99 protein-coding genes and 1 tRNA gene (1 of these 100 only partly in view) are annotated in these 115,343 nt (G+C 71.9%); 77 read left to right on the forward strand and 23 right to left on the reverse strand.

Annotated features, from left to right (window positions below):
- Positions 1–62: 62 nt before the first annotated feature.
- The 11 genes from AB0F61_RS01775 to AB0F61_RS01825 all read left to right on the forward strand — a co-directional run bounded on the left by AB0F61_RS01775 (position 63) and on the right by AB0F61_RS01825 (position 9,722).
- On the forward strand, positions 63–395 hold the full coding sequence (locus AB0F61_RS01775) for a PadR family transcriptional regulator (RefSeq protein ID WP_357802229.1): 333 nt from the start codon (positions 63–65) through the stop codon (positions 393–395).
- Positions 392–1,414, forward strand: a complete 1,023-nt coding sequence (locus tag AB0F61_RS01780) for a hypothetical protein (RefSeq protein ID WP_357802232.1) — start codon at positions 392–394, stop codon at positions 1,412–1,414. The genes AB0F61_RS01775 and AB0F61_RS01780 overlap by 4 nt, the downstream gene beginning before the upstream one ends.
- Positions 1,415–1,544: 130 nt before the next feature.
- Positions 1,545–2,261 carry a hypothetical protein gene (locus AB0F61_RS01785; protein ID WP_357802234.1) on the forward strand — a complete coding sequence of 239 codons (717 nt, stop codon included), beginning with the start codon at positions 1,545–1,547 and terminating at the stop codon, positions 2,259–2,261.
- 198 nt (positions 2,262–2,459) lie between these two features.
- Positions 2,460–3,146 (forward strand): dienelactone hydrolase family protein, encoded by a 687-nt coding sequence (locus AB0F61_RS01790; RefSeq protein ID WP_357802236.1) that lies wholly within the window; start codon positions 2,460–2,462, stop codon positions 3,144–3,146.
- Between the two features lie 19 nt (positions 3,147–3,165).
- Positions 3,166–3,879: a uracil-DNA glycosylase gene (locus AB0F61_RS01795; RefSeq protein ID WP_357802733.1), complete on the forward strand. Its 714-nt coding sequence runs from the start codon at positions 3,166–3,168 to the stop codon at positions 3,877–3,879.
- Between the two features lie 21 nt (positions 3,880–3,900).
- A complete protein-coding gene (locus AB0F61_RS01800; protein ID WP_357802239.1) occupies positions 3,901–4,683 on the forward strand; it encodes a DUF4129 domain-containing protein in 783 nt (260 codons plus the stop codon).
- Positions 4,680–5,264 carry a hypothetical protein gene (locus tag AB0F61_RS01805; protein ID WP_357802242.1) on the forward strand — a complete coding sequence of 195 codons (585 nt, stop codon included), beginning with the start codon at positions 4,680–4,682 and terminating at the stop codon, positions 5,262–5,264. Before AB0F61_RS01800 ends, AB0F61_RS01805 begins: the two co-directional genes overlap by 4 nt.
- Positions 5,264–6,271 (forward strand): MoxR family ATPase, encoded by a 1,008-nt coding sequence (locus tag AB0F61_RS01810; protein ID WP_357802244.1) that lies wholly within the window; start codon positions 5,264–5,266, stop codon positions 6,269–6,271. The genes AB0F61_RS01805 and AB0F61_RS01810 overlap by 1 nt, the downstream gene beginning before the upstream one ends.
- Positions 6,271–7,728 (forward strand): DUF58 domain-containing protein, encoded by a 1,458-nt coding sequence (locus tag AB0F61_RS01815; RefSeq protein WP_357802247.1) that lies wholly within the window; start codon positions 6,271–6,273, stop codon positions 7,726–7,728. Before AB0F61_RS01810 ends, AB0F61_RS01815 begins: the two co-directional genes overlap by 1 nt.
- Complete coding sequence (locus AB0F61_RS01820) at positions 7,725–8,288, forward strand: hypothetical protein (protein WP_357802250.1); 564 nt, start codon at positions 7,725–7,727, stop codon at positions 8,286–8,288. The genes AB0F61_RS01815 and AB0F61_RS01820 overlap by 4 nt, the downstream gene beginning before the upstream one ends.
- A 102-nt stretch (positions 8,289–8,390) precedes the next feature.
- Positions 8,391–9,722, forward strand: coding sequence for an NAD(P)/FAD-dependent oxidoreductase (locus AB0F61_RS01825; protein ID WP_357802253.1), 1,332 nt, complete (start codon positions 8,391–8,393; stop codon positions 9,720–9,722).
- Positions 9,723–9,807: 85 nt separating this feature from the next.
- Here the strand turns inward: AB0F61_RS01825 and AB0F61_RS01830 are convergent, their stop codons facing one another.
- On the reverse strand, positions 9,808–11,667 hold the full coding sequence (locus AB0F61_RS01830; RefSeq protein WP_357802256.1) for a hypothetical protein: 1,860 nt from the start codon (positions 11,665–11,667) through the stop codon (positions 9,808–9,810).
- 101 nt (positions 11,668–11,768) lie between these two features.
- Between AB0F61_RS01830 and AB0F61_RS01835 the strand changes: the two genes are divergently transcribed.
- From AB0F61_RS01835 to AB0F61_RS01850, 4 genes are all read left to right on the forward strand, one after another.
- Positions 11,769–11,849: transfer RNA gene (locus tag AB0F61_RS01835), tRNA-Leu, on the forward strand.
- Between the two features lie 106 nt (positions 11,850–11,955).
- Positions 11,956–12,771 carry a Bax inhibitor-1/YccA family protein gene (locus tag AB0F61_RS01840; RefSeq protein WP_357802258.1) on the forward strand — a complete coding sequence of 272 codons (816 nt, stop codon included), beginning with the start codon at positions 11,956–11,958 and terminating at the stop codon, positions 12,769–12,771.
- Positions 12,772–12,921: 150 nt separating this feature from the next.
- Positions 12,922–13,680, forward strand: a complete 759-nt coding sequence (locus AB0F61_RS01845; protein ID WP_357802261.1) for a Bax inhibitor-1/YccA family protein — start codon at positions 12,922–12,924, stop codon at positions 13,678–13,680.
- Between the two features lie 150 nt (positions 13,681–13,830).
- On the forward strand, positions 13,831–14,151 hold the full coding sequence (locus AB0F61_RS01850) for a hypothetical protein (protein WP_357802263.1): 321 nt from the start codon (positions 13,831–13,833) through the stop codon (positions 14,149–14,151).
- 11 nt (positions 14,152–14,162) lie between these two features.
- Here AB0F61_RS01850 and AB0F61_RS01855 read toward each other — a convergent pair whose 3' ends face one another.
- The 3 genes from AB0F61_RS01855 to AB0F61_RS01865 form a co-directional block, all read right to left on the reverse strand.
- Positions 14,163–15,425 carry an acetyl-CoA C-acetyltransferase gene (locus tag AB0F61_RS01855; protein ID WP_357802265.1) on the reverse strand — a complete coding sequence of 421 codons (1,263 nt, stop codon included), beginning with the start codon at positions 15,423–15,425 and terminating at the stop codon, positions 14,163–14,165.
- A 77-nt stretch (positions 15,426–15,502) separates the two neighbouring features.
- Entirely contained in the window at positions 15,503–16,315 is an 813-nt protein-coding gene (locus AB0F61_RS01860) for an SGNH/GDSL hydrolase family protein (RefSeq protein WP_357802267.1), read from the reverse strand.
- On the reverse strand, positions 16,312–17,361 hold the full coding sequence (locus AB0F61_RS01865) for an SGNH/GDSL hydrolase family protein (protein WP_357802270.1): 1,050 nt from the start codon (positions 17,359–17,361) through the stop codon (positions 16,312–16,314). Before AB0F61_RS01865 ends, AB0F61_RS01860 begins: the two co-directional genes overlap by 4 nt.
- Positions 17,362–17,511: 150 nt before the next feature.
- On the opposite strand from AB0F61_RS01865, the gene AB0F61_RS01870 reads away from it, so the two are divergent.
- Positions 17,512–17,868 carry a YkvA family protein gene (locus tag AB0F61_RS01870; RefSeq protein ID WP_357802273.1) on the forward strand — a complete coding sequence of 119 codons (357 nt, stop codon included), beginning with the start codon at positions 17,512–17,514 and terminating at the stop codon, positions 17,866–17,868.
- 72 nt (positions 17,869–17,940) lie between these two features.
- Positions 17,941–19,311, forward strand: a complete 1,371-nt coding sequence (locus AB0F61_RS01875) for a cystathionine beta-synthase (protein ID WP_357802275.1) — start codon at positions 17,941–17,943, stop codon at positions 19,309–19,311.
- A gap of 166 nt (positions 19,312–19,477) precedes the next feature.
- On the opposite strand, the gene AB0F61_RS01880 is transcribed toward AB0F61_RS01875, so the two are convergent.
- The 4 genes from AB0F61_RS01880 to AB0F61_RS01895 all read right to left on the reverse strand — a co-directional run bounded on the left by AB0F61_RS01880 (position 19,478) and on the right by AB0F61_RS01895 (position 22,440).
- Positions 19,478–19,987 (reverse strand): GNAT family N-acetyltransferase, encoded by a 510-nt coding sequence (locus AB0F61_RS01880; RefSeq protein WP_357802278.1) that lies wholly within the window; start codon positions 19,985–19,987, stop codon positions 19,478–19,480.
- Positions 19,984–20,913 (reverse strand): ribonuclease Z, encoded by a 930-nt coding sequence (locus tag AB0F61_RS01885; protein WP_357802281.1) that lies wholly within the window; start codon positions 20,911–20,913, stop codon positions 19,984–19,986. Before AB0F61_RS01885 ends, AB0F61_RS01880 begins: the two co-directional genes overlap by 4 nt.
- A gap of 366 nt (positions 20,914–21,279) precedes the next feature.
- Positions 21,280–21,942 carry a peptide-methionine (S)-S-oxide reductase MsrA gene (msrA, locus tag AB0F61_RS01890; protein WP_357802283.1) on the reverse strand — a complete coding sequence of 221 codons (663 nt, stop codon included), beginning with the start codon at positions 21,940–21,942 and terminating at the stop codon, positions 21,280–21,282.
- A 75-nt stretch (positions 21,943–22,017) separates the two neighbouring features.
- The gene (locus AB0F61_RS01895) at positions 22,018–22,440 is read right to left on the reverse strand and encodes an HIT family protein (RefSeq protein WP_357802286.1); all 423 of its coding nucleotides are present in this window, start codon (positions 22,438–22,440) and stop codon (positions 22,018–22,020) included.
- 158 nt (positions 22,441–22,598) lie between these two features.
- On the opposite strand from AB0F61_RS01895, the gene AB0F61_RS01900 reads away from it, so the two are divergent.
- From AB0F61_RS01900 to ilvA, 4 genes are all read left to right on the forward strand, one after another.
- Positions 22,599–23,648 carry a hypothetical protein gene (locus tag AB0F61_RS01900; RefSeq protein WP_357802289.1) on the forward strand — a complete coding sequence of 350 codons (1,050 nt, stop codon included), beginning with the start codon at positions 22,599–22,601 and terminating at the stop codon, positions 23,646–23,648.
- Between the two features lie 113 nt (positions 23,649–23,761).
- Positions 23,762–24,904: a cystathionine gamma-synthase gene (locus AB0F61_RS01905; RefSeq protein WP_357802292.1), complete on the forward strand. Its 1,143-nt coding sequence runs from the start codon at positions 23,762–23,764 to the stop codon at positions 24,902–24,904.
- A gap of 12 nt (positions 24,905–24,916) precedes the next feature.
- Positions 24,917–26,335: an amidase family protein gene (locus AB0F61_RS01910; RefSeq protein WP_357802294.1), complete on the forward strand. Its 1,419-nt coding sequence runs from the start codon at positions 24,917–24,919 to the stop codon at positions 26,333–26,335.
- A gap of 133 nt (positions 26,336–26,468) precedes the next feature.
- Entirely contained in the window at positions 26,469–27,689 is a 1,221-nt protein-coding gene (gene ilvA / locus AB0F61_RS01915) for a threonine ammonia-lyase (protein ID WP_357802296.1), read from the forward strand.
- A 59-nt stretch (positions 27,690–27,748) separates the two neighbouring features.
- On the opposite strand, the gene greA is transcribed toward ilvA, so the two are convergent.
- The gene (gene greA / locus AB0F61_RS01920; protein ID WP_110562546.1) at positions 27,749–28,246 is read right to left on the reverse strand and encodes a transcription elongation factor GreA; all 498 of its coding nucleotides are present in this window, start codon (positions 28,244–28,246) and stop codon (positions 27,749–27,751) included.
- A 156-nt stretch (positions 28,247–28,402) separates the two neighbouring features.
- Entirely contained in the window at positions 28,403–28,843 is a 441-nt protein-coding gene (locus tag AB0F61_RS01925; RefSeq protein WP_357802735.1) for a DUF4307 domain-containing protein, read from the reverse strand.
- A gap of 202 nt (positions 28,844–29,045) precedes the next feature.
- On the opposite strand from AB0F61_RS01925, the gene mca reads away from it, so the two are divergent.
- The 6 genes from mca (at position 29,046) to purE (ending at position 36,925) form a co-directional block, all read left to right on the forward strand.
- Positions 29,046–29,927, forward strand: coding sequence for a mycothiol conjugate amidase Mca (gene mca / locus AB0F61_RS01930; protein ID WP_357241816.1), 882 nt, complete (start codon positions 29,046–29,048; stop codon positions 29,925–29,927).
- A gap of 48 nt (positions 29,928–29,975) precedes the next feature.
- Positions 29,976–30,269, forward strand: a complete 294-nt coding sequence (locus tag AB0F61_RS01935) for a hypothetical protein (protein ID WP_357802301.1) — start codon at positions 29,976–29,978, stop codon at positions 30,267–30,269.
- 178 nt (positions 30,270–30,447) lie between these two features.
- Entirely contained in the window at positions 30,448–32,979 is a 2,532-nt protein-coding gene (locus AB0F61_RS01940) for a bifunctional diguanylate cyclase/phosphodiesterase (protein WP_357802303.1), read from the forward strand.
- A gap of 93 nt (positions 32,980–33,072) precedes the next feature.
- Entirely contained in the window at positions 33,073–35,109 is a 2,037-nt protein-coding gene (locus tag AB0F61_RS01945; protein ID WP_357802306.1) for a thioredoxin domain-containing protein, read from the forward strand.
- A gap of 122 nt (positions 35,110–35,231) precedes the next feature.
- On the forward strand, positions 35,232–36,407 hold the full coding sequence (locus AB0F61_RS01950) for a 5-(carboxyamino)imidazole ribonucleotide synthase (protein WP_357802309.1): 1,176 nt from the start codon (positions 35,232–35,234) through the stop codon (positions 36,405–36,407).
- 26 nt (positions 36,408–36,433) lie between these two features.
- Entirely contained in the window at positions 36,434–36,925 is a 492-nt protein-coding gene (gene purE, locus AB0F61_RS01955; protein ID WP_357802312.1) for a 5-(carboxyamino)imidazole ribonucleotide mutase, read from the forward strand.
- 123 nt (positions 36,926–37,048) lie between these two features.
- On the opposite strand, the gene AB0F61_RS01960 is transcribed toward purE, so the two are convergent.
- Complete coding sequence (locus tag AB0F61_RS01960; RefSeq protein ID WP_357802315.1) at positions 37,049–41,941, reverse strand: permease; 4,893 nt, start codon at positions 41,939–41,941, stop codon at positions 37,049–37,051.
- 149 nt (positions 41,942–42,090) lie between these two features.
- Positions 42,091–43,518 carry a UDP-glucose/GDP-mannose dehydrogenase family protein gene (locus AB0F61_RS01965; RefSeq protein WP_357802318.1) on the reverse strand — a complete coding sequence of 476 codons (1,428 nt, stop codon included), beginning with the start codon at positions 43,516–43,518 and terminating at the stop codon, positions 42,091–42,093.
- A gap of 250 nt (positions 43,519–43,768) precedes the next feature.
- Here AB0F61_RS01965 and AB0F61_RS01970 point away from each other — a divergent pair, with 250 nt between their 5' ends.
- Positions 43,769–44,932: an acyl-CoA dehydrogenase family protein gene (locus AB0F61_RS01970; protein WP_357802321.1), complete on the forward strand. Its 1,164-nt coding sequence runs from the start codon at positions 43,769–43,771 to the stop codon at positions 44,930–44,932.
- Between the two features lie 5 nt (positions 44,933–44,937).
- Positions 44,938–45,414, forward strand: coding sequence for an NUDIX domain-containing protein (locus tag AB0F61_RS01975; protein WP_357802324.1), 477 nt, complete (start codon positions 44,938–44,940; stop codon positions 45,412–45,414).
- A 38-nt stretch (positions 45,415–45,452) separates the two neighbouring features.
- Here AB0F61_RS01975 and AB0F61_RS01980 read toward each other — a convergent pair whose 3' ends face one another.
- Positions 45,453–46,424, reverse strand: coding sequence for a GNAT family N-acetyltransferase (locus AB0F61_RS01980; protein WP_357802326.1), 972 nt, complete (start codon positions 46,422–46,424; stop codon positions 45,453–45,455).
- 94 nt (positions 46,425–46,518) lie between these two features.
- Here AB0F61_RS01980 and AB0F61_RS01985 point away from each other — a divergent pair, with 94 nt between their 5' ends.
- Positions 46,519–48,327: a S9 family peptidase gene (locus tag AB0F61_RS01985; protein ID WP_357802328.1), complete on the forward strand. Its 1,809-nt coding sequence runs from the start codon at positions 46,519–46,521 to the stop codon at positions 48,325–48,327.
- 370 nt (positions 48,328–48,697) lie between these two features.
- On the opposite strand, the gene AB0F61_RS01990 is transcribed toward AB0F61_RS01985, so the two are convergent.
- Positions 48,698–51,580, reverse strand: a complete 2,883-nt coding sequence (locus AB0F61_RS01990; RefSeq protein WP_357802331.1) for a BTAD domain-containing putative transcriptional regulator — start codon at positions 51,578–51,580, stop codon at positions 48,698–48,700.
- A gap of 690 nt (positions 51,581–52,270) precedes the next feature.
- On the opposite strand from AB0F61_RS01990, the gene AB0F61_RS01995 reads away from it, so the two are divergent.
- Together AB0F61_RS01995 and AB0F61_RS02000 are read left to right on the forward strand one after the other, a co-directional pair.
- Positions 52,271–55,783: a S8 family serine peptidase gene (locus AB0F61_RS01995; RefSeq protein ID WP_357802333.1), complete on the forward strand. Its 3,513-nt coding sequence runs from the start codon at positions 52,271–52,273 to the stop codon at positions 55,781–55,783.
- A 355-nt stretch (positions 55,784–56,138) separates the two neighbouring features.
- On the forward strand, positions 56,139–57,359 hold the full coding sequence (locus AB0F61_RS02000; protein ID WP_357802737.1) for a multidrug effflux MFS transporter: 1,221 nt from the start codon (positions 56,139–56,141) through the stop codon (positions 57,357–57,359).
- A 41-nt stretch (positions 57,360–57,400) separates the two neighbouring features.
- Here the strand turns inward: AB0F61_RS02000 and AB0F61_RS02005 are convergent, their stop codons facing one another.
- Positions 57,401–58,075 carry a hypothetical protein gene (locus tag AB0F61_RS02005; RefSeq protein WP_357802336.1) on the reverse strand — a complete coding sequence of 225 codons (675 nt, stop codon included), beginning with the start codon at positions 58,073–58,075 and terminating at the stop codon, positions 57,401–57,403.
- Between the two features lie 23 nt (positions 58,076–58,098).
- Here AB0F61_RS02005 and AB0F61_RS02010 point away from each other — a divergent pair, with 23 nt between their 5' ends.
- Positions 58,099–58,617, forward strand: coding sequence for a hotdog domain-containing protein (locus AB0F61_RS02010; protein ID WP_238657289.1), 519 nt, complete (start codon positions 58,099–58,101; stop codon positions 58,615–58,617).
- A gap of 189 nt (positions 58,618–58,806) precedes the next feature.
- The gene (locus tag AB0F61_RS02015) at positions 58,807–60,789 is read left to right on the forward strand and encodes an acetoacetate--CoA ligase (protein ID WP_357802339.1); all 1,983 of its coding nucleotides are present in this window, start codon (positions 58,807–58,809) and stop codon (positions 60,787–60,789) included.
- Positions 60,790–60,849: 60 nt separating this feature from the next.
- Here AB0F61_RS02015 and AB0F61_RS02020 read toward each other — a convergent pair whose 3' ends face one another.
- A complete protein-coding gene (locus AB0F61_RS02020) occupies positions 60,850–61,539 on the reverse strand; it encodes a TIGR03089 family protein (protein ID WP_357802342.1) in 690 nt (229 codons plus the stop codon).
- 154 nt (positions 61,540–61,693) lie between these two features.
- Here AB0F61_RS02020 and AB0F61_RS02025 point away from each other — a divergent pair, with 154 nt between their 5' ends.
- The gene (locus AB0F61_RS02025; RefSeq protein WP_357802345.1) at positions 61,694–62,839 is read left to right on the forward strand and encodes a glycosyltransferase family 1 protein; all 1,146 of its coding nucleotides are present in this window, start codon (positions 61,694–61,696) and stop codon (positions 62,837–62,839) included.
- Between the two features lie 61 nt (positions 62,840–62,900).
- Positions 62,901–63,989, forward strand: a complete 1,089-nt coding sequence (locus AB0F61_RS02030) for a sugar phosphate nucleotidyltransferase (protein ID WP_357802348.1) — start codon at positions 62,901–62,903, stop codon at positions 63,987–63,989.
- Here the strand turns inward: AB0F61_RS02030 and AB0F61_RS02035 are convergent.
- Entirely contained in the window at positions 63,958–64,566 is a 609-nt protein-coding gene (locus AB0F61_RS02035) for an NUDIX hydrolase (protein ID WP_357802351.1), read from the reverse strand. The genes AB0F61_RS02030 and AB0F61_RS02035 overlap by 32 nt on opposite strands.
- A gap of 39 nt (positions 64,567–64,605) precedes the next feature.
- Between AB0F61_RS02035 and AB0F61_RS02040 the strand changes: the two genes are divergently transcribed.
- Positions 64,606–65,652 carry a hypothetical protein gene (locus tag AB0F61_RS02040; RefSeq protein WP_357802354.1) on the forward strand — a complete coding sequence of 349 codons (1,047 nt, stop codon included), beginning with the start codon at positions 64,606–64,608 and terminating at the stop codon, positions 65,650–65,652.
- Positions 65,653–65,937: 285 nt separating this feature from the next.
- Positions 65,938–66,936, forward strand: a complete 999-nt coding sequence (locus AB0F61_RS02045) for a winged helix-turn-helix domain-containing protein (RefSeq protein ID WP_357802356.1) — start codon at positions 65,938–65,940, stop codon at positions 66,934–66,936.
- A gap of 120 nt (positions 66,937–67,056) precedes the next feature.
- Here AB0F61_RS02045 and AB0F61_RS02050 read toward each other — a convergent pair whose 3' ends face one another.
- The gene (locus tag AB0F61_RS02050; RefSeq protein WP_357802359.1) at positions 67,057–68,142 is read right to left on the reverse strand and encodes a coenzyme F420-0:L-glutamate ligase; all 1,086 of its coding nucleotides are present in this window, start codon (positions 68,140–68,142) and stop codon (positions 67,057–67,059) included.
- A complete protein-coding gene (gene cofD / locus AB0F61_RS02055; RefSeq protein WP_357802362.1) occupies positions 68,139–69,086 on the reverse strand; it encodes a 2-phospho-L-lactate transferase in 948 nt (315 codons plus the stop codon). The genes AB0F61_RS02050 and cofD overlap by 4 nt, the downstream gene beginning before the upstream one ends.
- 98 nt (positions 69,087–69,184) lie before the next feature.
- Between cofD and AB0F61_RS02060 the strand changes: the two genes are divergently transcribed.
- The 6 genes from AB0F61_RS02060 to AB0F61_RS02085 all read left to right on the forward strand — a co-directional run bounded on the left by AB0F61_RS02060 (position 69,185) and on the right by AB0F61_RS02085 (position 75,991).
- Complete coding sequence (locus AB0F61_RS02060) at positions 69,185–70,177, forward strand: hypothetical protein (protein WP_357802365.1); 993 nt, start codon at positions 69,185–69,187, stop codon at positions 70,175–70,177.
- Between the two features lie 312 nt (positions 70,178–70,489).
- Positions 70,490–73,033, forward strand: coding sequence for a bifunctional FO biosynthesis protein CofGH (locus tag AB0F61_RS02065; RefSeq protein ID WP_357802368.1), 2,544 nt, complete (start codon positions 70,490–70,492; stop codon positions 73,031–73,033).
- A 163-nt stretch (positions 73,034–73,196) separates the two neighbouring features.
- Positions 73,197–73,475 carry a hypothetical protein gene (locus tag AB0F61_RS02070; protein WP_357802371.1) on the forward strand — a complete coding sequence of 93 codons (279 nt, stop codon included), beginning with the start codon at positions 73,197–73,199 and terminating at the stop codon, positions 73,473–73,475.
- A gap of 51 nt (positions 73,476–73,526) precedes the next feature.
- On the forward strand, positions 73,527–74,924 hold the full coding sequence (locus AB0F61_RS02075) for a DUF4331 domain-containing protein (RefSeq protein WP_357802373.1): 1,398 nt from the start codon (positions 73,527–73,529) through the stop codon (positions 74,922–74,924).
- A 21-nt stretch (positions 74,925–74,945) separates the two neighbouring features.
- Positions 74,946–75,275 carry a phospholipase gene (locus AB0F61_RS02080; RefSeq protein WP_357802375.1) on the forward strand — a complete coding sequence of 110 codons (330 nt, stop codon included), beginning with the start codon at positions 74,946–74,948 and terminating at the stop codon, positions 75,273–75,275.
- 458 nt (positions 75,276–75,733) lie between these two features.
- A complete protein-coding gene (locus AB0F61_RS02085; RefSeq protein WP_007455784.1) occupies positions 75,734–75,991 on the forward strand; it encodes a WhiB family transcriptional regulator in 258 nt (85 codons plus the stop codon).
- A 54-nt stretch (positions 75,992–76,045) separates the two neighbouring features.
- On the opposite strand, the gene AB0F61_RS02090 is transcribed toward AB0F61_RS02085, so the two are convergent.
- A complete protein-coding gene (locus AB0F61_RS02090; RefSeq protein ID WP_110562108.1) occupies positions 76,046–76,495 on the reverse strand; it encodes a metallopeptidase family protein in 450 nt (149 codons plus the stop codon).
- 153 nt (positions 76,496–76,648) lie between these two features.
- Between AB0F61_RS02090 and AB0F61_RS02095 the strand changes: the two genes are divergently transcribed.
- The 6 genes from AB0F61_RS02095 to AB0F61_RS02120 all read left to right on the forward strand — a co-directional run bounded on the left by AB0F61_RS02095 (position 76,649) and on the right by AB0F61_RS02120 (position 80,826).
- Entirely contained in the window at positions 76,649–77,020 is a 372-nt protein-coding gene (locus AB0F61_RS02095; protein ID WP_357802377.1) for a DUF3499 domain-containing protein, read from the forward strand.
- Positions 77,021–77,478: 458 nt separating this feature from the next.
- The gene (locus AB0F61_RS02100; RefSeq protein WP_357802739.1) at positions 77,479–78,222 is read left to right on the forward strand and encodes a DUF5753 domain-containing protein; all 744 of its coding nucleotides are present in this window, start codon (positions 77,479–77,481) and stop codon (positions 78,220–78,222) included.
- Positions 78,213–78,407, forward strand: coding sequence for a DUF397 domain-containing protein (locus AB0F61_RS02105; protein WP_357802380.1), 195 nt, complete (start codon positions 78,213–78,215; stop codon positions 78,405–78,407). Before AB0F61_RS02100 ends, AB0F61_RS02105 begins: the two co-directional genes overlap by 10 nt.
- A gap of 247 nt (positions 78,408–78,654) precedes the next feature.
- Complete coding sequence (locus AB0F61_RS02110; RefSeq protein ID WP_357802383.1) at positions 78,655–79,911, forward strand: GNAT family N-acetyltransferase; 1,257 nt, start codon at positions 78,655–78,657, stop codon at positions 79,909–79,911.
- On the forward strand, positions 79,889–80,158 hold the full coding sequence (locus tag AB0F61_RS02115) for a zf-HC2 domain-containing protein (protein ID WP_357802386.1): 270 nt from the start codon (positions 79,889–79,891) through the stop codon (positions 80,156–80,158). The genes AB0F61_RS02110 and AB0F61_RS02115 overlap by 23 nt, the downstream gene beginning before the upstream one ends.
- 2 nt (positions 80,159–80,160) lie before the next feature.
- Positions 80,161–80,826 (forward strand): hypothetical protein, encoded by a 666-nt coding sequence (locus AB0F61_RS02120; protein ID WP_357802389.1) that lies wholly within the window; start codon positions 80,161–80,163, stop codon positions 80,824–80,826.
- On the opposite strand, the gene AB0F61_RS02125 is transcribed toward AB0F61_RS02120, so the two are convergent.
- Positions 80,815–83,754 (reverse strand): hypothetical protein, encoded by a 2,940-nt coding sequence (locus AB0F61_RS02125; protein WP_357802391.1) that lies wholly within the window; start codon positions 83,752–83,754, stop codon positions 80,815–80,817. The two genes, AB0F61_RS02120 and AB0F61_RS02125, sit on opposite strands and share 12 nt — an antisense overlap.
- Positions 83,755–84,147: 393 nt before the next feature.
- On the opposite strand from AB0F61_RS02125, the gene AB0F61_RS02130 reads away from it, so the two are divergent.
- The 7 genes from AB0F61_RS02130 to AB0F61_RS02160 all read left to right on the forward strand — a co-directional run bounded on the left by AB0F61_RS02130 (position 84,148) and on the right by AB0F61_RS02160 (position 90,591).
- On the forward strand, positions 84,148–84,918 hold the full coding sequence (locus AB0F61_RS02130) for a G5 domain-containing protein (RefSeq protein ID WP_357802741.1): 771 nt from the start codon (positions 84,148–84,150) through the stop codon (positions 84,916–84,918).
- Positions 84,919–85,245: 327 nt separating this feature from the next.
- Positions 85,246–85,911 carry a response regulator transcription factor gene (locus AB0F61_RS02135; RefSeq protein ID WP_357802394.1) on the forward strand — a complete coding sequence of 222 codons (666 nt, stop codon included), beginning with the start codon at positions 85,246–85,248 and terminating at the stop codon, positions 85,909–85,911.
- On the forward strand, positions 85,908–86,972 hold the full coding sequence (locus AB0F61_RS02140; protein WP_357802396.1) for a HAMP domain-containing sensor histidine kinase: 1,065 nt from the start codon (positions 85,908–85,910) through the stop codon (positions 86,970–86,972). The genes AB0F61_RS02135 and AB0F61_RS02140 overlap by 4 nt, the downstream gene beginning before the upstream one ends.
- A gap of 71 nt (positions 86,973–87,043) precedes the next feature.
- Positions 87,044–88,057: a pyridoxal-phosphate dependent enzyme gene (locus AB0F61_RS02145; RefSeq protein WP_357802399.1), complete on the forward strand. Its 1,014-nt coding sequence runs from the start codon at positions 87,044–87,046 to the stop codon at positions 88,055–88,057.
- Positions 88,054–89,184 (forward strand): D-alanine--D-alanine ligase family protein, encoded by a 1,131-nt coding sequence (locus AB0F61_RS02150; protein ID WP_357802402.1) that lies wholly within the window; start codon positions 88,054–88,056, stop codon positions 89,182–89,184. Before AB0F61_RS02145 ends, AB0F61_RS02150 begins: the two co-directional genes overlap by 4 nt.
- Entirely contained in the window at positions 89,181–89,858 is a 678-nt protein-coding gene (locus tag AB0F61_RS02155) for a M15 family metallopeptidase (protein WP_357802405.1), read from the forward strand. Before AB0F61_RS02150 ends, AB0F61_RS02155 begins: the two co-directional genes overlap by 4 nt.
- Positions 89,859–89,916: 58 nt before the next feature.
- Positions 89,917–90,591: a hypothetical protein gene (locus AB0F61_RS02160; protein WP_357802407.1), complete on the forward strand. Its 675-nt coding sequence runs from the start codon at positions 89,917–89,919 to the stop codon at positions 90,589–90,591.
- 10 nt (positions 90,592–90,601) lie between these two features.
- On the opposite strand, the gene AB0F61_RS02165 is transcribed toward AB0F61_RS02160, so the two are convergent.
- Positions 90,602–91,843 carry an SUKH-3 domain-containing protein gene (locus AB0F61_RS02165; protein ID WP_357802410.1) on the reverse strand — a complete coding sequence of 414 codons (1,242 nt, stop codon included), beginning with the start codon at positions 91,841–91,843 and terminating at the stop codon, positions 90,602–90,604.
- Between the two features lie 79 nt (positions 91,844–91,922).
- Here AB0F61_RS02165 and AB0F61_RS02170 point away from each other — a divergent pair, with 79 nt between their 5' ends.
- The 13 genes from AB0F61_RS02170 to ahcY all read left to right on the forward strand — a co-directional run bounded on the left by AB0F61_RS02170 (position 91,923) and on the right by ahcY (position 106,905).
- Positions 91,923–92,345: a YbaB/EbfC family nucleoid-associated protein gene (locus tag AB0F61_RS02170; RefSeq protein WP_357802413.1), complete on the forward strand. Its 423-nt coding sequence runs from the start codon at positions 91,923–91,925 to the stop codon at positions 92,343–92,345.
- Positions 92,342–92,674 (forward strand): hypothetical protein, encoded by a 333-nt coding sequence (locus AB0F61_RS02175; RefSeq protein WP_357802414.1) that lies wholly within the window; start codon positions 92,342–92,344, stop codon positions 92,672–92,674. The genes AB0F61_RS02170 and AB0F61_RS02175 overlap by 4 nt, the downstream gene beginning before the upstream one ends.
- A 15-nt stretch (positions 92,675–92,689) precedes the next feature.
- Positions 92,690–97,087 carry a toxin glutamine deamidase domain-containing protein gene (locus AB0F61_RS02180; protein WP_357802417.1) on the forward strand — a complete coding sequence of 1,466 codons (4,398 nt, stop codon included), beginning with the start codon at positions 92,690–92,692 and terminating at the stop codon, positions 97,085–97,087.
- Positions 97,084–97,524, forward strand: a complete 441-nt coding sequence (locus AB0F61_RS02185; RefSeq protein ID WP_357802420.1) for a hypothetical protein — start codon at positions 97,084–97,086, stop codon at positions 97,522–97,524. Before AB0F61_RS02180 ends, AB0F61_RS02185 begins: the two co-directional genes overlap by 4 nt.
- A gap of 121 nt (positions 97,525–97,645) precedes the next feature.
- Complete coding sequence (locus tag AB0F61_RS02190; RefSeq protein WP_357802423.1) at positions 97,646–97,894, forward strand: hypothetical protein; 249 nt, start codon at positions 97,646–97,648, stop codon at positions 97,892–97,894.
- Positions 97,895–98,001: 107 nt separating this feature from the next.
- Complete coding sequence (locus tag AB0F61_RS02195) at positions 98,002–98,706, forward strand: endonuclease V (protein WP_357802425.1); 705 nt, start codon at positions 98,002–98,004, stop codon at positions 98,704–98,706.
- A 151-nt stretch (positions 98,707–98,857) separates the two neighbouring features.
- Positions 98,858–99,913 carry a hypothetical protein gene (locus tag AB0F61_RS02200; protein ID WP_357802428.1) on the forward strand — a complete coding sequence of 352 codons (1,056 nt, stop codon included), beginning with the start codon at positions 98,858–98,860 and terminating at the stop codon, positions 99,911–99,913.
- A gap of 70 nt (positions 99,914–99,983) precedes the next feature.
- Complete coding sequence (locus tag AB0F61_RS02205) at positions 99,984–101,369, forward strand: phosphomannomutase/phosphoglucomutase (RefSeq protein WP_357802431.1); 1,386 nt, start codon at positions 99,984–99,986, stop codon at positions 101,367–101,369.
- Between the two features lie 61 nt (positions 101,370–101,430).
- Positions 101,431–101,616 carry a Trm112 family protein gene (locus AB0F61_RS02210; protein ID WP_357802434.1) on the forward strand — a complete coding sequence of 62 codons (186 nt, stop codon included), beginning with the start codon at positions 101,431–101,433 and terminating at the stop codon, positions 101,614–101,616.
- A complete protein-coding gene (locus AB0F61_RS02215) occupies positions 101,613–102,809 on the forward strand; it encodes an SIS domain-containing protein (RefSeq protein ID WP_357802437.1) in 1,197 nt (398 codons plus the stop codon). Before AB0F61_RS02210 ends, AB0F61_RS02215 begins: the two co-directional genes overlap by 4 nt.
- 147 nt (positions 102,810–102,956) lie before the next feature.
- On the forward strand, positions 102,957–103,958 hold the full coding sequence (locus AB0F61_RS02220) for a cation diffusion facilitator family transporter (RefSeq protein ID WP_357802440.1): 1,002 nt from the start codon (positions 102,957–102,959) through the stop codon (positions 103,956–103,958).
- A 3-nt stretch (positions 103,959–103,961) separates the two neighbouring features.
- Complete coding sequence (gene manA / locus AB0F61_RS02225) at positions 103,962–105,125, forward strand: mannose-6-phosphate isomerase, class I (RefSeq protein ID WP_357802443.1); 1,164 nt, start codon at positions 103,962–103,964, stop codon at positions 105,123–105,125.
- 280 nt (positions 105,126–105,405) lie between these two features.
- Positions 105,406–106,905: an adenosylhomocysteinase gene (ahcY, locus tag AB0F61_RS02230; protein ID WP_357802446.1), complete on the forward strand. Its 1,500-nt coding sequence runs from the start codon at positions 105,406–105,408 to the stop codon at positions 106,903–106,905.
- Positions 106,906–106,977: 72 nt separating this feature from the next.
- On the opposite strand, the gene AB0F61_RS02235 is transcribed toward ahcY, so the two are convergent.
- Positions 106,978–107,136 carry a hypothetical protein gene (locus AB0F61_RS02235; protein ID WP_357802448.1) on the reverse strand — a complete coding sequence of 53 codons (159 nt, stop codon included), beginning with the start codon at positions 107,134–107,136 and terminating at the stop codon, positions 106,978–106,980.
- 170 nt (positions 107,137–107,306) lie between these two features.
- On the opposite strand from AB0F61_RS02235, the gene efeU reads away from it, so the two are divergent.
- The 7 genes from efeU to AB0F61_RS02270 form a co-directional block, all read left to right on the forward strand.
- Positions 107,307–108,215, forward strand: coding sequence for an iron uptake transporter permease EfeU (gene efeU / locus AB0F61_RS02240; RefSeq protein ID WP_357802451.1), 909 nt, complete (start codon positions 107,307–107,309; stop codon positions 108,213–108,215).
- 24 nt (positions 108,216–108,239) lie between these two features.
- A complete protein-coding gene (efeO, locus tag AB0F61_RS02245; protein WP_357802454.1) occupies positions 108,240–109,373 on the forward strand; it encodes an iron uptake system protein EfeO in 1,134 nt (377 codons plus the stop codon).
- Between the two features lie 19 nt (positions 109,374–109,392).
- Entirely contained in the window at positions 109,393–110,670 is a 1,278-nt protein-coding gene (gene efeB, locus AB0F61_RS02250) for an iron uptake transporter deferrochelatase/peroxidase subunit (protein ID WP_357802457.1), read from the forward strand.
- 226 nt (positions 110,671–110,896) lie between these two features.
- Positions 110,897–111,586: an MtrAB system response regulator MtrA gene (gene mtrA, locus AB0F61_RS02255; protein ID WP_110564421.1), complete on the forward strand. Its 690-nt coding sequence runs from the start codon at positions 110,897–110,899 to the stop codon at positions 111,584–111,586.
- A 12-nt stretch (positions 111,587–111,598) separates the two neighbouring features.
- Complete coding sequence (gene mtrB, locus AB0F61_RS02260) at positions 111,599–113,356, forward strand: MtrAB system histidine kinase MtrB (RefSeq protein ID WP_357802461.1); 1,758 nt, start codon at positions 111,599–111,601, stop codon at positions 113,354–113,356.
- Positions 113,353–115,167, forward strand: a complete 1,815-nt coding sequence (locus AB0F61_RS02265; RefSeq protein WP_357802463.1) for an LpqB family beta-propeller domain-containing protein — start codon at positions 113,353–113,355, stop codon at positions 115,165–115,167. Before mtrB ends, AB0F61_RS02265 begins: the two co-directional genes overlap by 4 nt.
- Before the next feature lie 12 nt (positions 115,168–115,179).
- A protein-coding gene (locus tag AB0F61_RS02270; RefSeq protein ID WP_357802466.1) for a ComF family protein crosses the window boundary here: on the forward strand, positions 115,180–115,343 show its start. The gene runs 541 nt beyond the window's last position; 164 of the gene's 705 nt are visible here — the first part of the coding sequence; the start codon lies at positions 115,180–115,182; its stop codon lies beyond the right edge, outside the window.

Below are 115,343 nucleotides of genomic sequence, written 5' to 3' on the forward strand. Positions count from 1 at the left end.
GCGTCGGCGTGTCGGGGCGAAAGCGTTGACGCTACTTCGCATTGCGCAGTAGTGTGCATTGCGTGGACACCACACAGTTGCTGAAGGGCGTGCTCGACATGGCCGTCCTGGCCGTCCTCCGGGAGGAGGACGGCTACGGTTACGACATCCTGCGCCGGTTACGCGAGGCCGGCCTGGAGGAGGTCGGCGACGCCTCGGTCTACGGGACGCTGCGCCGCCTCTTCGCCGCCGGTCTGCTCACCACGTACGTCGTGCCGAGCGAATCCGGGCCGCACCGCAAGTACTACTCACTCAACGCCGCGGGGCGTGATCAGTTGACCCGCTCCGGCAAGCTCTGGCGCTCGTTCGCCACCACCATGGACAGTCTGCTCGACGATCGGGGGGTGGCGGCATGACCGTCGCGGAGCAGGAGATCACCGACTATGTGGCGCGGGTCCGGGCCGCTCTGGCCGACCTGCCGTCCACGCAACGCGACGAGCTGATCGAGGATCTCGCCGACCACCTCACCGAGGTGGCCGCCGAGGCCGAGGGCACCCTCGTCGAGCGGCTGGGCGAGCCCGAGACGTACGCGGCCGAGCTGCGCGCCGCGGCCGGCGCCGCCCCGGGCAGCGGGCGCAACCTCGACCAGCGGGTCGCGACCGCGATGGTCCGGCTGCGCGGCCGGCTGAGCGCGGTCGACACCCGGCTCGGCCCACCCCTGGGGTACGCGAACGCCAGCGACTTCCTCCGCCTGCTGCGCCCGGCCTGGTGGGTGCTGCGCGGCTATCTGGCGGCGATGCTGCTCACCGCGATCAGCACCGGCGGTGACTCCTACGGCCTGTTGCCCCGATTTGGTGGCGAGATGCTCGCCGGCATGGTCATGCTTGTCGGTCTCGTGCTCGCCTCGATCTGGCTCGGTCGCCGTTCCGCCCAGCTGACCCGCTGGCCGCGTTCGGTGCTCCAGGTCGGCAGCGCGGTGCTTGTGGTCTTCGCGCTCTCCGCCCTGGTCAATCTCGAGGGCCGGCTCGACCGCGGCTACTACTACGACCAGACCGCTGTCGACAGCCAGTACAGCCAGGTCCGGGACGTCTTCGTCTACGACAGTGAGGGCCGGCTGGTGGAGAACGCCCGGCTCTTCGACCAGGACGGCAACCCGATCCGCCTGGGCTACCCGGACTGCGAAGGCCGAGTCGACGAGTACGGCAACCCACTGCTGCGGCCGTACCCGTACTGCGTGGGCCGGGCGCCCTTCGGCCCTCGAGGTCCGGCCGGGTACGACCCGACCGGTACGCCGGCCGCGCCGAGCACGCCGCCAGCGGAGCCGACCAGCACGGCGACGGCCGGGCCGACCAGCACGCCGACGTCGAGCGGAACGACGACCGGCGAGCCCTCGGCGAAGCCGACCGTGACACCGAACCCCACCCCGACGAGCTGAGGCACGCTGTGAATTGGATCATGTGGACGAGCCTGGGAAATAACTGAACGGACGAGGCGAGCGGGACGACACCGGAAATCAATGATCGTTACGGTGTCGTCTGCTCATCAACCCCTCGGAAGGAACCCCCGTGCCAGAGCAGGTCGCATCGCCCCCCGCGTCCGACGCCGCACCCGCTGAGCCGGCCGTCGAGACGCCGCAGCCGACCGAGCCGCAGGCGGCGGTGTCACGTCCGGCCGGGCCGGAGTCGACCGAGCCGCAGTCAGTCGAGTCGCGTCCGGCCGAGCCGCAGTCGGCGGGGTCGCAGTCGGCCGAGTCGCAGTCGGCCGCGCCGAAGTCGGAGTCGGGCGAGCCGGAGTCGGCCGCGCCGAAGTCGGAGTCGGAGTCGGGCGAGCCGGAGTCGGAGTCGGCCGAGTCGCGTCCGGCAGACCCGGAGTCGGCCGAGCCGGAGGTGAAGAAGTCCGGTGCGACGAAGGTCCTCGGCATCGTCGGCGCGATCCTCGCGGTCGTCGTCGTCGCTGGCCTGAAGTTCGGTGTCGTCTCGGCGATCGGCAACGTCGTCAACAAGGACGAGACGGCTGCCGCCAAGGCCGGCGACTGCATCGCCAAGCTGCCCGAGGTCAGCGGCACCAAGCAGGAGAAGGTCACGGACGCCAAGATCGTCGAGTGCACCTCGACCGAGGCGGCGTACAACGTGGTTGGTCGGGTCGACGGCCAGACCGAGGCCCAGGCCCAGGCCAGCACCGCCTGCGAGCAGTACTTCAAGCCGGACCAGGAGGGGTACATCTACTCAAGCATCATGCCCGGCAAGACGGGTTATGTGCTCTGCCTGACCAAGAAGGCCTGACCACAGCGGTAGACCAGCGTCGACGGCGGCGGGAGCTTACCCCGCCGCCGTCGGCGTACCCGACATCACCGTCGGGCGAACGGGAGGTGAATGCCACTGTTCCGGCGTCTTCCCGGCAGCGGCGCGGCATGGCAGGCTTTCCGCACTAGGACCACTGGGCGACCAGCCAACGATGACTGACCGCTAGGAGGACGGCCCATGGGCGAAATGGTGACCTACCGCAGCAACGGGGGTACGAGCGAGGGGTATCTCGCGATACCCGCCAGTGGCATGGCCAGCCCCGCCGTCATCGTCATCCAGGAGTGGTGGGGCCTGGTCCCGCACATCCGGTCGGTCACGGAACGGTTCGCCGAGGCCGGCTTCGTCGCTCTCGCCCCGGACTTCTACCACGGTGAGACGACAAGCGAGCCGGACGAGGCGCAGCGGCTGCTGATGGCGATGCGGATGGACGAGGCGGCGAAGGACATCGCCGGCGCTGCCGACTATCTCGCCGGGCGGCCTGAGGTCACCGGTAAGGTCGGTGCCGTGGGCTTCTGCGCCGGTGGCAGCCTCGCACTCTGGTCGGCCACCGTCTCCGAGCGGATCGTCGCGACCGCCGGTTTCTATCCGGTGCTGCCGTGGGAGTCGATGCGCCCCGACTGGGCCGACTACGCCGGCAAGGCCGCGGTCATCCACTGCTCCGAAGAGGTCGGCACCTCGGCCGCCGAGGGCGTACAGACCGCCCGCCGGGCCATCGAGGAGGCCGGCGGCGACTGCCACCTCTACGACTACCCGGGCACCTCGCACGCCTTCTTCAACGACGACCGGCCGGAGGCGTTCGACCAGCGCGCCGCCGCCAGCGCCTGGGCCCGCACCCTGGAACTCTTCCGGGCCAAGCTTGGCTGAGTCCCGTACCCCGGAGCAGGTGGTCGCCCGCGCGGCGCGGGCGACCGACCTGGCCGACCTGGACGCGGCGGTGAGCGACTGTTTCGCCTGCCCCCGGCTGGTCCGGTGGCGAGAAGAGGTCGCTCGCACCCGCCGGGCTGCCTTCCGGGACCAGGAGTACTGGGGCCGGCCGGTGCCGGGCTTCGGCACCGGCGACGCCCGGATCGCCATTCTCGGGCTGGCGCCCGCCGCGCACGGCGGCAACCGCACGGGCCGGATCTTCACCGGTGACCGGTCCGGTGACGTGTTGTTCGCCGCGCTGCACCGGGCCGGGCTTGCCAACCAGCCGACAAGCGTCGCCGCCGACGACGGGCTCGCCCTGCGGGATCTGCGGATCTTCTCGGCCGTCAGGTGTGCGCCTCCGGACAACAAGCCGACCCCGCAGGAACGGGACACCTGCGCGCCCTGGCTGCACCGCGAGGTCACGCTGATCCAGCCCACGCTGCGTGTCGTCGTCGCGCTCGGCGCTTTCGCCTGGGCCTCGTGGTGGCCGGTGCTGCGCCAGGTGTACGGGCAGCGCCCGCCCAGCCCGCGACCGGCGTTCGGTCATGGGGCACACTGGTCCGGCACAGGCGCTCCGGACGTGCTCGGCTGCTACCACGTCAGCCAGCAGAACACCTTCACCGGGCGGCTGACACCAGAGATGCTGGACGACGTCTTCGGCCAGGCCAAGCGGCTGGCCGGGGTGGACTGAGACACGCGTGGGGTGGTGGCGATGACAGACGGAACACGCCCACCCACTCCGTCGCAGGCCGCCGAGCCGGGGGTGTTGCGCCCGGCGCTCGGCCTGCTTCGCCGGTGGTGGCCGGTCGCCGCGGTCGCCGCACTGCTCGCCGGTGCCGCGCTGACGTCCGCGCACTCGTCGATCGGGGCCAGCCGGATCCCGCCGGCCGCGGAGAACGTCCCGTGGGTGCCCGAGTACCCGACCGCCGAGCCGTCGCCGTCCATTCCGGTCGAGCCGCGCACCGCCGGTGAGGCCACCCAGGCGCACATACCGCAGTGGATCGCCACCGTGGCAATGGTTCTACTCGGGTTGGCCATCCTCGCCGCCCTCGGTTACCTGTCCTGGATCCTGATCCGGGGCGCACTGCGCCGCACCTCCCGGGCACTGCCGGCGCAGCGGTCCCGGCGTACCGCCGAGGGCACCGCCCGGGACGTGGTCGCCGCCCTCGACGCCGGCCTGGTGGAGCTGGACGACCGGGACACCGACCCCCGGGTGGCGGTGATCGCCTGCTGGGTGCGCCTGGAGGAGGCCGCCGCCGCGGCCGGCGTGCCACGGCTCACCGGAGACACCCCCACCGACCTGGTCAGCCGGCTGCTCCAGGGTGACCCGGCGGCCGGCGTGCCGGCGATCGTCAGCACCGACGTGCTTGCCGAGTTCGCGCACGTCTACCGGGAGGCCCGCTACGCCACGCGCCCGGTCGACGAACGCACCCGCGACCAGGCCCGCGCCGCACTTCGTCGACTGCGTGGAGAACTCACGGCGGTGACCTCATGAGCAGCACCAGCATCGACGACCTGCTCGCGTTCGAGGAGGAGGCGGCGCCCAGAGGCCCAGAGGCGCCCCGCTCCCGCACCGGCCCGGTGGTGCGCGCCCTCGCCTGGGCCGCCGCGGTCGTCGCGGTGCTGCTCGTCGGCCTCCGCGCGGTTGGCCTCCAGGTCTCGCTGCCCGTACTCATCGCCGGGGTGCTCGCCGTGCTGGCGGTCCGCCGGGTCACCGCCCTGCTCGCGCCGCCACCCCCGCTGCCGGCGGGTGGCCGGGGCGGGACGGGCGAGGAGGACGGCAGCTACAACTGGGGTGCCCGGGACGCGTTGCGCACCGCGATCAATCGCTGGGAATGGCCGCTGGACTGGTCCACGACCCGACCCGAACGTTTCACCGGGGTCGTCCTGCCCCGGATCGGTGAACTGGCCGACGAGCGGATGCGCCTGAAGCACGGCGTCACCCGCGAGTCGGATCCGGCCCGCGCCCGTGTCCTGCTGGGTGACCGGCTGTGGACGTTCCTGGAGACCCCGCCTCGCCGCACCCCGTCGCCACGCGACCTCGCGGTGATCGTCGCCGAACTGGAGAAGATCTGATGAACGACGTGGACCGGAGCATTGCCCCCGCCGAGGTCGGCCACCTGGCTCGGGCGGTCCTGGACGCGGTCGGCACCGTCGTGGTCGGCAAGCGGGACGCGTTGGAGCTGGTCCTCGCCGGCATCCTGGCGGGCGGTCACGTGCTGCTCGAAGACCTGCCGGGGCTGGGCAAGACGCTCACCGCCCGCTCGTTCGCCCAGGCGCTGGGTCTGGACTTCCGCCGGTTGCAGTTCACCCCGGACCTGCTCCCCGCCGACGTCACCGGCTCGTTCCTCTACGACCAGCGCAACGGCGACTTCACCTTCCGCGCCGGGCCGGTCTTCACCAACCTGCTGCTCGCCGACGAGATCAACCGGACGCCGCCGAAGACGCAGTCGGCGCTGCTCGAGGCGATGCAGGAGAAGCAGGTTTCGGTGGAGGGGGTGACCTACAAGCTGGACGAGCCGTTCCACGTGCTGGCCACCGCCAACCCGATCGAGTACGAGGGCACGTACCCGCTGCCCGAGGCCCAGTTGGACCGGTTCCTGCTGCGGGTCTCCTTCGGTTACCCGCAGCACGAGGAGGAGTGGGAGGTGCTGCGCCGCCGGATGAGCCGCCGCCGCGAGGAGGCGGACATCAAGGCGGTCGTCGACGCGGCAACGCTGCGGGCCATGCAGGCCGCCCTGGAGGACGTGGTGGTGGAGGACTCCATCGGCCGCTACATCGTCTCGCTCACCGCTGCCACCCGGGAGCACCCGTCGGTGCTGGTCGGCGCCTCCCCTCGTGGTTCGTTGGCGCTGCTGCTGCTGGCCCGGGTCCGTGCGGTGTTCGGCGGACGGGACTACGTGGTGCCGGAGGACGTCAAGGACGTGGCCGCTCCCGCCCTGGCCCACCGGATCACCCTGCGCCCGGAGATGTGGTTGCGCCGGGTCGACCCGGCGTTCGTGGTCGGCGAGGTGCTGGAGGCCACCCCCGCCCCGGCGAGTGGCGCGCTGCCCAGCTACGCCGCGGGCGGGCCTCGGCGCTGATGACCGGACCGACAGTGCCGATGGCCACCGAGCCGGAACCGGCTGCCGGCTGGGCACCCACCCGGGCGCTCGGCCGGGCGGTGCTGCTCGCCGGCCTGCTGCTGGTGGCGGGGGTGCTGCTGGGGCGGGTCGACCTGATCGTGCTGGCCGCCCCGTTCGCGCTGGGCACCGCGTACGCGCTGCGCCGGCGGCCCACGGCGCTGCCGCAGGTGTGGATCAGCGAAGGTGAGGACGGGCCGCTTGTCGAGGGCGGCGACGTGACGGCGGCGGTGAGCGTCGGCAATCCGGACACAGTGGACTACGACCTGGTGGTGGTGCGTTCCCGCGTGTCGCCGTGGCTGCGCATCGACCGGGCCGGTTTCGCCCTGGACGGGGCCGTGACCGACATGCCGCCGGCCGGCACGACGCCGACCGGCACGACGCCGACCGGCGGTGCGGCTCCGGCCGGCGGCAGGGGCCGTTCCATCGCCGACCGGCCGTTCGTGACGGCGGTGCCCACCGGGACGGTGGCGGACCTGGAGCTGGCCGGCCACGCCATGCGCTGGGGCCGGCATCCGGTGGGACCGGCCGGGGCCCGGGTCGCCACGGCGGGCGGCCTGCTGGTCTCCCGGGCGGTGCTCACCGAGCCGGTCCGGGTGCGGGTGTACCCGCGTACCGAGCCGTTCGAGGCCGTCGAGGCCATGCCCCGCGCCGCCGGGCTGGTCGGGGCGCACCACTCCCGCCGGCCCGGTGAGGGCGGCGAGCTGGCCGGGGTACGGATCTTCGCCCCGGGGGACCGGCTGCGCCGCATCGACTGGCGGGTGTCGTTGCGCGCCCGGCAGTTGCACGTGGCAGCCACGCTCTCCGACCGTGACGCGGAGGTGGTGGTGCTCCTCGACGTGCTCGCCGAGGCTGGCCGCTCCGGCGGGGTGGGCGGCGCCGCCTCGGTGCTGGACACCACCGTCCGGGCCACGGCCGCGATCGCCGAGCACTACCTGCACCGCGGCGACCGGGTCTCCCTGCTGGAGTACGGGCCGGCAGCTCGCCGGCTGCGTCCGGCCGCCGGGCGTCGGCAGTACCTGACCGTTCTGGAGTGGCTGCTCGACGTGCACGTGCACCCGTCCTCGCACGAGCCGTACGACCAGGTCTTCGGCCCGCAACTGCTCTCCTCGGACGCGCTTGTGGTGGTGTTGACTCCGCTGCTTGACGAACGGTCGGCGCAGATGCTCGCCCGGTTGGCCCGCGCCGGCCGGTTCGTGGTGGCCGTGGACACACTGCCGACCAACCTGACGGCCCCGAAGAACCAGGGCTGGGCCGAGGTGGCGTACCGGCTGTGGCGCCTGGATCGGGACGTCATGATCGGGCAGCTCCGGGAGCACGGCGTACCGGTGGTGCGCTGGGCCGGTGCCGGCAGTCTGGACCAGGTGTTGCGGGACGTGGCCCGGTTGGCGACGGCTCCGAGGGTTGGTGGCAGATGATCGACGCGGTGACCGGGCGGGTTCGGGCCGCCCAGCACGCGGTGGCCCGCATCAGCCTCGCCCCGCTGCTGGTTCGGGCGGGAATCTTCGTCGTCGTGTTCGCCGGGTTCGCCCTGGCCTTTCCCGCCGAGGTGCTTTCCGGTCGGCCGCTCCTCTTCCTGGGGGTCGCCGCGCTGTTTCCCGCGTTCGGTCCGCGCCGGGTCTGGGCGGTCTTCACGGCGTTGGTCACGGTCGGCGGTTGGCTGCTCGCCACCGACGGGTACGGCCGCCCGGTGGCCCTGTGGCGGCTGCTCGCCGTCGCCGCCCTGCTCTATCTGGCGCACACCCTCTGCGCGCTTGCCGCGCTGCTGCCCTACGACGCGGTGGTGGACCCCGCGCTGATCAGCCGGTGGTTGCTGCGGGCGGGCGGGGTCCTGCTGGGCACCGCGGTGCTGGGGGTGCTGTTGTTGCAGGCCGCGGGCCTGGGTGGCGACGCCGGATACCAGTGGGTGACGCTGCTGGGGCTCCTGTTGGCGGTGGGGACGGCGGCGTTGCTGGGCTGGCTGCTGCGACGGCGGTGACCGGTGCGACCGGAGGGTTACGCAGGTCACATGGGTTGTGCTCCGTCACAGATGGGGGCCGCGAGCGGCATTACCTGAGCAGGCCGGGGAAAGATAGACAACGTGAATCCGAAGCGGATCCTTGTGGTGGGTGCCGGGCACGTCGGTCTGTACGCGGCGCTGCGCCTGTCGAAGAAGCTCAGCCCCCGTGAGGCTGAGGTCATGGTGGTGGACCCCCAACCGCACATGACCTATCAGCCGTTCCTGCCCGAGGCCGCGGCGGGCAACATCTCCCCGCGGCACTCCGTGGTGCCGCTGCGTCGGGAGTTGCGGCGGTGCAAGATGGTGGCTGGCACGGTCACGCGCATCGAGCACGACCGCAAGGTCGCCACCGTTCAGCCGATCAGCGGCCCGGCCCGGGAGATCACGTACGACCACGTGGTCGTGGCCCCGGGGTCGGTTTCCCGCACCCTGCCGATCCCCGGCCTGCACGAGCAGGGCATCGGTTTCAAGACCATCGGCGAGGCGATCTACCTGCGCAACCACGTGCTGGACCGGCTCGACGTGGCGGCCGCCACGGCCGACGCGGACGTCCGCCGTTCGGCGCTGACCTTCACCTTCGTCGGCGGTGGGTACGCCGGCATTGAGGCGCTCGCCGAGATGGAGGACATGGCTCGCGACGCCCTGCGCTACTACCCGGAACTGAACCAGGACGAGGTTCGCTGGGTGCTCGTCGAGGCGACCCAGCGGGTGCTGCCCGAGGTCGACCGGGACATGGGCGCCTACACCGTCCAGCAGTTGATGAAGCGCAACATGGACATCCGGCTGGACACCCGGCTCGAGTCCTGCGTCGACGGGGTGGTCAAGCTCTCCGACGGTGACAGCTTCCGCTCCGACACGATCGTGTGGACGGCCGGCGTCAAGCCGTCTCCGATGCTCGACGCGACCGACTTCCCGCGGGACGACCGTCGGCGGATCACCTGCCTGCCGACGCTCCAGGTGGTCGACGGCGACCAGGTGGTCGAGGGTGCGTGGAGCGCCGGCGACTGCGCCGCCGTGCCGGACCTCACCAAGGAGCCGGGCAACTTCTGCTCGCCGAGCGCGCAGCACGCGGTGCGCCAGGCCGCCCGGATGGCCGACAACATCGTGGCCGTGATCCGGGGCCGCGAGCCGGTCAACTACAAGCACAAGCACGTCGGTAGCGTCGCGAGCCTCGGTCTGCACAAGGGCGTCGCCCAGGTGTACGGGATCAAGATGACCGGCTGGCCGGCGTGGGTCATGCACCGGACGTACCACATGAGCCGGATCCCGTCGTTCAACCGGAAGGTCCGGGTCGTGGTGGACTGGTCGTTGGCGTTCTTCCTCAAGCGTGAGGTGGTCGCCCTGGGGCAGTTGCACGACCCGCGCGAGGAGTTCGTCGAGGCGTCCCAGCCGGTGGGCGCGCCCCGCGTCTGACCCAGAGTCGCCGGAAAGGGCCCCTGCTTACCGTTTCGGTAGGGAGGGGCCTTTTCGGAGCTCGGCTCGGGTGCGGCGGTGGGGGTCAGACGCGCCAGATCCAGGCGTCGGCCACCCGGGTTGCCGGCCCGTAGAGCTGTTCCAGGGCGTTGCGCAGGCTTTCCGCGTGCGGCGCGTCGTCGGCCAGCGCCACGCACGAGGCGCCCCAGAAGTCCGCGTCCCGGGCGGCCTGCCGGCGCTGCTCGTCGCCGATGGCCGGTTGGTCACCGCGCCGGGCGACGTCCGCCAGCAGAGCGGAGGTGGGCTGCTTGAAGGTGCCCATCGCCGCGGTGCCGCCCCGCCCGTACGGGCCGATGAAGAATCCTTCGGGCAGGCTGAAGGCGGCGTTGGCGGCGGTGGCCCAGCGCATCGGCCCGGGTTCCTTGGGCGTGGGCAGCGGCACCGGAACCAACACCCCACCGGGTTGTACGCACTGCCGCCAGTGGCCGCCGGTGACGAACTCCGGCACGGCGGGCCGCCCGGTGGTCGGCAGGGGGGTCGGGAAGATCGGCAGCAGCGCCGCGCCGACGGCCAGTGGCACCAGCCGCCGGGCCCGACCGGTGTCGCGCAGAGCCCTGTCGACCGCCAGCACGAGCAGTGTCGCGACGATCGGCAGCAACGCCAGCGCGAACCGCATCGGCAACGCGCCGTCCACCACCGGTAGGCCGCCGATCAGCGCGTACGGGCCGGGAAGCGCGGTCCTGGTGCCACCGAGCACCACCTCGGGGCCGAGCGAGAGCGCACCCATCACGAGGCCCGCCACGACGCAGGCGAAGACCAGTCGACGTCGCCCGACCCAGATCGCGCAGGCCACTGTGACAAGCAGGAGGGGCCAGCCGAGGAAGGTGTTGTACTCGGCCGGACCGGTGGTCAGCCGGGCCGCCTGGTCGCTGCCGGCCACCGACAGCGGGGACACCGCCCACCAACTGCTCAGGTCGGCGGAGAAGTAGGCAGGGGTGAACATGCCGTCGGCCACCCCCTGCGGGCCGGCGAACTGGAACCACAGCGGGTAGCCGAGCACCAGCAGGGAGAGCCCGGCGGCGATCGCCAGCCCACCGGCGAAGCCGGGCAGCGCCCGCCGCGCCAGGTCCCGGTCCGCCACGGCGTAGCTGATCGCCATCACCAGCAGCGTGACGGCGGCGAGGAAGAGCACCTCCTCGCCGATGAAGACCTGCGCGCTCACCGCGCCGGCCAGCCCGGCCGCCGAGGTGGTCATCCGCCGGCGGTCCGGCCCGCCGGGTCGGGCCCGTCCGGTCTCGTCGGGCGTTGCCGGCCCGGGATCGGCCGCCCGCAGCAGCCGGACCACCAGCCAGACGATCACCGGCACCAGCCACTGGGCGGTCATGTGCAGGTGGCTGTTGGTCTGGGAGACCATGCCGGGGCCGAAGCCGCACAGCCCGGCGCCGAGCGCGGCAGCGAGCCGGCGGGCGCGCAGCGTCCGGTGCAACAGCAGGTACCAGGCCGCGGCGGTGCCGGCGAGGTTGGCGGCGGCGAGCAGCGCGAAGCTGACCGGTGCGCCCAGCAGCAGGGTGACCGGCGCGAAGACGATGCCGAGCGCGATGACCGTGGTGTTGGCCATCAGGTTGACGCCGTCGGGGGCGTTGAGCCGGTCGGTGAGCAGGTCGAAATCCCCGAGCAGCGCGCGGGCGTCGACCGCCAGGAACCATTCGTAGAGGGTCTGGTCCTCCGGGTTGAGCGCCAGGGTGCGGCCGGCCGGATCGGGCCACAGCCCGTGGGTGAGCCAGCCGGCGAGCACCACGAAGACCAGAGTGACGAGCAGATCCGCCCGGTGTCGGCGCACGGCGGCCAGCAGGCGGGCGACCCGAGGCCGGCGGTCGACCCGACCGGCGAGGCGGAAGGCCTGCTCAGGGGCGGCGTCGGGGGCCGTGGGGGCTGCGCTGCTCACGGGACCGACCCTAATGTGGCGGGCCCTGCTGGGTACGTCGGGTCGCCGCTAACCGGTTACGGTGACACTGCACCGCGCGTGTCGACGCGCCGGTGCCACCCGCCCGGGTGGTGGAACGGCAGACACGGCCGCCTTAAAAGCGGCTGCCGCAAGGCGTGCGGGTTCGACCCCCGCCCCGGGCACCCACCAGCTCGACACATTCTCATTCGTGATCACCAGGACTTGGCTGCGCCGTTTACTCTTGAAGGGCACGTTCACGTGCAACGACCCCCTGAGGGAGGCCAGACAGTGAAGACCTCGAACCCGGTGCTCGCCCGGCTCGGCCAGGCGGCCGAGCGGGAGCGTTCCGCCGGGTACGCCCCGGCCGGGCCGTACGGACAGCCCGGCATTCCCCAGCAGTACCCGTCCCAGGCCGGTTACCCCGCCGCGCCGCCGACCGTGGCGCCGATGACGGTCGACGACGTCGTCGTCAAGACCGTCGCTCTGCTCGGCATCCTCGGCATCACCGCCGCGGCAGCCTGGGTGCTCGTGCCGGACGCGCTCGTCGGTACGGCCTGGATCGGCGCGGCGGTGGTCGGCCTGGTCCTCGGCATGATCATCTCGTTCTCCCGGATGGCGAACCCGGCGCTCGTCATCGCGTACGCGGTCGTCGAGGGTGTCTTCGTCGGCATGGTCAGCAAGGCGTTCGAGACGGCGTACGACGGCATCGTGCTCCAGGCCGCAGCGGCCAGTTTCGGCATCTTCTTCCTGATGGCGATGCTCTACCGGGCCAAGGTCATCCGGGCCACCCCAGCGTTCGTCAAGGGCATGATCGCGGTGATGGCCGGCCTCTTCGCGGTCATGCTGATCAACCTGGTGCTGGCGCTGTTCGGCGTCAACACCGGCCTGCGCGACGGCAGCCCGCTGGCCATCGGCTTCAGCCTGGTCTGCATCGTGGTCGCCTCGCTGAGCTTCGTGCTCAGCTTCAAGGAGATCGAGGACGGCGTCCGGATGGGTCTGCCCCAGCGCTACTCCTGGGTGGCCGCGTTCGGCATCCTGGTCAGCCTGGTCTGGCTCTACATCGAGATCCTGCGCCTGCTGAGCTACTTCCAGGGCGACGACTGACCTCGTCCGCACTGCCGACCGGCGCCCGCTCCCGCTTCGGCGGGGGCGGGCGCCGTCGTCAGCGCCGTTTCCCCGCCGCCGCCGGTCCGTCCGGGGCAGAGTGACTGCGAGGGCACACGCTCTGGGGGTACGCGGGCGAAGGAGGCGGCGGTGCGCAGCAACAACCCGGTGCTCAACCGGCTGGACGAGACCGGCCGGGTGGAGGCCCGGGTGCTCGGCGCCCGCGACGTCGAGCCGATGACCGTCGACGACGTGGTGATCCGTACCGTCGGATTGTTGCTGGTCACCGGTGTGGCGGCGGCGGTGTCGTGGGCGGTGGTCCCGGACGCGGCCTGGCTCGGCGCCGCGTTGGCCGGCAGCGCGCTCGCCTCGATCGCGCTGGTCCTGGTCATCTCGTTGCGGGGCATCACCAATCCGGTGCCGATCGTCGGCTACGCCCTGCTCCAGGGCCTGCTGCTCGGGGTGGCGAGCCGCACCTTCGAACAGGTCTACCCGGGCATCGTGGTGCAGGCGGTGGCGGGCACCTTCGGCGTCTTCCTCGGCATGGCGGCGCTGTACCGGGCCCGGGTGATCCGGGCGACGCCCCGGCTGGCCCGTCTGGTGATCGGGACGTTGCTCGGGATCGCCGTGCTCAGCGTGGTCAACCTGGTGTCGTACCTGATCTCCGGCCGGCCGGGTCTGGCGGTCTACAGCGTCAGCGGGCAGGTCGGCTGGCTGCCGTACGCCTTCTCGGTGGTGGCGATCATCGCCGGGGCGTTCAGTTTCATCCTGGACTTCGACCTCGTCGAGCGTTCGGTGCGCGACGGTCGACCCCGCCGGTACGCGTGGCTGAGCGCGTTCGGCCTGCTCACCGGTCTGGTCTTCCTCTACTGGCAGTTGCTGCGGCTGCTCAGCTACCTGCGTCGGTGACCGGCGCGCCGGCCGGTCGTCCCCCGGCCCACCAGCATGATCGACTCAGGTTTCTTGACGTCGGGGTGTCCGGGTCGCGGTGATGCCCCGGTTTCCGGGAAATCGAGTCGATCTCGGGCGCCGCGCCGGCCGGCCGTAGACTCGGCGGCGATGAACGCAGCGGAGTTGGATCAGGCCGTGCAGTTGCTGGTCCGTCAGGTCGGGCACTGGCAGCAGCCGCGCTGGGCGGCGGTCGCGACCACCGGCAACGTGCCCCGCGCCGACCTGGTGCACCGGTTGGTGCAGGAGATCGCCAACCTGGCCGCCGACGCCGAGGGGGAGCCGCGTCGGGTCGTGCCCCGGCTCGACAACGACCTGGCCCTGCCCGACCAGTTACGGGTGGTGGCGGCCGACCTGCGGGCCGCCGGAGCCGGCGACGAGGTGCTGGCGCGGGCCGCCGCCGAGGTGACGGCGACCCGCAGCGCGCTCTGAGCGCGACCCGCTCAGCTCAGCCGTTCGAGCACCATGGCCATGCCCTGGCCGCCGCCCACGCACATGGTCTCCAGACCGATGGTCTTGTCGTGCCACTCCAGCGCGTTGAGCAGGGTGCCGGTGATCCGGGCACCGGTCATACCGAACGGGTGACCGACCGCGATCGCGCCGCCCATCACGTTCAGCTTCTCCTCCGGGATGCCCAGCTCCCGGTAGGAGGGAATGACCTGCGCCGCGAACGCCTCGTTGATCTCGACGAGGTCGACGTCGTCGATGGTCATGCCGGCCCGCCGCAGCGCCTGCCGGGACGCCTCGACCGGCCCGAGGCCCATGATCTCCGGTGACAGGGCTGTCACACCTGTGGAGACGATCCGGGCCAACGGGGTCAGCCCCAGCTCCTCGGCCCGCTGGGCGCTCATCACCACCACGGCGGCCGCGCCGTCGTTGAGCGGGCAGCAGTTGCCCGCGGTGATCCGACCATCCGGACGGAACACCGGCTTCAGGCCGGCGACCGCGTCCAGGGTGACGCCGGCCCGGGGACCGTCGTCGGTGCTCACCACTGTGCCGTTCGGCGTGGTGACCGGGGTGATCTCCCGGGCCCAGAAGCCGTCGGCGATGGCCTTCTCGGCGAGGTTCTGGCTGCGTACGCCGAACTCGTCCATGTCGGCGCGGGTCACGTCGTACACCTGGGCCAGGTTTTCCGCGGTCTGCCCCATGGTCAGGTAGATGTCGGGCAGCTCACCTGCCTCACGTGGGTCGGTCCACACCTCGGCGCCGCCCTGCGCGCGGCGCTTCGAGCGCTCGCCGGCCGCCCCGAAGCGGGGGTTCTCCCAACCGCCGCCGACAAGCGCCTGCGCCTCCGGAGGCAGCCCGTCGGAGCTGCCCCGGGCGTAGCGGGAAACCATCTCCACGCCGGCGGAGACGAACACGTCACCCTCGCCGGCCCGGATCGCGTGCATCGCCATCCGGGTGGTCTGCAACGACGAGGCGCAGTAGCGGGTCAGCGTGGCACCGGGCACGGTGTCCAGACCGAGCAGGGTGGACACCACCCGGGCCATGTTGAAGCCCTGCTCGCCCCCGGGCAGGCCGCACCCGAGGTAGATGTCGTCGATGGTGGTCGGGTCGAGTTGGGGGATCTTGTCCAGGGCCGCCTGGACGATTGTCGCGGCGAGGTCGTCGGAGCGGACGTCGCGCAGGGACCCCTTGTGCGCCCGGCCGATGGGGGAGCGGGCGGTGGCGACGATGACGGCGTCGCGGGACGACTCAATCGGCATGAGCCAACGTTAACCCGCCGGTAACATGGCGCGGAAGGAGCCGGCCCGGCGGGAAATGTCACCCTGGCCGGGACGATCTAGCGCCGGGTCGCGACCGTCGCCGCGGCGACGATGGCGGGCAGCAGCGCGTGCGCCCACACCCGGTAGCCGTCCGCGGAGGGGTGGAAGCCGTCGTGGCAGAGCGTCCCCGCGTCAGCCCGGAACACCGGCCCGGTCTCGGTGGCGAGGTCGACCACCGAGCCGCCCGCGTCCAGCACGGCGGCGGTCTGCGCGCGGGCCATCCGACGCCCCGACCAGCCGACCACCTGGCGCAGCGGCGGCGCGATGGCACGCACCGCGCCGAGATCGGGGCAGGTGCCCACCACCACCTCGACCCGCGCCTCCCGCAACCGGTGCACCGCGGCGGCGAGATAGGCCGCCGCGTCGGAGGGGCGGCGCAGCCCGGTGGCGTCGTTCGCGCCGATCAGGATTAGCGCCACGTCGGGCCGTTCACCGAGCAGGGCCCGAGCCACCTGGGTGGACAGGTCCGTCGAGCGGGAACCCGAGACGCCGACGCTGGACAGGTGCACGCGGCGGCCGGTCGGGCCCTCGGCGAGCAGGTTGGCCAACTGCCCGCCGATGGTGTCGTCGAGACGGTCGACCCCCACGCCCAGTGCCGACGAGTCGCCGAGCAGCACCAGCCGCAGCGGCGGAGCGCCCGCCCGACCGATCGTGGCCCGAAGGGCCAGCCCCAGCTCCGGTTGGGCGTAGCGCCGGTGCCGGGCGACGAACGCCTCACCGGCCAGGACGGCAGCGCCGCCCACGGTGCCGGCGAACAGCGAGAACGCCGCCGCCCGACCCAGTCGGCCGGCGAGGCCGGCGGTCACGCCCCGCTCGCTGCGTTCGTTCATGCCAGTCCCTCCACTGTCGAGGCGTCCGGGGCGGATCCGTGCTGCGGCACCGCGCCGACACCGAAGAACGCCCGGCGACGCAACTGCGCCCACCTGCCGGCCGGCCCCCGGTCGCGGCCCCGGACCTGGGTGCCGCTGACCTCGGTGCCGGCGTGCCGGGCCGCCTCCTGCGCGGCCTCCGGCAGCGACCGTACGCCCTCTCCCCACGTCGGTGTGGCCCGTCGTTCCTGCCCCGCGCCGAGCGCGGACAGCATCGTCGGCAGGAGCGCGGCGGCGGCCATCGCGTACCCCTCGGCGGAGGGGTGGAACCGGTCCCACGCGAACATCCGGGTCGGCTCCGCCGCGAAGCGGGGGCCGAGGAGATCACCGAGGGAGACCGTCCAGCCGCCCGCCTCCACCACCGCGACCGTCTGGGCTGCGGCGAGTTGGCGGCTCCACCGGTGCGCCAGCCATCGCAGCGGGGGCTGGATCGGGCGGATCGCACCCAGGTCGGGGCAGGTGCCGACAACCACCTCGCAGCCGGCGTCACGCAGTGTGTGCACCGCCTCGACGAGGTAGCGCACCGCCAGCCCACGCGGGGTGCGGTTGGTGATGTCATTGCCGCCGATGAGGATCACCGCGATGTCGGGGCGGCAGTCAAGTGCCGCCTCCACCTGGTGGCGCAGCGCCGCGGAGATGGCGCCCACCACCGCGAAGCGGTGCAGTCGCACCGGCCGGTGCAGGCGACGGGACAGGCCGGTGGCGAGCAGCGCGCCGGGTGTCTCCCGACGGCGGTGCACCCCGTAGCCGGCAGCCGACGAGTCACCGAGCACGACCATGGTGAGTGCCGGGCCGGGGAACTTCGCGCCGTAGATCCCGTCGCAGCGTGGTGGTGGTGCCTCGGCCATCGGGATGGTGCGTCGCGCCTGCCGGGCCTGGCCGAGCAGCACCCCGCCGGTCGCCACCGCGGCTGCCGCGGTGGCGCCCGTCCCGATCGCCGCCAGGCGGGCGAACCGCCGGGTCTGCCGCCAGCGCTCACCGGGTACGACGGAATCAGCCACCCCCATACCACGACATTATCGCGCTGCCCCGACATGCCGCTGTCGTCGTGCCGGCACCCGAGTGCCTGGAAACCGACCCGACGGGGTATCGGTACGGCAGAGGCCGGTCGACTTGCGCCGACCCGCCACGCTGATCCGGCGGAGAGGAGCGCGACGATGGGGAAGACACTGAAGCGCAGCGCGGCGTTCGCGGCCCTGGCGCGGGCACTGACGTCCGGGGCACGCGGGGGGCCGTCGCTGGGCACCCGGCTGGCCGCCCTGCCCCGGATGATCCGGGCCACCACCAGGGGGGAGTACGACGGCGGCCTTCGGCTGGCCCTGATGACGGCGGCGACGGCGTACATCGTCTCGCCTATCGACCTGCTCCCGGAGATCCCGCTGGCGATCTTCGGGCTGGCCGACGACGCGGTCATGGTCACGTGGTTGGCCGGCAGCGTGCTCGCCGAAACGGAGCGCTTCCTCACGTGGGAGGCCGCACGCAGCTCCGTCATCCCCGGGGGGCTGGTGCCCTGACGACACGTACGCTGGGCGGCGAGGAAACGTCTGCCCGGCCGCCGTCGCCGGCGCCGCAACGAAGGGCACACCGTGCAGTTCTACGACAACGTCGTCGACATGATCGGCAACACCCCGCTGGTGCGTCTGCGTAACGTCACCGCGGGCATCCAGGCCACCGTGCTGGCCAAGGTGGAGTACGTCAACCCGGGTGGCTCGGTCAAGGACCGGATCGCGCTGCGGATGGTGGAGGACGCGGAGGCCGCCGGCCTGCTCCGGCCCGGCGGCACCATCGTCGAGCCGACAAGCGGCAACACCGGTGTCGGGCTGGCCCTTGTGGCGCAGCTCAAGGGCTACAAGTGCGTGTTCGTCTGCCCGGACAAGGTCAGCCAGGACAAGCAGGACGTGCTCCGGGCGTACGGCGCCGAGGTGGTGGTCTGCCCGACGGCGGTCGCCCCGGAGGACCCGCGCTCGTACTACAACGTCTCCGACCGGCTGACCCGGGAGATTCCCGGCGCCTGGAAGCCCAACCAGTACAGCAACCCGGCCAACCCGCGCTCGCACTACGAGACCACCGGCCCGGAGCTGTGGAAGCAGACCGAGGGCGGGCTCACCCACTTCGTGGCCGGCGTCGGCACCGGCGGCACCATCTCCGGCATCGGCCGGTACCTCAAGGAGGCCTCCGAGGGTCGGGTGCGCATCATCGGAGCCGACCCGGAGGGCTCGGTCTACTCCGGTGGCACCGGCCGCCCCTACCTGGTGGAGGGCGTCGGCGAGGACTTCTGGCCGGAGACGTACGACCAGGGTGTCGCCGACGAGATCGTCGAGGTCTCCGACAAGGCGTCCTTCGAGATGACCCGGCGGTTGGCCCGCGAGGAGGGGCTGCTGGTCGGCGGCTCCTGCGGGATGGCGGTGGTCGCCGCGCTGGAGGTCGCCCGCCGGGCCGGCCCGGACGACGTGGTGGTGGTGCTGCTGCCGGACGGCGGCCGCGGCTACCTCTCCAAGATCTTCAACGACTCGTGGATGGCCCGGTACGGCTTCCTCGACAACTCCGGCGCCGAGCCGACGGTGGCCGACGCGCTGGCCAGCAAGCCGGGCGGGCTGCCCGAGCTGGTGCACGTGCACCCGACCGAGACGGTTCGCGACGCCATCGACTACATGCGCGAGTACGGCGTCTCGCAGTTGCCGGTGCTCAAGGCCGAGCCGCCGGTGGTGACAGGTGAGGTGGCCGGCTCGATCGCCGAGCGGGATCTGCTCGACGCGCTCTTCACCGGTCAGGCGCACCTGCACGACACCATCGAGCGGCACATGGGCGACCCGCTGCCGATGATCGGTGGCGGTCAGCCGGTGAGCGAGGCGGTCGGCCTGCTGGAGAAGTCCGACGCCGCCCTGGTCCTGGTCGACGGAAAGCCCAAGGGCGTCCTCACCCGGCAGGACCTCCTGGCCCACCTCGGCGCCCACTGAGTCCCCGTCCCGGTGCCCCGCCTGCGGGCGGGGTACCGGGTGACCCTGCCGCCCCCTTTGCTCTGCATACGCATACGCACCACCCACGGCCACGGCCACCGTCACGGCCACCGCCACCGCTGGTGCTTATTGGTAAGCAGAGCAAAGGCGCGCGGGAGAGAACTGCTCAGAGAGGGCGGGCGTACCGCAGTTGGAGTGTGAGGGCCGTGCCGATGTGCTCCTCGCGCTCCACGCCCGTCGATGTCCAGCCGCCGCGCTCGTAGAAGGCGCGGGCGTGTGCGTTGTCCCGCAGCACCCAGAGCACGGCGCGCCGCCAGCCACGGGCCCGCATGGCCTCCAACGTGTCCACCATGAGCGTGCGGCCGGTGCCCCGGCCCTGCTCGGCCGGGTCGAGATGGATCGCGTTGAGCAGCCCGGTCCCCGGGTCGTCCTCGTCGTCCGGACCCAGGTAGCTGAACCCGACAAGCGTCCCGGCCCGCTCGGCCACGGTCATCCGGTGGTTGTCCCGCTCCCAGTGCCACCGTTCCGCCCAGTACCGCCCCATCGCCTCCGGCGTCGGGTCGGCCAACGCCTCGGCCGGCAGGAAGGCGGAGTACGCGGCGACCCGGGAGCGCTGGTGCAGGGCCCCCACCGCCATCATGTCGCGAGCGGTCGCGGGGCGGAGCGTGACGGTCATCCGGCCGAGGCTACCCGGCGGGGTGGGAGCTGCACCGTGGTCAGGTCCTCGGCGATGATCAGGTCGCCGTCGAAGTGCGCGCGGGCCTCGTCGTGGAACCGGCGCGGGTCGGAGTAGCGCTGGGAGAAGTGGGTGAGCACGAGCCGGCGTACCCCGGACTCGGTCGCCACCCGGGCGGCCTGCGCCGCGGTCAGGTGGCCGACCTCGGCGGCGAGCGCGGCCTCCGACTCCAGGAACGTCGACTCGATGACCAGCAGGTCGGCGTGCTCGGCGAGGGCGTACACCCCGTCGCAGAGGCCGGTGTCCATCACGAAGGCGAACCGCTGCCCCGGCCGGGGCACGCTCACCTCGTCACGGGTGACGCGACGCCCGTCGAGGTCCAGGTGCCCGACGCGGATCAGCTCGCCGACGGCCGGCCCACTGATGCCGTACGCGGCCAGGCGCTCCGGCAGCATTCGGTGACCGTCCGGCTCGACCAGGCGATAGCCGTACGTCTCGATGGGATGCCGCAGCCGGCGTGCCTCCAGGGTGCCGCAGGCCAGGGTGATCCGCTGCCCGTCCTCCTCGATCGGGGTGACCTGCAACTCGGCGGTCTCGTGGAAGGAGGTGGCGTGCCGTAGCCGGGCGAAATACTCGGCACCGCCGGCCGGGAAGTGCACGGCGACCGGGTGCGGCACCCGGTCCAGGGAGAGCCGCTGGATGGTGCCGGGCAGGCCGAGGCAGTGGTCACCGTGGAAGTGGGTGATGCAGATGCGCGTCAGGTCGGTGGCCGTGACAGTGGTGTAGAGGAACTGGCGCTGGCTGCCCTCGCCCGGGTCGAAGAGGATCACCTCGTCGTCCCAGCGCAGCACGTACCCGTTGTGGTTGCGCTGACGGGTCGGCGCCTGGCTGGCCGTTCCGAGGATCACCAGCTCGCGCATGGACATCGCCGCTCCCCCGGATATGGAGCGACCCCCGGGGCGCTCCGCGCTGGTGCGCGGGCCGGCTGGACTTGGCCGGCACCCCGGGGGTCGGGTGGCTGTCGTGGATTCGCCGCACCGCTGCCACACGGTCTCGACGATGGTACTGGTGCCCGCCTCGCGGCGGACCGATCACTGTCGAGGACAGCGGCTAGCTGACAGCCACCTCACGAGTCCGATTGCTATACAAGTCTGGACCACCTCCTTTCACGTGTACGGCCACGTTATCGAGTTCCCGGCGGGGTCGGCAACGGATTTCGATCACACGGTCAGATGGGAATGCCCGGCCACCTCAGAGGTGGCCGGGCATCACGCGGGTGCGGGTGGCGGTGGTCAGCCGCCGACCCGGGCCACGCCGACCGGGCAGCTCAGCCCGTTCGGGCCGTGGTTGCAATAACCGTTCGGGTTCTTGGTCGGAGCGAGGTACTGCTGGTGATAGTCCTCGGCGAAGTAGTAGCTGCCGAGCGGAGCGATCTCGGTCGTGATCTCACCCTTGCCGGCCCGCTTCACGATCGGCTGGAACGCGTCCCGGGACGACTCCGCGATGGTCCGCTGCTCGTCGGTGGTCGTGTAGATCGCCGACCGGTACTGGGTGCCCACGTCGTTGCCCTGGCGCATGCCCTGGGTCGGGTCGTGGTTCTCCCAGAAGACCTTCAGCAGGTCCTCATAGTTGATCTTGCTGGGGTCGTACACCACCTGGACGACCTCGGCGTGCCCGGTCCGGCCGGAACACGTCTCCTCGTACGTCGGATTCCTGGTGATGCCACCCGCGTAACCGGCGGAGGTGGTGTAGACCCCCGGCAGCGTCCAGAACAGTCGCTCGGCTCCCCAGAAACAGCCCATGCCGAAGACCGCGACCTGCAGGCCCTCCGGGAACGGGCCCTTCAACGGGGTGCCCAGCACCTCGTGGCGGTCGGCGACCGGCATGGCGATCTGACGGCCCGGCAGGGCCTGATCGGGCGAAACCATCTCAGCGTTCATACGGCGCAAAAACACGTGGGGATCTCCTCTCGTACCTCTCCCAGCGTGTAACACCGGTAGGTACACCTTTCTTACCCGCGCCGCTGTGAGTCAGGCCCCGCCCGGGAGCGCGGCGGCGACCCGGTCCGCGTAGGCCCGGGCGTCGGCGTCGTCCTCGTAGCGGGTGCGGGGCCAGAAGAAGCCGCGCAGCCCATCGCCCCTGGTCCGCGGAACCACGTGGGTGTGCAGGTGCGGGACGGACTGGGACACCTTGTTGTTCATCGCCACGAACGTCCCACCGGAGCCCAGACCGGTCTCCACGGCCACCGCCAGGCGCTGGACCAGCGCGAAGTAGCCGGGCAGCAGGTCCGCCGGCAACTCGGCAAGGGTCACCAGGTGGACCCGCGGCACCACCAGCACGTGCCCCTTGAACACCGGCCGGGTGTCCAGGAACGCCACCCCGTCCGGGGTGTCGGCGACCCGGAACGCCGGCACGTCACCCGCCACGATCCCGCAGAACACGCACCCACTCATCGGCTCAGGCTATGCCGAGGGACCGACGGATCGCGGTGCCCCCCACGTGCACATCGACTGTGATACTCATAGACAGGTCTGGATAATTACACGGGGGGCAACGTGTTGTCGCGCCAGCGACGCCCGGCCGGTCCGTCGACACTCCGAAAGGACGCACCTTGCTCATCAGAAGAGGCCCGACCCTGGCGCTGGCCGCCCTGACCGTCGGGCTGCTCACCGCCGCGATCTCCAGCCCCGCCCAGGCGGCCCCCGCGCAGACGGCCACCCCGCTGTCGCTACCGGGAGCCGCCGACGTGGTGTCGGCAGGTGACCGGGTCTTCGTCAGCGGTGGCCGCTCCTCGACAGACGTCGCGGTGACGAGCGCCACGGGCACGCTTGTCGGCACCCTGTCGGGGCTGCCCGGCCCCACCGACCTGCTGCTCAGCGCCGACCGGCAGACGCTCTACGTGGCGCTGCCCAGCGCCAACGCCATCGCCGCCTTCAACACCGGATCTCTGGTCGAATCGGCCCGCTACGACACCGGCGCGGGGGAGTGCCCGTCGTCGCTCGCGCTGACCGGGCGGTACCTGTGGTTCGGCTACGGCTGTGACCAGTGGGGCGGCAACATCGGCCGGATCGACCTGGGCCGGCAACCGGCCGTGGTGACCACCGGGGTGGCCACCGGTCAGGACTTCTACGACGCCCCGCTGCTGACCGCCGCCAGCCAGAACCGTTCGGTGCTGCTGGCCGGGCAGCCCGGGTTGAGCCCGGCGTCGGTGTACGCGTACACGATCGGCAGCGGGGGCGTACTGAGCGCGCCCAGGGAGAACGAGTTCATGGCGGTCGGCAGCAACCTGCAGGACGTCGCGCTCGACCCCACCGGCACCACCGTCTTCACCGCTTCCGGCGCACCGTACGTGGTGCAGGCGTTCCCGTTCGCCGACATCAGCACCCCATCCGTGACCTATCCCACCGGTGCGTACCCGAATGCGGTCGAGGTGTCCCGCGACGGCACCAGGATCGCCGGCGGGGCAGACGCCTCCTATGACCCGGACGTGTTCGTCTTCCGGGCCGACGGCACCGAGCTGGCCCACTTCGAGCTGGGCGACGACCTCAGCCCGGGTGCGCTGGCCTGGGCGCCGAACGGAGCCCGGGTCTACGCGGTCTCGTACGACTGGACGGGGGCCCACCCGGTCACCCTGCACGTCCTGCCCGTTCCGGCCGGCTGACCGGCCCGCCGACGCACGGTCGGCGCGCGCGGGGCCGGGCCGGCCAGCCCGGCCCCGCGCGGGAGCCCGGGTTCGGTCCCAGCCATCCGCGACGGGGCACTAGCCTCACCAGAATGAACCACGGCTTCGAGACGCTCGCCATCCACGCCGGTCAGGACCCCGAGGCGCGGACCGGCGCGGTGATTCCACCGATCTACCAGACCAGCACGTACGCCCAGGACGCCGTCGGCGCGCCCCGGCTCGGCTACGAGTACAGCCGCTCCGGCAACCCGACCCGTGACGCGCTCCAGGAGTGCCTGGCGGCGCTGGAGGGCGGGCCGGTGGGGCTCGCCTTCGCCAGTGGTCTGGCGGCGGAGGACGCCCTGCTGCGGGCCGTGTGCCAGCCGGGCGACCACGTGGTGATCCCGGACGACGCGTACGGCGGCACGTACCGGCTGTTCGCCCGGGTCGCCCAGCGCTGGGGTCTGGAGTTCACCCCGGCCAAGGTCTCCGACCCGGCGGCGATCCGGGCGGCCGTGCAGCCCGGCCGCACGAAGATCGTCTGGCTGGAGACGCCGACCAACCCGCTGCTGGGCATCGCCGACATCGCCGCCCTGGCCGCCGTGGCACACGACGCGGGCGCGCTGCTGGTGGTGGACAACACCTTCGCCTCGCCGTACCTGCAACAGCCGATCGCGTTCGGCGCGGACGTGGTGGTGCACTCGACCACCAAGTACATCGGCGGGCACTCCGACGTGGTCGGTGGCGCGCTTGTCGTCGCCGATGCCGGGCTCGGCGAGGAGTTGCGCTACCACCAGAACGCGATGGGCGCGATCAACGGCCCCTTCGACGCCTGGCTCACCCTGCGTGGCATCAAGACCCTCGGGGTACGGATGGACCGGCACTGCGACAACGCCGAGCGGCTCGCCGCGTACCTCGACGGGCACGCCAAGGTGGCGCAGGTGCTCTACCCCGGGCTGCCGTCGCACCCCGGTCACGAGGTCGCCGCCAAGCAGATGCGCCGCTTCGGAGGCATGATCTCGTTCCGTGCCGCCGGTGGTGAGGAGCACGCGGTGGACATCTGCAACCGGGCCAAGCTCTTCGTGCTCGCCGAGTCGCTGGGCGGCGTGGAATCCCTGATCGAGCACCCGGGTCGGATGACACACGCAAGTGCTGCCGGCTCGCCGCTTGAAGTTCCCGGCGATCTCGTGCGACTGTCTGTCGGCATCGAGACGGTCGACGACCTACTCGCCGATCTGGAGCAGGCGCTGGGCTGACCGCTGGGGAGGATGGCCGTGCAGGACATCATGGCGACCTGGGTCGGGGCGACCGCCAAGCAGATCGCCCGGGGCGTACGCCGAGGTGACGTGTCGGCCACCCAGGTCGTCGCCGACCACCTTGAGTACATCTCCCGTGCCGACCGTGAGCTGGCCGCGTTCCGCGCCGTTCGCGGCGGCGAGGCGATCACCGAGGCGGAGAAGGTCGACGAGCAGGAGGACCTGGCCAACCTGCCACTGGCCGGGGTGCCGGTGGCGGTCAAGGAGAACACCCCGGTCGCCGGTCTGCCCACCTGGAACGGGTCGGCGGCGGCACGCAGCGACGTGGCGGAGGCCGACCACGAGGTGGTGCGCCGGTTACGCGGCGCGGGCGCGGTGATCCTCGGTGTGACCCGGATGCCGGAGCTGGGGCTGTGGGCGGTCACCGACGACGACAACGCGGTGACCCGCAATCCGTGGGACAGCACGCGTACCCCCGGCGGGTCCTCCGGTGGCGCGGCCGCCGCCGTGGCGGCCGGGCTGGTGCCGATCGCGCACGCCAACGACGGTCTCGGCTCGATCCGGATCCCGGCGGCCTGTTGCGGGCTGGTCGGGCTCAAGCCGGGTCGGGGCGTGGTCCCCTGCCAGCTCGGCGCGGACGACTGGTTCGGCCTCACCGAGCACGGCATGCTGACCAGCACGGTCGCCGACGCGGCGGTGGGCTTCTCGGTGCTCGCCGGCCGGCGTCCCGAGAAGCTGGTTCCGCCGCAACGGCTGCGGGTGGGGGTCTCGCTGCGCTCCCCGGTGCGGGGTGTCGCACCGGACGCGCCCAACCGGGACGCGGTCGCCGCCGCCGGTCGGCTCCTCGCCGCCGCCGGCCACGACACGGTGCCGGCCGATCCGGTCTACCCCACCGCGCTGGGCCTGCAGGGCATCGCCACCTGGCTGGCCGCCGCCGCCGCCGACGTGCGGGCCGCCGGGTTGGACCGCCGTGGTCTGCAACGGCGTACCCGGCGGCACGTCGCGCTGGGCGAGTGGGCGCAACGTCGCGGCTACGTGCGGGAGGCGGACCGGGCCGCGTGGCGGCAACGGTCTGTCGACTTCTTCACCGACCACTCGGTCGACCTGCTGCTCACGCCGGCGCTGGCCAGTGCGCCACCGGAGGCGGCCCGCTGGTCGGAGCGGTCGTGGCGGTCGAACATGACAGCCAACATCCGGTACGCCCCGTACGCCGCGCCGTGGAACATCGCCGGTCTGCCGGCGATCGTGGTGCCGGTCGGCCGTCGCCCGGACGGTCTGCCGGTCGCCGTGCAGATCGTCGGGCCGCCGGGCTCGGAGCTGCTGCTGCTCGGTGTGGCCGGCCAGTTCGAGATGGCCGCGCCGTGGACGCGGCACGCCCCCGGTTACCCCCGGGTCGGCCTCGGGGCCCCGGAGGTCCAGTCCCGGGGCTGATCCACTCCGGTTCCATGGAAACGCGCTGTCGAGGCACGGTTGATACCCCGGTGGCAGAGATGTCGAGTGGATCAAGGTCGTCCACGCCGGTGTCGCCGCAGAGGGCTCCGAAGGCGGGTGGCACGATCGGGGCATGACGGAACTGGTCGGTCTCGACGACGTGCGGGCCGCACGGGAACTGCTCGCCGGTGTCATCCGGACCACCCCGCTGGAGCCCTCCCGTCCGCTCAGCGCGGCACTGGGCGGGCCGACCTGGCTCAAGTGCGAGAACGTGCAGCGCGCCGGCTCGTACAAGGTGCGCGGCGCGTACGTGCGGATCTCCCGGCTGTCGGCGGCGGAGCGGGAGCGCGGCGTGGTCGCGGCGAGCGCGGGCAACCACGCGCAGGGCGTGGCCCTCGCCGCGGGCCTGGTCGGCACGCACGCCACCGTCTTCATGCCGGTCAACGCGCCGCTGCCGAAGGTGGCCGCCACCAAGGGGTACGGCGCGCAGGTCGAGTTCGCCGGCAACACCGTCGACGAGTCACTTGTCGCCGCGCAGACCTACGCCGAGCGCACCGGAGCGGTGCTGATCCACCCGTTCGACCACCCGGACGTGATCGCCGGCCAGGGCACTGTGGCGCTGGAGATCCTCGAACAGTGCCCGGACGTGAAGACGATCATCACGGGGGTCGGTGGCGGCGGCCTCATCTCGGGCATGGCCGTCGCCGCGAAGGCGTTGCGGCCGGACGTCCGGATCATCGGCGTCCAGGCGGCCGGGGCGGCGGCGTTTCCTCCCTCGCTGGTGGCCGGGGAGCCGGTCCGGCTGCCGGCGTTCTTCACCATCGCCGACGGCATCGCTGTCGGTCGGCCCGGGGAGATCACCTTCAACCACGTGCGCAAGCTCGTGGACGAGATCGTCACGGTCTCCGAGGAGGACATCTCCCGAGCCCTGTTGATGCTGCTGGAGCGGGGGAAGCAGGTGGTCGAGCCGGCCGGGGCGGTCGGTGTCGCCGCGTTGCTGGCCGGCGTGGTCGAGGTGGAGACGCCTGTGGTCGCGGTGCTCTCCGGCGGCAACATCGACCCGCTGCTGATGCTCCGGGTGATCGAGCACGGTCTGGCCGCCGCGGGCCGCTACCTGCGGGTGACGGTGCGCTGCTCGGACCGGCCGGGACAACTCGCGTCGCTGCTCAGTCAGATCGCCGAGCACCGGGCCAACGTGGTGGACGTGGAACACCAGCGCGCCAACCCGCACCTCAGTCTCGGCGAGGTGGAGGTGGCGCTGTCGGTGGAGACCCGCGGCGTGGAGCACTCGGACACGCTGATCAGCGCCCTGCGGGCCAGCGGCTACCAGGTGGTCTTCGCCGCCGAGGCGTGACACCGGTGGGTGCCACGCCTCGGGGCGGTGCGTCTGGGCCTGCGGTGGCGCCGGCGGCGTCAGCCGGAGAAGGGCTCGAAGCTGACCACTGTCACCTTGATGTCGGCGCCGCTGGGTGCCGTGTAGGTGCAGGTCTGCCCGGGCCGACCGCCCAGGATCGCCTTGCCGAGCGCGGACTCGGGGCTGTAGACGGTGAGGTCGGTGGTGGCGGCGATCTCCCGCGAGCCGAGCAGGAAGGTCTCGGTGTCGTTGGCGTCGTCGTCGAAGTAGATCGTCACGACCATGCCGGGCGACACCGCGTCCGCCGTTGGCGCCTCGCCGACCTTCGCGGTGCGCAGCAGCTCCTGCAGGTAGCGGATGCGTCCCTCGGCCTTGCCCTGCTCCTCGCGGGCGGCGTGGTAACCGCCGTTCTCCCGCAGGTCGCCCTCCTCGCGCCGAGCGTTGATCTCGGCGGCGATCGCCGGACGGTTGGCGATGTGCTCGTCGAGCTCGGCCTGGAGGCGGTCGTGCGCGTCCTGGGACAGCCAGGTGGCGGGCGCCTCGTTGCCAGTGGACACAGGCGTTCTCCTCAGTTGTGCGTGGCTGGCTGACAGGTGAACTACCAAGTTACCAGTGCGGTACGACACAGCGTGTCGGCCATTACCGCCGGTGTCCGGATCCGACACCCCGCGTAGGCGCCCTCAGAAGCCGGTTGGTGAGGCTGTCTTCGCAGCTCAGGCCGGGGGTCGGCAGCGCAGGACCTCGCCGATGAACGGTCGCGCGGTGGTGGTCAGGCGGTGCCGGGTCGTGACGTGCCGGTCGCCCGGCCGGGCGGTGACGGTGATCTGGTCCCGGGCCACCTCGGTGCCCGCACGGTCCCGGGCGCGCAGCACGCAGACCGCCGAGCCGCCCGCCGGCACCGTCACCCGAAAGTCGACAAGCACCTGGGTGTCCGTGATGTCGGTGTAGGTGATCACCTGGGCGTCGTAGACCGGGTCGCCGTACTGGCGGTAGAGCCGCACCGAGATCACGGTGAGCGTCGCCACGAGCGCCAGCAGCACAAGCGCGGCGACCACGTTGCGACGGCGTTCGCCGCCAGGTGCCCGGCGACGGCCGTAGCGTCCGGCGGGAAAAACCGGAGCGCCGGGTGAAATTGTGGCGTGCGTCTCGGTCACCGGCGGGTATCTCCTGGCGTTGTTGTCGGCGGCATCGGCAAGAATGGCAGAGTCCATCCTCCCACCCGGTCCAGCGGCAGGAATGGCAGGTCATGGCCTGCGGTGCTGGCCGGCGACAGGGTGCGGTGAGCAATGATCCCGGCAGGTCAGCCGGTCGAGCCCGGTCGGGTCCACCGGCCGGCACAGACGAGGAGTGCCGAAGTTGGCAGAGCAGCTGCGACTCATGGCCGTGCACGCGCACCCGGACGACGAGTCGAGCAAGGGTGCGGCGACCATGGCGAAATACGTCGCCGAGGGCGTGGACGTCCTGGTCGTGACGTGCACCGGCGGGGAGCGCGGCAGCGTGCTCAACCCCAAGCTCGACCGTCCCGACGTCTGGGCCAACATCGGCGAGATCCGCCGCGCGGAGATGGACGCCGCCCGCGCGATCCTCGGCGTCGAGCAGGCCTGGCTCGGCTTCGTCGACTCCGGGCTGCCCGAGGGCGACCCGCTGCCGCCGCTGCCCGAGGGCTGTTTCGCCCTGCAGGACGTCGAGGTGGCCGCCGGCCCGCTGGTGCGGCTGATGCGCGAGTTCCGTCCGCACGTGGTGACCACGTACGACGAGGAGGGCGGCTACCCGCACCCGGACCACATCATGTGCCACAAGGTGAGCGTGGCCGCGTTCGAGGCCGCCGGTGACCCGGAGCGCTACCCGGAGCTGGGCGCGCCCTGGCAGCCGCTGAAGCTGTACTACGACATCGGCTTCTCCAAGGCCAAGATCATGGCGCTGCACGAGGGCATGCTGGCCGCGGGCAAGGAGTCGCCCTACGAGGAGTGGATCAAGCGCTGGGAGGACCGGCCGGACAAGGGTCCCCGGATCACCACGCGGGTGGAGTGCTCCGAGTTCTTCCCCGTCCGCGACGACGCGCTGCGCGCCCACGCCACCCAGGTCGACCCGGACGGCTTCTGGTTCCACGTGCCGATGGAGTTGCAGCGCCGCGCCTGGCCGACCGAGGACTTCGAGTTGGCCCGATCGATGGTCGACAGCCCGCTGCCCGAGTCCGATCTCTTCGCGGGGGTGCGGGAGACGGCGCACGCACGCTGATTCCGGGCAGAGCTACCCTGGTTACCAACCGCACATCGGAGGAACGCCATGCTGACCGCTGCCCAGGTGCTCGCGGAGAACAACTTCGGAGACACCCGCACGGGTGGTCTGGCCGGGCCGATGGGCCTCTTCCTCATCCTGCTGCTGGCCGCCGCGACCATCCTGCTGATCCGCAACATGAACGCTCGGCTGCGCCGCCTGCCGGACCGGTTCCCGCAGCAGGCAAGCCCGGCCGACCCGACCAGGGCCGACGCTTCAGTCGTCGATCCGACAGACGGGACCGGGGGGCGTGATTCATCCACCGCCAGTCCCAATGGGCACCAGCAGCACCGGAACGGGTAGCCAGCACGTGAATCACGCTGAACCGGGTGGTCGCCCCCTGTTGCGACCACCCGGTTTGGCTTAGCCTTCCGCCGGGGGACCAAAAGTCTCCGAGCCGTGTGCGGGAGGGGGCGCCGATGACCAGCACAGCACCGGCCGCCCGCCGTATCGTCGGTCGGTCGGCTGACGGGGGAGGTCGATGACCTCCGGTCCGGCCGGCGACTCGTTCGACCGGCTCGGGGTGCGGGGCACACCGGGCCGCCTGCTCGTGCTCACCGCAGCCGTCACCCTGACCGCCCTGGTCGCCTCCGCGGTCGGGTTGACCCTTCCCGCCCGGCTGCCGGCCGACGATCCGTTCGGCGGCCCGGCCCGATTCGGCATCGCGGTCGCCGTCCTCGCTCTCGCCCAGCTCGCCCGGCTGCGGTTCCGGTCGGCCGCGGGCATGGTCAGCATCACCTGGGGCGAGGCGGCGTTGATCGTCTGCCTCCACCTGACGCCGGCCGGCTGGCTGCCGTCCGCCACGCTGCTCGGCACCGGCCTGGCCTGGACGATGCTCTCCCTGCACACCGACCGCCGTCCGGCGCTGGAGATCGTCCGGATCGCCGCGTCGCTGTCCGCCGCGACGGCACTTGCCGTCTCCGTGTCCACCGCGCTCGGACGGCCGTTGCTCGCCCCGCTCACCCCGATGCTGGCGTTGGCCGTGATCGCCGGGTCGGTGACCTACCTCCTGGTGACCGCCTGGCTGGGTGGGGTGACGCTGGGCCTGCGGCACGGGCTGCCGATCGGGCCACCGCTGCTCGCCGCGCTGCGCGGCAAGCTGCTGATGTTCGTCGGCAACGTCGCGGTCGGCCTCGTGGTCGTCGCCCTGCTGGAACTCGACCCACGGTGGTTGCTGTTGCTCCCGCCGCTGCTGTGGCTGCTGCAACAGACCTACCGCTACCGGCTGCGCTCCGATCAGGAGCACCGCACCTGGCGAGCGTTCGCCGAAGCTACCGCGGCCCTCAACCAGCTCGACGAACGAGGTGTCGCCAGTGCCGCTGTCACCGGGGCGCTGACACTGTTCAACGCCGAGCTGGTGGACGTCGACGTGGCTCGGACCGACGGCCGGTGGCACCGCTACCGGGGAGACGCCACCGGCCAGTTCGTCGACCGGGAGACGGAGCCACCGGACCGGTCCGAGCCGGACGAGCACGAGCTGAGCCGGGCACTGTCGGTCGGTGCCGCCCCGGTCGGCCGGCTGCGGGTCCGGTTCCCCCGCTCCGCCCCACCCAACGCCCGGGAACGCGACGCGGTGGCCGCGTTCGGCGACGCGCTCGCCGCCGCGCTGCACGACGCCGCGACCCACCGGGAGCTGCGGCTGGTCACCGCCCGTTCGTCGTACGAGGCGGTGCACGACCCGCTCACCGGGCTGGCGAACCGGGCGGCGATGCTCGGCAAGGGCGATCAGTCGCTGCGACAACTCGCGCACGATCACCCGGTGGCGCTGCTGCTGCTTGACATCAACCAGTTCAAGGAGGTCAACGACACCCTCGGGCACGCCGCCGGCGACCAGTTGCTGCGACTGACCGCGAACCGGCTCAGCGCGTTGGCCCGCCCGGGCGACCTGCTCGGCCGCCTCGGCGGCGACGAGTTCGCTCTGCTGCTCACCGCGGTGCCGGTGCTCGGTGACCGGGCCGCCCCGATGGCCCACGCACTGCGTCAGGCCCGCGAGATCGCCGAACGACTGGCCGCGCCGACCGAGGTGGCCGGCGTCCGGATGTCGATTGAGGTTTCCGTCGGGGTGGTGGTGGCCGACGCCGGCACCGCCGACCTGACCGAGCTGCTGCGCCGGGCCGACATCGCCATGTACCAGGCCAAGGAGGGCGGCGGCAACGTCGCCGCGTACGACGGCACCCGCGACGCGGCCAGCACCGATCAGCTTGCCCTGCTGGCCGAGCTCCGCGAGGCGCTGAAGGTCGACGACCAGCTCGTGCTGGCGTTGCAACCGGCTGTCGACCTGGCCACGGGTGCGCCCACCGGGGTGGAGGCGCTGATCCGCTGGCAGCATCCCCGGCGCGGGTGGCTGAGCCCGGCCGACTTCATCCGGCCTGTGGAAAACAGCGAGCAGCTCGGCACCTTCACCCGCTACGTGCTGGACAAGGCCCTCGGCGTGGCCGCCGGTTGGGCCCGGGAAGGACTCGACGTCCCGATCTCGGTCAACCTGTCGGCGCGCAGCCTGCTCGACCCCCGGTTGCCGGCGGAGATCGCCGAGGCGCTGCGCCGCCATCAGGTGCCACCGCGCCGGCTGGTCCTGGAGATCACCGAGACGGTGGTGATGAGCGAGCTGGAAATCATCGACGAGGTGCTGGCCACGCTCCGGTCGATGGGCGTGCAGCTCGCCGTCGACGATTTCGGCACCGGCTTCTCGTCACTGACCTTCCTCACCCGGATCGCGGTGGACGAGTTGAAGGTGGACCGCTCGTTCGTGATCCGGATGACGGACTCGCCGGAGGCCGCCGCGATCGTGCGGACGACAGTGGGGCTCGCCCACGAGCTGGGGTTGCGCGTGGTCGCCGAAGGGGTGGAGACCGCCGAGCAGCGGCTGGCCCTGGCCGAGCTGGGCTGCACCTCGGCGCAGGGCTACCACTTCTTCAAGCCGATGCCGGCCGACAAGATCGGTGCGGTGCTCGGGTCGCTTCGCGACTCCGCCGAGTCGAACGTGTTCCGGCTGCGCGCCGACGGCGCCTCCTGACGGTAGGGCCGAAGAGGGTTGACCGCCCCTGTCGCGGGCCACCGTCCGGTGGAGCCCGCGCGGTCCGCGCCGGGGCTGGTTATGGTCGTGTGCGTGAACCGACTCGTCGACGCCACCAGCCCGTACCTGCTCCAGCACGCCGACAACCCGGTCGACTGGTGGCCCTGGTCGGACGAGGCGTTCGCCGAGGCGAAACGGCGGGACGTTCCGGTGCTCATCTCGGTGGGCTACGCGGCCTGCCACTGGTGTCACGTGATGGCCCACGAGTCGTTCGAGAACGAGCAGGTCGCGGCCCTGCTGAACGACAACTTCGTGTCGATCAAGGTGGATCGTGAGGAGCGCCCGGACGTGGACGCGGTCTACATGACAGCGACCCAGGCGATGACCGGCCAGGGCGGCTGGCCGATGACCGTCTTCGCCACCCCGGACGGCACCCCGTTCTTCTGCGGCACCTACTTCCCGCGGCCGAACTTCGTCCAGTTGCTCCAGTCGGTCACCACCGCGTGGCGGGAGCAGCGCGAGGCGGTGGTGCGCCAGGGCGCCGCGGTGGTCGAGGCGATCGGCGGCGCGCAGGCCGTGGGCGGCGCCACCGCGCCGCTTGACGCGCCGCTGCTCGACGCCGCGGCCGGCAGGCTGGCCAGCGAGTACGACGCCACGAACGGCGGCTTCGGTGGCGCCCCGAAGTTCCCACCGCACATGAACCTGCTCTTCCTGCTGCGTCACCACCAGCGCACCGGCGACCCGCGCAGCCTGGAGATCACCCGGCACACCGCCGAGGCGATGGCCCGTGGTGGCATCTACGACCAGCTCGCCGGCGGCTTCGCCCGTTACTCGGTGGACGCGCACTGGACGGTGCCGCACTTCGAGAAGATGCTCTACGACAACGCGTTGCTGCTGCGGCTCTACACGCAGCTCTGGCGGCTCACCGGTGACCCGCTGGCCCGGCGGGTGGCGCGGGACACTGCCCGCTTCCTCGCCGACGAGCTGCACCGGCCGGGGGAGGGCTTCGCGTCCGCGCTGGACGCCGACACCGAGGGCGTCGAGGGGCTCACCTACGCCTGGACACCCGCGCAGCTCGTCGAGGCGCTGGGCGAGGAGGACGGCCGGTTCGCCGCCGACCTGTTCACGGTGACCGACGAGGGCACCTTTGAACACGGCATGAGCGTGCTCAAGCTCGCCCGGGACGTCGACGACGCCGCACCCGAGGTGCGGGCCCGCTGGCAGCAGGTGGTCGGGCGGCTGCTCACGGCCCGCGACACCCGCCCGCAGCCGGCCCGCGACGACAAGGTGGTGGCCGCCTGGAACGGCCTGGCGATCACCGCCATCGTCGAGTTCCTCCAGGTGGCCGCGCTGTACGCGTCCCCGCAGGACGAGGACGCCAACCTGATGGACGGCGTGACGATCGTCGCCGACGGTGCGATGCGCGACGCCGCCGAGCACCTGGCCACCGTGCACCTGGTCGACGGCCGGCTGCGCCGGGTCTCCCGCGACGGCAAGGTCGGCGAGCCGGCCGGCGTCCTGGAGGACTACGGCGCTGTGGCCGAGGCATTCTGCGCGCTGCACCAGCTCACCGGCGAGGGTCGCTGGCTCACGCTTGCCGGCGAGCTGCTGGACACCGCGCTGGCACGCTTCGCCGCGCCCGGTGGCGCCTTCTACGACACCGCCGACGATGCCGAACGGCTGGTCGCCCGTCCCGCTGACCCGACCGACAACGCGACCCCGTCCGGCCGGTCGGCGTTGATCGCCGGGCTGGTGACGTACTCGGCGCTCACCGGGGAGACGCGCTACCGCAAGGCCGCCGAGGCGGCGCTCGCCACTGTCGCGCCGATCGTCGGGCAGCACCCCCGGTTCACCGGATACGCGGCCATGGTCGGTGAGGCGTTGCTCTCCGGGCCGTACGAGATCGCCGTGGTGACCGACGACCCGGCGGGCGATCCCCTGGTGGCCGCGGCCCGACGGCACGCCCCGCCCGGGGCGGTGGTCGTCGCCGGGCAACCGGACCAGCCCGGTGTGCCGCTGCTCGCCGACCGTCCGCTTGTCGACGGGCGGGCCGCCGCGTACGTCTGCCGGGGCTTCGTCTGCCAGCGACCGGTGACCTCCGTTGACGAGTTGGTCGCCGAGCTGGGCTGAGCGCACGGCCACGCCCGGTAGCTGCCCGTAGAGCGGGCACCGGGCGTGGCCCGGCCCGTCGGGGGCGTGCTCGCCGGCCCTCCGGGCGGGCCTGTCGGCGGCCCGGATAGGCTGGCCGCGCTATGGATTCCCGTACCGGTCTGCCTGTTGTCGGCATGGTGGGTGGCGGCCAGTTGGCCCGGATGACCCACCAGGCCGCTATCGCCCTCGGCCAGTCACTGCGTGTGCTCGCGACCGCCCCCGACGACGGCGCGGCGCTTGTCGCCGCCGACGTCCAGTACGGCGATCACACCGACCTGGCCGCCCTGCGCACCTTCGCCAAGGCCTGCGACGTGGTCACCTTCGACCACGAGCACGTGCCCTCGGAGCACATCCGCACGCTGGCGGCGGAAGGGGTGACCCTCTACCCGCCGGCGGACGCGCTGCTGCACGCCCAGGACAAGCAGGTCATGCGGGAACGCCTGACCGAGCTGGGCGCGCCCAACCCGGTGTGGCGACCGGTCGGCGAACCCGCCGACCTGGTCGGCTTCGGCGAGCAGGTCGGCTGGCCGGTGGTGCTCAAGGCGGCGCGTGGTGGCTACGACGGCCGGGGCGTCTGGATGGTCGACGACGCCGCCCAGGCCACCGAGCTGGCAGCCACGCTGCTCGCCGGCGGTACCCGGCTGATCGTCGAGGAACGGGTGCCGTTGCGCCGGGAGCTGGCCGTGCAGGTCGCCCGGTCGCCGTTCGGTCAGGTGGCCGCCTACCCGGTGGTGGAGACGGTGCAGCGGGACGGCATCAACGTGGAGGTGCTGGCCCCGGCGCCGGGCCTGGACGAGGAACTGGCGGTCTCGGCCCAGCAGCTCGCCATCGACCTGGCCACAGCGCTCGGGGTGATCGGTCTGCTGGCCGTGGAGCTGTTCGAGGTGCGCGACGAGGCCGGCCGGCCCGCGATCGTGGTCAACGAGCTGGCGATGCGCCCGCACAACTCCGGGCACTGGACCATCGAGGGTGCCCGGACGTCGCAGTTCGAGCAGCACCTGCGGGCGGTGCTTGACTACCCGATGGGCGACACCTCGCTCACCGCGCCGGTGGTGGTGATGGCGAACGTGCTCGGTGGCGAGCCGGGGGGCATGTCGATCGACGAGCGGCTGCACCACCTCTTCGCCGCCGAGCCGGGCGCCAAGGTGCACCTCTACGGCAAGCAGGTGCGGCCCGGCCGGAAGGTCGGGCACGTCACGGTGCTCGGCGACGACCTGGACGACGTACGGGCGCGTGCCGCGCGGGCCGCCCGCTGGCTGCGCGAGGGGCACGAGTGACGTCCGCGGTGGAGAGGGAGACCCCGGTGAGCACTGTCGGGTTGATCATGGGTAGCGACTCGGACTGGCCGACCATGCGGGCCGCCGCCGAGGTGCTTGACGACTTCGGCGTGACGTACGAGGTGCGGGTCATCTCGGCGCACCGCACTCCGGTCGCGATGATCGAGTACGGCCGCGACGCCGCCGACCGGGGCCTGCGGGTGATCATCGCCGGGGCTGGTGGCGCTGCCGCGCTGCCGGGCATGGTCGCCTCGGTGACGCCGCTGCCGGTGATCGGTGTGCCGGTGCCGTTGAAACACCTCGACGGCATGGACTCGTTGCTGTCAATCGTGCAGATGCCGGCCGGGATCCCGGTCGCCACCGTGTCGATCGGCAACGCCCGCAACGCCGGCCTGCTCGCCGTCCGGATCCTCGGCGCCCACGACGAGGGCCTACGCGCCAGGATGGCGACCTACCAGCAGGACCTGGAGAAGCTGGTGGCGAGCAAGGAAGCCGCCCTCCAGGCAACCCTCCGGTAGTCCACGCGAGCCGGCTCACCGGCCGTAGCCGCCCCGCAGCCAGGCTCACCGGCCGCAGCCGGCCCACGAGCCGCCCCCACTCACCCTGCCCACTCACTCACGCCGCAGGGCCCCTCCGGTTAGTCACCTCATGCCGCGTAGGGCGGTCTGAAGGCGTTCCTGGGCCCGGCGTCGGCGCTCGTTGCTCGCGCCGAGCACGAGTAGCAGGATGCCCACCGGGATGAGCGCCAGCCAGGGGCCGAGGCTGACCAACGCGTGGATCGCGGCGATCGCGGTGACCGACGCGCCGACGATCACGGGTGCCTGCTGCCGGCTGGACGAGCCGAAGATCAACACCGCCACCGCGCCGAGGAGCAGCAGCATCTGCCGTACCGTGCTCGACTCGGTGGCCAGCACGATGGCCAGCGTCGGCACGAACGCGGCGACAAGCGCCGGCCCGTACGCCACCCAACTGCTCAGGTCCGGTCGGTGGCGCAGCTCCAGGACGCCGACGAGCAGGGCCAGCGCGGCGAACGGCAGCGTGTACGCCTCGGGCAGCGCCACGTCGGCGACCCGCATCAGGATCCACCAGGCGGTGATCTCACAGACCACCACGGCCCAGAACAGGATCCGGCGTTCCACCGGCCGGCGGCCGGGTCGGGTCGCCGCCACGCCGAGGACCGCACCCCAGGCGGCCAGCAGAGCGGCAATGTGTCGCGGCGAGTCGAAGGCGAGGGCCAAAGCGATGAGCGCGGCGGCATAGCCGCTCCACTCCACGGTGGACGCCTCCCGTTGCGCCTCGGGGCGGCGCAGCCGGGGGAGGGTCGCGGCGAGCACCTGGAGGACCGCCCCGACCGCTAGCACCCCGAACGCGGACCAGACCGCGGCCAGTCCGGCGACCAGGCCGGCGGTGAGAACGAAGAGCTGGGCCATCAGTGAGGCGAAGAGCCAACCGAGGATGCGCGCCCGCTGGGTGGTGCCGAACAGCGCCCCCACCGCGCCCACCCCGACACCGCTGCCGAGGGTGAACAGGGTCAACTGCCGGTCGGCCAGGCTGCCGGCGAGCCCGGCGCTGCCACCGGCCAGACCGATGGCGAACACCAGCACCCGGGCCAGCCGCAGCGAGCGGGCCCGCTCGGCGAGCGGCGGCGGTGGGGTCAGCGCGAGCCCGAGCATCGCGATGGTGAAGACGGAGAGCGCGGCGACGGTGCTGGCGGGCCAGCCCCGGCCCAACGCGATGGGTGCGATCAGCAGGGTGACGGCTGCCCCGGGCAGCACCACCGGCACGGCCCGGGACCGCCGCCCGCCGCTGAACCCGGTGGCGGCCAGCGCGGCTGTCGCGGTGAGCAGCAGCGCCGTCAGCACGTGCGTCGGATTGACCACGTCCGGCGGCGGGGTGAGCAGCTCCGGCGGCGGACCCTGCCAGATCCGGGTCAGGGTGCGGTGTGGCTCGACCAGTGCCGTGACCAGCGCCGGTGCGATCGAGGCGAGGGCCAGGGCGGTCGGCAGGGCCGCCGCGGCCAGTGCGCCCGCAGCCGGGTTGACCCGCCACCGGCGTCGTTCCGGGTCGTCCGGCAGTCGCCGGAGCGCGCCGTCGAGTCGTACCGCCCAGCGCCGGACCGGCTGGGCCGAGCCGGCGGGCGGCACGGTGGCCGCTCGGATCAGCTCGGCCAGCACGCCGAGCAGGGCGGCGGCGGCCGCGTAGACGCCCGCGGGAAGGCCGGTGGGGATGGCGGCGAGGGCGCTGATGCTGGCCCCACCGACCACCGCGACGCTTACCCAGGGCAGGTATTGCGGCACCTGCCGACGGACCGCGGCCACGGCCGCCAGGCCGAGGCTGGACGCGGCCAGCGCGGCGGTCAGCACCACCTGTGCGGAGTTCTCGAATTCGGCGGCCAGTGCCGCCACGGCACCGGGGAGGGCCAGCAGCGCCGCACCGATCGCCGCACCACCGATCTGCACCAGGTGCGGTGGCATCCCCTCGGTGTCGATGTCGGCCACCTGTGGGCCGGCCAGGACGCGTGCCAGCGCCGCCACCACCACGCCGATCAGCGCGATGCTGCCCAGGGCCAGCGCCGTCGTCCAGGGCCGGACCAGGCCGGCTCCGGCGGCGTGCAGCGCGACCACCCCGGCCACGGTCGCCCGGGACAGCCCGGCGCGCGCCTCCTCGGTGGCCACCGCGGCCATCCCGTACATGGTGGCGACCATTCCGCCGACCAGGACCGGCGACCACCAGGCCAGGTCGAACGCGGCTGGCGCACCGATCGTGGCGAGCACCACGGCCACGCCGGACACGTCCCACCGCCAGGGCGGTGGGAGCAGGATGCCGGCGGCGAGAGCCAACAGCACCAGCGCGACAGGGGCCTGCCAGGTGGCCCCGCCGACGGGCGAGGCCGGCCAGCCGCTCAGGTCGCCCTGCCAGATCGGGCCGGGGGTGGCCAGCACGCCCACCCCGCCGCGCACCGCCGACCAGCCAGCGAGTACGCCGATGAGGAGACCGCCGGCGGCGAGGCCGAGGATCGGTCCGCGTCGCCACTCCTCCGGCATGGTGCGTGCTCCCACGGCGACCACCAGGACCAGGGCGGCGGCCATCGCCAACTGCCCGCCCGGGGCGAGCACCGCCCCGATCCGTACCAGCGTGGCGATCAGGGCGGTGGTGACCGCCGCGGCGGCCAGGTCGGAGCCGTCGAGGGTGAGGTCGGCGCGACGGCCGGCGTCGATCGATGGGGCCAGGAACAGCAGCACCGCGGCGACCAGCAGTAACGCGCCCACCCAGGCGTCGGCGACGGTCGCGCCGGGCGCCCCGAACGCGGCGGCTGTGACAAGCAGCGCGCCCAGCCCGGTGCCGACCGACAGTGGCGCGGGGATGCGCCGCTGGGAGACCTGCACGACGGCGGCGTAGCCGAGGGTCAGGCAGACCGCCAGGAAGCTGGCCGCCAGGACCGGGACGGTCACCTCCCGGAGGCTGGCCGGGGTGGGGGTCGGGTCGGTGGGCACGGTGGCGGCCACGAACGCGGCCACCGCCCCGGGCAGCGCGAACGCCGCGCCTCCGGCGGCCCAGGCGGTGACCGTGTCGGAGGCGGCCGAGGCGATCCGGATCCGGGGTGCCAGCGCGACAAGCGTGCCGGCCGTGAACAGGGTGAGCAGGACCGCTGCGGTGAGTGTGGGGCGCGACAGGCTGGCACCGGCGCCGAGCAGGCCCACCACGGCCGCCCCGATGGCGTGCGCCGCCGCCGCCCGGTCGGTGCGGGCGGAGAGCCCGATGACCCCGATGCCGATCGCGGTGACCACCATCGGCCAGGGTGCCGCAGCCCAACCGAGACCGAGCGAGGCCGGTACGGCGAGCGCGGTCAGGGCCGCGCCGGCGACCGCGAACTCCCGGCGGATCTCCGTGGGCAGGGCCAGCACCGCCGCGATGGTGAGCAGGAAGGCCGCTGCCGCGAGCTGCCAGGTGGTCGGCCCGACCGCGGCGGCCAGTTCGGCCGGATACCTGTCGAGGTCGGCGCCCCAGGCGGGCAGTGCCGCCCGGACCGGCGCCAAACCGGCGCGCAGCGCGCCTCCGGCGACCACCAGCCCGCTGACGGTGAGCGCCACCGCCGAGGCGAGCTGCGGGCCACGTCGGGCCGCCTCGGGCACCGCGCGCACGGCCAGCCCGGTCACCGTGATGACCGCCGCGATCAGCAGCAGTGCCCGGCCCGGGAAGGCCACCGAGGCGATCCGACTCAGCGCGCCGATCACGGCCAGCGTGACGATGCCGGCCGCGACGTCGGGCAGCGGCGGGCGACGCAGCACCAGCGCGCCGGCCAGCCCGATCGCGGCGGCCAGCAGCAGCACCACCCCGGCGCCGGTCGCGGTCGGCACGGTCTGCGCCCGGAGCAGCGCGGTGACCGCGTACGCCAGGGCGAGCGCGACCGCCACCGCGTGCAGCAGCCAGGTCAGCTCGCCCAGCCCGGGAACCGGGCGGGCCGGCCGGGTGTCGGCGGAATCCGCGCCGGCGTCGACCAGCTCGGCGGCCTCCTCCGGGTCGCCCTCCGGCCGGGTCTCGGCGCTGCGTTGGTGGGGCGCCGCCGTGGTGCCCGACGGTGGCAGGTCCTGCCGGACGGGGCGTTCCACGGCGACGCCGGAGCGGGCCAGCCAGAGGTCGACGAGGGCTACCAGAGCCAGCACCAGCGCCCAGCCGCCCGGTCCGGTGATCTGGTCGTAGGCCAACAGCGGCAGCACCGGCTGCGCGGCGAGCACTGTGGCGAAGCGGGGTGCGCGCAGACCTGTCCAGCCCGCGTACCCGAATGCGACGGCGGCGGTGACCGCGAAGAGCACCCCGGCGAAGACCGTGCCGGAGGTGCCGCCGCCGCCGATCCGGTCCACGGCCCAGAGGGCGTTGCCGGCGAGCGGCACCAGCAGCAGGCCGACCGCGGCGATGGTCTCGGCGGTGGAGGTGAGCCCGCGCCGGGCCAGCGCCGGTGGGGCGAGCAGCATCAGCGCCGTGGCCAGGAGCAGGATGCCGAGCCGGGCGAGCGCGTCCATCGAGCTGGTGGCTACCGCGGCGAAGACCACCGCGGCCACCGCGAGCAGCAACGCGCCCAGCCCGAGCGGGATGTTCTGCACCTCCCGCGAGGAGGCCTCCGGGGGGTGCGCCGGGTCGTCCGCGTCCAGCCAGCTTGGCTGCGGCGGGGGCGGCGGCTCCTCCGGGGCGGACGGGGTGCCCTGGCGGGGCACCCGGGGCGGCGCGGAGGCGGTGGCGGCCGACGGCCGCCGGCCGGGGCGGCGGCGGAGCACCCGGCGGGGCCGGGTGGCCTGCTTGATCCGCTCCTCACCGGCGTGGGCGAGGATGTCCCGCTGGAAGAGCGCGGCCTGCATCTTCGCGGCGATCTGCCGCTGCTCGCGGGCGATGGCGGCGTCGCGCGCCTTCATCTCCGCTATCGAACGCTCGATGTCCGCGAGGTGCTCGACCCACTGCGGTTGGTCAGCCCCGCAGTGTGGGCAGTGGACGGCCGGCTTGATCTCCCGGCCGCACGAGGAGCATTGAAAGTTCGCCACGACACCCCTCCACCCGCACTGTGGACTCCCACTGTCGCAGCATGCCCAAAGCTGGCCCGGATTTCGACTCTTGTCGGCGGGTCCGGGGCAAACAACGACACCGGCCGGCCATCGAGAAGCTCGATGACCGGCCGGCGGGCGTGCTCCGATCAGGGGCGGCCCATGCCCCGGTACTCCCAGCCGGCCTGGGTCCAGAGGGCCGAGTCGAGGCAGTTCCGGCCGTCGACGACCTTGCGACCGCTCACCAACTCGCCGAGCGCGACCGGGTCGGCGTTGCGGAAGTCGGCCCACTCGGTGAGGACGCAGACCAGGTCGGCGCCGGTGACCGCCTCGTTGATGCCGGTCTCGTAGGTCAGCTCGGGCACGGCGCGGCGGGCGTTCTCGGTGCCCTGCGGGTCGTACACGTGCACCTCGGCGCCGGCCTTGTGCAGCAGCGCGGCGACGGCGAGCGCCGGAGCGTCGCGGACGTCGTCGGTGTTGGGTTTGAAGGTCGCACCGAGCACGGCGATCCGGGTGCCGGAGAAGTCCGGGCCGGCCGGACCGGAGCGCCGGCCGAGCAGGTCCGAGGCGAGTTGCAGCACCCGGGTACGACGGCGCAGGTTGATCAGGTCGACCTCGTGCAGGAAGCGCAGGGCCTCGCCGGCGCCCAACTCCTGGGCGCGGGCCTGGAAGGCCCGGATGTCCTTGGGCAGGCAGGCGCCGCCGAAGCCGAGGCCGGCCTGGAGGAACCGGTTGCCGATCCGGGGGTCGTAGCCGATCGCGCGGGCGAGTTGGGTGACGTCGCCACCGGACGCCTCGCAGACCTCGGCCATCGCGTTGATGAAGGAGATCTTGGTAGCCAGGAAGGCGTTCGCGGCGACCTTGACCAGTTCGGCGGTGGCGAAGTCGGTGACCACCAGGGGCACCTCGCGGTCCTCGGTGGCGGCCAGGTCGAACACGCCCTTGTGCGCGGCGTAGAGCATGCCGTTGGCCCACTCGCTCTTGACGCCGACCACGATCCGGTTGGGGCGCAGGACGTCGTCGACGGCGAAGCCCTCCTGGAGGAACTCGGGGCTCCACGCCACCTCGACGCCCAGGTCGTGGGGGGTGTGCTTGCCGACGAGCTGCTCCACCCAGTCGGCGGTGCCGACCGGCACCGTGGACTTGCCGACGATGAGCGCCTTGCGGCTGAGGTGCTGCGCGAGGCTGGTGACCGACGCCTCGACGTACGACAGGTCGGCGCCCATCCCGTCGGCCCGCTGGGGGGTGCCGACGCAGATGAAGTGCACGTCACCGAAGTCGGCGGTCTCGGCGATGTCGGTGCTGAACCGGAGACGGCCGGCGGCCAGGTTGCGCCGCAGCAGCTCATCCAGGCCGGGCTCGTGGATCGGCACCTGACCGGCGTTCAGCATCGCGATCTTGTCGGCGTCGACGTCGAATCCGAGCACGTCGTAGCCCAGTTCGGCGTAGCAGATGGCGTACGTCGCACCGAGGTAACCAGTCCCCAGGAACGTCACCCGCGGCCGAGGCGCGCCCGAGGGCGGTGTCACCGCGGCGATGGCGGGGGTCGGCTGGATGGTGGGGTAGGGGATCGTCACGCCTGTCTTCTCCGCTCGCACTGGCGGCGCGTCGTCGCGTCGCATTCTGCTGCGGCGCCTGGCGGGGCACCGGAGGGGTGGCTCACTGTTGTCCTCCATCATTGCCCAGCGGCGTGGGTGCACCCTCATGCCCATACCTACGCGCCGGTAACATCACCCGAACTGCAGTCGCTAGTCTTCAGTCTGCGCGGTCGGCGGTCAGGAGTCGTCACAGACTGCGCATGATAGCGGTGAAGGGGAGGGGCCCAACATGGCCGCAGGCGAGTTGTTCGACGTCTACCGGTTGCCCGAGGAGCACCAGGCGATCCGGGACGCGGTGCGGGAGGTCTGCGCGGCGAAGGTCGCGCCGCACGCCGCCGAGGCCGACGAGACCGGGGAGTTTCCCAAGGCGTCCTACGACGCGCTGCGGGCCGCCGACTTCCACGCCCCGCACATCCCCGAGGAGTACGGCGGGGCGGGCGCGGACGCGCTGGCCACGGCCATCGTGATCGAGGAGGTGGCCCGCGCCTGCGCGTCCTCCTCGCTGATCCCGGCGGTGAACAAACTCGGCACGATGCCGCTGTTGTTGTCCGGTTCCGAGGAGCTCAAGCGCCGTTACCTGACGCCTGTCGCGGCCGGTGAAGCGATGTTCTCGTACTGCCTCTCCGAGCCGGAGGCGGGCAGCGACGCCGCGTCGATGACTACCCGGGCCGTGCGTGACGGGGATCACTGGGTGCTCAACGGCGTGAAGCGGTGGATCACCAACGCGGGCGTCTCCGAGTTCTACACGGTCTTCGCCGTCACCGACCCGGCTGCCCGTTCCCGGGGCATCTCGGCCTTCGTGGTCGAGAAGTCCGACGCCGGGGTGAGCTTCGGCGCACCGGAGAAGAAGCTCGGCATCAAGGGTTCGCCCACCCGCGAGGTCTACCTCGACAACGTGCGGATCCCCGCCGACCGGATGATCGGCGCGGAGGGCACCGGCTTCGCCACCGCGATGAAGACCCTGGACCACACCCGGGTCACCATCGCCGCGCAGGCCGTCGGGATCGCGCAGGGCGCGCTCGACTACGCCTTGGGGTACGTGGCCGAGCGCCGCCAGTTCGGCAAGGCGGTCGCCGAGTTCCAGGGCATCCAGTTCATGCTCGCCGACATGGGCATGAAGCTGGAGGCGGCCCGGCAGCTCACGTACGCGGCTGCCGGAAAGTCGGAGCGCGGCGACGCCGATCTGACCTACTTCGGCGCGGCGGCCAAGTGCTTCGCCTCGGACGCCGCCATGGAGATCACCACGGACGCGGTGCAGTTGCTCGGGGGTTACGGCTACACGCGGGACTACCCGGTCGAGCGGATGATGCGCGACGCCAAGATCACCCAGATCTACGAGGGTACGAACCAGGTGCAGCGGATCGTCATGGCGAGGCAGCTCCTGAAGGGCTGATCCCCATGAGGATTCCACCGCTCGGGTTCAGGCTGCTCTATCGCCTCCGCAAGGCGTACTGGCGGATCGTCAAGCCGACCACCCACGGCGTGCAGGCGCTGATCATTCACCCGGTCGACTCCGACCGGGTGCTTCTGGTCCGGCACAGCTACGGCGACAAGTTCCGGTGGCGTCTGCCGGGCGGCGGATACAAACCGGCCCGGGAGACCCCGGAGCAGGCGGCCAGGCGGGAGTGCGTCGAGGAACTGGGCGTCGAGTTGGCGCCGCTCGCCCTCGTGCTGGAGGAACACCGGACCACCAGCGGCGGCAGATCGGGCTACCTGACGATTGTCCGCCTGCACGCGCTCTCGGACGAGGTGTCGCCGAACGGTGAGATCGCCGAAGCCCGGTGGACAGCCGTCGACCTCACGGACCTACCCGGTGACCCGGTGGTCTCCACGTGGGTGCACTCGGCCCTGACGGCGCACGCGCTGGCCCGGTAGCGGGACGTTGGAGCCCCGACGCGTGCACGCCCTCGTCGTCACTCGGCGGCGAGCTGTCGCATCAGCACCGCGTAGCCGCGTCCCGATTCGGCGAAGCCGAGCCCCCGGTACAGCGCCAGAGCCGGGTGGTTGGTGTCGCTCACCTGGAGTCGCACCCGGCGGAAGCCCGATGATCGGGCCTGGTGCAGGGCCCGCACGATCATCGCGGTGGCCAGGCCACGGCGGCGCCAGGGCGCCCGGGTGCCGAGGCAGTGCAACACCGCGGTCGGCTCGTCCGCGCTCTCGTCGGCAAGCGCGAAGAGGAAGGCCGCGACCGGGTTGTCGGCTCGGTCCACCTCGGCGAGCAGCAGGCAGGAGAGGTCGGGCAGGAATCGCGGGTGTGCGATGGCGTGTTGCGGCCACGTGCGCTGGTCCGGCCGGACCGCCGCCTGGCTTTCCGCGTAGGCCTCGTTGTGGGCCAGCCGGGCGAGTTCCTCGTAACGCTCGTCGACGGGCTCCAGCACCAGACCGGGCGGCAACCCCACGGCGGGCGGCAGCTCCGGCACCGCCAGGACGAGGTCGCGTTCGTGCCGGACCAGCGAGAAGCCGTCCTCGATCAGCAGCCGGCGCCAGGCCCCGTCGTTCTCGGCGCACCGGGTGCCGAGGACTGCCGCCGGTGCCGTTCCGCCGGCCCGCCGCAACTGCTCCGCCCGTTCGATGAGCCACCGGTGCAGCTCCGCGCGGACGTCGCCCGACAGTTCGGGGTGGGCCACGGCGGTCAGCCGGAGCCGGCGTACGCCATCGGCCTCCCCCATGTCAGCGACCTCCGCATACGCGGCGACGGCTCCGTCGTCAGCTACGCCGACAAGGGTGTGCCGAGCAAGGTCGGGCCCGAGAGTCGCCAGCCGCAGGTGGACGCTCTCGGGGCGTTGATCAAGGCCGACGGGCGTGCTCGACTCGGCCTCTCGAAAGAGGTCCGCCAGCGGCACCGCATCGTCCAGGGTGGCCGAAATCCAATTGAGGATCTTCATCGAAGGCATCCTATCCAGGCAGTGCTCTCCGATGGGGTCGACAGCAGGCCATCGATTGAACGCCCGAGGACATCGAGTGTCTAGAATTTCCTTCATGCCCGGATACCGCGACTTTCAGTCAGGCCTGAGATTCCTGCCGACGCTGGTCATCGCCCCCGACGGCAGCCAGATCGCGTACGTCGACGACCGGAATGGTCAGTTCAACCTGGTCACGCAGTCGTTGTCGGATGGCGGCACGCGTCGGCTGACCGCCAACACCGACTCGACAGTCCGCCGGGTTGCCTGGCACCCCGGCGGCGAGTGGCTGTTGTACCTGGCCGACGACCACGGGAACGAGAACACGCAACTGCACCGGATCGCCGCCGACGGCGGGGACCCGGTGCGGCTGACCGACACACCGGACGTGCAGTTTTCCGCGGCCGAAGGCGATCCGTTCTCCCGAGACGGCAGGTTCGTCGCGTACTGCGGCAACGATCGCACCCCGGCCGACCAGGATGTGCTGGTCCTCGACCTGTCGTCCGGCGAGGTATGCCGGGTCTACGACGGTGGTGGGAGGACGTACCCCGGCTACTGGTCTCCGGACGGGACCAGGCTCACCGTCGCCGAGTGGCGGACCACCAACAGCGACCACCTGGTGTACGTCGCGTCCCTGGACGGCGCCGAGCCCCGTTCGCTGACGTCGCGCGATGGTGTGGCGACGTACTGGTTGGGCCCGTGGCTGCCGGACGGCAGCGGCTTCCTGGTCATGTCGAACTTCGAACGGGAGTTCACCGGTCTAGCGGTGATGGACGCGGACACCGGCGCTCTCACCTGGCTGGACACCCCGGACTGGGAGGTGCAGGAGGTCGCCCTCTCCGCTGATGGGCGGGTGCTGGTCTGGAACGTCAATGTCGACGGCTTCTGCCAGCTTCGCGGTCGTGACCTCGGCACCGGCGTCGACATCCGGATGCCGGAACTGCCCGCCGGTGCGGCGACCGGCCTCACCGTCTCCGCCGACGGGCGCTTCGTCGTGCTGCGATTCTCGACGGCGACGCAGCCGTGGAACATTCTCCTGATCGAACTCGACACCGGCAAACTCAGGTGGCTCAGCGACGCCCGGCCGGTCGCGGCCGACCCTGCCACCTTCGTCGAGCCGACGCTGGTCCGCTATCCGGCCGGCGACGGCCGCCAGATTCCCGGCTACCTCTACCGTCCCGAGCATCGGGCGTCCGCCGGCGTCCTGATCTCGGTGCACGGTGGTCCGGCCTGGCAGGAACTGCCGGTCTACATGTACGACGGCTTCTACCAGTACCTGCTCGCGCACGGGGTCGGCGTCTTCGCCCCGAACATCCGCGGCTCTCTGGGATATGGCCGTGCCTACTCGGACCTGGTGAACCGTGACTGGGGCGGCGGAGATCTGACGGACCTCGCCGACGCGGTGGCCTTCCTGCGAAGCCAGGAGTGGGTCGATGCGGCCCGGATCGGGATCATGGGCGCGTCGTACGGTGGCTTCGCGGTCCTGTCCTGCCTCAGTCGGCTGCCGGAATTGGACTGGGCCGCCGGCGTCGACCTGTACGGGCCGAGCAACCTCGTCACCCTGGCGAAGGCCTCGCCTCCGACGTGGCGTTCACTGGTGGCCGCGGTGATCGGTGATCCGGAAGCGGACGCGGACCGGCTGATGGCCCGCTCACCGGTGACCCACGCGGACCAGATCCGCGCCCCGTTGCTTGTCATCCAGGGGGCCAACGATCCCCGGGTGCCCCAGCGCGAGAGCGATCAGATCGTGCAGCGGCTGCGGTCGCGTGGGGTGGAGGTGCGGTACGAGATCTTCGAGGATGAGGGGCACGGCCTGCTCCGCCGGGACAACCAGGCCAAGGCGTTCGCCGACGCGGGCGAGTTTCTGGTCAAGCATCTCGGTGACTGACGCCGGCCTGCTCGGCCGACGGTCGCGCTCGCGGGTGCGGCGCGACCGTCGGCCGACCAGGTCATCCGACATGGCCCTCGACCACGTGCTCAGACTGGCCGACGTGCGGAGGCTCACTCGGCCTGGGTGAAGCTGCTCAGCGCTCTGGCGCGCACCAGTCGCAGGCGCCCGAGCCGACCATGGTGGACTTCGTTCCCGACGACGACGGCGAGGCCAACTGCGGAGCGGAGACGGACAGAGCCACGGCGAGAACAGCTGCCACGGCGGCGATGTGCTTCCTCAAGACTTGTCTCCCATGTCGATGCTTCGATGGATGGCTGGATCCTAGCGTCTCTGTCATCGACCGTGGGGTTCGTCGATGCCGGCCAGGTCAACCACCGTCGCCGAAGAGATCGTGAATGGTCCGCTGCACAAACGATTCCACGATCGAGGGCGTCGGCTGCTGGACCAGCCGCAGCGCCTCGTCGAGCGCCGCCCGCGCCTGCGGGATCCGGCCCGCCCGGTGGTGGCAGATGCCCAGTCCGCGCAGCGCCTGCGCCTGCCCGTGCCGGTCTCCGAGGACTGCCGTGATCCGCAGGACGTGGTCGAACAGGGGGGCCGCCTGATCGTGGCCGCCCACCGCCAGTAGGCGCATGCCCTGCCAGAACAGCGCTTGCCCGCGTCCCATCGGCGCGGAGCCGATCGTGTCGTACAGCGCGAGGGATTCGTCGAGGTGCGCCTTCGCGCCGTCCTGGTCGCCGAGACCCAGGTGGGCCTGCCCCATGCCCCGCAGGACGAAGGCGGCTCCGCCCACGTCGGTGTCCCGCAGACCCGCCAGCGCCGACGAGTACCGCTCCAGCGCCGCGGCCGGCTGGCCCCGGAAACGCAACACCATGGCGAGGTACGCGTCCACCACCGCCACGCCGTGGAGGTCGCCGATGTCGTCGAACAGTCGGCTGGCTCGCTTGAGGTGTTCGTCGGCCTGGTCGAGTTCCTGGCGGTCGAGGCTCAACATCCCCAGCCGGTAGGAGATCGCCGCCTGCCCCCGGATGTCGTTGCCCGCCAGCGCACTCTCCCAGGCGACGTCGAGGACGTGCTGCCAGTCGTCGTACTGCCGGCGCAACGGGAACAGCGGGGACGCCGTGCAGGCGAGATCCCAGGCTGTTTCGCCGAGCCCGTCCCGGGCCGCTCGTTTGATGATCGACACAATGGTGGGACGCTCCACGTCGAACCATCCGAGCAGGTCGGTCGCCGACGACCCGACGAGCAGCTCGTCGACCTCCCAGCGTGGAGTGCCGCCCCGCATGGTGAGGCTGAGCCCACCCCACAGCGCGTGGACGAGGTGCTCGATGATGCTCAGGGCGGCACCGAAGGCCCGGCCACGTGCCGCGCTCAGCTCCCCGGGGACGGCTTCCGGTAGCGCCCGCTCCCGGCCGAAGAGGCGTACGAGGTCGTGCAGGCGGTAGCGCGGCTGACCGGACGGATAGTGGCCGGAGAAGTCGAGCAGTTGGGCATCGATGAGCTGCTCCAGCAGCTCCTGTGCCCGATCGGCGGTGGTGTCGAGCAGCGCGGCGGCGAGCCAGTCGCTGACCTCGGCGATCTCGATGTCACCAAGTCGGCGCAGCAGCGTCCGCGCCGCCGGGCTCAGCACCTGGTAGCTGAGTGCGAGGCTGGCGCGGACGTCGAGGTGACCGTGCGAGAGCCGGTCCAACCGGCTGCGTTCGTCGTCGAGCATCTGGACGAGCCTGTCGACCGTCCAGTGTGGTTTCGCGGCCAGTTTCGCGCCGACGATCCGGATCGCCAGCGGCAGGTAGGCGCAGCGGCTCAGCAGGGCGGTGGCGGACGCCTCGTCGAGCATCCTGCCCGGGCCGGCGATCCGGGTCAGCAGGAGCGCGGAGTCCGCCGCATCCATCACCGTGAGCGCAACGGTCTGGGCGCCGAGGATGGCACCGAGCCGGGCGCGGCTTGTGACAAGGACTCCGCACGACGTGCCGCCGGGGATGAGGGCCGACAACTGGTCGTCGGCGGCGGCATTGTCCAACAGGAGCAGCAGCCTCCGGTCCGCGAGCAGGTCCCGATAGAGGTCCATCCGCTCGTCCAGGGTCGTGGGCAGGTGGAGCCCGTCGACGCCGAGCGCGCGGAGGAACCGACCCAGCACCTCGAACGGAGCCAGGCCCCGGTCGCTGTCCACGCCGCGCAGGTTGACGTAGAGCTGCCCGTCCGGAAAGGAGCCGGCCAGGCGGTGCGCGACGTGGATGGAGAACGCGGTCTTGCCGACGCCAGCGGGACCGGAGACCACCGCGATCCGGGCGCCGGCACCCGGACGGAGCAGGATCTTCTCGATCCTGGTCAGCTCGGCCTGCCGCCCGGAGAAGTCGGCGATGTCGGCGGGAAGGTTACGCGGCGTGCTGAGTTGGAACCGGGCTGGGGAGCTTCGTCGCTGCCCGTCCTGGGGACGCGGCGGCTGGGTGGAGGCGACCGCCGTCCGGCTGCCGTCGGTGTCCGCCTGGTCGTCGGCGCCTCGCAGCACGGCGAGGTGGATCGCCTGTATCTCGGCCGACGGGTCGGTGCCCAGTTCGTCTCGCAACCACCGCCGCCAGCGGTCGAACGACGTCAGCGCCTCCGGGCCTCGTCCGGACCGGGCGAGGGCCCGCATCATCTGACCGGCCAGCCGCTCCCGGGTCGGATGCTTGCCGGCCAGCTCGACGACGTCGTCAACGATGTCCCGGTGGTTGCCGAGCCGGAGCTCGACGTCGAAAAGGTCCTCGTTGGCGGTCAGACGCAACGCTTCCAGGCCCTGGGTCAGGTCCGCCTGCCCCTCGGCGGGCAGCCATCCGCCGAGGACCGGTCCGCGCCAGAGGGCCAACGCGGCCCGGAGGATCGACCGTGCTTCGTCGTCGGAGCCCCGCGTGCGCTGGTCGCTCACCAGGTTGCGGAAGAGTTGGGCATCGACCTGCTCGGGCGACACCCGCAGCCGGTAACCACCACCGGTGGTGTCCAGCAGGACCGCTGGGTCGGGATCCTCGGCCAGGTCGAGGATCGCGCGGATCTCGGACAACCGGGTCTGCAGCACCGCCCGTGCCCGCTGGGGTGGCCGCTCACCCCACAGCAGATCGACAAGTCGGTCGCCGGTGACCAGTTGGTTCGCCTCCAGCGCGAGGATCCCCAGGAGTACCCGCTGCTGACGGCGAGCGAACTGGAGCGGAACGCCACGGTTCCACACCTCGACCGGGCCCAGGACCCGAAGCTCCACCACGACCTTCCCGATGCCCATGGCTGTCGATCTCACGCGTTCCGGCGTTGGGAAGAATACGGGAAGGATTCGGCATGGGCAGTCGGTGATTCTTCTTCCGACCGGTACGGGGAGTGGTTGGTCGGCGAGCGGAGACCCGAACGACGGCGTCGACCAGCGGACTGGTTGAGGGACGAGGGGGCGTGCGATGCGTGGGACGACCTTTACTGGTTGTTGAGATACGCCAGGACGGCGAGGACACGCCGGTGAATTGTCATCGGACGGGGGCAGCCGAGCCTGGGTGCAGTTGCTGTTGACGTCCTCGTCGATGGTTCTCTCGGCGAGGGGAAGCGCGGCAGCGACCACGGAACTCGTACGCCCCTCGCCGGGCGGGGGAGAGGGCGACCACCCACCGGTCGCGAAACATTCAAGATCCACCGCCGAAACAAACGGCCGGGAGATTAGCATCTGCCTTTCTCGTGTTGATCAACTTGAGGAATCGTGTTGCTACCTCCACGTCTGCGTGGACGAGGGTCGATAGCGCTGTGCACAGCGCTCGCGGTGCTCGCCCCGTCACCCGCCCTGGCCGCACCCCGCTCCGCTGCCCCCGCGGCCTCATCCGCCCTCGCGCCCGCCTCACCCCCGGCACCCGCGACCACCCCCACCGTCACCCTGATCACCGGGGAGAAGGTCACCGCCACCAGATCGGCTGACGGAAGCCTCAGCCCCCAGGTGCGAGACACCACGGGCAGGCTGACCGGGTTCACCTCGTCCCGGCAGGGAGGCGACACCTACGTCTATCCGCACGGCGTGCTGCCGTACGTGAGCGCCGGACTGCTCGACAAGCAGTTGTTCAACCTCTCCGAGCTGCTTGCGGACGGATACGACGACGCGCGGCGCGACAAGCTGCCGCTGATCGTCACCTACACCGCTGCCGCCGCCCGTGCCCGTGGCGCCTCGGCGCCTGCGGGTGCCCGTGACGTCCGCAGGCTGGACAGCATCCAGGGCGACGCGGTGACCGTCGACCGCTCGGACGCCTTCTGGTCCTCGATCACCGGCGGCGGGGAGAGGGCCGCCCGTTCCACCGGCGGCCGGCTCGCGCTCGGCGGTGGCATCGCGAAGATCTGGCTGGACGGCAAGGTCGAGGCCGACCTCGCCGACAGCACCGCGCAGGTCGGCGCCCCCCAGGTCTGGGCGTCCGGGAACACCGGCAAGGGTGTCGACGTCGCCGTCCTGGACAGCGGTATCGACATCAACCACCCCGACTTCGCCGGCCAGATCGCCGCCACCGAGTCCTTCGTTCCCGGGCAGACGGTGAAGGACGTCTACGGCCATGGCACGCACGTCGCCTCCACCCTCGCCGGCACCGGCGCGGCCTCGGACGGCAAGGAGAAGGGCGTCGCCCCGGGCGTGCGGCTGCACGTCGGCAAGGTCATCGGCGACGACAACGCCGGCCAGGAGTCGTGGATCATCAGCGGCATGGAGTGGGCCGTCCGCGACCAGCACGCCAAGATCGTCAACATGAGCCTCGGCGCCGACCCCACCGACGGCACCGACCCGATGAGTGTGGCGCTCAACGAGCTCAGCGACGAGACCGGGGCGCTGTTCGTCGTCTCCGCCGGTAACGCCGGTCCCGGCGAATACACGGTCGGCACCCCCGGCACCGCTGACGCCGCGCTGACCGTCGGCGCCGTCGACGGCAACGACACCCTCGCCATGTTTTCCAGCCAGGGCCCGCGGATCGGCGACCGGGCCATCAAGCCCGACCTCACCGCCCCCGGTGTCGGCATCCTGGCCGCCCGCTCCCAGGACTCGGCAGGCGAAGGCTGGTACCGCCTCGGCGACGGCACCTCGATGGCATCCCCGCATGTCTCGGGCGCTGCCGCGCTGCTGGCCGCCCAACATCCCGACCTCACCGGAAAGCAGCTCAAGGAAGCCCTGGTCAGCACCGCGAAGGCGGTCGGTGGGCTCAACCCGTACCAGGGCGGCAACGGCCGCCTGGACATCGCCGCGACCACCACCGCGTCCGTCGTCGCCACCACCAGCGCGGACTTCGGGTACCCCGAGTGGCCGACCGCCCCCGAGGGCACCGTCGAACGGGAGGTCCGTTACACGAACCTCAGTGACAACGCTGTCACCCTCGATCTCGCGGCGACCGTCGGCGGTGCCCCGGAGGGCCTCTTCACCCTGTCGTCCCGGCAGATCACCGTTCCGGCGCGCGGCGTCACCTCGGTGACCGTGGCCACGGACTTCGACCGCGTACCGGCCGACAACCCCTTCTCGGGCTTCCTCACGGCCACCGATGCCTCCGGCGCGGTCCGCACCCGTACCGCGCTCGCCATCGGTCGGGAGGGCGTGCGCCACCGCCTCACCTTCCAGGCCAAGGACCGCAGTGGCAGACCGACAGGTGGGGATCTCGTCCTGCTCGGGCAGGACAACAGCGTCCTGCAGCAGCAGATCGACGCCACCGGCACCCTGGAGCTGCGGCTACCCGAGGGCACGTACGCGGCGTGGCTCAAGACCGAGGTCGAGGGCGCGAACGGGCCGAACTCGCGAGGGCTCGGCGTGCTGCCGGTACCGGAGATCACCCTCGACCAGGACCGCACAGTCACCTTCGACGCGACCAAGGCCCGCCGGGTCTCGGTGACCACGCCGCAGGAGTCGACAGTGGACGGCGCCCGCGTCGAGGTGTCCCGCGACTTCGGCGGCAACGTCTGGACCGACGGCTGGTTCCCGGATCCCGCGCACGACAGCGTCTGGGTGCTGCCCACCGACCGCAAGGTCACGACGGGCACGTTCAGCTTCAGCACACAGTGGCGCACCGTGCAGCCCGCCCTGACGGTGACGGCCGACGGCCGTGACTACGACGACCTTCGGGTGCAGCGGGCCGCGACGCCGCTGCCCCGGGGCGATCAACACCTCGACGCGGTGTTCGCCGGCGACGGCGACAGCAGCCGGTACGCCACGCTGAACGCCCGCGGCAAGACCGCAGTGGTGCGCCGCAACGACGCCGTACCCGTGGAGAAGCAGGCCGCGGCGGCGGCGTCCGCCGGTGCCCGTCTCCTGCTCGTGGTGAACGACGGCACCGGGCGCCTCACGGCGTGGCCGGGTTCGGTATGGGTGCCACAGGACCCGCCGCCGGTCACCGTGGCCACCCTCACCCGGGACGAGGGCGAGCAGTTGATCGCCCGGATCAGCCGCGAGAAGCGGGTCCGGCTCGACGTCACCTCCCACCCGACCACCGAGTACGTCTACGACCTGATCCGCGACTACACGGGTGCCATTCCTGGGGACCTCGCCCAGCGGGTCACCCCGCGCGACCTGGCCCGGGTCGACATGTCCCTGCGCAACTGGCGTCCCGGCCGGGCGGTGGAGACCCGCAGCGGTTACACCGCGTCGGGGTCGATAAGCGGCCTCGACTACCACGAGGTCCCGGCGCGCGGCGAACGCACCGACTGGGTCAGCGCCGGGACGCGATGGGCCACGAACGTCGCGGTGCCGGACGAGCAGTCCCAGCAGACGGCACCCACCACCTACCGGGCCGGCTCGGTCCAGCAGGAGCGGTGGTTCGGCCCGGTGCAACGGCCTCGGCTGCTGACGACAAGCACCGTCTTCCGGGGCGACGGTGACGCGATCTCCGCAATGATTCCCGGCTGGGGCGACTCGGGCACCGCGCACGAGGGCAGCACCTCCGGCAACCTGGCCGTCGACAACAGCCTGCGGCTCTACCAGGGCAACACGCTCGTCGGCGAGGCCGACCGTTCCCAGCCCATGATGAGCAGCAGCGTCCTCAGCCCGGAACCACTGCCGTACCGACTCGTGTCGGACAACAAGCGTGACGGCTGGGCCGGGCCGTACTCCACAGCCACCAGGACGGAATGGGGCTTCACCTCCGCCCGGATCAAACCTGGCGTCCTGTGGTGGGAACCGTCCCTGATCCAGCTCGACTACGCCGTCGACACCGATGTCGACGGCAAGGCGAAGCGCAACGCCGAACTCACCGTCACCGCACTGCACCTGCCGACGGCGACCGAGGCGTCCGCCATCGGCACGGTGACCGTGGAGGTGTCCTACGACGACGGGGTGACCTGGCACCACACCACGATCAAACGCAAGGGCGACGGCTGGCGTACGCGGATCGACGCCCCGCGTACGGCAGATTTCGTCACCCTGCGCACCACGGCCCGGGACGCCCGGGGGAACAGCGTCGAGCAGAGCATCACCCGGGCCTTCGGCCTGCGGTGAGCTGGGCGGCGGGGCGGGGACCGGCATCGGTCCCCGCCCCGCCGCTCGTCGTGGGCGACGTCGCGGCGGCGTGACTCTGCCCACAGCGGGAACGTCGTACGGCTCTGGGACGTTGGCGAGCGACAGGATCACCACCGGATGATCGCCTCGTCCGGCCACCCCACCATGACCCCCCGCCTCGTCACTCTCTCGTCGTCCAACGTCGGGCACGGGACACCACGCCCCGCTGACGCCGTGACGACGCACAAGCTTCCGCAGAGAGATCGAGATGATGAAGCAGTTGGTGGACAAGACCGGACCGGCCACCCGCACGGAACACCCGGACACGACCGCTGAGGTGCTGCCCGGTGACCTGATGACCAACCGGCAGCGGGCGCAACTCGTCCTCGTGCTCGGTGCGCTTATCGCCATCGGGCCGTTGACCATCGACATGTACCTGCCCGCGCTGCCCGCCATCACGGCCGGGTTGCAGACCACCGAGACCGCCGTGCAGTTGACGCTCACCGGCACGCTCGTCGGCCTGGCACTGGGCCAGTTGCTGATCGGGCCGCTCTCCGATGTGGTCGGGCGGCGGGTGCCGCTGCTGGCCGGGCTGGCCGCCCACATCGTGGCATCCGTCCTGTGCGTCTTCGCGCCGAACATCGCAGTGCTCGGCGCGCTGCGTGTCCTGCAGGGGCTGGGCGTCGCGGCCGCCACCGTGGTCGCGACCGCCGTCGTCCGGGACCTGTTCAGTGGCGCCTCGTTCGCCCGGATCTTCTCCCGGCTGATGCTCGTCATGGGCCTGGCGCCCATTCTCGCGCCGACCCTGGGCAGCGGCCTGCTGAGCTGGACCGACTGGCGGGGAGTCTTCGCGGCGCTCGCGGTGCTGGGTGCGCTGCTGATCGTCGTGGCGGCGCTCCGGCTCCCGGAGACCCTTCCGGTGGCGCGTCGGCGGCACGGAGGGATCGGTGCCACCCTGCGCGACTACCGGGGGCTGCTCAACGACCGGGCGTTCGTCGGGTTGGTGCTGGTTGCCGGGCTGGCGATGGCGGCCCTGTTCGCGTACGTCGCGGGATCGTCGTTCGTGCTCCAGCGGGAGTACGGCCTCGACGAGCAGCAGTTCGGCCTGGCCTTCGGGGCCGGCGCGGTCGGCCTGATCGGGGCCACCCAGTTCAACGTCCGGCTGCTGCGCCGCTACACCCCGCAGCAGATCCTGGTCAGCGCGCTCGTCGCGGGAACGGCGGCCGGCCTCCTGCTCGTCGTGTTCGCGGCGACCGGCTTCGGTGGCCTGGGCACCCTGCTCGCGTCACTGTGGCTGGTCCTGGCCGCGGCGGGCCTGGCCCTGCCGAACGCTCCGGCGCTGGCCATGAGCCGGCACAGTGAGGCCGCTGGCACCGCCGCGGCGCTGCTCGGCGCCGTGCAGTTCGGTGTCGGCGCGCTCTCGGCGCCACTGGCGGGCCTGTTCGGCACCGGGAGCGTGTCGATGGCGATCGTCATCGCGGGCGGCATGGCCGCCGCGCTGATCGTCATGCTCCTCGTCGTGCCCCGCGCCGGCCTCGGCACTGTCGACCCGGACCTGGCGGTCGCCCCCCACTAGGAAGAGGGCGGGCGGGCCGGTTGCCCCGGCCCGCCCGACGATCAGCGAATCTCCGTGGTGTTGTCCTCCGGGCGCGGCTGGCCGCGCGGTGGGGCGGACCAGGGCGACTCGCCACCCACCCGGCGCGGCAACGGCTCGGTCGATGTCGGCTCGGCCGGGTAACCCAGAGTGAGCGGCGCGGTGTCGCGCTCCGCGGGCGTGGGGGACGGCCAGTCGGTGAGCGTGAAGTCGTCGTCGCGGGGGCCGGTGCCCGGCGCGGACACCGGCGCCGTGGCCGACTCGGTGGCCGGACGCGGCCACTGCCGCCAACGTTGCAGGCTGAACGTCGCCATCAGCAGCAGCAGGCCGATCAGGAAGAGTGTGCCGTCCTCCACGGGCAGCCGCAGCGGCAACGGATCGCCGGCCACCTTCCACCCGTGCGGGATCGCATCCCGTACCGCGAAGGGCGCCACGAACATCCCGATGTACGGGGTGACCAGCAGCAACCCGGCCACCAGCGGACCGAGCGGCGAGAAGCGCAGCGTGCCGAGCAGGCCCAGCAGGACGCCGCCGACACCGAGGTAAACGGCTGGCTCGATCAGGTTGGCGGTGTTGAACGTGCCGGTCTCCACCCAGCGGTCGACCGTCCGGCTCGACCCGTCCTGCCCCAGTGTGACGAGCACCCAGGTGATGGGCGCCACCACCAGCCCGGCGAGGAAGCTCCAGAGATGTCGCATCCGCGCACCGTACCGTTTTCGACATGACTGAGCACCTCTCCGCCGCACCGATCGGCAAGCCGACGTCGTACTCGCGCGTCACGCTGAGCAAGATCATGACTGCCGTGGACGTGAACCTCTACGGCACCGTGCACGGCGGGGTTCTGATGAAGTTCGTCGACGACGTGGCGGGCGCCGCCGCTGCCCGGCACAGCGGCGGAACGGCAGTGACCGCGGCGATCGACGAGATCGTCTTCTCCGAGGCGGTCCGGGTCGGCGACCTCGTGCACGCGCACGCGCAGGTGAACTGGACCGGGCAGACCTCGATGGAGGTGGGCGTGCGGGTGGTCGCCGAGCGGTGGGACTCGGCGGAGGACGCGCCGGTCCGGGTGGCGACCGCGTACCTGGTCTTCGTCGGCGTGGACGTCGGCGGCGCCCCACGGGCGGTCCGCCCGGTGCTGCCGGAGACGGCGGAGGACGAGCGCCGGTACAAGGAGGCCGAGATCCGTCGCGCGCACCGCCTCGCCCGCCGCCGCGCCATCCAGGCCCACCGCGCCGGCTGACAGGAGCGGCGGGGCTCCCGGTCACCGCCGGTGACCCCGCCACGTTTTCCACATGGGGTGACCGGCTGGAGTGTGGGGTGGGCACGCATCGGTTGGCGTACCCGGTGCGCAGAATGGCGCTTCGAGGTAGGGCAAGATGGCGCCACGGCCCATGCACAGTGTCGTGCCGGGCCAGGGGAGGGTGGAGCAGTGGCTGACATGCTGTGGACGCCGCCGGTGGACGTACGGGAGCGGTCCCGGATCGGCGGCTACCTGCGCTGGCTGCGGGAGCACCGCGGGTTGGACTTCGCCGACTACGACGCGCTGTGGCACTGGTCGACCACCGACCTGGACGGGTTCTGGCGCTCGATCTGGGACCACTTCGAGGTCGTCGCGCACACCCAGCCGACCGCCACCCTGGCCGAGCGGGGCATGCCCGGCGCCCGCTGGTTCCCCGGTGCCACGCTCAACTACGCGGAGAACGTGCTGCGGATGCCGGGGCGCGCCGACGACGACCCGGTGGTGATCGCGCACGGGCAGACCCGCGCGCCGGTCACCCTTACCGCCGGGGAGCTGCGCGAGCAGGTCCGCCGGGTGTCGGCCGGGCTGCGTCGGCTCGGCGTCACCGCCGGTGACCGGGTGGCGGCGTACGCCCCGAACATCCCCGAGACGTACGTCCTCCTGCTGGCCGCCGCCAGTCTGGGCGCGATCTTCTCGTCCTGCGCGCCGGAGTTCGGCACCCGCAGCGTCACCGACCGCTGGCAGCAGATCGAACCGACAGTGCTGGTCGCCGTGGACGGCTACCGGTACGGCGACAAGGCGGTGGACCGGCGCGCGGAGGTCGACGCGATCCGGGCCGCCCTGCCGTCGCTGCGGCACACCGTCGGCATCCGCTACCTGGACCCGGCGGGCCCCGCGCCGCGCGACGCGCTGGGCTGGGACGAGTTGGCCGCGCCCACCGACGAGCCGTTGACGTTCACGCCGGTGCCGTTCGACCACCCGCTGTACGTCCTGTACTCCTCGGGCACCACCGGGCTGCCCAAGCCGATCGTGCACGGTCACGGCGGCATCCTGCTGGAGCACCTGAAGATGCTCGCCCTGCACCACGACCTGGGCCCGGCCGACCGGTTCTTCTGGTTCACCACCACCGGCTGGATGATGTGGAACTTCCTGATCTCCGGCCCGGCGGTGGGCGCGAGCATCGTGCTCTTCGACGGCAATCCGGCCCACCCCGACCTCGGTGGGCTGTGGCGGCTGGCGGCGGAGACCGGCACCACGTACTTCGGCACCTCGGCGCCCTTCCTGCTGGCCTGCCGCAAGGCTCAGCTCGTACCCCGCGAGGTCGCCGACCTGTCCGCGCTGCGCGGCGTCGGCTCGACAGGCGCGCCGCTGCCCGCCGAGGGCTTCCACTGGGTGTACGAGACGGTGAGCGACCGGGTGCAGCTCCAGTCGCTGTCCGGCGGCACCGACGTGTGCACCGGCTTCGTGGGCGGGGTGCCGCTCCTGCCCGTGTACGCCGGCGAGATCGCCTGCCGGGCGTTGGGCGCGAAGGTGGAGGCACGGTCGGCCGACGGCGCCCCGGTGATCGGCGAGCTGGGCGAGTTGGTCATCACCGAGCCGATGCCGAGCATGCCTGTGGGTTTCTGGAACGACCCGGACGGCGTCCGTTACGCCGAGGCGTACTTCGACGTCTACCCGGGCGTCTGGCGGCACGGGGACTGGATCACCATCAACGAGCGGGGCGGTTGCGTGATCACCGGCCGCTCCGACGCCACCCTCAACCGGGGCGGGGTGCGGTTGGGCACCGCCGAGTTCTACTCGGTCGTCGAGGGGTTGGACGAGGTGGTCGACTCGGTCGTCGTGCACCTGGAGGACGACGAGGGCGGCGCCGGTGAGCTGCTGCTCTTCGTGGTGCTGGCCGATGGCCTGGAGCTGGGCGACGACCTGCGGAAGAAGATCTGCCGCGAGCTGCGCACCGCCCTGTCGCCCCGGCACGTGCCCGACGAGATCCATCAGGTACGCGCGGTGCCCCGCACCCTGTCGGCGAAGAAGCTCGAGGTCCCGGTCAAGAAGATCCTCACCGGCACACCGGTCGACCGGGCTGCCGCCAAGGGCGCCCTGGTCAACCCCGAGTCCCTGGCGTCCTTCGCCACCTTCGCCGAACGCCGGGCGACGGGCCACCGGCCTGCCTGAAGGGTCCTGCCCGGCGGCGCTGCACTGGTGTCGGGGTGCCGACCGGGCCCGGCGGGCGGGTCACGGGAGGGTGTGGGTGGCCTTCTCCGTGGCCTGGCGACCGGCCAGGCGGGCCGGGTCGAGGTTGGCGCAGAGGACGACGGTGGCGGCCCGGGTGAGCGGGGCCAGCAGCCAGTCGACCGGGTCCGGGTACCGGGCGGCGTCGACGAGGACGCGAGCGCCGGCCTCGATGCCCAACTCCGCGGCGCGGGCCTCGGCACGGGCCAGCAGGTGCTCGTCGGTGGGGCCCGGCCCCGGCTGCGGGTTGAAGTGGTCGCCGTGCCGGCGGACCTCGACCACGTAGTCGGCGAACCCGGGCGGCACCTGCCGCAGCGGGGCGGCGAGCGGAGCCAACCCGAGGGCGTACCGCTCGTCGGCCGGCCAGGACTGCGCCTCGTCGAGCCGGTCGGCGGCGGCGAAGAGCACGTCGACGTCGCCAGGCGTGTCGATGACGCTCAACTTGGTCGACCAGCAGCCCAGCAGGACCGCCGCGGTCTGCCAGTGCGGCGGCAGCAGCACCCCGGCCGGGGTGCCCGGGGCGAGGCCCACCTCGTCGACGAGCAGGTTGGCGGTCTTCGCCACCCAGTTCGCCACTGTGGCGCCGGAGAGCTCGGTGCGGTCACCGCTGGCATCGTCGTACCAGGTGAGGAGCGGTCGGGTCGGGTCGGTCGCGATCGCGTCGGCGAACACCCGGGCAATGTTGTCGGCCATCGGCGCGAACGATACGCCAGTGCGGGCCGTACTCGATGACGATGACAACTCGGCGTACCGTCGGGTCGCAGTCAGCGTCGGCCCCGCGCCCCGGCGTAGGCTTGACCCCCGGAGTGTTGTTCCCCACAGACCCGCCAGTGCAAGGAGTCGCCCCGTGACCGCCGGTCGCCCGCCCCGCGTGCTCATCGACGCCACGAGTGTCCCCGCCGACCGTGGTGGCGTCGGTCGATACGTCGATGGTCTGCTCGGTGCCCTCGGCAAGGTGTGCGGGTCGGGGGTGGAGCTGGCGGTGGTCAGCCTCCGCACCGACCTGGAGCGTTACACCCGGATGCTGCCCGGCGCGGAGATCATTCCAGCTCCGGCCGCCGTGGCGCACCGCCCGGCCCGGCTCGCCTGGGAGCAGACCGGCCTGCCGCTGCTCGCCCAGCAGGTGAGCGCCGACGTGCTGCACTCGCCCTTCTACACCTGCCCGCTGCGGGCCGGGTGCCCGGTCACGGTCACCGTGCACGACGCGACGTTCTTCACCGAGCCGGAGCACTACGACAAGTCCCGCCGCACGTTCTTCCGCAGCGCCATCAAGACCTCGATGCGCCGCGCCAACCGGGTGATCGTGCCCAGCAAGGCCACCCGCGACGAGCTGATCCGGCTGCTCGACGCCGACCCGACGCGGATCGACGTGGCCTACCACGGCGTCGACCAGGCCGCCTTCCACGCCCCCACGGAGGAGGAGAAGGCCCGCGTCCGCGCCCGGCTGGGGCTGGGCAACAGCAGCTACGTCGCCTTCCTCGGCGCCAAGGAGCCGCGGAAGAACGTGCCCAACCTGATTCGGGGTTGGGCGCGCGCGGTGGCCGACCGGGCCGAGCCGCCGGCGCTGGTGATCGCCGGTGGGCAGGGGCACGACGACGACATCGACCGGGCGGTCGCCGAGGTTCCGTCGCACCTGCGCCTGCTGCGCCCCGGCTACCTGCGCTACGCCGACCTGCCCGGTTTCCTCGGTGGCGCGCTGGTCGCCGCCTACCCGTCCTACGGCGAGGGGTTCGGGCTGCCGATCCTGGAGGCCATGGCGTGCGCCGCCCCGGTGCTGACCACGCCCCGGCTCTCGCTGCCCGAGGTGGGCGGCGACGCGGTCGCGTACACCTCGGAGGACGCGGAGCAGATCGGCACCGACCTGGCCGCGCTGCTCGACGACGAGCAGCGGCGGTTGTCGCTGGCGAAGGCGGGGTTCGACCGGGCCAAGGAGTTCACCTGGGAGTCGAGCGCCGAGGTGCACATCGCCGCCTGGAGTCGCGCCCGTTCGTGACCCGGGGCCCCTGGTGGTGACCCGTGCCACTGCCAGCAGGTGCGTCGGGCATGATGTGCGGATGCTTTATGCGGTCATTCCGGCAGGTGGCAGCGGCACGAGGTTGTGGCCGTTGTCCCGCGCCGGCCACCCCAAGTTCCTCCACCCGCTGACCGGCACCAGCTCCTCGCTGCTCCAGGCGACCGTGGAGCGGCTCGCGCCGCTGACCACACCGGATCGGACCCTGGTGGTCACCGGTGCCGCGCACGTCGCGGCGGTGGCTCGGCAGCTGACCGGTCTGCCGGAGGAGAACATCCTGGTCGAGCCGTCCCCTCGGGATTCCTGCGCGGCGATCGCCCTGGCCGCCGCGGTGATCGCGGTGCGCGACCCGGACGCGGTGATGGGCAGCTTCGCGGCCGACCACCTGATCGGCGACCCAGGGAGCTGGGTCCACACCGTCCAGGAGGCGGTCCGGGGGGCCGAGCAGGGAATGCTGATGACCGTCGGGATCACCCCGACCCGCGCGGAGACCGGCTACGGCTACCTGGAGACCGGCGAGGAGACCGACGCTCCGTGGCGGCCGGTTACCGAGTTCAAGGAGAAGCCGGACGCCGAGGTCGCCGAGGCGTACGTCCGTTCCGGCCGGCACCTGTGGAACGCGAGCATGTTCGTGTGGCGGGTGGATGTCTTCCTCGCCGAGCTGGCCCGCCAGCAGCCGGCGTTGCACGCCGGCGTCGCCGCCATCGCCGCCGCCTGGGGCACCCCCGAGCAGGACGAGGTGCTCGGCGCGATCTGGCCGACCCTGCCGAAGATCTCCGTCGACTACGCGGTGATGGAGGGCGCGGCCACCGCGGGTCGGGTCGCGACCGTGCCGGGCGACTTCGGTTGGAACGACGTCGGCGACTTCCACACCCTGGGTGAGGTGCTGCCGGCCGACGAGGCGGGCAACGTGGTGCTCGGCACCGACGCCAAGCCCGGGGTGCTCCTGCGGGACAGCGCCAACCTGGTGGTGGTGCCGCAGTCCGGTCGGTTGGTGGCTGTCCTCGGGCTGCGCGACCTGATCGTGGTGGACACCCCGGACGCGGTGCTGGTCTGCCCGCGCGACCGAGCCCAGGGCGTCAAGGCCCTGGTCGACGAGCTCAAGGCTCGCGGCGAAGAGGGCTACGTCTGAGGGCAGCCAGAGCCGGCGCGACCAGTTGCACGGTCCCGCCGGCCAGCGGCTCGGGCAGTTGGTCCGCCGGAAACCAGCCCAGCTCCTCGGCCTCGTCGCTCACCTGCTCCACCGCGCCGGGCGGCGCGACCACGGCGAACCGGACGTCGTAGTGGCGTGAGCCGCCCTGGCAGAGCACCTCGTGCACGTCGACGTCGATCGGCACCGGGTCGATGCGCAGCCCGGCGATCCCGGACTCCTCGGTGGCCTCGCGGAGCGCGGCGGCCACCAGGGTCTCGTCGACCGGCTCGCAGTGCCCGCCGAGCTGCACCCAACGACCGAACTTGGCGTGCAGACAGAGCAGCACCCGCGTGCCGGTGGCGTCCAGCACCAGCGTGCTCGCGGTGACGTGCCCGGGGCGGTGTTGTCGGCTCATCGCGACCGGCCCGGCCGCGAGCAGGGCGAGGGTCCGGTCCCGCGCGGTCGAGGCAGCCGGGCTGGTCGGCTGCCAACCGTCGAGCAGCGCGGTGGCGTCGGCGTGCAGCGACGCGTACGCCGCGGGGTCGGTCGGCTGGGCGGTGATCGAGGTGTCGGACACCCCGCCACTGTACGAGCGTGTGCTCCGTACCCTGGCTCGGTGACCCTCCGACTCGTCGAATTCGTGGTGGCCGGCAACGAGGCAAGCGATCTGCTGCCGGTGCGGTCGACGGCGCTGCTGCGCGCGTACGGTGCCCGGCGGGGCTTCTGGACGGTGCTGGACGAGGGGCCGGTGGAGCGCTGCCTTGCGTTGCTGCTGGAGCAGGATGACGGCGAGTGGACGGCCCGGCACGTGCTGGCGGACGCCGGTGTGGAGAACGGGCGGACCGAGGATGGTGAGGCGCTCGCCCACCACGACGGCTGGGTGTACGTCTTCGGCTCCCACTTCGGCTCGAAGGCTGGCCCGCTGCGGCCCCGGCGCGCCTTCGTGGCCCGTTTCCGGGAGGACGACGCGGCGGCCGGGGCGGTGCCGGTGCACGTGGTGCGCAATTCGTTCCGCCTGCACCGGGCGGTCAACGACGCCCTCGCCGGGTCGCCGTTGACCCTGTTGCCTCCTGGGGAACGGGTGCGGGCGCGGTTCATCGTGGAGACGCTGGCGCGGGGGACCGCCCGGGAGAAGCGCTGGGTGAGCCGGCTGGCCCCGGACGACCTGCCGTTGAACGTGGAGGCGGCGGCCTTCACCCCGGGCGGGACGGTGCTGCTCGGGCTGCGGTTCCCGGTCACGGACGCCGGTGAGCCGATCCTGGTGGAGGTCGCCGGTGTGCCGGGCATGTTCGCGGCGGAGCCGGAGTGGCCGGGGGCGTTGCGCGTGTACGCGTTGACCGGGGTCACCCCGCCGGGGCAGCTGACCGGGTTCCGCGCGATCACCCCGACGGCGGACGGCGGGTACGCGGCCGTGATCGGCTCGATCGACGCGCTGGGCAAGGGCTCGGTGCTGCTCGACGATCATCCGGGCGGCGGTGACGTGACGTCTCGGCACGTCCGCTTCCGACTTCCGGCCGGTGCGTCGGACGACGTGTGTCGGCTGGTCGGGGAGCCGGTGCTGGACCTGGCGCCGTTCCACCACGTGGAGGGGCTGGCCGAGCTGGACGGGCGACCGTTCTACGTCACGGACGAGGATCACCGGGTCGCGCTCTGGGTTGGTTGAGCCGACCGGGTGGTGTGGGGGGCTGGATGACCGGACGGCACCTCTGCGGAGCAAGGGCCGCAGACCCTCGTGGTGCCGCCCGATCACCGGGGCCTCCCCAGACCCGGTGCCCTGGGCCGGGGCATCGAGGACGCACCGGCACGGTGTTCGGGCACTGGAAGCATGTCGAACCGCTTCGGCGACGTCGAGGTTTTTCAGTCCAGGCTTAAAGATGGAGATTAGTGCCGGCCGGGTAGAGTCGAACGGTCACCCGGCATCCCCCTGCTGGCGACACTGGAGCGCTCCATGCTGAAGATCCACTTTTCCGGGGAGGACATCCTCCGGACTCGGGTGGCGCCGGCGGCGGACCCGGTCTGGGAGCTGGTCCTCAGCCTGCACGCGTTGCAGGCCCGCAACCGCGACCCGTTGACGGCGAACTGGCGGCGCAGCGTGTCCCGAGGGCTGCGTCAGGACGTCGCCTCCGAGCAGCTCCGGTTGCTCTTCGCGTTGAGCCCGCCGCGCGGCTACTTCCCGGACTTTCTCACCCCGTACGCGAGTGTGGACGGCTTCGAGGCCGGGCTGGAGGCGCTGCGCAGCACCCCGACCGGGATGCTGCAACGAGATCTGAGCGTGCTCGCCGCCGAGAACCAGTTGCCGCCGTCGGCGGCCGCGCTGGCCCGAGGTGAGGTGGAGGTGCTGCACCACCTCGCCGACTCGATGGTCCAGTACCGGTCGTTGGCGATCAACCCGTACTGGAGCCGGATCCAGTCGGCGGTCGCGGCGGACCGGGCGCACCGGGCCAGGGCCCTGCTCGACGGCGGTGTCGAGGGCCTGCTCACCAGCCTCCGGCCGGCCATGCGCTGGGACGGTGGGGTGCTCGAGGTCCGCAACTACCCGCACAGCCGGGAGCTGCACCTGGACGGTCGGGGGCTGCTGCTCGTGCCGTCCTTCTTCTGCGCGGACACGCCTGTCGCCCTGCTCGACCCGGCCCTGCCGCCGGTGCTTGTCTACCGGGTGGACCGGCTGGGCGGGCTGGCGTCGGTCGACGATACCGGGGCGGCCCGGTCCGCTGCGGCCCGCGACTCACTCGCCGCGCTGCTCGGCCGCACCAGGGCGGCGGTGTTGCAGGCCAGCGACGAGGGCTGCACCACCGGTGAGGTCGCCCGCCGACTCAACATCTCACCGGCGGCGGCGAGCCAACACGCCACGGTGCTGCGTAACGCCGGCCTGCTGGTCAGCCACCGGGACCGCAACAGCGTCCTGCACACGTTGACCCCGCTCGGCCGGGCCATGCTGGACGCCTGACCCGCCACCTGTCACCGCGCGACGGCGTGCGCCGAGCCGCCTGGGCGGGCGACCCGGCCGTCTCTCGGAGCGCGAGTGCGGCGTGCGCCGGGCCGCCTGGGCGGGCGACCTAGCCGTCTCTCAGAGCGCGAGCGCGGCGCTCGCCGGGCTGCCGGGCGGCGGCGGCAACAGGGTCGACCCGACGCCCTGGGCAGCCAGGGCGACGCGCAGTCGGTGCAGGTCGGCGCCGAAGCGCACCAGGCCGACCGGGTCGACTGGTGTCGGGGCGGAGCCGAGCACCAGGGTGGCGCCGTCCGGCCAGCCGGGCATCTCGGCGACCAGTCCGGCGCGTACCTCGGCCTCGTCGACAAGGGTGAAGACCGTGCCGGGGGCGACCACCTCGGCGACCGTGTCGATCGCCCGTCGCACCGCGGTGAGGTCGGCCGGCGTGGGGCCGCGACCATCGGCCAGGGTGGCGGCGTCGGCGAGCCCGGCGGCGCGGGCTTCGGCGGTGCCGAGCGCGAAGAGGTCCTGTGCCGCGTCGCGGATCAGCGCCCGCGCGCCCCCGGCGTCGTCCGGGCTGGTGGCGGCGAGGTAGCCCCGCACGACCGCGATGGGGACCTGATCGCACTTGCCCTTGATCAGCTCACCGGCGGCGGCCAGTTCGTCCACCACGGCCATCTGGGTGAGCTGGAGCTCGTTGCCGTACGGATCCACCTCGCCCCGGTGGTCGCGGATGGCCGGCATCCCGGCCACGCCCAGCGCCACGTCGGTGAGCCCGTTACGCCAGGGCCGGCCCATGGTGTCGCTGATGATCACGGCCACGTCCAGGTCGTAGCGCTCCCGCAGGGCGTCACGGAGCGCCCGTGCCGATGCGTCCGGGTCGACCGGCAGCAGCACCAGTTGGGTCTTGTCCACGTTCGACGCGTCGATCCCCGCGGAGGCCATCACGAAGCCGTGGTGGGTCTGCACGATCCGGGTCGGCCCCCGACTGGCGACCACCCGGGCGGTTTCGCCGGCCAGCACCTCGTCCCGTGCGGCCAGCCGCTCGGGCCCGTCCGCCGGGACGTCGACCAGCCGCCCCTCCGACTTGGAGACGATCTTGCTGGTGACCACCAGCACGTCCCCGTTATGCAGCCACGGCGCGGCGGTCGCGATCATCGCCGCCAGGTCGTCACCCTCGGTCACGTGGCCGATGCCGAGCACCGGCAGGATCTCCAGCCTCACGTCAACTCCACCGCGGCGCGGACCATGGCCGCCGTCGCCGCCTCGTCGGTCATCCGCAGCGGCATCGCGCGGACCGTCACCCCCGGCACCACAGTGCCAGCGTCCTCCTCGGCCACCAACCAGCCATCAAGCAGGCCGCCGTCCGACCGGCCCCCGTAGAGGCGGCCCACCCCGGCGGCGCTGCACTCGACACCAAGCACGGCGAGACACCTGTCGGCCATCCCCCGCACCGGAGCGCCGCCGATGATCGGTGCGACGCCCACCACCGGCGCCGGGCCGTCCGCCACCGCCTCCCGCAGCCCCGGTACGGCCAGCACCGGCGCGACGCTCACCACCGGGTTGCTGGGAGCGACCAACACCAGGTCGGCGGAGCTGATCGCGTCCAGCACCCCGGGTGCCGGCTTCGCCGTCTCCGCGCCGACGAAGACGAAGCGGTGGGTGCGGATGTCGGCCCGGTGCCGGATCCACCACTCCTGGAAGTGGATCGCCCGCTGACCCTGCTCGTCCTCCACCACCGCGTGGGTCTCCAGGCGGTCGTCGGTCGCCGGCAGCAGGCGTACGCCCGGTTGCCAGCGGGTGGACAGCGCCTCGGTGACCGCGCTCAACGGGTAACCGCCGTTGAGCATGGTGCTGCGCACCAGGTGGGTGGCGATGTCCTTGTCGCCGAGGCCGAACCAGTCCGGCTGTGCCCCGTACGCGGCCAACTCGCCCTTGACCGTCCAGCTCTCGCCGACCCGACCCCAGCCCCGCTCCGGGTCCGCGCCGCCGCCGAGCGTGTACATGACGCTGTCCAGGTCGGGGCAGATCTTCAACCCGTGTAGCCACAGGTCGTCGCCGACGTTGACCACGGCGGTCACCTCCGCGCCGACCTCGCGGGCGTAGGCCCGGACGCCGAGCAGGAAGCGGGCGCCGCCGATGCCGCCGGTCAGTACCACGATGTGCATGACGACCATCCTCGCGCACGTGACGCCTCCGGTCCGCTGCTGGCCCGGGAGACTAGGCTCACGTGCGCCCTGTCCGCTCATGCCCCGAGGGGGAGCTCGTGACCAGCCCCGCCGAGCCCGCGTCCGCCGACGCGGCGCAGGCCCGTCAGCTCACCAAGCCGCTTCGCGAACTCGCCGCGCTCGCGCTGCTCGGCGCCAACGCCGTGTTCCTCTTCGTGGGCCTGCTCCGGCTGATCGCCCCGGACGGCTCCTTCACCGGTCGTGCGGGTGAGGCCTTCGGCACGTTCGTCGGGGTGGCGGCGGTGGGCCTCCCGCTGCTGGCCGTGCTGCTGGCCACGCACATCTCGCCGGTGGTGCCGAAGGCCAAGCTGATCACGCAGGCGGCCGTCGGTCAGTACGGGGTGAGCGCGGTGTTCGGCACGCTGACCCTGCTGATCTGGACGGTGGGCCGGTTGGCCGATGCCGAGGTGCTCGACGCGCTCCTCGGTGTGCTCACCCGGTTCGCCTGGATGGTGATCTTCGCGGTGGCCGCCTGGGTCGTCTACACCGTGTGGCGTGCCCACTACTACGTGCCGCGGCCCAAGCCTCAGCCGGGTGTCTACGGCCAACCGCAGCCGGGCTGGCCGCAGCAGCAGGGTGGTTGGCCGACCCCGGGGCAGCCCGGTGGTCAGCCGCAGGGTGGGTGGCCCGCTCCCGGGCAGCCGGGCGGGTACCCGCCGGGTCAGTTCGGCGGCCCGTACGCCCAGCCGTCCCCGCCGTTCCAGGCCCCGCAGTCGGCCCCGCCGCACCCCCAGTCCGCGCCGCCGTTTCCGCAGTCCGCGCCGCCGGCCAACCCCGCACCGCAGTCGGCGCCGCCCGTGTCGCCGTTCGGGCAGCCGCCATTCGGGCAGCCGCCGTCGGCCGACCCGACCCAGGCTATTCCGCGCCAGTCCGCCGAGCCGGCTTCCGCCGACCCGACCCAGGCCATTCCGCGCCAGTCCGCCGAGCCGACGTCCGCCGACCCGACCCAGGCGATCACCCGCCCGGTCGACCCGGACGCCGACCGCACCCAGCAGATCAAGCCCGGTGAGCACCCGGACCAGCCGCGCTGAGGCTGCTCCGACAACGCTTCTTCGATCACTGAGCATCGTTCCGCTGGCAAGGTGTTCGGGTTCGCCTTTGCTCTGCTGCCCCGGAGGCACCCCCCCGGGTGTCCGGATATCGGACGTCCCGGGGGTGGTGCCTGGGTGGGTGCAGAGCAAAGGCGGCGAGGCGTGGATGCTTGCCCCCTCGTCCCACTGTCGGGTCGGGCGTCGGGCGTCGGGCGTCGGGGGTCCGGGGCGGGGCGGCGCCCCACCGTGCCCTTTCCCACGGTGCGGGCCGGGACTGGCGGGGCGGGCTCGCGCTGCGCATAGGCTGAGCGGATGGTTGATCGCACCCAATCTGGCCCGAGTGACGCAAGCGTGCGGCGGGCCCTGGGCCGGGCCGCGACCGGGCGGGCGCTTGATGTCGACGAGGCGACGGCACTGCTGTCCGCCCGTGGTGACGCCCTCGACGAGCTGCTCCGCGTGGCCGGCGGAATCCGGGACGCCGGGCTGCGTGACGCCGGGCGGCCGGGCGTGGTCACGTACTCGAAGAAGGTCTTCATCCCGTTGACCCGGCTCTGCCGGGACCGCTGCCACTACTGCACGTTCGCCACCGTGCCGCACCGGCTGCCGGCGCCGTTCCTGGACCGCGACGAGGTGCTCGCCATCGCGCGCGCCGGTGCCGCCCAGGGCTGCAAGGAGGCCCTGTTCACGCTCGGTGACCGGCCGGAGGAGCGCTGGCCGGCGGCCCGGAGCTGGCTCGACGAGCGCGGCTACGACTCCACTCTGGACTACCTGCGGGCCTGCGCGGTGGCCGTGCTGGAGGAGACCGGGCTGCTGCCGCACCTCAACCCGGGCGTGCTGTCCTGGTCGGAGCTGCAACGGCTCAAGCCGGTCGCCCCGAGCATGGGCATGATGCTGGAGACCACCGCGACCCGACTCTGGTCGGAGCCGGGCGGCCCGCACTACGGCTCACCGGACAAGGAGCCGGCGGTCCGGCTACGCGTGCTCGACGACGCCGGCCGGGTCGGGGTGCCGTTCACCACCGGCATCCTGATCGGCATCGGCGAGACCCCGGCCGAGCGGGTGGACGCGCTCTTCGCGATCCGCCGCGCACACCGGGAGTACGGCCACCTCCAGGAGGTGATCGTGCAGAACTTCCGCGCCAAGCCGGACACGGCCATGCGCGGCATGCCCGACGCGGAGCTGCACGACCTGGCCGCCACGGTGGCGGTGGCCCGGCTGCTGCTCGGCCCGAAGGCCCGGATCCAGGCCCCGCCGAATCTCATCGCCGGCGAGTACGACCTGCTGCTGCGCGCCGGCATCGACGACTGGGGCGGCGTCTCGCCGCTCACCCCCGACCACGTCAACCCGGAACGTCCCTGGCCGCAGATCGAGGAGTTGGCCCGGCACACCAAGCTGGCCGGGTTCACGCTGCGGGAGCGGCTGACCATCTACCCGGAGTACGTGCGCGCTGGTGACCCGTGGCTCGACCCGCGGCTGCTGCCGCACGTCAACGCGCTTGCCGACCCGGGCTCCGGCCTGGCGGTCGAGTCGGCGATGCCGCAGGGGCGACCCTGGCAGGAGCCGGAGGAGGTGTTCGGCGGGCGGGTCGACCTGCACGCCACCATCGACACCACAGGTCGGACCGACGACCGGCGCGGCGACTTCGACAGCGTCTACGGTGACTGGTCCGAGGTCGCCGGCAAGGTCACCCCGGAGGCGGCCGCGCGCGCAGCGGGCGTACCCCCGGTGCCGGCCGCGGGCGGCGCGGACCGTGACCTGGCGGCCGGGTTGCGGCTGGCCGCCGACGACCCGGCGGCGTTGCTCGATCCCCGGCACGCCGACGCCGCGCTGGCGTTGTTCGGCGCGGACGGGCCGGCGCTCGACGCGTTGTGCCGGCTCGCCGACGACGTACGCCGTGACGCCGTCGGCGACGACGTCACCTACGTGGTCAACCGCAACATCAACTTCAGCAACGTCTGCTACGTGGGCTGCCGGTTCTGTGCCTTCGCCCAACGTGAGCGGGACGCCGACGCGTACCGGCTCTCCGTCGACCAGGTCGCCGACCGGGCCGAGCAGGCGTGGGCCGCCGGTGCCAGCGAGGTGTGCCTCCAGGGCGGCATCGACCCGAAGATGCCGGTCACCGGGTACGCCGACATCGTGCGTGCGATCAAGGCCCGGGTGCCGGAGATGCACGTGCACGCGTTCTCACCCATGGAGATCGTCACCGCCGCCGCGAAGGCGGGCGTGCCGGTGCGCGAGTGGTTGACGCGGCTGCGCGAGGCCGGGCTGGACACCATCCCCGGCACCGCCGCGGAGATCCTCGACGACGACGTGCGCTGGGTGTTGACCAAGGGCAAGCTCCCGGCCGCCGCCTGGGTCGACGTGGTCAGCACCGCCCACGAGCTCGGCATCCGGTCCAGCTCCACGATGATGTACGGCCACGTCGACCACCCCGGGCAGTGGCTGGCGCACTTCCGGGTGCTGGCCGGGGTGCAGGACCGCACCGGCGGGTTCACCGAGTTCGTGGCCCTGCCGTTCGTGCACACCAACGCCCCGATCTACCTGGCCGGCATCGCCCGCCCCGGGCCGACGTGGCGGGAGAACCGGGTGGTGCACGCCATGTCCCGGCTGCTGCTGCACGGTCGCATCGACAACATCCAGTGCTCCTGGGTGAAGCTCGGCGACGAGGGCACCGTGGCGATGCTCCAGGGTGGCTGCAACGACCTGGGCGGCACCCTGATGGAGGAGACCATCTCCCGGATGGCCGGCTCCGACAACGGGTCGGCACGTACCGAGGAGCAGTTGCGGGCAATCGCGAAGGCCGCCGGACGGCCGGCGCGCAAGCGGTCGACTGCGTACGGTCACGCCCGGCCCTGACGTCGAACCTTTCCCCGCCGCCGGCCGTACCACGCGGTGCCGGCGGCGGTCGCGGCCAGGACCACCGCCGGTGTCCCTTCAGGGGCCCGGCGGCGTCGATGGACGGCGTCGGACCCGTCCGTCCCCGCGGGCGCGTACCGCGCCGCCGCCGGAAAGGTTGCCCATGACCAGTGATCAGCGGAAGCGGCAGTGGCCGCGACTGACCCGCCGGCAGACGTTGACCGCCGCGGCCAGCGCCACCCTCGGCGCCGCCGCGCTCACCGTGCCGGGCCTGTCGGCCGCGCAGAACGCCCCCGGCGCGGCCGGGCGTGCCGACGAACCGATAGTCGTGCATCTGCGCGATGCCAAGTCCGGAACGATGGACGTCTTCGTCGGTGAGACGCGCATCGAGGTACGCGACCGCGGCCTGGCGGACCGGCTGCGGCGCGCCGCCCGGCGCTGACCCGGCACTCCGCACTGCCATCCTGTCCCCGCCCAGTGAGGTTGGTCCGCCATGTCTTCCCACCGCGAGGCCCCGGAGATAGCCAAGGATCCGGTCGCCGACAGCTCCGACCTGTACGCGTTCGTCAGCCCCGACAAGCCCGACACGGTCACGTTGATCGCCAACTACGTGCCGTTGCAGTTGCCCTCCGGAGGCCCGAACTTCTTCGAGTTCGGCGACGACGTGCGCTACGAGATCCATATCGACAACGACGGCGACGGTCGTCCGGATGTCACCTACCGGTTCGAATTCACCACCGAGATCACCAATCCGAACAGCTTTCTCTACAACACCGGCCCGATCGAGTCGCTCGACAGCAGGAACTGGAACCGGCGGCAGTTCTACAGCCTGACCCGGGTGGCCGACGGCCGGGAGCACCGGTTGGCCCACAAGCTGCCCTGCCCGCCGTGCAACGTCGGCCCGCTGTCCACCCCGAAGTACGCCGAGCTGGTGCGGCAGGCGACCTACTCGCTCTCCACCGGGGAGCGGGTCTTCGCCGGGCAGCGCGCCGACGGCTTCTTCGTCGACCTGGGGGCGATCTTCGACCTCGGCACGTTGCGGCCGTTCCAGCAGCTCCACGTCGCCGGTAAGAAGATCTTCAAGGCTGAGGGCGAGCCGGTGAACGCCACCGACCGGATGAACGTGCACAGCATCGCCGTGCAGGTGCCGCTGAAGCAGGTGCGCCGCCGCGCCAACCGCTACGGCACCGGTGACGCGGCGTCGGTGATCGGGGTGTGGACGTCAGCGTCGCGCCGGCAGGTGCGGGTGCTCGGCGACCGGGGTGGCGCGGACACCGCGACCGGGCCGTTCACACAGGTCTCCCGGCTGGGCAATCCGTTGTTCAACGAGGTCATCGTGCCGATGTCCAAGAAAGACCTGTGGAACTCGCTGCCGCCGTCGGAGGACAAGCGGTTCGCCCGGTTCGTCGAGCAGCCGGAGCTGGCGGCTCTGCTGCCGGCGCTCTACCCGGACGTCTTCCCGAATCTGGACAGGCTCACCAAGGCGAAGAAGGCCCGCGCGGACCTGGTGGCGATCCTGCTCACCGGCGTACCCGCCGGCCTGATCGACGGTTTCACGAACGCCACCGGCGACGTGCAGGCCGACATGCTGCGGCTCAACACCGCGATCCCGCCGACCCGGCAGCCGGACCGGTTCGGGGTGCTCGGTGGTGACCTGGCCGGGTTCCCGAACGGGCGGCGGGTCGGCGACGACGTGGTGAGCATCGCGTTGCGGGCGATCGCCGGGGTGACCGTGCCGCTCGTGGACAAGACGTTCCGCCCCGACGCGGCGGCGGCCGCGGTCACCCCCGGCCTGAGCGCCGCCGACGTGACCGCGCCGTTCCTCGGAAACTTCCCCTACCTGGGTACGCCGTACGACGGGTTCAACAACCCGCCGGCGGCGTCGTCCTGATCGGCACCGGGGGAGCGCAGCATGCACGAGCACGCGTACGGGCCGTCGGAGTCGGGGAGCGTCGTCCTCGATCTGGGCGGCGACACCGGTGCCCTGATCGTCTACACGGGCCGGGATCTGCACGGCCGGGAAATCGAGATCAGCCGGGACGATGATCGGCGGGTCCACTCCGCGGTGCGGGAGCGCCGGGTGCAGGACGGCTCGTTCCACAGTGCGGTCTATCCGGATCTTCCCGGCGGGATTTATACCGTCTGGTGGGACGAGAGTACGCCAGTGGGAACGGTTTCTGTCCACGGTGGAGGGATCGCCGAATTCGTGTGGCCCACCAGCGGTTTCGGGGTCGCCAGCTAGCACCTCCGATGCCGGTTTTGCACCGCGCCCCGTCCACATTGTGGGCGGGGCGTACGTGCTGTCCCCGACTCGACGGGCGGTCTGCGCCGCGCCGCGTTAACCTGTCCCCCACCAAGATCAGCTTTGGGGTGTGGGTGTCTGACGCCGTCCGGGTGGCGACTCGTCGGGGGAGCGCCACGGCAGAAAAGTCGGGCAACTCGCCGGAGAGGGCGTTACTCGGCCGGGGTCTGAATCGATAGGGCAGGTTGCGAGGCTGGACGGCCCGAGTGGCCGGCCGGGGGTGTCGGGAGGGCGACTCCATTATCAAGTTTGGCTTGACGGCGCACGCATTACACGCGTGTAATTTGAATGGGGTTGTTCGCACGGAACGCAACAAAACGGGACCGGACGGACAAGCACGCCTTTCGCGTGGGGGGTTGCAGCGGCGATGACGCCGGTGCGCGACAAGGAGGCATTTGATGGACGGCCAGCTTGAGGTGGCCGACCTGCTCGGAAACGCGCCGGAGTGGCAGGAGCGGGCATTGTGCTCGCAGACCGACCCCGAAGCGTTCTTCCCCGAGAAGGGCGGCTCAACCCGCGAGGCGAAGCGAATCTGCTCGCGGTGCGAGGTCAAGACGGAATGCCTCGAATACGCTCTCGGTCACGACGAGCGGTTCGGCATCTGGGGTGGGCTCTCCGAGCGGGAGCGGCGCAAGTTGAAGCGGCGGGCCGCCTGAGCGGTGAGGTCGGGGCGGTGGGGGCCGCCCGACTCACCCGTACGGGGGTCTGGCTCAGGCCAGCTCGTCGGGGTCGACCCCGAGCAGGTTCGCCACCTGTTCGATGATCACGTCATGCACGAGATCGGCGAGGTCCTCGCGGTCCATCGCCCGGAACTCCAGGGGCCGCCGGTACAGCACGATCCGCGGCGGCACCTCCTGCCGGCCCGGACGGCCGGGCAGCAGTCGGGCCAGCGGGACCTCGCCGTCCTCCAGCACGTCGGAGTCGTACACGTTCAGGTCCGGTGGGACGTCCTCGACCGCGAACTCGACCCCGGCCAGCTCCTTGGCGAACCGACGCTCAAGCGTCTCCACGGTGTCCAGGACCAGGTCGTCGAAGACCTCTGCCTTGGTCCGCGCCAGCGGCACGGTGGCCGGCACCAACCGCCCGCGCAGGCCGCGACCGTGCCGGTCACGGTGCACACGCCGGCCAGGGCCGGGGCGGCGGTGTTCCGGGCTCGTCATGACGCAAAGGGTAGCGCCCGCGCCGGGCTGGCCAGCGGCACCGCCGCTCCCGTGGCGCGGCGCGCCCAGAACGGCCAACTGTGATCACCGTGACGGGCGTGTCGCAACGCGAAGCGATGCGCTGGACCCGGTAATGGAGATACCCTGCCGCACGTGAGGTCACCACGGCGCTGCTCCCGTAACGGCTGCCCCCGGCAAGCGGTCGCCACATTGACCTATGTCTACAACGAGTCGACAGCGGTGGTGGGGCCGTTGGCGGCGTTCGCCGAGCCGCACACGTACGACCTGTGTGAGCCGCACGCCCGCAGCCTGACGGCGCCGCGTGGCTGGGACGTGGTCCGGCACGAGGGTGAGTTCGAGCCGCCGCCGCCCACCACCGACGACCTGGTCGCGCTCGCCGAGGCGGTCCGCGAGGCCGCCCGCCCGGCCCCCGCCCCTCGCCCCCCGGACCCGGACCAGCGCCACGAGAACCACCCCCAGACCGGCCGCCGAGGCCACCTCCGGGTAATCCCCCCGAACCACTAACCCCGCACCCGGCTCCCACCGGTCCCGCCCCCGGCCCCCGCACCCCCGCCCTTCCGTGTTGATCAAGAAGTTTGCGTCAAAAGCACGCCGGTTGATGACGCAAACCTCTTGATCAACAAGTGTCGCGGGGTGGGGTGCAGCCCGCCGGCGCCTTGGTCGACTCCGGATTGCTGATGTCGGGGTGTTGAGGGCGGGTTGATGCCGCGATATCGGTGAAGCCGAGTGGATCAAGCGCAGGAGGCGGCGCGGGGTCGGGTGGGGACGTTGGCGGGGCACCCGCGGGGCTTTTGGGGAGCGCGGTGGAAGTGCGCCAACACGTCTGACCGCCACACGCCGGTAGACGGCAGACATCGCCACGGAGCGTGGTTAGCATGCGCCGCAGCGTGCACCGATCCAGGCTTCGGTGTACCCCTGACGGGCAGGAGAGTCCGGTGGCGAACGAGGCGTTGCGGGTGGCGATGGCCGAGGCGGGGGAGACTGTCGAATCGCTTGCGGAAAAGGTTCGCATCCACCCGAAGACGGCCGCACGGTGGCTCTCCGTGGGGCACATCCCGCACCCGCGTACCCGGATCGCCGTGGCCCGGGTGCTGCGTCGGGACGCGGCCGACCTCTGGCCGGAGCCGTTCCGCCGCCGTGACCTGCCGTGGTTCCGACCGTGGGCCGAGCTCGAACAGGATGCCGCCTCGATCCGGTCCTACCAGCCGCTGCTCGTGCCGGGCCTGCTCCAGACCGAGGGGTACGCCCGCGCGGTGCTGAGCACCGGTGGCCTGGTCCCACCGTCCGAGGTGGATCTGATCGTCGCGGGCCGCCTCGGACGGCAGGCGGTCCTCGGCCGCGATGCCCCGCCACAGCTCGTGGCGGTTATCGACGAGGTGGTGCTGCGCCGGCTGGTCGGTGACCGCGCCGTGATGGCCGGGCAGTTGACCCACCTGGCGGCGGTCGCCGAGTGGGAGCACGTGCAGGTCCGGGTCATCCCGGCGGAGAGCCCGTGGCACACCGGTCTGGCGGGGCCCTTCGTGCTGGGCCGGCTGCCCGACGGGACGGAATTGGCGTATCTCGACAACCAGCTCCGCGGTCAGGTCGTGACCGATCCCGTCGACGTCGCTAGCCTGGGTCGCAGGTGGGAGAGCGTCACCGGTGAGGCGTTACCGCAGCGCCGGTCGACCGAGCTGATCAGGGAAGTGGCGACGACATGGACATGACCGACGCCCGCTGGCGCACCGCGACCCGCAGCAGCAACAACGGCGGCGATTGCGTCGAGGTGGCCGACAACCTGCCCGGTCGGGTGCTGGTGCGCGACAGCAAGGACCGCGACGGCGGCACCCTGGCCTTCGCGCCGGCCGCCTGGTCGTCCTTCGTCCACTCTGTCCGCCGGTCCGGCCGCTGAATCGACCCCGCGCCACGGCCGCGTCGGTGCCATACTTCCGCGCGGGAGGGCCGGGGCGCGGAGGCGGCCGACCGCCGCTTCAGCCGCTGAACCGACGCTTGGCCACGGCCGCTTCGGTGCCACGCCTCGGCGTGGGGAGGGCCGGAGCGCAGAGGCAGCCCGCGCCGGCCGACCGCCCCTTCAGCCGTCTGGTGCGTCGGTGCCAGGCCACTTGCGGCGGCCAGCACCCAGAACCGAGGATGGTGGGATGACGCCAGCGACGGTTGACACGGCCATCGGGCGCATCGAGCTTCGTGATCTGCACGACCAGCCCGACCTTGATCTGCTGCGGCGAGCCTACGTCGACATCCTGGTGCCCAGCTTCCCCGCGCACCAACTGGACGACATCGACGTCCTGGTGGAATCGAGCACGACGTTCGTCGGCGTGGCGTTGCACGACGGAGCGCCCGTCGGCGCGATGGTGGCCGAACCAGTCGGCGGAGTTCTGCTGCTGAGCTACCTCGCGGTGCGACCGGGGATCCGCGGTGGCGGCATTGGCGGTCTGCTGGTGGGCCGCCTGTTGCCCGCCTGGCGGGAGCGCTCGGGCGGCGCTGTGGTCCTCGCCGAGGTCGAGGATCCGCGGCTGCACGCGGCCGGTGAGTTCGGTGATCCAGCCGCGCGGCTGCGGTTCTACCAACGGGCGGGTTTCGGCATGCTGCCGGTCCCCTTCGCCCAACCTCGGCTTCGTCCCGACGCGCTGCGGGAGCCTGGCATGTTCCTGGCCGTTCAGCCGAGCGACGCGGCAGTGCCGAAAGACGTGGTGACGTCCTTCCTCATCGAGTATTTCGAGTCAGCGGAAGGGCCCGAGGTGCACGATGATCCTGAGTTCAACGCCCTCGTCGCCGTCGTCGAACGCCAGGGGTCCGAGCTGACTCCGCTGGCCCTGGACCAGCATCCCAGCGTCCCCCCGTTGGACGTGGCTGTCGAACTGCTGCGCCGCGATTACCCGACGACAGCCAGCGCCCTGGATCTGCTGGCGACCGATGGCCGCGCGGGGCCGGTGCTCGACGAGGTCTGGGCGGGGGTGCTGGCCAGGCTGCTCGCCGGGGAGCGCATACCCCGGCCGGGGGTCGTCGTGGTGGCCGCACTGCTCGACGCGCTGTCGGATGCCGGGTTGCTCTTCGTCTCGTCGGACCCCGTCGACGCGGACGTGCTCCAGTGGTGGTTCCTCGGCGAGGATGATCCGTGGGCGGGCTGGTGGCGGAAGGATCCGCCGAGCTGGGATGGGGCGCTCCCACCACGTCCGCTTGTCGCGCTTACCGTCCGGCGGTTGCCTCCGCTGCCGAGGGTCGCGGTCATCCTCTCCGACGTGCTCGGCGTCGCGCCGGCCGACGCGGCGGCTTTCGTCGGTCACGACGAGCAGGCCTACCTGGAGCTTCTTGGTGCGGCCCGGACCGAGGTGGTCGCCCTCATCGATCGGGAGCTCGACAAGGAGGAGAGCGGTGGACACCTTCCTGCGATGTGACTCCACGGTGTCACTGACCGCGCGCCTGATCGACGGCACTGTCGCTGCCGACCGGCGGGAGCTGGTCGAGCTGCATCTGCTGGTCTGCCCCGCCTGTCTGAGCCACGTGGGCAAGGTGCGAGACCTCCGGGCGAGCCTTTCCAGCCTGCCGGGTCGGCCGGCGCCGGAGCATCTCGTCGCCTTGGCCGCCGGGAACGCCGCCGCCGGTGCCACCGCGCCGGCCACCGACCCGGCCGAGCGCACCTGACCATGAATTACTACAAATTTCTGGCCGCTGGACAGGTAGCGCCCTTCTCCGGCCAGACCTGGTCGACCGACTGGCTGGAGGCGACCGCGACCGTCCCCTGCGTACGCGGGCTGCACGCGTGTCGCGTTGAAGACCTGCCCTACTGGTTGCACGACGAGCTGTGGCTGATCGAGTTGGAGGGCCCGGTCACCGTGGCGGGCCACAAGGTCGTGGCCCAACGTGGGCGGCTGGCAGCGCCCGTGCCGCAGTGGGACACCGATGCCGGCGCCGCCTTCAAGCGGGTGTGCGTGGGGCGGACGGCCGCCCACGCCGCGGCCGAGTACGGCGACCCCGACGGCCACCTGTTGACCGAGGTGGCGGATCGGCTGCTGGCACCGGGCAACCGTCGCACCGAAGCCGACCCCTTCGTCGGGGTGAGCGAGCTGGCCCTGCACCTGCAGAGGGCGGCGGCGCTGTCCGGCCGGGAAGCTGCCGCGCTGCTCTGCGGTTACCTGGCCGATGCCGTCGAGATGGCCCGGACCTACCCCGTTCCGGCCCTCGGTTACGTGGCCGCGCGGGCGGCCCAGGCCCGTCGACCGGATCCCACCGAGGACCGGTACGAGGCGGAGCGGCGGTGGCAGACGGGCTGGCTGGTCGACCGGCTTGAGCTGGACATGTCAGTCGGCTGAGCCGGCCACCAGCCTGCCGGCCAGCTCGTCGACGCGGTCCAGTTCGGCAGTGATGTCCAGGTCGAGGTGTTCGACGACATCCCCCCAGTGGTCGATGAAGGTGCCGGAACGGCGGTACAGCTCATCGTCGTGGGGCCCGCGTGGCAACAACCGCTCGACCACCTGTTTCCTGGCCTCCACGGACCCGCTGCCCGCGTCGAGGTCCGGTTGGCCGGTCAGCAGCGCCTGGCCGGCGGTGGGCTCGACCAGAGCCGTCAGGATGGCGTCCCGGCGAGGATCCGGCCACCAGTCGGCAAGCCGGGCGGCGGCCCGGGACGTCATCTCGGCGTAGAACTGGCTTGTGTACTCGTCCGGCCCACTCATCGCCGGGCTCAGCGGGTCGTCCGTCAGGTGGAACACGAAGGCCCGCTTCACCGCCTGGCCGTACTGCTCCGCGGCGATGGTCCGGTCCGTGTCGGAGAAGAGGTCACCGAGCAGTCGGTGCAGATTGGCAAGCAACTCCGACTCGGACTCGCCGGCTTCGGCCAGCTTGCGGACCCACCCGCTCGACTGCCGGCACCGCGCACCGGCGGACGGGCGATCACCGGCACCGAGCGCCACCTCGGCCCACTCGAAGTAGATCCAGGCGAGAAGCCACTCGTCGTCGAGGTCGAGGAACTCCGGCTCGAGCCTCCGGTACGCGGCGTCGGCAACGGCGAACTGCCTGTCGTACCAGTACGAGTGGGCGTTGAAGACGCCGAGGTAGAGCCACGCTTTGCGGCGGATCTCCTGGACCTCTGCCGAATAGCGCGCATCCCGCCATCCGTTGCGAACGCCGCACAGGTTGCCGATCGTGCGCAGCGCGTGGCGCACCTCCGTCCAGTGTGCGCCGGCCGGCTTGTCCGGGCCCGTCGGATAGTTCTCGTGGAAGCGGCGCAGCTCCTTGACCAGGTCGCGGTCCAGATCGTCGCGGGTCGCCCGCTGCCAACTGTCCAGTAGCTGGTGGCAGAAGGAGAAGTCGACGTAGAGCGCCCACCACCAGAATGCCTCCAGGAAGAGCACGATGAACTGGGCGCGAACGACTTCCCGTTCGTCGACGAGCCGGGCGGAGTGTGACAACCACTCGGCCTCGTACATTTGCCACACCACGTTCTCGTACTTGAACCAGGAGCCGTACACCGTGGATGTCTTGTCTTCCAGCGACATGATGCGCTCGTAGTAGTACGCGGCCGCGCGTCGGTGAATGTGCGCCCACCGCTCGGGCTGGAACTCCCGGAGCGCCTCGGCCATCGACGGCCGGATGAAGTCGTGCAGACGGAACCGCCCGACCACCGGCAGCGGATCGATCAGACCGAGGTGCTCGATTCGCCGTACCGCGTCGCCCACCCGGTCCGGGGCGGCCCCCAGCTCCTCGCCGGCAAGGATGGACACGAGCATCGGTACGTCGAAACTGTTGAGCAGGGAGGCGATCTCGGCCACCTGCCACACGTCCGGATTGCGCTCCGGTCGAATCACCGCCCGGACCAGATCGTCCACCTGCCGGTCGCCCTGCGAGAGTCGGCTCAGCAGACCCTGTAGGCGGTCCGGGTCCAGCGCCTCCTCGCGGTGGGCGTGCATGAACCGCACGACGAGGCTGAGCCCGTACGGGTGGCCGCCGGTGAAGCCGTACACCACGTCGGTCAGGCGTGCACCGACCTGGTCACCGAGATGGTGCGCCAGGTAGGCGCGTGTCTCGGCCGCGGTGAACCGGGGCAGTTCCTGGACGAGGGCCGGATCCAACACCTGTTGGCCGTGCTCGGCGAACTCGCGGGGCACGAGCGACAGCACCACAGTGGTGTTTGGTAGGCGGGCCGCGAGTCGGACGAACCACTGGCCCACCGCGTCGTCGATGAGGGTTTCGAAGCCGTCGATGAGCAGGACCGCCCGCTGGCCCCCGACGAAGGTGCGCCAGTCGGCGATGAACGCCTCGTCGACGCGTCGCTGAGCCTGGCGGATGCGCTCGATCGGGCTCTCGCCTCCGACATTCATCTCGAGCGCGGTGTTGGACAGCCTTCCCCACGTCTTGGCGGTGAACGTGTTGTTGACCGTGATGGTGTTGGCTGCGCTTCGCGTTGCCTCCGCCGCGATCATGAAACCGGGGAACTGCCGCGCCACCGCCTGCGCCAGATCCCCGAGAAACTGTGTGGACTTCTCCAGCAGGAGGGCGGAGACGACTGTTGTGGTGTCCGCGCCGTACTCGCCCCGATAGACCTCACTGAGCCCGTACGGCTCGGCTGTCATGTCCCCGCGAATGGGCATTACCACGACGTCCGGGAAGTCGCGCGTGATGGCCGTGCGTAACAGCCCGAGGAAGGAGGTCTTGCCCATGCCCTTCGCCCCGAGCACGGTGACCGTCCCGTTGAGGTTATGCCGGATGACGTCCAGCACCCGATCCAGTTGGTCGGTGCGGCTGACGAGGCCGTCCACCACCAGAACCGGCACGGCAGAGTGCGGTTGTGTCGCCTCGAACGTGACGGCATGAGCGGGTGCGGCAGCGGGTGCGGGACCGGACGTGCCCCGACTCGGCAGGTCTGCCCGAAGGGCCGGCGTGAGCGCGTCCGTCGGTGACTCTCTGGGTGTCGGCGCGGCCGGTAGGGGCGGCCCGCTCACCGTGATGTCCTCGATGGTCCCGCCGGTTGTCGCGCGGATGGTGGTGTTCCCGTCCGCCCCGGAGAGGAGGACCCGCCTGATCTTCCCACCGAGCCGGGCCAGGAAGGTGCGCTGCGTGCCGCCACCGGCGACGCCGGAGTTGAGGAGCGTGAGGGCTGCCAACACGAAGCTTCCGATGCCGGCGAGCCAGCTGAGCGCTTCGACACGATGGAGCTTCCAGGCGATCGCGACTCCGCCGAGGGTGAGGGCGGACGCGCCCAGGGCCAGGGTCCGCAATCTCCGTTTTGACGGTTCGGGCATGGCACCAGTGTGGACACTCGCGGGTGACGGCATCAATCGGCTGCCGGGTCCTTTCTGCGGCCCCGTCTGAGCCGATGCTCGCCAGCACGCGTCGCGGGTCGGTTCGACGCGGGCAGCACGCTGAACCCGCCTGCTGACGGCATTTCGACACATCACCCGTCGTCCTTCGACGAGTCGCCGCGCGAGGGCGCGCCGCGTGCGATTTGCGGCTCTTGTTGACAAATGCAGCCGAACGATCGGCCCTGGTCAGCCGGCCTGGAGGTTTGCCGCAGGTGCCGTCCCGTTGTCCGAGGCAGTGCCCATGGATCATCGGTGGGAAGCGAACGGCGCAGGTGACGAGCACGACGGAGGATCTTGCGCACGGTGTTTGCGACGACACTCATCGCCGTGACGATGCAACCACCGCAAGATCCGGGGCCGCCGTACCCGTCGTCGTTCGGGCAGGTGCCCCGCCCGAGCTGGTTCCGTCGGGCCAGTCCCGCCCGGCGGACCGCCGTGATCCTCGGCTCGGTGACCCTGTCGATCCTGCTGCTCTGCTGCACCGGCGCCGCCATCATCGGCGCGCTGGCCGGCGAGCCGGAGCCGACCAGGACCGGCACGGCCGCCGAGCAGGCGCAGCAGCCCATCGTGGCAGCGCCCGCCGAGCCGACCGGGGAGGCTTCCGCCCCGGTCGCCACGCCAACCGCCGCGGCCGACACGACCGAGCCCTCGCTGTCGGCCTCGCCGACCCCGTCGGATGCCGCGCCTGCGCCGGTCGTCAAGGTGACGACCGAGACGGAGCAGGCCACCGTCAGGTACGGCGAGAAGACCGTCAAGGACTCGTCAGTGGCCGAGGGCAAGCGGGTCGTCCGGACCAAGGGCGTCAACGGAGTACGAACCCTGACGTACGAGGTGACCACCGCGAACGGGGTACGGACGTCCAGGAAGCTGGTCAGGTCCACCGTGACGAAGCAGCCGGTGACCCAGGTCGTCGCCGTCGGCACCAAGAAGCCGCAGTCTTCGAACTGCGACCAGAACTACAGCGGCTGTGTTCCGATCGCCAGCGACGTCGACTGCGCGGGCGGCAGCGGTAACGGCCCCGCCTACGTCAGTGGCCCCATCCGGGTGGTCGGCGACGACATCTACGACCTGGACCGCGACGGCGACGGCACCGCCTGCGACTGAGCCACCCGGTGGTCTGCGCTCACGCAGCGTCACCCTGCCTGGAGATATACCTCTGAGTCGTAGCTACGGCTCAGAGGTATATCGCTTGTTAGGCGGAGCGCCCCACTGCCTGGTGACGCAATTCACCCTCGATCGTCGCCCGTCGGGTTTTTTGGGACAGATGGCGCGGGAGGTCGGCGGCCGGCACGAACCTGACGGCCCCCCGGATCACGGTGACTTGTCCCCCGGGCGATGCCGTGGAGGATGGCGTTCGCGGGTGCTTACGGAACCCTTAACCCGGGCCTGCGACGGTATGCCGGGCAGGCCGAACTCGGGGGAGCGGAAAACGTGCGGGTGCTGGTGGCGGACGACGAGCGGTTGTTGGCGGACATGGTGGCCGAAGGGCTGCGCCGCCTGTCGATGGCCGTCGACGTCTGCTACGACGGCGACGGCGCGCTGGAGCGGATCGGGGTGCACCGCTACGACGTCGCGGTGCTGGACCGGGACATGCCCGGGCACACCGGCGACGAGGTGTGCCGCAGCATCACCGACTCACAGGTCGGCACCCGGGTGCTGCTGCTCACCGCGGCGGCCGGCATCCGGGACCGGGTGGAGGGGCTCGGGCTCGGTGCCGACGACTACCTGACCAAGCCGTTCTCCTTCGCCGAGTTGGTGGCCCGGGTGCAGGCCCTCGGTCGACGGTCCACCCCGGCGCTGCCACCGGTGCTCAGCCAGGACGGCCTGACGCTTGACGTGGGCCGGCACGTGGCTACCCGGGACGGCCGGCCGCTCACCCTGAGCCCGAAGGAGTTCGCGGTACTGCACGTGCTGCTGCGGGCCGAAGGGCAGGTGGTGAGCGCCGAGGAGTTGCTGGAGCAGGCCTGGGACGAGTTCGCCGACCCGTTCACCAACGCGGTACGGGTCACCGTGATGACGCTCCGGAAGAAGCTCGGCGATCCGACGATCATCCACACCGTGCACAAGGCCGGCTACCGGATCGGCGGTACGGCGTGACCTGGACGCCCCGACGTCGGGTGCTGCTCGTGGGCCTGCTGGCGCTGCTGGCCGGGCCGGTGCTGCCGACGATGGGCAAATGGCTGACCGGGGTGACCTGGACCTGGGGGCAGCAGTTCTGCGACGTGCCCCTGCCCGGGCTCAGCACGGTCTGTGCCGACGTGCGGCCCGGGGCGTTCGTGCTGCCCCTGGTGGCCGTCCTCCTCGTGACCGTGGCGGTCCTGGTGGCGCTCTGGTTCGGCGCGGTGTGGTGCCTGAGCCCGGTCCGTGACCTGGCCGGGGCGATCGGGCACGTCGGCCCGCAGAACCTCGGTCACCGGATCCGCCCTCGGGGGAGCGACGAGCTGGCCCGGCTGTCCCGGGCGATCGACGAGATGATGGAACGCATCTCCGCCGGGTACGAGGGCCAGCGTCGGTTCGCCGCGAACGCCTCGCACGAGCTGCGTACCCCGCTGGCGGTGCAGCGGACGCTCATCGAGGTCGGCATGGCTCGGGCGCTCTCCGGTGAACAGTTGGAGCTGTTGACCGCCCAACTGCTGGAGACCAACGAACGCAACGAACGGCTGATCGAGGGTCTGCTCGCGCTCAGCGAGAGTGACCAGGGCCTGCGCTCGCGGATACCGCAGCGCCTCGACGCGATCGTCGAGGCGGTGCTCGCCGGATACCAGGACCGCGCCCGGGAGGCCGCGGTCACCATCGACACCCACCTCGCGCCCCGGGTCGTCGTCGGCGAGCGGGTGCTGCTGGAGCGCCTGGTCAGCAACCTGGTGGAGAACGGGATCAAGTACAACCGGCCGGGCGGCTCGCTGACCGTCACGGTCAGCGGGGTGCCCGCGCTGTCCGTGGTCAACACCGGTCAGCCCGTGCCGGCCGAGGCGGTGGCCGGTCTCTTCGAGCCGTTCCGCCGACTCGCCCGGGACCGCACCTCGCAGGGCGGAGGGGCCGGTCTCGGCCTGGCCATCGCCCGCTCGATCACCCAGGCGCACGACGGGATCATCGCGGCCCGGCCCGCCGAACACGGGGGCCTACGGGTCGACGTCCAACTACCCAATGTGACCTAGCGCTTCACCACCGTTCCCCGGGGCCGCATACCGGCGGATCCGAGCCGTGGTGTGCCCGAGAGGAGAAACCGATGTCACGCACCGTTACCGACGCCCGAGTCGATGTGGAGGACGCCGCCCGCTGGCTGACCGGCCGCGTGGTCCGTACACCAGTGCTCCGGTCCCCGGTGATCGACGGACTGGCCGGGGCGCGAGTCCTGCTCAAGGCGGAGAACCTCCAGGGCGGCGGCTCGTACAAGATGCGTGGCGCGCTGCGGGCTGTTGGCCGGCTCGCCGCGGCCGGCCACACCGGGGTGATCGCGCAGAGCACCGGCAACCACGCGGTGGCGGTGGCGTTGGCAGCCCAGGAGCACGGGATCGCGGCGACCGTGGTGCTGCCGGTCGACGCGGCACCGACGAAGGTCGCCCGCGCCCGCGCGGCGGGGGCGCGGGTGGTCTTCGCCGGCACCAGCGTCGAGGAGCGGGTGGCGGCGGCCAACGGGTTGCACGACGAGAGCGGTCACCCCGTCGTCGACGCGTACGACCACCCGGACGTCATCGCCGGGCAGGGCACCGCCAGCCTCGAACTGATCGAGGAGGCCGAGCGCGCCGGTACCCCGCTGGACACGCTTGTCGTACCGGTGGGTGGTGGTGGCGGGGTCGCGGGCGCCTGCCTGGCCGCCGCCGGCAGGGGCATCGAGGTGTACGGCGTGGAACCGGTCGGCTGCGACTCGCTCGCCCGCAGTCTGGCGGCCGGTGAGCGCGTCCCGGTCGCGTCGGCGCCCACCATCGCGGACGGGCTGCGGCCGTCCTGCGTGGGTGAGCTGCCGTTCGCGATCGTGCGCAACGCGCTGCGCGGGGTCGTCCGGGTCGACGACGACGAGATCGCGGCGGCGTTCCGGCTGATCCTCACGGAGCTGAAGGTGCTCGCCGAGCCGTCCGGGGCGGCCGGCCTCGCCGGCGCGCTCCGGCTCGCCCCCGAAGCTGACCGGCAGCGGACCATCGGGGTGGTGCTGACCGGCGGAAACGTGGAGCCGGCGCTGGTGGCCCGGTTGCTGGTCCCCCCGCCCGCCGAGGTGCCGACCGGGGCAGCGGTGGCGGCGTGAGCGCGCCGACACGGATCGGAATCCTGTACGGCGGACCGTCGGCGGAGCACGAGGTGTCCTGCGCGTCCGCGCTCGGGGTGGCTCGGGCGCTCGGCGGCGGCGGTTACCGCACGCTCGCCATCGGCGTCACCCGCGGCGGCGGTTTCCGGCTGATGCCCGACGCGCTGCTTGCCGAGTTGCGGGACCGGCCGGCCGGCGAGCGGGCCATCGACGACCGCCTGCTGGTGACCGGCCCGGCCGTCGAGTTGCGGGCCGGTCCGCGTCCGGGCGTCGTGCAGGTGTCCGCCGGCAACGCCCCCGGCGCGGTGCACGCCGAACTGGACGTGGTCTTCCCGGTGCTGCACGGCCCGTTCGGCGAGGACGGTGTGGTGCAGGGGCTGCTGGAGTCACTGAACGTGCCGTACGTCGGGTGCGGCATCCTCGCCTCCGCGGTGGGCATGAACAAGGTGGCGATGAAGCGGGCGCTGCGCGCCGAGGGCATCCCCGTCACCCCGTACGTCACGTTCGACGCGCACACCTACCGGGCGGCCGACGACCCGGAGAAGCTGGTCGTCGGGCTGCGCCGGCCGCTCTTCGTGAAACCGGCGAACATGGGTTCCTCGATCGGCATCTCCCGGGTGGGCGAGGGCGACGACCTGGCCGCCGCCGTGGAGGAGGCACTTCACCACGACCCGCTCGTCATGGTCGAGCAGGGGGTCTCCGGCCGGGAGCTGGAGTGCGCGGTGCTCGGCGGCTGGCGTCCCGAGGCGTCGGCGGTGGGCGAGGTGCGGGTGGCCGGCGGGTGGTTCGACTACCAGCAGAAGTACTTCGGCGACACCGACCCGATGATCGTTCCCGCCGTGCTGCCGGACGAGGTGACCGCGCGGGTCCGCGAGTTGTCGCTGCGCGCGTTCGCCGCGATCGGCGGCTGGGGCCTGGCCCGGGTCGACTTCTTCTACGACGAGACGAGCGGTGAGCTGTACGTCAACGAACTGAACACCATGCCCGGGTTCACCGCGCACTCCATGTATCCGAAGGTGTGGGCCGCTGCCGGTGTCGGCTACCGGGAGGTGGTGGACCGACTCGTCGAGCTGGCCCGTACCCGACACGCGGAACGGACCGCGATCACCGTGAGGACCGTCAGATGATCCTGCTCTCCGATCCCCGGGTGGCGGCGGTGCCCAGCGCCGACGACGGCGACCCCCTGCTGGACCTGCGTGAACTCCCGGAACTGCGGCTCGACGGCCGCGCGGCCGACCCCGCCGGGGCGTACGCCCGGCTGCGCGCCGCGGTCGTGGACCGCCTGCTGGCCGCGCAGCGTGCCCTGCCCGCCGGGATGCGCCTGCTGGTCGTCGAGGGTTACCGGCCGTACCAGGCGCAGTTGGCGATCTTCACCGGCTACCGGGACGAGCTGCGGCGACGGCACCCGGACTGGTCCCCGCAACGCCTGCACCGGGAGACCACCAAGTTCGTCTCACCTGTCGAGGTGGCCCCGCACAGCACGGGCGGGGCGGTGGACCTGACGCTGTGCACCGACGACGGCGTCGAACTCGACCTGGGCACGGCCATCGACGCCACCCCGGAGGACAGCGACGACGCCTGCTTCACCGACGCGCCAACGATCTCCGCCACGGCCCGACGGCACCGGCAGATCATGGTGGACGCTCTCGGCGGTGCGGGGATGGTGAACTACCCGACCGAGTGGTGGCACTGGTCGTACGGCGACCGCTACTGGGCGCTGATGACCGGGGCGCCGCACACCCGGTACGGGCCGGTGGACCTGGCTGCCGCCCGATCGGTGCCCGTCCCGGCTGAACGGTAGGGCGCTCCCGTCCGTACCAGGGGAGGGAAAGACACCACCGAGGACGGGAGTGACGTCGATGAGGGTGCAGCGCAGGCACGTGCTGGCAGCGACCGTGGCGGTGCTCGCCGCGGCGGGTGTGGCGGTGGGGACCAACTTCGGCTTCGCCGACACCGCCCCGGCACGGTCGACCGTCTGCTCCGGCTCGGTCACCTTCTCGGCGGAGGGCGGTGCGCCGGCGGCGACAAGCGACCGTTTCCCGGTGGGTACCCGGCTGCGGGTGACGAACCTGGACAACAACCGGGCGGCCACCGTGACGGTGACGGGCCCGTCGGGTAGCTGTGTGCTGCTCAACGCGGCCGCCATGGACCTGGTCCGGGAGCCGGGCAAGAACGTGATCCGCCGCAACGTGGTGGAGCGGTTGGACGGTGGGGCGCCGCCGGCCGGGCAGTCGACCGCCGGCATGACCCGCCCCGGCGCTGCGTCGCCCGGGGCATCGGGTGCGGCTAGCCGCTCGGCCTGCTCCGGTGCGATCACCTTCTTCGCCGAGGGTGGCGTGCCGGCGGCGACAAGCGGGCAGTTCCCGGTGGGTACCCGGCTGCGGGTGACGAACCTGGACAACAACCGGGCGACCACTGTGACGGTGACCGGCCCGTCGGGTAGCTGTGTGCTGCTCAACTCCGCGGCCATGGAGCAGATCCGCGAGCCGGGCAAGAACCTCATCCGCCGCAACACCGTCGAGGTGCTCCGCTGACGCTGCCGTCTCAGTCGGACTGCCAGGTGCCGTCGTCGCGGACCCGGGCGGGGGCGCGGCCGAGCAGCAGCGTGGTGAGCGCCGCGTCGATGGTGTCGCCGAGGAACCACTCGCCGGCCTGATCGAGGGCGAAGACCCGGCCGCGCTCGTCCACCGCCAGGATGCTGTCCTGTTGCTCGGTGCCGATCGGGAAGAGTCGTACGCCGAGCACCGCCCCGAAGTCCGCGAGGGTGTCGGCGGTGTGCGCGATCGTGTGCGGGCGAATGTCGAAACGGGAGATCCACACCTGCTCGCCCCGACCGCGTCGGGCACCGACCAGGCTGGGGAACGCGGTGAGCGCCTCGACGGCTGCGGGAAAGACCGTGTGTTGGTGGTTAACCCCCCGCACCGCGGTGACATCGCGCACGGCGGCGGCGGCCATGAGCTGGTCCCCGATGTGCGGCCGCCAACCGGCCGCGACAAGCGCGTTGGCGACCTCCGCCGGAAAGCGGCCAGGATCAGGGTCGGGCTCCGCCGGGGCGCGCCAGGTCTCGGTGTACGCCCGAGCCGCGTCCGGCAGGACGTTGGCGCGCACCAGGAACGTGATGCACGAATCGCAGGGCAGGTCGGCGGGCCCACCGGCCGGGTCACCCGGCTCCCGGATCCGGAAGATCTCGAACCGGGCGTCCGCGAGCAGTGCCGCCGCCTCGGCCCGACCCATCGGCGCGATGCCCTCGGCGGCCCGGCGGTGGTCGTACTCGTGCAGCACGTCGGAGACCACGATCAGCTCGGCGTGGGCTTCGCCGCCACGGACCAGATCGCCCGGGGGCAACTGGTCGAGGTAGCCGCGGACCAGCGGGTGATGGTTGAGCGGGACGTCCGCCCTGGTGCCCTGGGCCGTCCAGATCCGGCCCTCGAGGGTCAGGTGCGCCGTGGTGTTCGGGGTGCCGATCCGGTGGATCTCCCGGTCCACAAGACTCGACGGGTCGACGGTGCGGGGAGCGGTCGGCCCGGCCGGCTGGCTGCGCCGGTACAGATCCGCCACCACATCGCTGGGCACCCGCGGCCAGGTGGTGACCCGGCCGGTCTGCTTGTCGATGACAGTCGTCGGCAGGTCCCCGGGGACCGTGCGCACCTCGGTGGGAACGACGGACGTGATGACGAAGCCGAGGTCGAACTCGTCGACCATCGCTGTGCACTCGTGGCCGAGGCGCTGCGAGTCGCGGCGGGCCCAGGTGGCCGCGAGCTGCTCGGCCTGTTGACGGTCGATCACGCACTGAAACTACCGGATTACGCGGATCGATGGCAGCCGGTATGGTGCTGCTCTACCGACGGTGACGGAAGGGGCGGCGGTGAGCGAACACGTGGACCGGCACGCCAACCGCGAGCTACGGGCCCGATTCGACGACGTGTACGGGCAGTACCAGCAGCTCAGGTCCGGTTTGGACAGCCTCCAGACGCGCCTCGCCGAGCTGCGCGTGACCCGACGGTCGGCCGACGGTCAGGTGACGGCCACCGTGGGCGCCCAGGGTCAGCTGATCGAGGTCGAGCTGACGCCGGCCGTCTACCGCGAGCGGGACGCCGCGGCGCTCGGCCGAAAAATCACCGAAACGATCCGGGTAGCCGCGTCCGCCGCCGCCGACGCCACCCGCGACCTTGTCGCCGAGGTCATGCCGGCCGGCTCCGGGACGGCTGACTTCCTGCGCACCGGGGACTACGCCACGCTGCTCGGCCGGGCCGACACCGTGCTCGGCGAAGGTGCGGGGCAGCCATGACCGACGGGCAGCTCTGGCTCGATCCGTCCCGGGCCCGCCGCGGCGGTGCCGACCTCGCACTCGCCGGTGAGGCGGTGACGGCCCGTCGAACGGCGGAAGGCGGTGCGATCGAGGCCGCCAGCGGTGCCCGGCCGTGGGGTCGCGACGACATCGGCGCCGCGTTCGAGCGCAACTACCGCGGGTTCGAGCAGACCGTGCTGCGGGCCTGGGCGGGCGTCGGGCACCGACTCACCGAACTGGGCAGCGACGTGGTCCGCGCCGTCGACGCGAGCGTGCAGACCGACGGGGACAGCGCCGCCCGGTTCGGTCGGGCCGCCGACAAGCGCTGACGGCCGGCGACCGCGATGAGTGTGCTGCCGAGCCCGATTCCGCACCCACTTGACCACGCACCCTGGGACGTGCCGGGCTGGATCTACGAGGCCCTCGACTGGGTGGTCGGCGTGCAGTGGCCGGAGGGCAACGAACGGGCCGTCTGGGACGTCGCCGACAAGTGGTACGCGATTGCCGGCGTCCTTTCCGGCCCGTACACCGATGCCGCCGCTGCCGCCGCCGAGGTGCACGACGGGTACGGGCGGGTCGGGGCCGTCGACGCGGCGTTCGAGGCGGCCTGGCGGGGGATCGCCGAGGATGCCGACGCCCCGCTGCCCGTGCTGCTCGCGGTCACCGCCGATCTGGGCCGGCTGGTCGAGGAGTGCGGCTGCGACATCGAGGGCGCCAAGCTGGAAGTCTGGATCGAGCTGGGCATCCTGGTCGTCGAACTGCTCTCGGTGGCCGTCGCAGCGGTGCTCACCGCCGGTGCGGCAACCCCGGCGGCCGGCGCGGCAATCACCGCGACCCGGCTGCTGGTCCAACAGATCTTCAAGCGGCTGATGGGCCAACTCGCCAGCAAGTCCCTCCGGCACGGGCTCAAGGAGGCCGGCGAGCGGGCGGCCAAGGAGGTCGCCCGGGGTGGCGTGCGCGGTCTCACCAGGCGCGCCGCCCGGGAAGGGCTGGAGGAGGCCGCCGAGGAGGCCGGCGTCACCCTGGCCACCCAGGCGTACCAGAACTCCACCGGGCGGGCACACGGCCTGGACCTGACCGACCTCGGCGCCTCGGCGGTCGGTGGCCTCGCCGGCGGGGCGGTGGCACCGCTCGCCGGCCTGGGCCGGCACGCGACCGGGCGGGTGGCGCGCGTCGGGGAGCACCTGGGGCGGGAGATGACCGGCGAAATGCTCGCCGAGAGCGCTGCCAGCCTGGCCACCGGTCAGGGCCTGACCTCCGTGGAGGACGTGGCACGCGCCGCCGCGTCCGGGGCCACCGGTTCGGCGACCGGCCAGACCGACCACGCGTTACGCGCCCGGCTCGACGCGCAGGCAAACGCCCTCGGCGGGGCGTCGTTCGCCGGCCCCTCCCTCCCTTCCGTGGCGTCGGTCGCCGGTGACCCGTCCGCCTCCGGGGCGTCCTCCTCGGCGGGGGGTGTGGTCGGAGCGGATTCGTCCACTGTGGCCGCGAGTGCGGCGGGTTCGAGTGGCACGGTCTCGGCTGCGGGCGTTCCGGTGCAGGCGACGCCGGCCGCCGCCCCGTCGCCGCCGGAGCACGCGGTGCCGCTCCACGCCGATCAGCCGGGCGTCCCCGTAGCTCAGGCGACGACACTGCCGCCCTCCACTGCCGCCGACGTGCACGTGTCAACACCATCGACGGCCGGCGTCCTGTCCGATGTGGACGCCGGCGGCCGGTCGCCGCACCCGTCGGCGGACGGACCTCTGCTGAAGGAGGCCAGCGCCGCACCCCCGGTCGCGGCCGATCCGACGCTTCCGCAGGTGGCCGCCGATCCGAGGACGTCGCCGGTGGCGGCTCCCGGGCTGTCGCCGGCGGTCGCTCCCGGGCTGTCGTCCGTGGCCGCTCCCGGGGTCTCGTCGGCGGTCGCTCCCGGGCTGTCGCCGGTGGCGGCTCCCGGGCTGTCGCCGACGGTCGCTCCCGGGCTTTCGCCTGTGGCCCCTCCCGGGCCTTCGTCCGTCGCCGCGCCCGCAGCGGGGACCGCCGGGTCGGTCACCGGTGTCGCACCCGGCCACCTCGGCAACTCGCCGCACCCCACCACCCCCACCACCTCCGGCCCGGTTGCCTGGTCGCCGTCGACCACCACGCCAGCGCCGACGACCACCACCGGCCCGACCGCGCCTGTCACGTTCCCTACCCCGAGGGCGGGACGATCGCACGCCCCGACGCGGGAGCTGCGGCCACCCGATCACCCGGCCCGAGGCAGGGCGTCGGTCCCCGTCGACGTCGTGGCCTTCGGCGATCCGGTGGCACCCACGACCGACACCATCGACTGGTACGCCGCGCAGTGGGCCGCCGAGGCGGAAGCCGCCGAGCGGCGGCGCTACCACGGCCACCACCAGACGCAGCGGACCGGATTCGAGCGCAACCGACGGCAGGCCGAGGCCACCCGACTGCGCGCCCGGGCCGCCGAACACGATCGCCGGGCCATCGAGTACGCCACCTACGCCCGACAACTGCACCAGGCTGGTCACCGGCAGTGGGCCGACGGCTGGCAGCGGGCCGCGAACGACGAGGCACGCGCGTACGCCCAGTGGCGTGACCTGGCCGAAGCGGTGCTGGCCGGCACCACCGCGCCGCCGGTCGTGGACATCGGCGCCGCCGCCTTCGAGCACGCCAACAGCGACGTCGGCGCGCTCGCGCTCGGCGCGGTGGAGACGTCCGGTCCGTCCCGGCTCACCGGCGACGACACACCCCCACCGATCGACGACTCCCGGCCCTACGGGCGACCCGGAGGGCTGCGTCCACCGCTCGCCCTGCACCAGGTCGACGTCGAACGGCAGATGCCCCGCGAGTCGGACGGCAGCGTCACACGCACCGCCGACCCCCGGCAGGGCGGCTGGTTCCGGCTGCTGAACGACGGAGGCCCCACGGCCGACGCCACCCGGGGCATCAACTGCCTGGACTGCACCCTGTCGATGTTCGAGACCTGGGTGCACGGGCGGCCGCGAGTGTCGGCGCCACGAACCTTCGACGGCTACCTGGACGGGGACATCCGACGCCCCATCCGCGGCGAGGCGGGCGGCCCGGGCCGGGTGGAGGACGTGACCGGCGGACGCTTCCAGCAGCTCCTCGCCCCGCCGTCCGGACAACGCCCGTACACCGAGCAGGCACGGCAGGACGCCGACCGGGGCTACCGCAACCTGCACGACCAACTGTTGCTGGGTGGCCACGGCAGCTACGCGTTCCTGGTCACCGAGTGGCCGCACGGCGGTTCGCACGCCTGGGTGGCGCTCAACCAGAACGGCACGGTGCTCTACGTGGACCCGCAGAACGGCGTGGTCCGGGACCGGCCGCTGTACCCCGATGTGGTCGGTATCGACGCGCTGGTGCTGAGCGGGGACGGCCGGCCCATGCCGCTCGGCGGGCTACCCCGCGGCCGGTTCAGCGAGCGGCCCGACCTGCCGGAGCATCCCTCGGCGGACGACGACGGCGGCCACGGTGACCCGTACATCAACCGGATGTATCTCCTGCTGGACGGCCCGGGCTCGACGAGTGCGGGCGAGAGTGAGCCCGCCGAGGACTCCTCCGGCGCTGTTGTGCGGCAGCCGCCGGCGGGTGCCAGCCCGGCCCGGGTCGTCTCGATGGCCGCCAGTCTGGACGAGATCTTCACGGCCGGAGTGAGTCCGGCCGAGTTCGCGACGGTGGTCGACCCGCCTGGCCTTAGTCGGCTGGTGCCGGAGCTGGACGACGCGTCGGCGCGGGACGTGGTGCGGCTGTTCGCCGACGGTCGGGTCCGCGACATGCTCGACAGCGCTCGGCGGGAGCCGCCCGCGAACGAGCCAGAACTGGCCGAGAGCCTGACCCGGCAGCTCGTGCGGCATCCAGAGTTGGCGCGCATGATCCTGTCCACGCCCGAACTCGCGAACTCGTTGACCGCGCGCCCGTTGACCCTCTATCACCTGACCGGTCATCAGCAGGCCATCGACGTCCTCGCCGAGGTGCTCGACGACGTCGCCCGGCAAGAAGCTGCTGGCCTGGAGGCGGCCGGCCGGGATGTACCGCGGCCAGAGCCGACTCCCCTCACCGATGAGCAACTGAGGATCAGTGCCAGCATCCAGGTGCGTCGGGGGCCGATTGCGCAGGCGGGGTTCGATGACCTCCGGCGCGGTGACGAGGCCTACCGTAAGCGCTACCTCGACGATCTCTACGCGGCTGCGGCCGTGGCACAGGCCGATCTGAATCAGCTGGCGGTATCCCTTGCTGATGTCGACGGCCATCGTGTCGGGGAACCCGGCTGGCGTCCTCAGCCCAAGGACCGTCGCCGAGCCGAAGACAAGGTGAACAAAAATCAGGGCGATGTGTCGAAATTGCTCGACCTCGCGGCCGCGAAGGTCGAGTTCCGCAACCTCGACGATCTCTACGCCGCGCTCGGCCGGATCAGGAGCCACCGAGGCGTCGTCGTTGTGAGCTGCGAAGATCGGTTCGTGACCCCAATGAGTAGTGGCTATCGGGACGTGCAAATGGTCCTGCGGATGCGGAACGGCCACCTGGCCGAATTCCGACTACACTTGGCCGCACTTGACGCTGTCGCGGCGTGGGAGCATGTGCTTTATGAGGTGCGACGTGACGTGGAGGCCCTTGCCGAGGCGGAGGGCCGACCTCTCACGCCTCGGGAGCGAGCAATCACAGATGGCGTTCGTCTTCGCGAGCAACGGCTATTTTGGCAGGCATTGCAGTCAACTTTCGAGGAGAAGTCTGGATGACCGAGATGCCTGGCCTGGTGCTCCCCGCTTACTACCTTTACTACCAGTCGCCGGTGAAGATTGTCGGAACCCCTGATGGCGGCGCCCGCGTCTGGCGGGTTTCTATCGACTCTGGTGGTTGGCACGAAAAGAATGACATCTTCGTCGAAATAACGCTCGGCGTCGGCGGCGATATTTTCCGCCGTACCGCAGAGGATTTCGTGCAGGAGGTCGAGGCATTCAGGGCCCATCACCTCAAGGGTGAGGGACCCATCTTCGCGCTCTACGATGCGGTGCGGTCTATCGAGGAACTCGCAGACGCCGAGGCTCGTCATGAGACTCCACGCGAACAGGCCATCATTCGTGGCATTCGGCAGCGGACGTTCGTCATGTTCGAGGAGCAACTCCGGGCGGCCGGTGATCCTGGTGCGGACCCCGAGATAGCGAGGGCGAAGTAGGCATACGCGGCGGATCGACGGACGGTAAGGCGGGGTCGGTGGTGACCGAAGGTTCGGGCGCTCGGTTGGTGTGGAGCGGATGGCCGGGGTAAGGGCTGGCGCAGCCGAATAGCATCGACCTATGGCGAGTTCCGACACGCAGAACGGCAAGTCCAACCTCTGGGCATGGCCGGTTGGCATCCTGATCGGCCTGGCGATCGGCATTCCCTCGTTCGGTTCGACCGGCGGCGTCGCCTTCGGTGTGGCCATTGGCATCGCCTTCGCGATCGCCTTCGGCGGTACGAAGGGGCGAACCGACGGTGACCCGGCGAAGGGTGGCCCGGATGGTGGTGCCGCCGGGGACGGTGCCGACCGACCCCAGCAAGGGTGATCGACTCGGGTTTGGCGATGTCGGGGCATCCGAGGCCGTGGGATACCCCGACTTCACGGAAGTCGAGTGGATCATCGCGAGCCGCGGTGGGGCCGGGTGGCGCGGCGATGACGGGTGGCGCGGTGGGGCCGGGCAGTGTTGCCGAGGCGGTGGCCGTACAGGAGGAGTTGCGGCCGTTGGTCGACCTGGTCGGGCCGGGGCCGAGCGCGCCGGAGACGGTGGCCGGCCTGGACGTCGCGTACTCCCAGGGTGGTGACCTGCTGGCGGCGGCCGTGACGGTGTTGGATGCCCGCACGCTGGTCGTGGTGGATTCGGCGGTTTGTGTGGGGCGGCCGGCGTTCGGCTACGTGCCGGGGCTGTTCGCCTTCCGTGAGTTGCCCGCGCTGCTCGGCGCATTGGACCGCCTGGGCACGGTCCCGGATCTGCTGGTGTGCGACGGGCACGGGTTGGCGCATCCGCGCCGGTTCGGGCTCGCCTGCCACCTCGGGGTGGTCACCGGGTTGCCCGCGATCGGGGTGGGGAAGACACCGCTGGTGGGGACGTGGGACCCGCCGGCCGCCGAGCGCGGTGCCTGGTCGCCGCTGCGCGACGGCGGTGACGTCGTCGGCCGGGTGCTCCGAACCCAGGACGGCGTGAAGCCGGTCTTCGTCAGCGTCGGGCATCGGATGAGCCTGGAGAACGCGACAGCGCAGGTGCTCGCGTTGACCCCGCGGTTCCGGCTGCCGGAGAGCACCCGCACCTCCGACCGACTCTGTCGCGACGCCCTCGCCGGTGCGCGGCAGGCCGACCGGTCGACTGATCCGGCCGAATGATCGGCTGCTCGGTCTGAGCAACCGCAGGTCGACGGGCCGGGTGGTAAACCGTAACGAGACACACATCTGGGCCGCTCTATGACCGACGAGGTGGATGGGGCGGTAGTAGCCTGACCGGCGGACCCCACCCGGGGAGAACGGCGAGGTGATCATGACGGTGCGTCGACGCGCGGCACGGCTCGCGGCGGTCTGCGGTCTGGTGGGCGGCCTGGTGATGCTCGGCGCGTCGCCGGCGCTGGCCGACGACGACTCGGTCCGGGTGGGTGCGGCCAGCAGCTTCGCGGCCGGCGGTTCCGCGCAGGGGGTGAACGTGGCGGTGCGCAAGCGCACCGACGGCTGTGTCCTGCTGCGTACCGCGCTGTTTCTCAACCTTGAGGACCTCCAGCCGCACCAGTTGAAGGTCGAGGTCAACGCGGGCGGGCGCTGGTTCCCGGTGCCCCTCACCGGCGGTGGCGGCGCCGTGGGCACCGCGCAGACGTCGCCGTCGAAGCCGACCCTCTGCAAGGGCAAGGGCATCACGGTGCGGTACCGGGTGACCTTTGGTGCGGGTGCCCCGGGTGGCCGGCTCGCCGTGACCGGTGTGGGTGTCAGCGCGTCCGGCCAGGAGGTTGGCCGGGGCAGCGACACGTCGAGGGTGACCGGCGCGCGGGTAACCCCGTCGCCGACGCCGTCGAAGAAGGCGACGCCCACCCCGAGCCCGACCGACGTCGCGACAGTCGACGACGCGGCTACTCCGGCGGCGCTGGGCGGCGTGTCCGGCGCGCCGGACACCGAGGCGGTCGCCGCCGCCTCGTCCGGCGGCACCTCGCCGGTGATGATCTTCGGCATCGTCATGGTGGCGATCGGGTTGCTGCTCATCGTGCTGCTGTTCCGTCGCTCGCGCCAGGATCGCCGGCCGTCCGACGAGCCGGCCGGCCCGCTGCCGGGCAACCCGGGCGGCACCACCTACCGGGCCGGCGGTGGGTCGCCGATCGCGCCCGGTCGCCCTGGTCAGGTGTACGGCCAGCAGCCGCCGGTGGTCGGTCCGGCTGCCGTGCCGTCCCCGCGCCCGGCCGCCGGTGGCGTCTACGGCGCCCGACCCGCCGCCGGTGCGCCCCCGGAGGCGACGCAGCCGATGCCGGGAGCGCCCGAAACCCGACCGCTGCCCGGGGATCCGCCCCCCGACGACGGCGGTCGCACCGTGATCATGCCCCGGCTCCCCGGCTGAGCGGGGCTCGACCCGGACCCTCCGTTAGGCTCAGGCTCGGTGTCTAACCTGCGGCCAAGGAGTGGAACACGTGTCTGATCTGTCCCAGATTGTGAAGGCGTACGACGTCCGAGGGACGGTGCCGGACCAGTGGGACGAACGGGCCGCCGAGGCGCTGGGAGCGGCGTTCACCCAGTTGCTCAACTCCACCGAGGAGCCGGGCGACGCGGTGATCGTCGGGTACGACATGCGAGCCACCTCGCCCGGACTGGCCGCCGCGTTCGCCGCCGGCGTACGGGCCGAGGGCCGCTCGGTGATCGAGATCGGGCTCGCCTCCACCGATCTGCTCTACTTCGCCTCCGGCTCGCTCGACCTGCCCGGCGCGATGTTCACCGCCAGCCACAACCCCGCCCAGTACAACGGCATCAAGATGTGCCGCTCCGGCGCTCGTCCGATCGGCCAGGAGAGCGGTCTGGCGGAGATCCGGGAGCGGGCCCAGGCGCTGCTGGACTCGGGCGAGGCCCGCCCAGCCGGTACGCCGACCCGGCCGGCGGAGCGGCGCGACCTGCTTCCCGACTATGCCGGCTACCTGCGCAAGCTCGTCGACCTCTCGGGCATCCGGCCGTTGAAGGTCGTCGTCGACGCCGGCAACGGGATGGGCGGCTTCACCGTCCCCACCGTGCTCGGCGACGCCGCCCTGTCGCCGCTGCCGCTGGAGATCGTGCCGCTCTACTTCGAGTTGGACGGCACCTTCCCCAACCACGAGGCCAACCCACTGGATCCGGCGAACCTGGTCGACCTCCAGCGCGCGGTGGTGGAGCACAAGGCCGACATCGGGTTGGCCTTCGACGGCGACGCCGACCGGTGCTTCGTGGTGGACGAGCGCGGCGAGCCGGTTTCGCCGTCGGCGATCACCGCCCTCGTCGCCGCGCGAGAGCTGGGCAAGCACCCCGGTTCCACAGTGATCCACGGCCTGATCACCTCCAGCGCGGTCGCGGAGATCATCCGCGAGCACGGTGGGAAGCCTGTCGTCGCCCGGGTCGGGCACTCCTTCATCAAGGCGGAGATGGCCCGGACCAATGCCGTCTTCGGCGGCGAGCACTCCGCGCACTACTACTTCCGGGACTTCTGGTTCGCCGACACCGGGATGCTCGCGGCGATGCACACCCTGGCCGCGCTGGGCGAGCAGTCGCTACCGCTGTCCGTGCTGGCCGGCGAGTACGAGCGCTACATCGCCTCCGGCGAGATCAACTCGACGGTGGCCGACCAGGCGGCGGCGGTGGCCGAGGTGCGGGCCGCGTACCCCGACGCGGTGGCCGACGAGATGGACGGGCTCACCCTGCGCTTCCCCGACGGCGCCTGGTTCAACCTGCGCGCCTCCAACACCGAGCCGCTGCTGCGGCTCAACGTCGAGGCGCCCACCCGCGAGCGGATGGTCTCGCTCCGGGACGACGTGCTCGACCGCGTTCGCCGATAAGATCGCCTGCGCCGGTCGGCACCGCCGCCGGTCAAGCCGCACACGTGGAAGGAGCCGTGCCATGGCCCTGGATCCGCAGTTGCTCGAGATTCTCGCCTGTCCGGACACGCACCACGCCCCGCTCACCTACGACGCCGAGGCGCAGACGCTCACCTGCACGGAGTGTGGCCGGATCTACGAGGTCCGCGACGACGTGCCGGTGCTGCTGCTCGACGAGGCGCGCGGCGGCCCTGGGCAGCCCTCATGATCGACGGTACGGCCGGGGTCAGCGGTCGTCGCGACGCCGACGAGGCCCTGCTCGACAACCCGGAGGCGCTGGCCGAGCACGACCCGGGCGGCATGCTCCGGCACACCGCGTCGGCCGGTGCGCAGGTTCGCGAGAGCGCCGCCCTGGCCGCCGAGGCGAACCTGGCGGTCCTCGCCGACGACGGGCGTCCGCGAGCCGTCGTGATCGCCGGCATCGGCACCGCGGGGCGTACCGGGGATGTGCTGGCCACGGTCGCCGGGCCGCGCTGCCCGGTCCCGATCATCGGGCACCGCAGCGCGGGCGTACCCGGCTGGGTGGGCGCGGCGGACGTGGTGATCGCGGTGAGCGCGTCCGGTCGTAGCCCGGAGGCACTCGGTGCCGCCGAGGCGGCGCACCGGCGCGGTGCCCGCCTGGTTGCCGTGGGTGCCCCCGACTCGCAGTTGCAGTCGATCGCCGAGCAGGCCCGAGCGCCGTTCATTCCGGTGCCCCGGCGTGCCCCGGCCCGCGCCAGCCTCTGGGCGCTCACCGTGCCCGTCCTGCTCGCGGCCCGTTCGCTCGGGCTCGTGAAGGTCAACGAGGCGGATCTGGCGGAGACCGCGGCCCGGCTCGACGCCGACGCCGACCGTTGCCGCTCCGCCGCGGAGTCCTTCGTCAATCCGGCGAAGTCACTGGCCCTGGGCCTGGCCGGCTCGATCCCGATCGTCTGGGGCTCGTCCCCGCTGGCGACAGTGGCCGCCCGCCGGTTCGGCGACACCCTGTCGGCCAACGCCCGCTACCCGGTGGTCACCGGGGCGCTCGGTGAGGCCGGCCGGGGCCGGGTCGGGCTGCTCGACGGCGTCTTCGGCGGCCTGGCCGAGGGCGAGCGGGACATCTTCGCCGATCCGGCGGAGGACGACGGCGAAGGCACCCGGCTGCGCCTCGTGCTGCTGCGCGACGGCGGGCTCAACGCCGAGGACGACACCGATGAGCCCCTCGCCGTCGAGGAGCGCCGCGCGGACGCGGTGCAGACCCTCGCCGAGCGTCGTGGCGTGCGGTGTGACGTGGTGACCGCCGAGGGTGGTTCGGCGCTGGAGCGGTTGGCCTCGCTGATCGCGGTCCCGGATTTCGCCTCGATCTACCTTGCCCTGGCCCACGGGCTGGACCCGATGGCCGTTCCGGCCATCACCGAGATGAAGGAGCTGTCGAACCAGTGAACGACCGTAGGGGGCGGCGCGGCATGCGCGGACCGGGCAGCTTCGTGCGACGAAGCGGAGCGGCGGCGTGAGCGAGCGCAGCGAGCGAACCAGGTGGCTCAGCAGCGGGGCGTCTCAGGTCGCCGCGACGCGAAGCGGAGCGGCGGCATGAGCGCGAACGGCGGGACGAAGGCGATTGTCGCCGCCCTGCTTGCCAACATCGGCATCGCCGTCACCAAGTTCATCGCGTTCCTGCTCTCCGGGTCGTCGTCGATGCTGGCCGAGGCGGTCCACTCGGTCGCCGACTCCGGCAACCAGGGCCTCCTGCTGCTCGGCGGCAAGCGGGCGAAACGGGCGGCCACCCCGGAACACCCGTTCGGGTACGGCCGGGAGCGCTACATCTACGCGTTCATCGTGTCCATCGTGCTGTTCAGCATCGGTGGTCTGTTCGCGCTCTACGAGGCGTACCACAAGTTCCACGATCCCCACGGGATCACCGAATGGCAGTGGTTGCCGGTGGCCGTGCTGCTGGCCGCGATCATCATGGAGTCGGTCTCCTTCCGGACCGCCATCAAGGAGTCCAACCACATCCGGGGCAACCAGTCCTGGGTGCGCTTCATCCGCCGGGCCAAGGCGCCCGAGCTGCCGGTGGTGCTGCTGGAGGACTTCGGCGCGCTCGTCGGTCTGGTGTTCGCGCTGTTCGGCGTCACCATGACGCTGATCACCGGCGACGGGGAGTGGGACGCCGCCGGCACCGCGATGATCGGCATCCTGCTCGTGGTCATCGCCGTGGTGCTGGCCATCGAGACGAAGAGCCTGCTGCTCGGTGAGGGCGCCGAGGCGTCCGACCTGGCCGCCATCGAGCGAGCCGTCACCGCCGGCCCCGAGGTGGAGCGGATCATCCACATGAAGACGCTCTACCTGGGCCCGGAAGAGCTGCTGGTGGCCGCGAAGATCGCCGTGCCGGAGTGCGAGAGCGCTCACGACCTGGCCCGCGGCATCAACGCCGTGGAGGCGCGGATCCGCGCCGCGGTGCCGATCGCCCGGGTGATCTACCTGGAGCCGGACGTCTACAGCGCCGCCGCCGCCGAGGCCGGCACCGGCGCGGCCGCCGACACCGCTGTGCCGCAGGACGCGTCGGGCGAGGCGGCCGGGCGGCCCGGGGGCTGACCTGTGGAGCCACTCTACGGACCGATCCGCGACTACGCCTGGGGCTCCCGCTCGGCCCTCGCCCTTCTCCAGGGCCGGGTGGTGCCCAGCGCGGGGCCGGAGGCCGAGCTGTGGTTGGGCGCCCACCCGGGCGCCCCGGCCAGCGTGGACCGTGCCGGCCAGCGGGTGAGCCTCTGCGACCTGGTGCGGGACGAGCCGGGGCAGTGGCTCGGCCAGCGGGTGTCGGAGCGGTTCGGCAGCCGGCTGCCGTTCCTGCTCAAGGTGCTCGCGGCCGACGCTCCGCTGAGCCTGCAGGCACACCCGGACGCGGAACAGGCGCGGGCGGGCTACGCGGCGGAGGCGGGCCTTCCCGAGGGGCAGCGCAACTATTCCGACCCGCACCACAAGCCGGAGCTGCTCGTCGCGCTCACCCCGTTCGAGGCACTGTGCGGTTTCCGGGATCCGACGGAGTCGGCCGAGGCGCTCGCCGCGTTCGGCGTACCGGAGTTGGCGCCGGTGGTCGACGCGTTGCGGGGCGGGCCGGAAGGGCTGCGCACGGCGGTGCGGACGCTGCTCGGCTGGCCGGTCGCCGAGCGCGACGGGCTGCTGGGTTCCGTTCTGGCGGCGTCGGTCGAGGGCCCGGACGCGGAGTTGGCCCGCCGGCTGGCCAAGGCGTACCCGGCGGATCCGGGTGTGCTTGTGGCGTTGCTGCTGCACCATGTGCGGCTGATGCCGGGGGAGGCGATCTGGATGCCTGCCGGCAACCTGCACGCCTACCTGAGCGGCTGCGGCGTGGAGATCATGGCGGCCAGTGACAACGTGCTGCGGGGTGGGCTGACCCCGAAACGGGTGGATGTCGACGAGTTGCTGCGGGTGCTCCGCTTCGAGGTGCTCGACGAGCCGGTACGGGCCGCGCTGCCGGTCGGGCCGGGCGTGGACTGGTGGCCCGTGCCGGTTGACGATTTCGCGTTGCACCGGGTGCGGGTGGGCGCTGCGGTGCCCTCGGTCGCGCTGCCGTTGCCCGGTCCCCGGGTGGTGCTCTGCGCCGGGGGCGTGGTCACCGTCGACGACGGCGTCGGTGCGGTGACGCTGGCGTCCGGCGAGGCGGCGATCGGCACCGCGGCCGGCGAGCCGCTGCGGATCAGTGGCGACGGTGAGGCGTACGTGGCGACCTCCGGATTGCGGTGACCCGGTCGACGCCAGCGACGACACAAGTCCGACTTTTCCGGAATAGCTTGACGAGGAGTTGCCCGAGTGTGACTCTATGAGTACGCAGCGTTATCGCGACGACGGTCCGAGAACGTGCGGGGAACCAAACCGGGGGGATGCACGGGGCGGGCGGGACGTGGGCGGGAAAGTCCGTTCATCACCGACCGCCCCGTGCGCTGTCTGCCGACCGTTCCCAAGACCAGTCGACGGCGCGCGTAAGGTGGAAAGTCGGCGCAGACATCGTTCGACAGGAGCTTTCATGACCAGCACCCTCCCGGCGTCCCCCAGCGGTTCGCCGACCGAGGCCCGGCCGAGCACCCTCGCCGAAGGCGACTTCAAGGTGGCGGATCTGTCGCTCGCCGAGTTCGGGCGTAAGGAGATCCAACTCGCCGAGCACGAGATGCCCGGCCTGATGTCGATTCGCCGCGAGTTCGCCGAGGCGCAGCCGCTGGCCGGTGCGCGGATCACCGGCTCGCTGCACATGACCATCCAGACCGCCGTCCTGATCGAGACGCTTGTCGCCCTCGGCGCACAGGTGCGCTGGGCGTCCTGCAACATCTTCTCCACCCAGGACCACGCCGCCGCGGCGATCGTCGTCGGCCCGAACGGCACGGCCGACGCCCCCGCCGGCGTCCCGGTGTACGCGTGGAAGGGCGAGACCCTCCCGGAATACTGGTGGTGCACCGAGCAGGTGCTCGCCTGGCCGGACGGGCAGGGGCCCAACATGATCCTCGACGACGGTGGCGACGCCACCCTGCTCGTCCACAGGGGCGCCGAGTTCGAGAAGGTCGGTGCGGTGCCGCCGGTCGAGTCCGCCGACTCCGAGGAGTACGCGGTCATCCTCGAACTGCTGCACCGCTCGCTCGCCGAGGACGGTCAGCGCTGGACCCGGATCTCCGCCGGCATCAAGGGCGTGACCGAGGAGACCACCACCGGCGTGCACCGGCTCTACGAGATGCACCGCGCGGGCACCCTGCTCTTCCCGGCCATCAACGTCAACGACTCGGTGACCAAGAGCAAGTTCGACAACAAGTACGGCTGCCGGCACTCGCTCATCGACGGCATCAACCGGGCCACCGACGTGCTGATCGGCGGCAAGATGGCAGTGGTGATGGGCTACGGCGACGTGGGCAAGGGGTGCGCCGAGTCGCTGCGCGGCCAGGGCGCCCGGGTCGTGGTGACCGAGGTGGACCCGATCTGCGCGTTGCAGGCCGCGATGGACGGCTACCAGGTCGCCACCCTGGACGACGTGGTCGAGCAGGCGGACATCTTCATCACCGCCACCGGTTGCTTCGACGTCATCACCAACGAGCACATGGCCCGGATGAAGCACCAGGCCATCGTCGGCAACATCGGCCACTTCGACAACGAGATCGACATGGCCGGTCTGGCCAAGCGTTCCGACGTCGAGCGGGTCAACATCAAGCCGCAGGTCGACCTGTGGCGCTTCGCCGACGGGCACGCCATCATCGTGCTCTCCGAGGGCCGCCTGCTGAACCTGGGCAACGCGACCGGGCACCCGAGCTTCGTGATGTCGAACTCGTTCGCCAACCAGACGATCGCCCAGATCGAGCTGTTCACCAAGACCGAGGAGTACCCGATCGGCGTCTACGTGCTGCCCAAGCACCTGGACGAGAAGGTGGCCCGGCTGCACCTGGGCGCGCTCGGCGCCAAGCTGAGCACGCTCACCAAGGAGCAGGCCGCCTACCTGGGTGTCTCCACCGAGGGCCCGTTCAAGCCGGATCACTACCGCTACTGATCGACGCTCTTTCGGACCGGGTCGGCTGTTCACAGCCGGCCCGGTTCGTCGTCTCCGCCCGTAGTCGGCGGGTCAGCCCGAACGGGAGCCGCGGCGGGAGGGGCGGACCCACGTCCAGACGCACCAGGCCAGCCAGCCGAGCGACACGACGGTGGCCAACGCCCGCAGGCGCAGCGCGCTGAGCAGCACGACCACGGCAAGCACCGCCAGCCACGGCAGGAATCCCTTCACGGCGGGCATCCTTCCACAGCCGAACGGTGGCGTTCCGTCGCCGGTCGGCCGAGCCGGGGGCGCGAGGTCGAGTGAGGTTGTCCCGAACGACTTGACGAGGCTCCTGAGCAGGGAGCAAGGTATGCCTGCCCTAAGTTAGTTGAGGCGTACCTAATGAACTCGGAGCGCGGATGTTCGCCACCTACCTGATCGGCCTGCGGGAGGGTCTGGAAGCCACCCTGGTGGTCAGCATCCTGGTCGCCTTCCTGGTGAAGTCGCAGCGCCGGGACCGGCTGCCGCAGGTCTGGGCGGGCGTCGGCCTGGCCGTGGTGCTGTCGGTGCTCTTCGGCTGGCTGATCGAGTACACCTCGACCTCGCTGCTCTCCCGCTACGAGGACCGGGAGTTGTTCGAGGCGATCACCTCCGTCGCCGCCGTGGTCTTTGTCACGTGGATGATCTTCTGGATGCGTCGGGCGGCCCGGAGCATCGCCGGCGAGTTGCGGGGCAAGCTGACCGAGGCGCTTGCCGTCGGCTCGTTCGCGGTCGCCGGCATGGCCTTTCTCGCGGTGATCCGGGAGGGCCTGGAAACCGCGCTGATCTTCTACTCGGCCGCCCAGGGCGCGGCCGGCGACAGCGGACCGCTGCTCGCGTTGATCGGTGGCATCCTCACCGCCGTGGTGCTCGGCGTGCTGCTCTACGCCAGCGCCCTGCGGATCAACCTCACCAAGTTCTTCACCTGGACCGGCGCGCTGCTGATCCTGGTCGCCGCCGGCATCCTCAAGTACGGCGTCCACGACTTCCAGGAGGCCGGTGTCCTGCCCGGCCTGAACGACCTGGCCTTCGACATCACCGGCGTGCTCGACCCGACCACCTGGTACGCGGCCCTGCTCGCCGGCATGTTCAACGTGACGCCCGCGCCCAGCGTGCTGGAGACGATCGCCTGGATCGGGTACGCCGTGCCGGTCCTCCTGCTCTTCCTGCGGCCGGCCCGCCGCAGGCCGGCACCCCCCGCGAAAACCACAGTCACCGAGCGCGGAGCCGACACCGGCGCCGAGGCCGAGGCCGAGGCCGAGGCGGCAGCCACGCCGCAGCGTGCCTGACCCCCACGAGGAGAGACAGCTCAGATGCGTACCACCCGATTCTTCGCGCTGGCCGCCGTCGGCGTGCTGGCGACGGCCGGTGTGACCGCCTGCTCCGGTGCCGACAAGGACGACCCGGCCGCGGCCGGCGGCGCGATCGCGGTCAAGGCGACGGACACCGCCTGCGAGGTCGGCACCACGGACCTGGGGGCCGGCACCGCCACCTTCAAGATCACCAACTCCGGCGCCAAGGTGACCGAGTTCTACGTGTACGCCGACGGCGACCGCGTCATGGGCGAGGTGGAGAACATCGCCCCGGGACTGAGCCGTGAGCTGCACGTGGAGTTGCCGGCCGGCACCTACCAGACGGCCTGCAAGCCCGGGATGAGCGGCAAGGGCATCCGGGGCGCGCTCAAGGTCAGTGGGTCGGCGCAGCCGCTCACCGCCGACGCCGCGTTGGCCGGCGCTGCCGACAACTACCAGCGCTACGTCAAGAGCCAGACCGACGCGCTGCTGGACAAGACCGAGGAGTTCGTCACCGCGGTCAAGGCCGGCGACGTGGCGAAGTCCAAGACGCTCTACCCGGTCGCCCGCACCTACTGGGAGCGGATCGAGCCGGTGGCCGAGATCTTCGGCGACCTGGACCCCAAGATCGATGGCCGCGAGGAGGTCATCGAGGAGGGGATGGAGTTCACCGGCTTCCACCGGATCGAGAAGGACCTCTGGCAGTCGGGCGACATCAGCAAGGACGGCCCGATCGCCGACCGCCTGCTGGCGGACGTCAAGGAGATCGTGACCAAGGCCAACGCCGAGACGCTCTCCCCGCTCCAGCTCGCCAACGGTGCCAAGGAACTGCTCGACGAGGTGGCCAGCGGCAAGATCACCGGCGAGGAGGACCGCTACTCGCACACCGACCTGTGGGACTTCGCCGCCAACCTCGAAGGTTCCAAGGCCGCCGTCTCCGCCCTCCGCCCGGCCCTCCAGCAGCGCTCGCCGGAGCTGGTCACGCAGTTGGACACCGAGTTCGCGAACGTCGAGGCGCTGCTCGGCAAGCACCGCGACGGCGACGGGTGGAAGCTGCACACCGCACTGAGCAAGGCCGAGCTCAAGGATCTCTCCGACGGGATCAACGCGCTCGCCGAGCCGATCAGCAAGGTCGCCGCAGCCGTCGCGAAGTGACCGGACGACAGGGGGAGTGATGAGCGGGAGCAGGTTGACCCGGCGGCGGGCGATCACGCTCGCCGGCGCCGGGGTGGCCGGGGTCGCCGGCATGTCGGTCGGTGCCACGGCGTTTGTCAACGGCTCCCGTGGCCCGGCCGCGGTGAGCGACCACCCGGCCGGGGCGGTGCCGTTCCACGGCGAGCACCAGGCCGGCATCGTCACCCCGGCGCAGGACCGGCTGCACTTCGTCGCCTTCGACGTGATCACGAAGGACCGGGCCCGGCTTGTCGAGCTGCTCGAGGAGTGGACGGCCGCCGCCGCCCGGATGACCGCGGGGCGGGACGCCGGGATCCTCGGCGCGGTGGGCGGGATACCGGAGGCTCCACCGGACGACACCGGCGAGGCGCTCGGCCTGCCCCCGTCGCAGCTCACGCTGACGATCGGATTCGGGCCGACACTGTTCCGCGACGCCGACGGCCGGGACCGCTTCGGCATCGCCGACCGGCGGCCCGCCGCCCTGGCCGAGCTGCCGAAGTTCCCCGGCGACGCCCTGCAACCGCAGCTCTCCGGCGGTGACCTCTGCGTACAGGCGTGCGCCAACGATCCGCAGGTCGCGGTGCACGCGATCCGCAACCTGGCCCGACTCGGCATGGGCGTGGTGAGCGTCCGCTGGTCGCAGCTCGGCTTCGGGCGTACCTCGTCGACCTCCCGTGACCAGGCCACCGCGCGCAACCTGTTCGGGTTCAAGGACGGCACGGCCAACCTCAAGGCCGAGGACACCGACCTGCTGCGCGACCAGTTGTGGGTGCAGCCGGGTGACGGGCCGGACTGGATGACGGGCGGCTCGTACCTGGTCACCCGCAAGATCCGGATGCTGGTCGAGACCTGGGACCGGACCTCCCTGGCCGAGCAGGAGGAGATCGTCGGCCGGACCAAGGGCAGCGGCGCCCCCCTCGGTCGAACCAAGGAGTTCGACGAGCCGGACTTCGCCGCGCGCGGCGCGGACGGCAAGCCGGTGATCGCCGAGCACGCCCACGTGACGCTTGCCCACCCGAGCCGGAACAACGGCGCCCAGTTGCTGCGCCGGGGCTACAACTTCGTCGACGGCTCGGACGGCCTCGGCCGGCTCGACGCGGGCCTCTTCTTCATCGCCTACCAGCGCGATCCGCGCCGCCAGTTCGTGCCGATCCAGACCCAGTTGGCGCGGCACGACGTGATGAACGAATACCTGCGGCACGTCTCCAGCGGCGTGTTCGCCTGCCCGCCCGGGGTACGCGACGGCGGGGACCACTGGGGGCGCGCGCTCTTCGGCTGAGGTGGGGTCAGCCTGGCGACAGCGGGACCGGCCCAGGCTGCGGTGGCGCCGGGCGGCGTCGAAGGGGGATCATGGTGGCAGCCTGGGCCGGGGCCGATCCGCGCGCCGGGCACCGCAGCACGTGGCGCCGCCGCCGCGGGTCGCGTTGAACGCTTCTTCGGCGGCACCCTGCGTTACCGGCGGACGCCGGTCCCACCGACCTGACTGAGGATGCAATATTAATCCCATGAGAGCCCGCGTACTGGTGGTCGACGACGACCCCGCGCTCGCCGAGATGCTTGGCATCGTGTTGCGCAGCGAGGGCTTCCAGCCCTCGTTTGTGGCCGACGGCGAGCGGGCGTTGGCCGCCTTTCGTGACAGCCGTCCCGATATCGTGCTGCTCGACCTGATGCTGCCGGGTATGAGCGGTATCGACGTCGCCCGGTCGATCCGGGCGGAATCCGGCGTGCCGATCGTCATGCTCACCGCCAAGAGCGACACCGTGGACGTCGTGCTCGGCCTGGAGTCCGGTGCCGACGACTACGTGGTCAAGCCGTTCAAGCCCAAGGAGCTGGTCGCCCGCATGCGGGCCCGCCTGCGCCGAGGCGAGGACGTGGCCCCCGAGATGTTGACCATCGGGCCACCCGACAACCAGATCACCATCGACGTGCCCGCGCACACCGTCAGCCGCAACGACGAGGAGGTGAAGCTGACCCCGCTGGAGTTCGACCTGCTCGTCGCGCTCGCCCGCAAGCCGCGTCAGGTCTTCACCCGCGAGGTGCTGCTGGAGCAGGTCTGGGGCTACCGGCACGCGGCCGACACCCGCCTGGTCAACGTGCACGTCCAGCGGTTGCGCGCCAAGATCGAGCCGGACCCGGAGCGACCGGAAATCATCCTCACCGTGCGGGGCGTGGGATACAAGGCGGGGACCGGATAGCCTGGTCGCACTGTGTCGACCTCGCCGCCCCCACACTCCCCGAGCACGGCTGCCCACCGGCCCAGCGCCGGTGGGGAGATCTGGCGCGCGGTGAGCGGGCGGGCCGCCCGGGTGGTGGCCCGGGTGCACCAGACCTGGCGGCGTTCACTTCAGGTCCGGGTCGTGACCATCACGTTGGTCGCGTCCAGTCTGCTGGTCGGCGGTTTCGCGTTCCTGATCGCTGACAAGATCACCACCATCCTGCTCGACAACGCCCGCAGCGACGTCCGACAGCGGGTGATCAGCGGTGCCAGCTACGCGGCCAAGCAGGTCTCCCTCTACGGTCAGCCGCAGGAGGCGCAGCTCCAGGAGACCATCGACGGCACTGTCAACTACCTGGCCGGCGGTGACCCCCAGCAGACCAGCGGGGTGGTGGTGGCGATCACGGCCGACGGCTACCACAACGACATCCAGACCCGCACCGCGCCCTCGGCGAACGTCCAGTCGCTGATCAGCCCGGAGCTGCGGGCCACGATCGCCGACGGCAAGGTGGCCAGCCAGATCCGCACCGGGCGGCTCACCGGCGAGTCCACCAAATACCTGGTCTACGGCTCACCGGTGCCCACCCGCTTCGGCCAGATCGAGCTCTACTACCTGGTGCCGTTGACCCGGCAGGACGTCACCGCCGCCGACGCCCGAGCCACTGTCGTGGCCACCGGGGTCGCCCTGGTGATCCTGCTCGGGCTGCTCGCGGCGCTCGTCACCAGGTTGGTCGTCAACCCGGTCCGGGTCGCCGCACGGACCGCCCAGCGACTCTCCGCCGGCCTGCTCGACCAGCGCATGGTGGTCAACGGTGAGGACGACCTCGCCCTGCTCGCCGCCTCCTTCAACCAGATGGCCACCAACCTGCAACGGCAGATCCTGCGCCTGGAGGAGATGTCCCGACTGCAGCGCCGGTTCACCTCCGACGTCTCGCACGAGCTGCGTACCCCGCTGACCACGGTACGGATGGCCGCCGACCTGATCTTCGCCGAGCGCGACGAGTTCGACCCGGCGGTGGCCCGCAGCGCCGAGCTGCTGCAAGCCGAGTTGGACCGCTTCGAGGAGTTGCTCACCGACCTGTTGGAGATCAGCCGCTTCGACGCGGGCTTCGCCATGCTCGACTCCGAGCCGACCGACCTGGTGCCGGTGGTGCACCGGGTGGCCGACCGGCTGGCCGGCCTGGCCGAGCGGGTGGGCGTACCCATCGAACTCGACCTGCCGGGCACGCCGGTGATCGCCGAGGTCGACCCGCGTCGGGTCGAGCGGGTGTTGCGCAACCTGGTCGGCAACGCCGTCGAACACGGCGAGGCCCGACCGGTGCTGATCACCCTGGGGGTGGACGAGACCGCGGTGGCGATCACCGTCCGCGATCACGGCGTGGGGCTCAAGGTGGGCGAGGAGAAGTTGGTGTTCAACCGGTTCTGGCGGGCCGACCCGTCCCGCGCTCGGCAGACCGGTGGCACCGGGCTCGGCCTGTCGATCAGCCTGGAGGACGCCCGGCTGCACGGCGGCTGGCTGGAGGCGTGGGGTGCTCCCGGGCAGGGCGCGCAGTTCCGGCTCACGCTGCCGGCCCGTGCTGGCGACCGGCTGACCACCTCGCCGCTGCGACTGGTGCCGGCCGACGCCGCGCTGCCGTTCGGCGGCCCCCGCGACGGCGGTCCGCTGGCCATCGGGCCCGGCACCGGCGGGGCACTGGCGATCGACCCGGCGCCGACCGGGGACGGACAGCGGGCGGAGGTGCGCTCATGAGACGGCCGGCTCTGGTCGCGGCGCTCGGCGTGGTGGTGCTGCTGGGCGGTGGCTGCGGCATTCCGGCGGCGTCCGACGTGCGGGTGGACGGCAAGGGTGGGGCCGCGACGGAGGCCGGCGTGGTCAACGGTCCCGGCAGTGAGCCGCCGACGCGAACGGCCAGCGGCAGCGTCAACGAGGCGTTCGTCCGCAACTTCCTGTCCGCCGCCGCCGGTGAGCCGGACCGGGCGTACGAGCGGGTCAAGGCGTTCATCGCCCCGGAGAACAAGTCCCGCCTGCAGGAGAAGAAGGGCAGCGAGGTCGCGCTGAACGTGGTGCGGCTGCGCGAGGCGGTCTACACCCTCAACAGCGACTCGACCACCACCGTGAAGATCACCGTGCAGCAGATCGGTCTGCTGCGGGCCAACGGCACCCTGGCCCCGCCGGTGGCGACCGAGACGGAGTACGAGTTCGGGATCCGCAGCGCGGCGTTCAACGGCGGCGTCAACGACGAGCGCGCCGGGTTGTACATCGTCGACCCGCCGAACGTGCTGCTGCTCAGCGATGTCGCCCTCCGTCGCTACTACCAGGACGAGTCGATCTACTTCTGGAGTTCGGACCGCACCCGCCTCGTGCCCGACCAGCGCTACCGGCCGCTCGCGGTGCCCGATGAGCGCCGGGTGAACGAGGTGGTGAAGTGGCTGGTCGGCGGCCCCTCCGACTGGTTGCGTCCGGGTGTCGTCGGGCTGCCCGACCGCACCGAGCTGATCAACAACGCCACCGGTGGCAACGGCCGGTGGGAGGTCAACCTGGACATGTCCGGTGACGACCAGAACGGCATCGACCAGTTGATCACGCAGATCGCCTGGTCGCTGGGGGACCTGCCGGGTGAGCTGGAGCTGCGGATCCGCAACAACTCGCTGCCCGTGCAGGACCTGAGCGAGCGACGAAACTCGCACCAGCTCTACCCCGACGCCGAGAGCCCGCAGCGGTTCGGCCTGTACGAGGGCGCCATCCACCCGCTCGACTTCGGCAGCGAACTCAGCGGCACCGTGCCACTGGCGCCCGAGGTCAACCGCAACATCGTCTCCGCCGACCTGGCGGTGGCCAAGGAGCAGCGGGTCCTCGCCGCGATGGTCGTGTCCGGCAGCAACGACAGCCGGCACCGGCTCGCGGTGGGCACGGGTTCCGCGCCGGTCTCCGCCCTCAACCGCAGCGCGTCCGAATACTCCTTGATGAGCCGTCCGGTCTGGCTGCGTACGGTCGACGGACGCCCCGGCCGGGGCCTGGTCGTCGCCGACGGGCAGCTCTACCGGTTCGACGAGGCGGCGCGGATGTATCAGGTGCCCCTCAACCTGCCCGCCGACGTCACCGCGGTGGCTGCCGCGCTGGACGGCCAACGGGTCGCGTTGATCGCCGGCGGCCGGCTCTACGTCGCCGCGGTGAACCCGGACGGCGGCGGCGTCTCCATCGGCCCACCCCGACAGGTGCCCACCTCGCTGACCGCCCTCACCGCTGTCGACTGGGGCAGCGAGGACCAACTGGTGGTGGCCGGGTCGGTCGGTCAGCCGGCGATCTACGAGATCAGCGTCGACGGCGCGCTGGAGACACCGTTGCGGACCGACCTCGGTGCCAAGGTCAACCATCTGACCGCGTACCCGACCAATCGCACCGTGCGGGTGCCCAGCGGGGCCTACATGTACGAGGCGAACGGGGTGGCCTACCGCAGCAGCCCCTTCGAACGGATCGAGCCGGGCCGCGTACGGGACATCCCCCCGGTCCCGACCGGTGTCCGCCCGAGCAATCCGTCAGCGCCGTTCTTCCTCTACTGACCGGGTGACGTGGTGACCGGCCTCTGGGCGGACCTCGCCGACCTGGTGCTGCCCGCCAACTGCGCGGGTTGTGGGGACCGCCGGCCCGGCCTGCGGCACGGGGTCTGCCCGGCCTGCGTGGCGGCACTGGGCGCGCTGCGCCCCCTGCCGGTCCGTCCGACGCCCGCCCCGCCGGG

Origin of the sequence: Micromonospora sp. NPDC023888 (genome assembly GCF_040639415.1) — a bacterium.
Taxonomy (GTDB): domain Bacteria; phylum Actinomycetota; class Actinomycetes; order Mycobacteriales; family Micromonosporaceae; genus Micromonospora.

Bases quoted from the DNA above. Each gene is read 5' to 3' on its own strand.
- AB0F61_RS01780 (WP_357802232.1), top strand. From the start codon at position 392: ATGACCGTCGCGGAGCAGGAGATCACCGACTATGTGGCGCGGGTCCGG.
- AB0F61_RS01790 (WP_357802236.1), top strand. From the start codon at position 2,460: ATGGGCGAAATGGTGACCTACCGCAGCAACGGGGGTACGAGCGAGGGG.
- AB0F61_RS01800 (WP_357802239.1), top strand. From the start codon at position 3,901: ATGACAGACGGAACACGCCCACCCACTCCGTCGCAGGCCGCCGAGCCG.
- AB0F61_RS01805 (WP_357802242.1), top strand. From the start codon at position 4,680: ATGAGCAGCACCAGCATCGACGACCTGCTCGCGTTCGAGGAGGAGGCG.
- AB0F61_RS01810 (WP_357802244.1), top strand. From the start codon at position 5,264: ATGAACGACGTGGACCGGAGCATTGCCCCCGCCGAGGTCGGCCACCTG.
- AB0F61_RS01815 (WP_357802247.1), top strand. From the start codon at position 6,271: ATGACCGGACCGACAGTGCCGATGGCCACCGAGCCGGAACCGGCTGCC.
- AB0F61_RS01820 (WP_357802250.1), top strand. From the start codon at position 7,725: ATGATCGACGCGGTGACCGGGCGGGTTCGGGCCGCCCAGCACGCGGTG.
- AB0F61_RS01850 (WP_357802263.1), top strand. From the start codon at position 13,831: ATGAACGCAGCGGAGTTGGATCAGGCCGTGCAGTTGCTGGTCCGTCAG.
- AB0F61_RS01855 (WP_357802265.1), bottom strand. From the start codon at position 15,425: ATGCCGATTGAGTCGTCCCGCGACGCCGTCATCGTCGCCACCGCCCGC.
- AB0F61_RS01860 (WP_357802267.1), bottom strand. From the start codon at position 16,315: ATGAACGAACGCAGCGAGCGGGGCGTGACCGCCGGCCTCGCCGGCCGA.
- AB0F61_RS01865 (WP_357802270.1), bottom strand. From the start codon at position 17,361: ATGGGGGTGGCTGATTCCGTCGTACCCGGTGAGCGCTGGCGGCAGACC.
- AB0F61_RS01870 (WP_357802273.1), top strand. From the start codon at position 17,512: ATGGGGAAGACACTGAAGCGCAGCGCGGCGTTCGCGGCCCTGGCGCGG.
- AB0F61_RS01880 (WP_357802278.1), bottom strand. From the start codon at position 19,987: ATGACCGTCACGCTCCGCCCCGCGACCGCTCGCGACATGATGGCGGTG.
- AB0F61_RS01885 (WP_357802281.1), bottom strand. From the start codon at position 20,913: ATGTCCATGCGCGAGCTGGTGATCCTCGGAACGGCCAGCCAGGCGCCG.
- AB0F61_RS01895 (WP_357802286.1), bottom strand. From the start codon at position 22,440: ATGAGTGGGTGCGTGTTCTGCGGGATCGTGGCGGGTGACGTGCCGGCG.
- AB0F61_RS01905 (WP_357802292.1), top strand. From the start codon at position 23,762: ATGAACCACGGCTTCGAGACGCTCGCCATCCACGCCGGTCAGGACCCC.
- AB0F61_RS01910 (WP_357802294.1), top strand. From the start codon at position 24,917: ATGGCCGTGCAGGACATCATGGCGACCTGGGTCGGGGCGACCGCCAAG.
- ilvA (WP_357802296.1), top strand. From the start codon at position 26,469: ATGACGGAACTGGTCGGTCTCGACGACGTGCGGGCCGCACGGGAACTG.
- AB0F61_RS01935 (WP_357802301.1), top strand. From the start codon at position 29,976: ATGCTGACCGCTGCCCAGGTGCTCGCGGAGAACAACTTCGGAGACACC.
- AB0F61_RS01940 (WP_357802303.1), top strand. From the start codon at position 30,448: ATGACCTCCGGTCCGGCCGGCGACTCGTTCGACCGGCTCGGGGTGCGG.
- AB0F61_RS01950 (WP_357802309.1), top strand. From the start codon at position 35,232: ATGGATTCCCGTACCGGTCTGCCTGTTGTCGGCATGGTGGGTGGCGGC.
- AB0F61_RS01970 (WP_357802321.1), top strand. From the start codon at position 43,769: ATGGCCGCAGGCGAGTTGTTCGACGTCTACCGGTTGCCCGAGGAGCAC.
- AB0F61_RS01975 (WP_357802324.1), top strand. From the start codon at position 44,938: ATGAGGATTCCACCGCTCGGGTTCAGGCTGCTCTATCGCCTCCGCAAG.
- AB0F61_RS01980 (WP_357802326.1), bottom strand. From the start codon at position 46,424: ATGAAGATCCTCAATTGGATTTCGGCCACCCTGGACGATGCGGTGCCG.
- AB0F61_RS01985 (WP_357802328.1), top strand. From the start codon at position 46,519: ATGCCCGGATACCGCGACTTTCAGTCAGGCCTGAGATTCCTGCCGACG.
- AB0F61_RS01990 (WP_357802331.1), bottom strand. From the start codon at position 51,580: ATGGGCATCGGGAAGGTCGTGGTGGAGCTTCGGGTCCTGGGCCCGGTC.
- AB0F61_RS02000 (WP_357802737.1), top strand. From the start codon at position 56,139: ATGACCAACCGGCAGCGGGCGCAACTCGTCCTCGTGCTCGGTGCGCTT.
- AB0F61_RS02005 (WP_357802336.1), bottom strand. From the start codon at position 58,075: ATGCGACATCTCTGGAGCTTCCTCGCCGGGCTGGTGGTGGCGCCCATC.
- AB0F61_RS02010 (WP_238657289.1), top strand. From the start codon at position 58,099: ATGACTGAGCACCTCTCCGCCGCACCGATCGGCAAGCCGACGTCGTAC.
- AB0F61_RS02020 (WP_357802342.1), bottom strand. From the start codon at position 61,539: ATGGCCGACAACATTGCCCGGGTGTTCGCCGACGCGATCGCGACCGAC.
- AB0F61_RS02030 (WP_357802348.1), top strand. From the start codon at position 62,901: ATGCTTTATGCGGTCATTCCGGCAGGTGGCAGCGGCACGAGGTTGTGG.
- AB0F61_RS02045 (WP_357802356.1), top strand. From the start codon at position 65,938: ATGCTGAAGATCCACTTTTCCGGGGAGGACATCCTCCGGACTCGGGTG.
- cofD (WP_357802362.1), bottom strand. From the start codon at position 69,086: ATGCACATCGTGGTACTGACCGGCGGCATCGGCGGCGCCCGCTTCCTG.
- AB0F61_RS02065 (WP_357802368.1), top strand. From the start codon at position 70,490: ATGGTTGATCGCACCCAATCTGGCCCGAGTGACGCAAGCGTGCGGCGG.
- AB0F61_RS02070 (WP_357802371.1), top strand. From the start codon at position 73,197: ATGACCAGTGATCAGCGGAAGCGGCAGTGGCCGCGACTGACCCGCCGG.
- AB0F61_RS02075 (WP_357802373.1), top strand. From the start codon at position 73,527: ATGTCTTCCCACCGCGAGGCCCCGGAGATAGCCAAGGATCCGGTCGCC.
- AB0F61_RS02080 (WP_357802375.1), top strand. From the start codon at position 74,946: ATGCACGAGCACGCGTACGGGCCGTCGGAGTCGGGGAGCGTCGTCCTC.
- AB0F61_RS02085 (WP_007455784.1), top strand. From the start codon at position 75,734: ATGGACGGCCAGCTTGAGGTGGCCGACCTGCTCGGAAACGCGCCGGAG.
- AB0F61_RS02090 (WP_110562108.1), bottom strand. From the start codon at position 76,495: ATGACGAGCCCGGAACACCGCCGCCCCGGCCCTGGCCGGCGTGTGCAC.
- AB0F61_RS02100 (WP_357802739.1), top strand. From the start codon at position 77,479: ATGGCCGAGGCGGGGGAGACTGTCGAATCGCTTGCGGAAAAGGTTCGC.
- AB0F61_RS02105 (WP_357802380.1), top strand. From the start codon at position 78,213: ATGGACATGACCGACGCCCGCTGGCGCACCGCGACCCGCAGCAGCAAC.
- AB0F61_RS02110 (WP_357802383.1), top strand. From the start codon at position 78,655: ATGACGCCAGCGACGGTTGACACGGCCATCGGGCGCATCGAGCTTCGT.
- AB0F61_RS02120 (WP_357802389.1), top strand. From the start codon at position 80,161: ATGAATTACTACAAATTTCTGGCCGCTGGACAGGTAGCGCCCTTCTCC.
- AB0F61_RS02125 (WP_357802391.1), bottom strand. From the start codon at position 83,754: ATGCCCGAACCGTCAAAACGGAGATTGCGGACCCTGGCCCTGGGCGCG.
- AB0F61_RS02130 (WP_357802741.1), top strand. From the start codon at position 84,148: ATGCAACCACCGCAAGATCCGGGGCCGCCGTACCCGTCGTCGTTCGGG.
- AB0F61_RS02145 (WP_357802399.1), top strand. From the start codon at position 87,044: ATGTCACGCACCGTTACCGACGCCCGAGTCGATGTGGAGGACGCCGCC.
- AB0F61_RS02155 (WP_357802405.1), top strand. From the start codon at position 89,181: ATGATCCTGCTCTCCGATCCCCGGGTGGCGGCGGTGCCCAGCGCCGAC.
- AB0F61_RS02160 (WP_357802407.1), top strand. From the start codon at position 89,917: ATGAGGGTGCAGCGCAGGCACGTGCTGGCAGCGACCGTGGCGGTGCTC.
- AB0F61_RS02175 (WP_357802414.1), top strand. From the start codon at position 92,342: ATGACCGACGGGCAGCTCTGGCTCGATCCGTCCCGGGCCCGCCGCGGC.
- AB0F61_RS02180 (WP_357802417.1), top strand. From the start codon at position 92,690: ATGAGTGTGCTGCCGAGCCCGATTCCGCACCCACTTGACCACGCACCC.
- AB0F61_RS02185 (WP_357802420.1), top strand. From the start codon at position 97,084: ATGACCGAGATGCCTGGCCTGGTGCTCCCCGCTTACTACCTTTACTAC.
- AB0F61_RS02190 (WP_357802423.1), top strand. From the start codon at position 97,646: ATGGCGAGTTCCGACACGCAGAACGGCAAGTCCAACCTCTGGGCATGG.
- AB0F61_RS02195 (WP_357802425.1), top strand. From the start codon at position 98,002: ATGACGGGTGGCGCGGTGGGGCCGGGCAGTGTTGCCGAGGCGGTGGCC.
- AB0F61_RS02200 (WP_357802428.1), top strand. From the start codon at position 98,858: ATGACGGTGCGTCGACGCGCGGCACGGCTCGCGGCGGTCTGCGGTCTG.
- AB0F61_RS02210 (WP_357802434.1), top strand. From the start codon at position 101,431: ATGGCCCTGGATCCGCAGTTGCTCGAGATTCTCGCCTGTCCGGACACG.
- AB0F61_RS02215 (WP_357802437.1), top strand. From the start codon at position 101,613: ATGATCGACGGTACGGCCGGGGTCAGCGGTCGTCGCGACGCCGACGAG.
- AB0F61_RS02220 (WP_357802440.1), top strand. From the start codon at position 102,957: ATGAGCGCGAACGGCGGGACGAAGGCGATTGTCGCCGCCCTGCTTGCC.
- ahcY (WP_357802446.1), top strand. From the start codon at position 105,406: ATGACCAGCACCCTCCCGGCGTCCCCCAGCGGTTCGCCGACCGAGGCC.
- efeU (WP_357802451.1), top strand. From the start codon at position 107,307: ATGTTCGCCACCTACCTGATCGGCCTGCGGGAGGGTCTGGAAGCCACC.
- efeO (WP_357802454.1), top strand. From the start codon at position 108,240: ATGCGTACCACCCGATTCTTCGCGCTGGCCGCCGTCGGCGTGCTGGCG.
- efeB (WP_357802457.1), top strand. From the start codon at position 109,393: ATGAGCGGGAGCAGGTTGACCCGGCGGCGGGCGATCACGCTCGCCGGC.
- mtrA (WP_110564421.1), top strand. From the start codon at position 110,897: ATGAGAGCCCGCGTACTGGTGGTCGACGACGACCCCGCGCTCGCCGAG.
- AB0F61_RS02265 (WP_357802463.1), top strand. From the start codon at position 113,353: ATGAGACGGCCGGCTCTGGTCGCGGCGCTCGGCGTGGTGGTGCTGCTG.